Origin of the sequence: Oceanisphaera avium, from assembly GCF_002157875.1 — a bacterium.
GTDB classification, from domain to species: Bacteria; Pseudomonadota; Gammaproteobacteria; order Enterobacterales; family Aeromonadaceae; genus Oceanimonas; species Oceanimonas avium.
Window position 1 is genome coordinate 1,326,443 of sequence record NZ_CP021376.1, and the last position, 115,343, is coordinate 1,441,785.

Below are 115,343 nucleotides of genomic sequence, written 5' to 3' on the forward strand. Positions count from 1 at the left end.
TTGTTATTCATTCTTACTACTACTTACCTCTACTTTTTTACCGGTACTAGGCGCCTTTTAAGGCGGCAATGTGTTTCACTAATTTAGGCGGGTTCTCAATATCAAATTTTGCAGAATAACTTAATAGGTAATCTATTAATTGTTCATTGCCCATAATCGGCACATTAGAGTCATTAGCGATATTAGCACTCACATTATGATGACTAAATAATACCACTCCTTGGATCCAAGCTCGGGAGTGCTTCGCTTTTAACTCGCCCGACAATAACCAAATTAAGCGCTTAACCTGAGCAATGGGATTGCGCATGGTTTTACCATAAATGCCGCCTCTGCGACTCACTTTTTTAACGCGCCATTGGGCATCACTGTCGCTGCCACTAATACGCCCGCTATTGTGTTTTACTTCAATAATAAAAACGGCATTCGGCCCCACTACAATAATATCTGCTTCATTAAAGCCAGTGCGCGATCTTGCATTAGGAATATCTACTTGGTTATACACGGTAAAAGTGTCGGGGAGTTGGCGCAAGCGCTCCATTACTTTATCTTCACCTGCTGCACCTGCGAGTAACACCGGATGACTTTTTTGCAGCCACCAGCATAAGGCGATGAGCACTAATACCAATGGGGTCGCAGGCAAGTAAAAAGCAGACACCACAAAGGCAATACCTAACCCGACTAATAGGATCAAGATACGATTGGTGCTTTTATAACCATGGGCATCTAATGTCAGCTTATTGGCAGTGACATAATCAAAATTAGCCACAGTCTGCTCCCTAAGTGATGATTTTACAGACAAGTTTAAGCGTTAATCATAACAAGTTGAGCCTCTGAGTAAAGTTTTGCTCGCGCATAAAAAGCGCCGCCCTCTTATTAAGGGCGGCGCTTTTTTAATTTACTTATTACACCTTATAACGGGCAACTTCTTTTTCTAGCTCAATGGCTAGTGCTGCTAAACGCTCGGTGGCGCTGCTGGCGCGTTGTGTGCCTTCACTGGTTTCATCGGTGATTACCACAATTTGGTGCACATTTTGGTTAATTAATTCCGATACACTGGTTTGCTCTTCAGCGGCACTGGCAATTTGGGTGTTCATTTCAGTAATGGTATTTACTGCAGCAGTAATACGCTGTAAAGCTTCGTTAACTTGCGTCGTTTCGCTTACAGTCGCATCACTGCGCTCACTTATGGCAGCAATAATAGTCACGGCATTAGTGGCGCCATTTTGTAGCACTTCTATGGTGTGTTGAATTTCTTGCACGCTTTGTTGGGTACGACTGGCTAAGGTGCGCACTTCATCAGCCACCACCGCAAAGCCCCGCCCTGCCTCACCCGCTCGGGCAGCTTCTATGGCTGCGTTCAGCGCGAGTAAGTTCGTTTGCTCGGCAATGGCGCGGATCACCTCTAGCACGGTATCAATCTGGTTTGAGTCTTCGCCTAGGGTTTCAATGACCTTAACGCCCTCTGCTACTTGCTCAGATAATCCCGAAATGACTTGTTGAGTTTGATATAACAAGCCTTGAGCATCGCGAACTTGGGCACTGGCATTATTTGCCGCATGAGAAGCTTCACTGGCGTTACTGGCGACATCTTGTGCAGTGGCCGTCATCTCATTCATAGCGGTGGCCACTTGGTCACTTTCTGTTTTTTGACGCTGCACGCCCGACTCTGCCGCTTGCATAGTTTGGCCAAGCTCGGTGCTGGCTTCATTAAGGGTGCGCGATGAGCTTAGCACTCGTTTTACTAAATCGTGTACTTGATTGGCAAAACTATTAAAGGCCAATGACAGCTGACTAATTTCATCTTTACCATTTACTGCTAAGCGGCGGGTAAGATCCCCATCGCCATTAGCAATATCATGCATGGCTTTTACTGCCACATTGAGTGGCCCTATGATGCTGCGCACCACAATTAAAGCTAAAATCACAATCAGTATTAAAGCGATAATGGCAGTAGCAATCGAGCCTTTAACGGTGTCACTAATGGACTGATTAACGCGCCCCTGCATGGCTTGTACGTCTTGTTCTAAGCCAGAGGTCCACATACCGGTACCAATCATGGCGTTCCATTTCGGTAAGAGCACGCCAGAGACGATTTTGGGATCCACGGTACCTGTGCTTTTATTCTCCCAGCTGTAATGACTAAAAGTATTCTCTTGAGCCGCTTTTAATAAGCTGCGAGTAGTGTAAACGCCATTAGGATCTTGGGTATCCCATAAATTTTTACCTTCTATGGCGGGGTTCATGCCATTCATTAAACTCACGCCGTTAAGATCATAGGCAAAAAAGTATCCCTCATTACCTGAGTCATCAAAGCGTAATTGTCGCAATATTTGCCAAGCTTGTTCTTTAATGCTCGGATCCGTGGTGGCATCGGGATGATTATATAGATGAGCAATGGCGGTAGTGGCAAGCTGGAGGTTATTTCTTAGCTCATCTTCTTGGTTTTCATAAAGGCTCTTTGAAAAATTACTCACGGCCCTATCACCAATTTTTTGGGTTTGGTGGTAGTTATAAGCGGTGAGAAACACGGTAAGCGCAATGACGGGCACTAATGCTAAAAGCAACACCCGTAGCCGAATAGTAAGATTGTTCATTAGTTGCCCTATCTTGCCAAGGTAGTAGTAGATATTTGCTGTCGGTCAGATTCTTTGTAACAGAATGCCGCCCGCCTTACCCGAAAAAGTAACTATATTGTTAACAGGATGTGACCCTATTCACTGTTAGCGACATTTTTATTTTTTATGGCTTAGCTAACTAAATCAATGTGTTGTAATAGCCATATATAGAGTGTTGATATAAAAAGGAATACACCTAGTGCTAAGACACTGTTTAGCGGCGGTAACTGCGGCCGCTAAATGCTCTTTTATAAAAACGGCGGTATCTAAGTCAGAGACGAGCTTATGAAATTTCTATTTACGCTATTGGCCACCCTACTAACATTTTCTGTCGCGGCTCAAGAAGCCCAACAAGAACTCCTATTTAAAGAGTTTCTTAAGGGCTATGAAGCGCTTGATAGCTTAGCAGTACTGGATAAAATTGAGGCGAACTTAGCGCTAAATAAACAGCCTACTTCTATATTTTTAGCCTCTGCGACTATTAATCCGTTAGCAAAAGCGATGTTGGCGCTAGAGGCCGTAGAAGGAGTGCGAGATAGGGTGCGCTATCGCATTAGTTATGGCGTTGAGTCGATAAATAATAATTTAAACGCTAACCGGATACCGATGAGCTTTATCCAAGTGGATCGCTTTAGTTTAGGGCAAACCATCCGCCAAGCGACGATTGAAGATTATGGTGAACAGCATGTAGCGCCACCGTCAGCGTTTGATGTGGGCCCTCATGTATCTTGGCGTATGGTAACTCAGCCAGTACAAGGCACAGTGGCCGATATTCAAGCCATCGGCCGCACTGAGCTTAGCCAAAGTAAAGCCCTAAAGATGCAGTGCTTTACTGTGCCATGCTTATCGCTCCTAGATTGGTCGCCCCCTGTTCATCACACCGAAGCACAGCCAACTCCGCTTGCAATAACAGCGCCTTTTCAAGTGATACGCCAAGGCATATTAAGCCCAGCTGCGGCTATTACGCAGCTTATCCACGAGCTAGATATCACTGAAGTAGAAAATTACCATGACACACCTCAACTGCCTGAGCCTGTTATAGAAGCTATTATCGACATTAATTTAGGCCAAGATACGGGTATGGTCGCGGCGTTGCGCAGATCCCATTTAATGGATGACTCTGTTAGTGCAATATGGCGCCTAATCAGTGTTATGCCCCAAGATACTGAGTTAGCACCTAGGCTTGTGCAAAGCGAAGGGGTTGAGTGCCAGCGCGGCCAACGCTTTCCTGCTGGTGGTGAACTGTGCCCCTAGCAACAAAAAAAGCGCAAACTTGGCCAAGTTTGCGCTTAATATTAAAAAAGAGTACTTAGTCTAGCGTTTGTACGCCGCCGCCATTAACAAATAACACTTGGCCGCTCACCCAATTAGAAATAGGCGCGGCAAAATATAAGACGGCACCGGCAATATCTTCTGGCTCGCCTAAGCGCTTAAGCGGCGTATGCGCCAACATAGTAGCTTCAATTTCAGGAGTAAGCACCGAGGCTAAGGCATCGGTTCTTACCGCACCTGGCCCTACGGCATTAACTCGAATACCGGCAGGCCCGTAGTCAAAAGCTAAATTTGCTGTCATGTGGTTAATGGCCGCTTTAGACGACGCATAGGCACTGATTGCTGGGCTTTTATTAATTGAGCTCATGGACGACATATTAATAATGGAGCCATAGCCGGCATTTTCCATGTGCGGCGCACATAATTGGGCAAGGCGCCAATTACTAAATACGTTAAGCTCAAAGGTGCGCGCAAATTGCTCCACACTCAAGGAGGCTGGGCTCTCGCGCCCTGCTCCGCCACCACCGACGTTATTCACTAAGATATTAATTTGTCCAAATTCGGCTAAGGTGGTGTCCACTAAATTTGTTAGGTCAGTATCTTCTAATACATTGCATTGTACGGCTCTAGCGTGGCCGCCTGCCTCTTGGATTTCACTGGCGGTGGCTTGAGCCGCTTCTAAGTTAAAATCGGCAATCACTATCTTAGCGCCGTGTGCGGCTAACATCTGGCTACAGCCTTTACCAATACCCTTAGCGCCACCGGTAATAATGGCGACTTTTCCCTTTAGATCAAACAAGCTTGCTGGGTTCATAATCTTTCCTCTTAAATGATAGAAATATTATTTTTGCCATAAAAATAAGCATTAAAGATAAATGGATGAGATAACACTACACTCAAGCCTAGCTAGAGCTGCATCACTTGCTAACCTGCCCTGCACTTTTACTCTTCACCTGTATTGTGACGAAGAAATCGTTAGTCTTTTGTCATCAAATAGTCCGCTACCGCCTGGTAAGCCGGCAACGAAGTCGCATCGTTAGCACTATTGCTGGCCACTGGGTGTGAGGCAAAACGTACTAACACCATCTCGGCTTTAGGATCGATATAGATGGTTTGCCCGTGAACACCTCGAGCAGCAAAGGCACCATTGTTATTATGAGTAACCCACCACATATTGCGGTAAGACCAGCCTTTAAGAGAGTTATAGCCAGCTTTTGCAAAAGCTTCGGGATCTGCGCCTTGCTGGATATCGGCAATAACGGCTGCAGGAATAATTTGCTTGTTTTTCCACCGTCCTTGGTTGCGAATAAGCTCACCAAAACGGGCCATATCTCGAAGGCCGGCGCTTAAGCCTCCACCTGCAAAAGGAATGCCCAGTTCATCGACTTGATAATAAGCATCTTGCTCCATGCCAAGGCGTTGCCAAATTTTTTCTGACAATAGCTCAGCGACGGACTTACCGGTTACTCGAGAAATTATCCAGCCTAGCGCATCGCTGTTAATGGTTTTATAAGCAAAGGCCTCGCCATGCTCGCCTTGTTTTTTAACCTGCTGTAAATATTCAAAATAACCCACAGGTCCCTGATATTCTTTAGGCTTAGGTAAAGGATTGCCCGCCGTAGAGTAGGCCCAAATTTCGGCATCTGGGTCGGCGTAGTCTTCGCTATATTTTAAGCCAGTGGTCATGTCCAGCACTTGGCGCACTGTGGCATCACCAAAGGCTGAATCTGTAAGCTCAGGTACATATTCAGCGACGGTTTTAGTGTCATCCAATGCCCCTTCTGCCACTAGCATGGCGGCTAAGGTGCCGGTAAAAGATTTAGTGACCGACATAGCCGCATGCTTATTTTTGGGAGTTAGTGCGCCAAAGTAGTCTTCGTACACTAATTTTCCTTTGTGCAACACCACGATGCCATCTGTGTAGTTATGCCACAGTGAGTCGGCAAAGGTCATGGTTTTATGACTATGCCAAGGCGTAAATTCAATCTCTGCGATGGCTTTATCAATGGCCTTAGGGAATAACTGACTCATCGTAATGCCCCGCGACACATTTACCGTGGGCAAAAACTCCCGCATATGTACCACGCTATAGCGCAGCGCTGGAAAGGTAAAAAATGAGCCATCTGCAACACTTAAGCGCTTTTCAGGTGGCGGAGGGAAACCCTGCATCCACCCTAAAGTCGTGGGATCACTGTCTTGTGCTGATAATAAGGCAGGAGCAGGCAGCACTGGGCTGGCAACAATGGCTTGTACTTGGCCACTCAGCGGCCATAAACACAGCATAGGCAGTAACAGCGCGCTCGCTTTGCGTTTAAGTGGGTTAATAAAAGCAGTGGGCGTGAATAGGCTCATTGGGGCTCCGCAGATGCCAACGAACAGCGTGGCATGCTAAAAAGTAGTAAAAAGCTTACCTTAATGGGCGGCCGACTTAAAATTTGCGCCGCTCATTATGGGTAACAAAGTATGTAAATAAATAAGTGTATTACATATTTTACTCGCAACGTCATTTTACATTAGCTTAAAGCAATACGCAGGTAATAGTGGCATCTCGCTAGGTAGCTCCCTGCTTGGCAAAGAGAGGTTTAGCCTATAAAAAAGCCCCGCAAGCTGGGCTTAAATACCATTCGTTAATGACTAGCGCTAAGAACCTCTTGTGCTAGCCAGCCGCTATAGCTGATATAAACTAGCAATAACAGCGCACCTTCAATGCGATTAATTCGTCCTTGGCGCTTTTTAAAGCCATAGCCTAAAACAAATAACGAGACCGTTAAGCCAATCATTACTAAAAAGTCCCGACTGATCACTTCACTGGCCACCGGCAGCGGGCTGATCACGCCTGCTAAACCGACGACCACCAAGGTATTAAAGAGGTTTGAGCCAATAACATTACCAATAGCTAAGTCATGCTGGTTTTTGCGAATAGCTACAATAGAAGACGCAAGCTCAGGCAAGGAGGTACCAATCGCCACTATGGTTAAGCCAATAATTAAATCACTCACACCAAAGGCTTGAGCAATATTTACCGCGCCCCACACCAGTAACCGCGAGCTTGCCACTAACAATACTAAGCCTAATACCAGCCAAATAATGGCCGCTTTAGCCGTCATGGCTTGCTCATCAATAACCTGTTCTTCTTCGGCCGCGAGTTTATCTTGTGGTTGAGCCATGGCTTGGCGAATACTCCACGCCATTAATAAAGCAAATACTGCTAATAAAATAATGGCATCAACCCGCGAGAGCATGCCGTTCCATACTAAAGCTAATGAAAGTAAAGAGATCACTAGCAGCACCGGCAACTCTTTGCGCAACACTTGTGAGTGCACCTTAATGGGACTAATAAGCGCGGTAATACCTAAAATCACACCAATGTTAGCAATGTTTGAGCCATAGGCATTCCCTAGCGCAAGGCCAGGATTTCCCTCCAGTGAAGAAATAACCGATACCACAATTTCTGGGGCCGAGGTACCAAAACCGACCACTATCATGCCGATCAACAATGGTGGCATGCCTGCATAACTCGCAGTAGCAGAGGCGCCATCGACGAAGCGGTCTGCACTCCACACCAAAATGATTAAGCCCACCACAATGGCGGCAAGAGAAATTAGCATGACAGGCATCCTTGCACTAATGAGGCACATTTTTTAGATAGGAAAAGCTCGCGGTGCAAACCAGTGGCACCGCAGTAGAAGTGTTCAATCACAACTCTAGACATAACGACTCGTTGAGGGCGGGATAAATACCAGAGCCAAGCTTAGTTCCCGCCCAGAGAATAAACTTAGCTCAGGTCTCACCAATCTTAAGCTAATGCTTAAACACCATTACCATAAGCATGACGCTTAGAGATTGTTGATAATGGTTTCGGCAGGTGCCGAACGGTTACTCCCCCAAGAAGCGCTCATTGTGCCAGCTCGTTAAACATTTGCAAAGCAGCTATTTTAAAAATTTATTACTCTTTTTTAATCATATAAATGCTAGCTAAGTCGCTTTTTATTAAGCTAAACCAACCGCCAATTGTGAGCCAGCTCCCAAATTCATAGCGTTTAAAACTAATGTCGGCTTGACTTAACACTCTTAGCATTCAAATGTGACTCTTTGTCGCCTATTTGTTATTTTTTTGTGTTTTATGCAAAGCTAATAATAATTTATTTCACCTTGATAACATTAATTGATCTAAATCAGCATTTATTTATTTTACTTAATTATATTGGCATCTGAAATGCTCATTTAGTTTTGTGTTAATAACAACTATTAAAAATAAGCCAACTGAATAGCTGGGAGTAGTATATGAAATTAAAAACCCTTGTTGCTGCAATCGGTATGACCTTTGCTTTATCTGTACAAGCAAGTGAGTTACCTGTCATTGATGCAGTATTAACTTCCCCTCCCATGGTGCCACCACCCATTAGCCGAGATCATGCGGCAAAAGTGGTTGTTAAAATGGAAACTGTTGAAAAAGTCATGGAAATCGCCGATGGCGTTGAGTACATGTTCTGGACATTTGGTGGCTCAGTACCTGGTCAATTCTTACGAATTCGTGAAGGCGATGAGGTTGAATTTCATCTTTCAAACCACCCCAGCTCTAAAATGCCGCACAACATAGACTTACACGCGGTTAACGGCCCAGGCGGTGGTGCTGCTGCCTCTTTTACTGCTCCTGGCCACACCTCAGTATTTAACTTTAAAGCCTTACATCCGGGCTTGTACGTGTATCACTGTGCCACCGCACCGGTGGGCATGCACATTGCTAATGGCATGTACGGTTTAGTTTTGGTTGAGCCTAAAGAAGGCTTGCCAAAAGTGGATAAAGAATACTACGTCATGCAAGGCGACTTTTATACGAAAGGCGCATATGGCGAACAAGGCTTCCAAGCTTTTGATATGGACAAGGCCATTAAAGAAGATGCGGATTATGTCTTATTTAACGGCGCAGTGGGTGCACTCACAGGCGATAAAGCCCTTACCGCTAACGTAGGTGAAACCGTACGTTTATTTATGGGTAATGGTGGCCCTAACTTAGCGTCTTCTTTCCACGTCATTGGCGAGATTTTCGATAAAGTAAACGTAGAAGCAGGTACGCTCGAAAACCATAACGTACAAACATCTTTAATTCCGGCCGGTGGCGCTATTACCGCCGAATTTAAAGTGGATGTACCGGGCAACTTTATTATGGTTGACCACTCAATCTTCCGTGCCTTTAATAAAGGCGCACTGGGCATGATTAATGTCGATGGCCCAGAAGATAAAGTCATCTATTCTGGAAAAGTATCAGAAACCGTTTACTTGCCAGAAGGCTCGGCCGTACAGAGCATCCCTAATAACCGTCCTAAGCAAGCGGCTAGCAGTAAAGAAGACCAAATGCTCTATGGTAAGCGCGTCTATGAAGCTAACTGCCAAGCATGTCACCAAGCAGATGGTAAAGGTATCCCAGGTGCGTTCCCTCCATTGGCGAAGTCTGACTTCTTGAACGACGATCCTACTCGTGCCATCGATGTCGTCGTGCATGGCTTAAAAGGCCCCATCAAAGTCAATGGCGCCGCCTTTGACAGTATTATGCCTGCGATGGCTTTATCTGATGAAGATACCGCTAACGTCTTAACCTATGTGCTCAATACGTGGGATAACAACGGCACAGTAGTGAGTCCAAAAGAGGTGAAAAAACGTCGTGACTCAGGTAAGCCGTTAGTAATGGAAGGGAGTGCACACTAATGACTAGGGCACTATTGCTGGGCTTGGCCGCCTTAGCAAGTGGGGTGCCCCCCCTCTTTGCAGCCTCTTCAGAGGCTGCTAATTTCAATGTTGAGCGAATGGTCGAACTTCCCAGCGGGGAAGTTCGACCGCTTTATCTCACCAAAGACAGCCCATTGACCCCGGTGGCCTCCTTTTGGTTGGACACCCACCCAGTCACTAACGCTGAATTTGCCGATTTTGTACGCCAACATCCTGCTTGGCAAGCCGACCAAGCGCCCGCTTTATTTGTAGAGTCTCAATATTTAACACACTGGCCCAGTAATAATGAAAAAATGACCGCCACCCAAGCGGCGCAACCCATGACCTATGTATCTTGGTATGCAGCTGATGCTTATTGCCAAGCTCAAGGCAAACGCTTACCTACTGTGTCGGAATGGGAGTATGCGGCTCAAGCCTCTGAACAAAAAAGAGATGGCAGTAAAGAAGAGGGCTATACCCGACGGATTTTATCCTGGTATGCCAAGTCGGCCACTACCGAGTTAAATACGGTAGGTCAAAGCCCAGCTAACTACTGGCAAGTTTATGATTTACACGGGTTAGTATGGGAGTGGACCCAAGACTTTAACTCCGCTTTAGTCACTGGAGAGTCCCGTGGCGATAGCACGATAGATCAAGGTTTATTTTGTGGCTCGGGTGCTGCTGGCAGTGCCGATCCTTCAGATTATGCCGCATTTATGCGCTACGGCTTTCGCTCAAGTTTAAAAGCTGCCTACACCTTAGGTAACTTAGGGTTTAGGTGTGCACAAGATAGCAGTGAGCCTAAGCAAGGAGCTATATAATGAGAATGCTATTTACCCTTCTTATGTTAGTGTTATTGCCGCTAACGGCATACGCTAAGCTACCCAGTGATTCGGTTTATCACCTTAATAATCAATGGCAAGATAGCCAAGAAAACAAGCTTAATTTCGCCGATCTTGCAGGAAAAAAGCAAATTGTAGCGCTAATTTATACCGACTGTATCACCGCCTGCCCAGTGATTGTGTCGGATATGAAAGCCATTCAAGATGCGCTTACCCCTGAGCAACAAGCCCAAATGGGCTTTGTATTAGTGTCACTCACGCCCGCGAGAGACACCCCTAAAGTCATGCGCCATTTTGCTAAAAAGCGAGAGCTAGATCAACACTGGACACTGCTCAGTGGTAAAGACGATGATGTACGCACTCTCGCCATGGCCTTAAATATTCAGTATATGGGCTTACCGGATGGGGAAGTGGCTCACTCTAATGCTATTACCGTCCTTGATGAGCAAGGCCGCCTACAGTTACAGCAAGTGGGTATGACAGGCGGCCCACACGCATTAATAAAAAAAGTATTTAACTAACTAGCCTAACTAAACACTAAAAAGCCCAATCACTGACGTGATTGGGCTTTTTTATGAATACACCCTTGCTGGTTTTTGTCCTACCGGACCTATCGCTACCTTTATAAAGCCAGATCCTGATGTTCATCAGGATGACCGCTAAAGCAAGACGATACGTTTAACGCCATACGCCATAAGTTAAACTAGACACGGGTTTAGCTTTTTCGTACCGCACTTAGCGTAAGACGTATAACGGTCAATTCGAGATCCTGACTTTCGCTAGGATGACGGCGGTTTTTGTCATACCGGGCTTGCCCCGGTATCTTCCTAAAGCCAGATCCTGACTTTCGCCAGGTTGACGGGTGTGCTGAGGTTAGCGTTTAGTATGGAAAATACGCGCTTAGTCTTGCTCTAGTTCAGCGATGCGTGCCTGTAGTTTAGCAATATTGGCTTGCAACTCGGCTACTTGCTCGTGCAGGGCTTTATTATCGCTGTCACTGCCAGTTTCGGCGTAGTATTCATAATCCACATCACAGAATAAATGCGCATAGCGAGCATCACGCTTGCCTGGTAATTTTGCTAATTTAACGACATAGGGCCCGTTACTGATTAAGCGCTCTAAACTGGCTTCTACCTCGGCGGCGGTCGTAAATTGATGTAGGCGCGCGCTGCGGCTACGTAACTCGCCGGGCGTTTGGGGGCCACGCAGCAGTAACTCGGTAATAATGGCAAGCTCTGCCTCATTAAATTGCAAGTCCCCAAACTCGGTATTACAAAACCGGTGCTGATACTTAGCCGTACGGGCATTAAAATCGGCACAGTTATTTACTAAGTGGCGCGCAATTAACGAGTCTAGCACCACTTGCAGCTCCGCTTCTGTCACTTCTAAAACGGGTTGGCGATTACTTTTTTGATTACAGGCATTAAGTAATACTTTAAAAGTGAGCGGATACCCTTCAGGAGTAGACACCTGTTTTTCGATTAAACAACCGATGACTCTTTGTTCTAATGGCGAAAGCACGTCCATATATCAACTCCTCTTTTTTCTCCAGCCTAACCGATGGCTGGATAAAGACCAAGCGTAAAGCTCACACAGCGCCATATTGAACCTTTCAGCTCAGTAGCCAGCATCATGACAGTTTAGGGTACACTCAGGCATACTTAGTTTTTAAGCTGCGCAACTTTCTAGCGCTTTCATGCAGAAGTGGAGAACGTATGTCTGCCCCTCTTAATACTCAGCCTCGTCTGAGCGCCCCTTTAATTGATGCTAATAACGCGGCCTTATTAGTAATAGATGTACAAGAAAAACTGGCGCCAGCCATGGCAGATAGCGACCAGTTAAGTGCACGCATTCAATGGTTAATTGGTGCTTGTGAGCAACTTTCGCTACCTATTTTGTTTAGCGAACAATATCCAAAGGGCTTAGGCCACACTTTACCGACGTTATTAGCACAAGTGGCTTCGCCCACCGTCGTTGAAAAAAGCTATTTTTCCCTCGTCGCCGCCGACTGCCTGCCGACTGACTGGCAGCAATATCAACAAGTGATTGTGCTGGGCATGGAAACTCACGTATGTGTGCTACAAACCGTGCTAGAGCTAATTGCCCAAGGTAAACAGGTATTTGTGGTCGCTGATGCAGTGGGCAGTCGTAGTGAAGATAACCATCAATTAGGTTTAGCACGCATGCGCCATGGCGGTGCTGAGATAGTGACTCGAGAAATGGTGGTCTTTGAATTATTACGCCACGCCGGACATGAGCAATTTAAGCACATTAGCAAAACGTTTTTACGCGGCGAGCAACCTTAATCTTTACTCACTGGCTCCCATAATAGGAGCCAGTGAATATTTAAGTGAACCACTTAATCATTTAATGAAGTGGCGGGCGAGAGTCTGGCCAAATCCCCTCTTCTAGCTGTGATCTCAGCTCGGGATATTTAGCTACATCTAGGGTCGGCGTTAAGCCTAGTTTTCGTTGGCCGTTATAATCGGTTGCTAATTTAATCACCACATTTGCTAGTAATAAAATAGCCACTAAATTAATCACCGCCATCACCCCCATCGAGATATAAGCCAGCGTCCACATGGTATCTATTTTTCCTATAGCGCCAAACATCACCATGCCAAGTGCAAATAAGCGAAAAGTCACCAAGCCTGCGGCATTATCGAGCTCCAAAAATACCAAGTTATTTTCGGCATAAGCATAATTGGCGACAATACTGGTGAAGGCAAAAAACAAAATGGCGATAGCAATAAAAGGACTGCCCCAAGCCCCCACTTCATGAGCCAATGCCCGTTGTGTTAATTGAATACCCGTAACGCCAGAGCCGGGCTCAAATTGATTTGACAGTAATATAATGGCCGCAGTACAGGTACAAATCACCAAGGTGTCTATAAATACGCCTAGCATTTGAATATAGCCTTGTGACGCTGGATGTGGCGGATAGGGGCTGGCGGAGGCGGCGGCATTGGCCGCCGAGCCCATGCCCGCCTCATTAGAGAATAAGCCGCGCTTAATGCCATTTATTAGCGCTTGCGTCACCGCATAGCCCGCCACACCTCCGCTGGCTTGCTCTAAACCAAAGGCAGATTTTACAATTAATAATAATACGCTGGGCACTTGGCCAATATTCATCACCACCACAATTAGAGCAATCAATAAATAAGCCAGCGCCATTACCGGCACCACTAATTCAGCAAAGCGCGCAATGGTGCGCAGTCCACCAAATACAATTAAGCCCGCCAGCACCGATAACACCACCCCAGAAAGCCAAGTAGGAATATCAAAGGCCACTTCCATGGCAACGCTAATGGCATTAGCTTGCACGGCGTTAAAAATTAAGCCAAAAGCGACGATTAAGCAGATAGCAAACAAGGCGCCCATCCAACGCACCCCTAGGCCGCGCTCCATATAATAAGCGGGCCCACCGCGATAATTGCCGGTTTCGTCGGTCACCTTATACAGTTGAGCCAGCGCGCTTTCGGCAAAGGCGGTCGACATACCAATTAAAGCAATCAGCCACATCCAAAATATGGCTCCCGGCCCCCCTAAATAAAGGGCAATTGCCACCCCCGCCAAGTTACCGGTACCTACTCGCGCTGCCAAGCTGGTACAGAGTGCTTGAAAAGAAGATATTCCCGCAACACTGTCGCGGCGGCTATTTTTTAACACCGTAAACATATGACTAAAATGGCGAAATTGAATAAATCCTAAGCGCACGGTAAAAAACGCGCCTGCTCCAAGCAGCATATAAACCAGCAAACTTCCCCAGAGCAGATCATTAATAAAGTTGATCATGGCATCCATAAAGATGCTCCTATTAAGGTAATACTCACGGAAAGCGAAGCCACTCGCCGCTGTGTTAGGCGGGCGTGCATTTCAGTGTGTGTTAAAACGCTAGAGTTAGCGCTGAGTAATTATACTAAAAATAGCCTGCATCCAAAATGATCCCAGATAAGTAATGCCTAAACTTAAGCACTATGCGCTGAAATCCGCTGAATTTAGCGCCCGTTAACGCACTGGCCTTTATTTTGCTGCCTACAATGAGCGATACTTAACTCCCGTTTATGCCGACCCTCAGGATCTTTGCCATGACAGACAAGCTGACTCAACTACGTGCGCTTACCACAGTGGTTGCCGACACCGGTGATATTGACGCTATTGCTAAGTATCAACCTCAAGATGCCACTACCAACCCTTCTCTTATCTTAAAGGCCGCACAACTTCCTGACTATCAGCCGCTACTTGCACAAGCGGTCAGCTGGGCAAAAGAACAAAGCCAAGACCCTAACCAACAGCTCATGGATGCCTCAGATAAACTGGCAGTGAGCATTGGCTGTGAAATTCTTAATATTATTCCAGGGCGTATTTCTACCGAAGTCGACGCCCGCTTATCTTTTGATACCCAAGCCAGCATTGCTAAGGCGCGCCACTTAATTGCCTTGTATCAAGCAGCCGGCATCAGTCGAGATCGTATTTTAATTAAACTGGCTGCCACTTGGGAGGGCATTCGCGCCGCTGAAGTACTAGAACAAGAAGGCATTAATTGTAATCTCACCTTATTGTTTAGCTTTGCCCAAGCCAGAGCCTGCGCCGAAGCGGGTGTGTATTTAATCTCTCCTTTTGTGGGGCGTATCTTAGACTGGTATAAGAAAAATACCGAACAAAAAGAATACAGCCCACAGCAAGACCCCGGTGTGGTATCCGTCACTGAAATTTATAACTACTATAAAGCGCATGGCTATAACACAGTGGTGATGGGCGCAAGCTTTCGTAATATAGACGAAATTTTAGAATTAGCAGGCTGTGACAGATTAACTATCGGGCCTGACTTACTCGAAACACTTAGCCAAACAACAGGAGACGTGCCCTTAAAGCTCCAAGCTGGCACCGCCACCCAAGCGCGCCCTATCGCGATGACAGAAGCAGAATTTCGTTGGGAGCATAATCAAGACCCCATGGCCAATGAAAAGCTGGCAGAGGGCATTCGAAACTTTGCTGCCGACCAACATAAACTTGAAGTGATGCTGCAAGCTCTATTAGAAAAGTAAAAATACTTTCACCCCAAGATAATATCGCTTGGGGTGTGATTTATAAAACGCATTATTAATAGGCTGCGACGCAGAGTATATTAATAATAAGTAATTAGTAAGCGACTTATTTATCTTCAAGCCATCACTTTTATTTAATTCAATGAGTGCTGTTAATAAGCGAAACCTTATTAAGTTATATGACCAAGCTCACCTTTATAACCATAATATAACAAATAAATTCATCTCTATAACGTATCGTGATATATACAAGGGGCACTTCAACTGATAGCAATAGGAGAGAGCCCCATGGATAGGAATAGCTTTAATCAGGACCTTGTTGTTGCACCGGTTAAGCGTGCCAAAACTCGCGAGTCGGCTAAAAAAAGCAGATGGCGGGAAATAGAAGCGCTACAAGACCAAAAACGCTTACAAGAAGAACTACAGCAATATGGCTGCACGCTAGATCTTGAAGAGCTAGCTGCCGAGCTTGAACAGTAGCAAACGCAGACATTTAAGCGCCGCAAGGCGCTTTTTTATGGCCAATGTTTATCGCCAAGGCGTAATCACTGCTCTTATTAATAGGCAGCTGCGTTTTTAACAAAGTCTTCTTCCTTAACTTCCACCTTCTTCAGTCGGTTGCTTTAATCAGTGCGTTAGATGCGTATTAAACCCTGTGGTTAACAATATCATTCGACCTTAGCCATCGCCTTAGTGCAAAATAGCATAAGCTTGTTTTTTTAATTAAGGATAACTGTCATGCAACTGCGTGTTGTGGCTCTAGCCCTACTTACCTTGGCCTTAAGTGGCTGTGCTAATCATTGGGGATTTAACAGCAATGTGTCGCCAGAGGGAATTAAGGACTATTACAAAGGCGACCAAGTCACCCTTTATAGTAAAGCACAATTAGAGGGGCTAAATTATGTCACGCTCGGCTCGGTTGAAGGCGAAGCCTGCCAAATTAAAACCGATGAAGCACCGCCTAAAGAAGCCGATGCCCGTGCCAGTATTCGCCGCCGTGCCGCCGACATGGAGGCCAATGGTTTAATACTTGATCAATGCCTGCGCTTTAACGACATGCCTGGCTGTTTAGAACAAGTATTATGCAGCGGTCAGGCGCTAAAGGTAGCCAAGTAATGATGCCTGTTTTGCCTAATGACCAGCCTAATTCAGAACCAGGCGCGCCATTACTTCTTGAGCCTATTGGTATTATACGCTCGCCTTATAAAGAAAAGTTTGCCGTCCCTCGCCAACCTGGCTTGGTCAGCCAAGCGCGGGCGCAATTAGAAATCTTAGCGCCCTATAATGAGCCCAGCGCCTTTCGGGGCTTGGCAGAGTTTAGTCATTTATGGTTGGTGTTTATGTTTCACCAAACTCAAGATAAAGGCTGGAATCCCACGGTGCGCCCGCCTCGCTTAGGCGGGAATGAACGAGTGGGCGTATTTGCCACCCGCTCTACTTTTAGGCCCAACCCCTTGGGCTTATCTGTGGTGCAGTTGTTAGATATGTGTAAAGACGGCAATAAAGTGTGGCTGGAGCTGGGCGGTGTGGACTTAGTAGATGGCACTCCGGTCTTGGATATTAAGCCCTATTTACCTTGGGTAGATGCGGTTCCCGAGGCTCATGGCGGCTTTGCACCGGCGCCGCCAGATTTAAATATGGAAGTGATTTTTAGTCCAGAAGCCGAGTTGCAATGCGCTCAGTCCTCGGTGCCAAATTTACGCGATTTTATTAGCGAAGTATTAGCCCAAGATCCGCGCCCCGCCTATAAGCGCCAGCAACAACATTGGCAAGAATATGGCGTGCGTTTATATCATTACAATGTGCGCTTTGAAGTATTTGGCCATTTAACCCGGGTACTCAGCCTAGAAGTGTTAGCCGATAATACCTAACAAGGTAGCGCTTCATTAATAGCATCGCTTTGCTAGTAACACTCTGCAGCAAAAAAGACGCAAGCAGTGGGAAATATCTTTGCACTTCTGCCAAGCCTGCCCCCCTGCTACAATTAGCCACTTTTATTTTTAGCTCAGCTCCAAATTTAGTCTGGAGTATTTAGCACCATAAGGTTTTAGCACATGCGCACCAGTCAGTACTTGCTTTCCACTCTTAAAGAAACTCCCAGCGATGCAGAAGTCATTAGCCACCAGCTGATGCTGCGCGCCGGTATGATCCGCCGTTTGGCCTCTGGCCTCTACACTTGGTTGCCCAGTGGTCTTCGAGTATTGAACAAAGTGGCGACCATTGTGCGTGAAGAAATGAATCGCGCCGGCGCCATTGAAATGCTGATGCCCGTGGTACAACCCGCCGAGCTGTGGCACGAAACCGGGCGCTGGGATAAATTTGGCCCCGAATTACTGCGTATTAAAGATCGCAACGATCGTGGCTTTGTATTAGGCCCGACTCACGAGGAAGTGATCACCGCCGTAGTGCGCAATGAAGTCTCTTCTTATAAGCAGCTACCACTGAATTTATATCAGGTACAAACGAAGTTTCGTGATGAAGTACGCCCGCGCTTTGGCGTGATGCGCTCTCGTGAATTTATTATGAAAGATGCTTATTCTTTTCATACAACCCAAGAAAGCTTAGCCCAAACCTATGAGGCAATGTATCAAGCCTATAGCCGTATTTTTGAGCGCATGGACTTAGACTTTAGAGCCGTATTAGCTGACACCGGTGCCATTGGTGGCAGTGCTTCCCATGAATTTCACGTATTAGCCAAAAGCGGGGAAGACGATATCGCCTTCTCTAGTGTGTCTGATTACGCCGCTAACATTGAAATGGCAGAAGCACTCGCTCCTAAAGCGCAGGCGGGTGCGCCCACTCAAGAGCTGCAGTTAGTAGATACGCCCGATGCCAAAACTATTAATGAGTTGGTCGAGCAGTTCGGTTTAGACATTAAGCAAACCGTAAAAACTTTATTAGTGCATGCCAGTGAGGGCCAAGCCTCACCCTTAGTCGCACTGTTAGTGCGTGGCGATCACGAGCTTAATGAAATTAAAGCCGAAAAATTAGCGCAAGTGGCCAGCCCCTTAGTGTTTGCCAGTGAAGCTGAAATTCGCCAATTAGTGGGTGCGGGCCCAGGCTCCTTAGGACCTGTGAAGCTAAATGTCCCTGTGATTGCCGATCGCTCAGTGGCGGTAATGAGTGACTTTGCCGCCGGCGCTAACGTCGATGATAAACACTTCTTTGGTATTAACTGGGGGCGTGACTTGGCACAGCCAGAAGTTGCGGACTTGCGTAATGTTCAAGAAGGCGATGCCAGCCCCTGTGGCCAAGGCGTACTACAGATTAAGCGTGGTATTGAAGTGGGGCATATCTTCCAGCTCGGCAATAACTACTCCAGCAAGATGAACGCCACCGTCTTAAATGAGCAAGGTAAGTCGACCATCTTAGAAATGGGTTGTTACGGCATAGGCGTATCACGCATAGTGGCCGCCGCCATTGAACAAAACCATGATGAGCGCGGCATTATTTGGCCCGCCGCCATAGCGCCATTTCAAGTGGCGATTATTCCGATGAATATGCACAAGTCACAAACCGTAGCCGATGCCGCTGAGGCGCTTTATGCCGAGCTAAGTGCCGCCGGCATCGAAGTGCTATTTGATGATCGCAAAGAGCGCCCCGGCGTGATGTTTGCCGATATGGAGCTATTAGGCGTGCCGCACCATATTATTATTGGTGATCGCAGTCTTGAAAATGGCGTGGTGGAATACAAAACCCGCCGTGAAGGTGAAAAGTCTGAGGTAGCACTTACAGAGATAGTGGCAAAAATTACTGCCGCAATTAAGTAATTACCCGCCCCCCTTCTTAGCTAAATAAGACACCTCTTTGCTATGCAAGAGGTGTTTTTTTATGCGCTTAATTTAAAAATGAGCTCGGAATAACGAGCTGGTTAGCCGTCCTCCTGATGAGTGTCAGCCTCTTTTAAAGTACTGAGCCCTATGAGCGTTGCCATTTAGCATTCACGGCCTAGCTCACACTTAAGCCTCGATTTGTCGGCAAGCCTTGGTGCTTAATCAACAAATCCTTATACTGGCTAAAAAGAGAGGGATCTATGGACTCAGAAGAAAGTAACGCTTGTGCCTTAGTGCTCACCGGAGGCGGCGCTAGAGCGGCGTATCAAGTAGGGGTGCTTAAGGCCATTGCTGAGCGTTTACCACGAGGCCAAGCCATCCCTTTTCCTATTTTAGTGGGCACTTCTGCCGGCGCTATTAATGCCACGGCACTGGCTTGTTATGCCTCTTGTTTTCAATTGGGTGTTAAGAAGCTGGAGCATGTGTGGAGCAATTTACATACCCAAGATGTATTGCGCTTGCAGGTGGGGAAAGTAGTCGGTCACTCTCTCAAAAGCGTGTTTTACAGTGCCCTTGGTAAGCCATCGCAAATTGCGCTGCCTTGGTTTGATAACAGTCCGCTAGAGCGACTATTAGAAAAGCTGATTGATTTTCAACGCATCGATAATAATTTACTTTATGGCGCACTCGAAGTGTTAGCCATTACCGCGTCTAATTATAATACCGGTGACTCCACCACGTTTTACCAAGGTCGCCCTTATCACGAGCCGTGGGCCAGAGCGGGCCGTTCTGGGCGTTCAGCAATTATTGCCTCGCCTCATTTAATGGCAAGCAGCGCACTGCCTTTTATTTTTAAACCTTGTCGCTTACAAAACCACCATTATGGCGATGGATCCATTCACCAACTCAATCCACTAAGCCCGGCTATTCACTTAGGCGCCCAGCGCATTTTAATTGTTAGCTTAGCGCCTGATGAGCGCAGTGCTACTACACTGCCAAGCGACCCAAGCAGCTCAGACATTGCCGGCCATTTATTGGATACGGTTTTTACCGATGCGCTCACCTCAGATATTGAACGCCTACAGCGAGTTAATAACACCATTAAGCTGATTCCTGAGCGCAAGCGCGAGCAACTCTCACTGCGCCACATTGATAATTTAGTATTAAAACCCAGTAAAAACCTTGATGCCATGACCCATCAGCACTTTGACAAGCTGCCCTATAATATTCGCTCATTACTGCGTTTATTTGGCGTTAACGCCGGTGATGCCACGGGGCTATCTAGCTTTTTATTGTTTGAAAAAGACTACTGTAAGGAGCTTATTGCGCTGGGCTATCAAGACACGCAAGCGCGCTTAGAGGAAGTGTGTACTTTTTTGGGCATCACGCCCATTGCGCTATAAGCCTAATACTTCTTTGGCAAAGGGGGTGCTAATTTTACGTTTAGCTTGAAAAGAGGCATTGTCTAATAAGTCTAATGCCGCTAATAAGGTATTCATATCTCGAGATAAACGGCTTAGCAAAAAACGTCCCACATCGGTGGGTAGCTTAAAACCACGCAGCTCAGAGCGTAACTGCAAAGCACTTAGCTTACCTTCATCATCTAGCGGTTTAAGTTGGTACGCCACTCCCCAATCCAAGCGAGAAGCTAAATCCGCTAAGCGCAACCCCACATGGCGCGGTGCATGATTAGCCGTTACCACTAATGAGCCAACGCCTTTTTCATGGCGGCGATTAAAAAAGTTAAACACCGCCTGCTCCCAGCTAGCCACGCCGGCAATGGCATCCAAATTATCTAAGCACACCAGCGCTAATTGCTCCATGCCATCCAAAATATGCGGTGACATTTGAGGATGTAAGTCGAGCGAAATATAGCCAGCGACCGCTTGCTCACTATCTAATTCCGCACAGGCCGCATGCAGTAGATGGGAGCGACCACTGCCTTCTTGCCCCCAAAAATAAAGCAAATTATCGCCCTGGCCAATGGCGGCGTTTTTTAAGGCGGTGATCAGCTGAGCATTATCGCCTGGGTAAAAACTGGCAAAAGTTTCATCGTCGGGCAATTGTACGGCTAAAGCGAGTTGCTGCTGAGTGTCATCTATCATATAAGCTCGGCCTCAGGCCCGAGAATGTTCGTCACTGGTAGGCTAGTGCACCGGACTTTTAGGTAAGACCAGATTTAATAAGATACCGACTATACCGCATAAGCTAATGCCTTGTAGACTAAAGCCACCAATTCCAAACGCCATGCCACCAATACCAAAGATCAAAATAACCGCCACAATACAAAGGTTGCGCGCTTGAGAAAGATCCACTTGGTGCTTAATCAAACTATTTAAGCCCACGGTAGCAATAGAGCCAAACAACAAAATCATAATGCCGCCCATAACAGGCGCGGGAATACTCAGCATGAGCGCACCAAACTTGCCGACAAATGCCAATACAATGGCAAAGCCTGCCGCCCACGTCATGATCACCGGATTAAAATTTTTAGTCAGCATCACAGCACCGGTCACTTCTGAATAAGTAGTATTAGGCGGACCACCAAAACACGCCGCACCCATAGTGGCAATGCCATCACCTAAGATGGTGCGATGCAACCCTGGTTTTTTTAGATAATCTTTACCTGTTACTGAGCTAATCGCTAAAATATCACCAATATGCTCAATGGCCGGCGCTATGGCCACCGGCAACATAAACAGCACTGCCTGCCAATGCCACTGTGGCGCCACAAAATGGGGGAGAGAGAACCAAGCAGCACTGGTTACGCCACTAAAGTCCACCACCTTAAAATAAAGAGCTAAGCCATAACCCACCGCAATACCGGCGGTAATAGGCACCAATCGAAACACTCCTTTAGCCATAGTGGACACTAATAAGGTGGTAAGCAGTGCGGGCAGCGATAACCACAGCGCAATATTTTGTTCAATTAATACCGCTGAACCATCGCCTGTTTTTCCAATCGCCATATTCACCGCCATGGGCGCCAGCCCCAGGCCAATGACCATGATCACCGGCCCCACTACCACCGGCGGCAACAGTCGCGTTAATAAGGCAGTACCGCGCCAGCGTATCAGCTGGCTTAAAAGTACATACATAAAGCCAGCGGCCATAATGCCGCTCATGGTGGCAGGAATACCCCAAGTTTGTACGCCATATAAAATAGGTGCAATAAAAGCAAAGGAAGAGGCTAAAAAAATGGGCACCTGGCGCTTAGTGCAAATTTGAAAGACTAAGGTGCCAAGCCCAGCAGTAAATAAAGCAACGTTAGGGTCAAGACCGGTAATTAAAGGCATTAATACCAGCGCGCCAAAGGCCACAAATAACATTTGTGAGCCCGCCAGTGCTTGGCGCAAAGGACTATGGGTAATGGCTATTTCGGGCTCGGGTGAAGTGGGCGCATTTGGCGCAGAATCAGACGTCATCGACTAGACCTTAGTTGACTAATAAAAAATTAACGGAAAAAAACCGGCCATGGCCGGTTTTAAAAATCAGTTACTTAGTACCAAATATTTTATCGCCGGCATCCCCTAAGCCGGGGATAATATAACCATTACTATCGAGGCGCTCATCAATACCTGCGCAATAGACCTCTACCTCGGGATGTGCTGCCTCTAATGCACGTAGGCCCTCAGGTGCCGCCACTAATACGATAACTTTAAAGTGCTGGCAGCGTTTTTCTTTTAATAAGTCGATAGTAGCAATCATAGAGCCACCCGTGGCCAGCATAGGATCCACAATTAAGGCGATACGCTCATCAATATGGCTCACTAACTTATTAAAATAATGCACCGGTTGTAAGGTGTCTTCATCACGATATACCCCCACTACACTCACTCGTGCGCCGGGCATGTGTTCTAGTACGCCATCCATCATGCCTAAACCGGCACGCAAAATAGGCACCACTGTGACTTTTTTGCCTTTTAGCTGATCGACGACGGTAGGGCCATTCCAGCCTTCTATGGTAGTGGTTTCGGTTTCAAAATCTGCTGTGGCTTCATAAGTGAGCAAGCTGCCAACTTCTCTGGCCAGCTCGCGAAAGCGTTTGGTGCTAATGTCGGCTTCGCGCATTAACCCTAACTTGTGTTTAACTAAAGGGTGTTTAACCTCAACGACTTTCATTCACCTATTCTCCCGACTTGTGTCTGCGCAGCCACACATGGACAACGCCCATATGCACAAAAAAACCGCAAAATTTTATCATAAAAAAATCATCAACGGCAGATTTTTCCCACACTGACTTTAATATTTTCCAAATAAACACTAACTCATCAAATTACTAAACTCACGCTTAAGTGCGTAATATGTGAACTCAACAAGCTCTGTTTATGTTTCAGGCGCAGAGCAATTATTTTAGCCCGTGGATGCGTGCGCAACTGTCTCTTTTTTAAAATGCATTTACGTCTCAGGTCGCTGTGAGCTAGCACTGTATGGCGCATTAAATTAGAATAGCCAGCGAAACCGAGGCAAACCGCTAACCGTGTTAGTTTTTAGCCATGCCAGCCCCAATCTGGCGCGCTAAAATAACCAGGATAGCCACACTGTCTACCCCCCAAATAATGACAAGGTACTTTCTCGTGACGCAGAACAAACCCCTGAGCTATAAAGACGCTGGTGTCGATATTGATGCTGGTAATGCACTGGTAGAACGCATTAAAGGCGTGAGCCGTCGCACACAACGCCCAGAAGTAATGGGCGGACTCGGGGGCTTTGGCGCATTGTGCCAGCTTCCCACCGGCTATAAAGAACCGGTATTAGTAGCCGGCACCGATGGTGTTGGCACCAAATTACGCTTAGCTATCGATCTTAAACGCCACCAAGGCGTGGGCATCGACTTAGTTGCCATGTGCGTTAATGATTTAATTGTACAAGGTGGCGAGCCGCTATTTTTTCTCGATTACTATGCCACCGGTAAATTAGACGTAGACGCCGCCGCTGAAGTCGTTACTGGCATAGGTAAAGGCTGTGAGCTCAGTGGTTGTGCCCTCATTGGTGGTGAAACCGCAGAAATGCCCGGCATGTATCAAGCCGGTGATTACGACCTCGCCGGTTTTTGCGTAGGTGTGGTAGAAAAAAGTGCCATTATCGATGGCACTAAAGTGGCCGCCGGTGATGCGTTAATCGCTCTCGCTTCCAGTGGTCCGCACTCTAATGGCTTTTCGCTGATCCGTAAAATTTTAGAAGTCAGTAACGCCGACTTACAGCAGCCCCTAGCTAACACTACCTTAGCCGATGCGCTAATGGAGCCCACGCGCATTTATGTAAAACCGGTATTAGCCTTACAGAAAAAATTTGATATTCATGCGCTAAGCCATATTACCGGTGGCGGTTTTTGGGAAAACATTCCTCGCGTCTTACCAAAAGGCACGAAAGCACTCATTGATGGCAGCAGCTGGCAGTGGCCAGAGGTGTTTAATTGGTTACAAAAAGCGGGCAACGTAGAAACGAAAGAAATGTATCGCACCTTTAACTGTGGTGTGGGCATGGTGATCGCCCTACCCGCAGCGCAAGCTAAGGCCGCCGTAGACTTTATGAACAACCAAGGCGAGCAATGCTGGTTAATTGGTCACATTGATAGCGCAAGTACTGATGAAGAGCAGGTTGAAATTAAATGAGTGTTGCCCAAGCAAGCCGCACGACTAATAACATAGTGGTGCTTATTTCCGGTAATGGCAGTAATTTACAAGCGCTGCTCGACCAATCTCCGCCATTAGGCGGTGAAATTGTGGCGGTAGTGAGCAATAACGCCAATGCCTATGGCTTAACGCGCGCTCAAGACGCAGGCATTGCCAGTCATGTGGTAGACCATAAAGACTTTAGTGATCGGTTAAGCTTTGATAAGGCGCTAATGGCAATCATTGACCAATATGAGCCTAATTTGGTCGTGCTGGCCGGCTTTATGCGTATTTTAACGCCAGAATTTGTCCAGCATTATCAACATTGCTTGCTTAATATTCATCCCTCTTTACTCCCTCGCTATCAAGGCTTACACACCCATCAACAAGCCATTGATGCCGGTGATGCCGAGCATGGTTGCAGTGTGCACTTTGTCACCGACCACCTCGATGGCGGGCCGGTTATCTTGCAAGCGCAAGTGCCAGTATTTGAAGATGATGATGCAGCAGGCCTTGCCGAGCGCGTACAAGTCCAAGAGCATGCGATTTATCCACTCACCATACGCTGGTTTTGTGAAGGTCGCGTAGTACTGTATCAGGGTAAAGCTTATCTTGATGGCGCCCTGCTGCCTGAACAAGGTTATGCCCAAGAATAGCGTTAGACATTAGATGAAAATAATAAACCTCGAGTCTCACGGCTCGGGGTTTTGTTTTTTAAGCGGTCGTTAACAATACCTTAGGCTTTAACACCCAACAATCAGAGCCAATGCAAGACGCCATGGCACTTTTCCCTTAAGATGGCCCTCCATTTTTATTGCGATCCCCGCGCTTCGCTGAACTTAATCTAGGTAATAACGTAGTTATGACGACAGATGTGAACCTTCCCCACTCCCGCTTGCCACCAACGCGCACGGTTAAGCGAGGCGTTATTTTACTGGTCTTAGCACTGGGTACTTTTATCTTAGGCTTGGCAGAGTTTTCAATGATGCCGATGCTGCCTCTTATCAGTGACACATTTAATAGTACGCCTGCGCAAAGTGGCTATGCCATTAGTGCTTATGCACTTGGCGTGGTGGTAGGGGCGCCTATTTTAATGCTGGCAACGGCCAATATTAAAAAGCGCACCGCCTTATTAATATTTTTAAGCTTAATGGCGGTAGCTAATACCTTAAGTGCCTTTGCTAGCTCACTTGAGCAATTGGTATTGTTTCGATTTTTAAGTGGCCTGCCCCACGGCGCTTATTTTGGCGCCGCTATTTTATTTGCCTCTACCCTAGCGCCTCTTGGCAAGCGAGCCCGCTTTATGTCGAATGTCTTTATGGGCTTAACCATTGCCACCATAGTCGGCGTGCCTATTACCACCTTAGTAGGACAATATTTAAGTTGGCGATATTGCTTGGCCGGTGCTGGCGTCTTATCTTTTATCGCCTTTATCTGCGTGTATCGCTTAGTACCACAACTCAAAAACAGCCAAGCGTCTCATTTATTAAATGAGTTAGGGGTATTAAAAGATAAACTGGTGTGGTCGATATTGGGCATAGTGATTATTGGTTTTGGTGGGGTATTTTGTATTTACACTTATATTGCCGACACCATGTTAGACGTCACGCAAAGCCCGGCTTACACTATTTCGATTGCCATGGTGATGTTTGGCATTGGCTCTACTTTAGGCAATTATGTGTTAGGGAAAGCCGCCGATAAGTCGGCTCTTAATAGCACCGGCTGGGTATTAGTAGGCGCGGTATTGTTTGGGATAGCTTATGTCTGGGCCAGTCAGCATCTTTGGCTATTATATGGCGTGGTCTTTTTTATTGGCTGCAGCCTAGGGCTTGCCACTTTAATTCAAAGCTTATTAATGGATGTGTCACCAACTGGTCACGCCATGATAGGCGCGCTGGTACAATGTGCCTTTAATATTGCTAACGCCATTGGACCTTGGTTAGGCGGCATTATGATAGCCAACGGCGGTGCGCCCAGCGACACCGGTTATGTGGCTGCGACGTTATTTGGTGGTGGCTTAGTGATGTGGGCGCTAAGCTATATTCAGATACAGCGCCAACAACATAAGCTTGCTCTGTGTAAGGTGTAAATTAAGCTAGCCAGTTAAAGCGATAAGCCAGCGCGGCCACTCCAGCACTTACGGCACCCGTTAATAAGCCGCCCCACAGAAAATCCACGAGGGCGGTTTCTAGAGTAAAGCCTTTATAGAGAGCCAAGTTAGTAAAGTCGTAGGTGCCATAGGCCATTAATCCAATTAGGCCTCCCAGCAAGAAAATGCCAATCACGCTAGTACCGACTTTAATTTGTGGATATAGCACTAAGAGACACAGCGCTAATATATAAAAAAGATAAAACGCACCGGCAGCCCCCATATTGGGTTTATCTGCAAGTAAATGACCTATTCTTGGCTCATAGAATAAGCCCTTCATGGTGGTTAACCACACTGTATCCACTCCCAAAAAGATAACTACTGCCGCCAGATAAACAAAGACATAGCCCATCATATTATCCTTTTGTTGTACGCGCGTAATGGCCCTTTGTTTTAGCCTAGTCGACTAAACTAAGTCGGTGGCAGCAATACGCTCACCCAGTAAGAATAAATTAAACTCTCCAGGCTGCATTTTCTGCCACGGCTCATTATGAGTTAGCGGTTGCGTGGCAATCACGGTCACGACATCGTTGGGTGTGGTTTCTTTTTGAAAGTCTATTTCTACATCTTCATCAATTAAACGGGCGGGGCCAAAAGGGGCGCGACGAGTTAACCAATGTAAGTTATTAGTACAATAGGTCATTAAATACTCGCCATCGGTAAGCAGCATATTAAAGACCCCAAAACCGCGCAGCTCATCGCATAAACTGGCCACATACTGAAACATGGCTCGCATCTCGGCCCCCGCTTCGGGCTTAGTGGGGTAGCGACGCTCCATGGCATCGAGTAGCCAACAAAAAGCTAATTCACTGTCGGTTTCGCCCACCGGATTATGACGCCCAGTTTGCAAATGACTGTAATCACTTAACTGGCCATTATGAGCAAAGGTCCAATAACGTCCCCACAATTCACGAGTAAAAGGATGAGTGTTTTCAAGTGCAATGCCGCCGCGATTCGCTTGGCGAATATGACTGATCACAGAGCAGCTTTTAATGGGATACTCTTGTACTAATTTAGCAATGCGTGACTGGCTAGAAGGCTTAGGATCCTTAAAGGTGCGCAAGCCTTTACCTTCGTAAAAGACGATGCCCCAGCCATCTTTATGGGGGCCGGTGCGCCCGCCCCGTTGAATTAGGCCGGTAAAGCTAAAACAAATATCCGTGGGCACATTCGCGCTCATCCCTAGCAGTTCACACATAATAGTTACGCTTGCTCCATTTCTTTTTCAATTAATTGGATCAAAATATGAATAATCTTAATGTGCACTTCTTGGATACGATCTGCATAACCAAAATGAGGAACTCGGATTTCAATGTCTGCCAGACCCGCCATCTTGCCGCCATCTTTACCAGTGAGTGCGATAACTTTAATGCCCTTCGCCTTAGCAGCAGTAATCGCATTAATAATATTGGCTGAATTACCGCTAGTAGATAAACCAAACAGCACATCCCCTGGCTGACCCACGGCTTCTAAATAGCGTGAAAAGACAAATTCAAAACCAAAATCATTGGCCACACAAGAAATATGGCTAGGATCTGAGATGGCAATGGCCGCATAGCCAGGGCGATTTTCTCGATAGCGCCCCGTTAATTCTTCGGCAAAGTGCATGGCATCACAGTGAGAGCCGCCATTACCACAAGACAATACTTTTGAGCCGGCCTTAAAACGCTCAGCCAATAACTTAGCAGCCTGCTCAATTGCCGCTAAATTATTGTCATCGGCTAAGAAGCGCTGTAGCACCTCACTCGCTTCTATCAGTTCGTTGCGGATCAGACTCTGATACATGGAATTGCCTCTCACTCACAAAAAATCTATTTTGGCATAGATTACGCCAAGCGCCCAGCGCCGTGGTGCCTTGAGAAGGCGCACCATTCACAGTTCACTTAATTAATAACAGTAGCTAAGTAACGCCGTTAACTTTTTCATTACTTGATTTAAACATTTGTATACCTTACAACTAATCACATACAGGTCTGACCTGACTTTACATAATTCCCTGCCAAAGGAGTGTTTGATGATAACCCTACTACTGCTCTTGCTTGCTTGGGGAGTGTTGGCCTATCGCCGCGCGCCGTTAGGCACTTTTACTATTACCACCGCTGTCATCTTAATCGCTGGCACCTTATGGGGTGAAGTAGGCCCCGCAAGCTGGCTTATCTTTGTGCTGGTGGCCGCCCTTATTAATATCTTAGCGCTGCGCACCTCTCTACTCAGTGCGCCTATGTTTCGACTGTATAAGCGCATTATGCCCCAAATGTCGAGAACCGAGCGTGAGGCCATAGAAGCCGGCACCGTCTGGTGGGAAGCTGAGCTATTTGCAGGCAAACCAAACTGGGAGCGGTTGCACGCTTTTCCAAAACCTAAGCTTAGCGAAGAAGAACAAGCGTTCTTAGATGGGCCGGTGGCCGAAGTTTGCCGCATGACCAACGACTGGCAAGTCACTCATGAATTAGCCGACTTATCACCCGAGGTGTGGGCCTATTTAAAAGAGCATAAGTTTTTTGCCATGATCATTAAAAAACAATATGGCGGCTTAGAATTCTCTGCTTATGCTCAGTCTCGGGTATTACAAAAACTCTGTACCACCAGCGCCGTGTTAGCTTCTACGGTAGGTGTGCCCAACTCCCTTGGGCCGGGTGAGCTATTGCAGCACTATGGCACCACAGCCCAAAAAGATTATTATTTACCCCGTCTAGCAGCGGGAGAAGAAATTCCCTGTTTTGCGCTCACCGGCCCTGAAGCAGGCTCTGATGCCGGCGCAATTCCCGATGTGGGCATTATTTGTAAAGGGGAATGGCAAGGCGAGCAAGTGCTTGGTATGCGCTTAACATGGAATAAACGCTATATTACGCTCGCGCCTATTGCTACCGTACTAGGCTTGGCTTTTAAGCTACAAGACCCAGATGCCTTATTGGGTAATAAGCCAAACTTAGGCATTACTTGTGCCTTAATTCCTACCGACTTAGCCGGCATTACCATTGGCCGGCGCCATTTTCCGCTGAACGTGCCTTTTCAAAACGGCCCAACCCAAGGTCAAAATGTCTTTGTGCCCTTAAGCTTTATTATTGGCGGGCCCGAGATGGCCGGACAAGGATGGCGCATGTTGTCAGAGTGTCTATCGGTGGGGCGTGGCATCACTCTTCCCTCTACCGCCACTGCTGGCACTCGTCTGTCTGCATTAGCATCGGGCGCTTATAGTCGAATTCGTCGCCAGTTTCGTATTCCTATTGGCAAGATGGAGGGGATTGAAGAACCCTTGGCACGCCTTGGCGGTAATGCCTATCTTTCTGATGCGGCAAGTCAGCTCACCGTCACCGGCATAGATATGGGTGAAAAACCCTCAGTAATTTCAGCCATTGTGAAATACCATCTTACTCATCGCAGTCAGCAATGTTTAATTGATGCTATGGATATTCATGGCGGCAAAGGCATTTGTTTAGGGCCTAATAACTATTTAGCCCGTGGCTACCAAGGCGCTCCCATCGCCATCACAGTCGAAGGCGCAAATATTTTAACGCGCTCTATGATCATCTACGGCCAAGGCGCTATTCGTTGCCACCCTTTTGTATTAAAAGAAATGTTAGCAGCACAAGTCCCCGACCCGCAGAGCGCACTGCGCCAATTTGATGCCGCTGTGTTTGGTCATATTGGCTTTGCTATTAGCAACCTGGTGGCCAGTTTATGGTTAGGCCTCACTAATGCTCGCTTTAGCATGAGTCCCGTCACGGATGCCACCGCCCCTATTATCGCCATATGAACCGCTTAAGCGCCAACTTAAGCCTATTATCTGATATTTCTATGGCTACCTTAGGTGGCGAGCTTAAACGAAAAGAGCGACTCTCGGCGCGGCTTGGCGATATCTTAAGTCAGCTTTATTTAGTGTCCGCCACCTTAAAGCGCTTTAATGATGAAGGCCGCCCTGAGGCGCTCTTACCTTTGGTACACTGGGCTTGCCAAGATGGCTTATATCAGGCGCAAAGCGCAATGCTAGGATTATTAGACAACTTTCCTTCACGCTTAACCGCGCTATTATTGGATGTGATCATTATGCCCTGGGGCCCGCGTTTAATGGCACCCTCGGATCGCTTAGATAAAGTCGTAGCGCGTTCACTACAAAATACCGGTGGGGTGCGCGATGCACTGGCGAAAGATTTATACCTTACGCCTGAGGCAAGCAATCCGCTGGGCATGCTAGAGCAGGCCTTACTGGATATTGAACAAGCAGAGCCTATTTATAATAAAATAGTGGATGTGCTGGGGCGGCGCCCCTTCACCGGTTTAGATAAGCTAGGCGAAGAAGCCCTAAGCGCAGAAATTATTACTCAAGAACAAGCAGCCATATTAAGCAAAGCCGAAACTAGCCGCTTACAGACCATTAACGTGGATGATTTTGCACCACTGGATTTGGTGGTCAATAAAGCGCTCTTTAAGGATGATCTCTATAATGAACCCACGGCGCATCGCCCTAAGCTAAAAGTCACATTGACTGCTAAAAACTCTTAAGCGGCTTTATTATTAAGAGATAAAGACTAACACCAGATCCTGATTTTCATCAGGATGACGACAAAAAAGCACCGAGTTTGAGCTCGGTGCTTTTTATTTTAGCTTGATGCTGGACGCTGCTCTTAGTTATGGGCCGTCATGCCGGACTTGCTCCGGTATCTCGCAGTGATGGTTAAGGGCTAAAGACTAACACCAGATCCTAATTTTCATCAGGATACGCTACAAAAAAACCCCGCGCCTGCAATCAGGCTCGGGGTTTTATTTTAGCAAACGCGCTCAGTTCGCCGTATCTAGCAGCGCAAAGCTTTTGATTAAGTCATCTAAGGCCTTAAGCTGCGCTAAAAAAGGCTCAAGCTTGGCCAGCGGTAAGGCACTGGGGCCATCACATTTTGCATTAGCGGGATCAGGGTGAGCTTCTAAAAATAACCCTGCCACTCCGGTAGCCAAGCCGGCACGAGCCAGATCAACAATTTGCTCACGCCGCCCGCCAGAGGCTTCGCCGAGCGGATCTCGACACTGTAAAGCGTGCGTAACATCAAAAATAATCGGCGCCCCTTGGCTGGCTTTTTTCATTACGCCAAAGCCCAGCATATCCACCACTAAATTATCGTAACCAAAGTTTGCGCCTCGCTCGCACAGCAAGAGTTGCTCATTACCGCATTCAATAAACTTATCAACGATATTTTTCATCTGTCCTGGGCTTAAAAACTGCGGTTTTTTAATATTAATCACCCGCCCTGTTTTTGCCATGGCTTCCACTAAGTCAGTTTGGCGAGCTAAAAAAGCCGGCAGTTGAATGACATCGGCCACTTCAGCCACAATGGGGGCCTGATAGGGTTCATGCAAGTCGGTAATAATCGACACCTTAAAAGTATCTTTCACTTCTTGCAAAAGCTTCATGCCCTCTTCTAAGCCTGGGCCGCGATAAGAATAAATAGAAGAGCGATTGGCTTTATCCCAGCTGGCTTTAAAGACATAAGGAATGCCGAGCTTTTCGGTGATCTGTACAAAGTGCTCACAGCTTTTTAGGGCAAGGTCGCGCGACTCTAAAACGTTAATGCCCCCAAATAACACAAAGGGTTTATCGTTAGCCACAGGGATCTGATTAATATGAACGGTTTTCATCACGGCTCCTAATGAAGGACAGGGGCGAGCAAGTCCAATGCCAAGGCTTGTACTTGTAATACATCCGCCAGCGGATCGTCTGGGCATTGTTCAATAAAATATTCAAAGTCTTCGCTGGCTAGTTGATGACACTCGAGCTGTTCATATAAAAAGCCCCGATCGCGGCGCTCTAAGGGACAGTCGGGGCGCAATGAAATTAGCAACTGGCTGCACATCAGCGCATGGCGAAAATGTTTATGATGAATAAACGATGCTTTAGTGACATCGAGAAGGCGCAAAATAATATCTAGCGGCTCAGCTGCCACTAAGTGCTTAGCACTTAATTTAGCTAAGTTGCCACGCGCCCCGCGCAGCAATAACTCAATATGGTGATGACTTAAGCGCTGGCCACTAAAAGGATCAATAATCTGGCTGGCGGCACAGCGCTCTAGGTTGATCTCAGCACTTTTTTCTAATGAGTCTTTGGCCGTTAATTCATCAAATACGCGCACTAAAAAGTGACCTGGAAAGTTAATGCCCTCGGCCTCAATATTAAAGTGCTCACATAAGTGCAGCAATAACACCGCCATGCTCACGGGAATACCGCGCCGACGGCTTAAAATACGATCCATTAAGCAGTTATCGACCGCAAAAAATTGCTCCCAATCGCCCACTAAGCCCATGGGGCCATATAAGGCGGCCAACAGTTGTTGGCTGGGCAACATGCCTTCACTATCTTGTGCCATATAGCTGGCAAGCTCGGCTTCCAATTGGGCTAAGTCATGTTGGGCACGCGTACGCGCGGGGAGGCCATATAAGCTTTCTACAATATCGAGCGCCATGGTCATTAAGCTCGGTAGCGCATCCACTTGCCAGCTTCTGCTCACTTGGCTATTAAGCATGCGCGCATTCGCAGCTATCATTTCGTTTATTTCACAGCGATGCGCTTCGCTGGTGCTGCTCTGCTCATCAAGAGTTGCGAGCCGACGCTTAGCGGTAATAACCATAGGCTCAGCGTCGTTGTCCTCATCTTGCAGACTATCTTCTAATTCAATATCAAAAAATAAATTATCGTCAATGTTGTACTTGTTAGACATGCAGCCTCCCAGACCACTGAGCCAAGGTGATACGCTCATTACCGCCATAATCACACCGCGTTTGTACGCTTTGATAACCGTGTTGGGTGCAGTAATCGCGCACTTGTGCCCCTTGTTGCCAGCCGTGCTCTAGCAACAGCCAGCCTTGTGCTGTTAAATAATGGGGAGCTTGGCGAATAAGATGCACTAAATCTGCCAGCCCCGCCTGCGGCGCCACTAACGCAGAAGCCGGCTCAAAGCGCAGATCGCCTTGCTCTAAATGAGGATCTGTTACGTCAATATAAGGGGGATTAGATAAGATCATATCAAAGGTCATTCCCGCTAGCGGCTCAAACCAACTGCCATGGTGCACTTCAATATCTAGCCCAAGACGCGCGCTATTGCGCTTTGCTAATGCCACGGCATTGGCATTAAACTCCACCGCCATCACGCAATCGTGAGGCCGTTCACTTTTAAGCGCTAAGGCAATCGCGCCGGTGCCGGTGCCTAAGTCCACCAGTTTGGCTGGGCTATTTGGCAGCAACTCGAGCGCCGCTTCAATCATAAGCTCGGTGTCGGGGCGAGGTATTAAGGTATCGGCGGAAACTTCGAGTAATAAAGTCCAAAAGCCCCGCTCTTTCGTTAAATGCGCAATAGGCTCGCCAAGCTTGCGGCGAGTGACTAAGGCTGTTAACTCACTTAGCTGCGCTGCTGTGAGTTGATACTCTGGCCAACTGAGTAAGAAATGCCGAGGTTTTGCTAGCACATGACACAATAATAAGTCGGCATCGAGCGCTGCAGTGTCCGAGTTTGTTAGCTGCTCACGCAGTCGATGTCGCCATTGCGCTAACGTCATACACTCATCACCATTAAGACTCAGACAAAGCCGCCAGCATATCGGCTTGATGCTCTTGCAAGATAGGCTGGGTCAGCATATCTAGGTTGCCTTCTAACACTTCATGTAAGCGATAGAGCGTTAAGTTAATGCGGTGATCCGATACTCGCCCTTGCGGGTAGTTATAGGTACGAATGCGATCGGAGCGATCACCGGTACTTAATAAATTACGGCGCACATCTTGCTCGGCGGCGTGGCGAATATCTTCTTCACGCTGAGCAAGACGCGAGTTTAATACCTTCATCGCCTGGGCCCGGTTTTTATGTTGCGAGCGCCCATCTTGGCACTCTACCACTAAGCCGGTGGGTAAGTGCGTAATACGAATGGCAGAGTCAGTTTTGTTTACGTGCTGACCACCAGCACCCGAGGCACGAAAGGTGTCCACGCGAATATCCGCAGGATTAATGACAATGGCTTCGGCTTCAGGAATTTCTGCCATGATAGCCACAGTACAAGCAGAGGTGTGCACCCGTCCTTGAGACTCGGTTTCGGGTACGCGCTGCACCCGATGCCCACCGGACTCAAACTTCATCTTACCGTATACGCCGGTGCCACTAATATGAGCGATAAGTTCTTTAAAGCCGCCATGCTCACCTTCATGAACGCTCACAATTTCAATTTGCCAGCGCTGTTGCTCGGCATATTTGCTGTACATGCGAAATAAGTCGCCCGCAAAAATGGCCGCTTCATCGCCACCGGCACCGGCGCGCAGCTCTAAGAAACAGTTATTATCGTCATTAGGATCTTTTGGCAGTAATAAAATTTGCAGCTGGTGGCTAAGCTCCGCAATGGTTTCTTTGGCGGTGGCCATTTCTTCTTCTGCCATCTCGCGCATTTCTTCATCATCTTCGGCGAGCATTTCTTGTGCGGCCGCTAAGTCGGCTTGTGCTTGGCAGTAGTTAACATAACAAGCCACCACATCTTCTAACTGGGCGTATTCTTTAGTGAGGGTGCGATATTGCTCTTGATCGCTGATCACCGAGGCTTCACTTAACAGTGCTTGAATTTCCTCATGGCGCTCTTGTAAGCCTTCTAGCTTTCTTAATATGGATTTATTCATGAATTCTCGCCGTGGCGCAATCAGTGTTGGCCAAGTTTTAAATTATGGGCAAGCACGGTTAGCAAGTCTTGATTGCCGTCTTTACCCGCTTGGTTGAGTGCCTGAGTGGGCGTGTGGATCAATTTATTGGTGAGGCGGCGTGCTAAACGCTGCAGCACTTGTTGGCTATCTTTGCCTTGGGCAAGTGCTTGCAGCGCTAATAATAATTCTTGTTGGCATACCTGCTCTGCATGACCGCGATAATCTTGAATGAGTTTGACCGACTCAAGCGAGCGATACCAGGCCATAAAGTTGTCACGCTCTTCTTCAATGATGATCTCTGCCTGATTAGCCGCTTGTTGGCGAGTGGCCATATTTTGCTCAATAATGCCTTGCAGATCGTCCACCGTATATAAGTAGGCGTCGTTTAGCTCATCCACTTCTGGCTCAATGTCTCTGGGCACGGCAATATCGACCAATAAAATCGGCTGTTGGCGCCGTGCTTTTAAGGCGCGCTCCACTAAGCCTTTACCAATAATGGGTAAAGGACTGGCGGTGGAGCTGATCACTATGTCCGCTTGCGGTAAATAATCGGGTATTTGCTCGAGCGTCATGATCTTGGCATCAAACTCTTGGGCTAAGTTTTGCGCACGCTCCAAGGTACGGTTGGCGACCATCATCTGACTGACTGCTTGTTCTTTTAAATGTCGCGCCACCAGCTCAATGGTTTCACCAGCCCCAACTAATAGCACCTTGGTGTGACTTAAGTCGGAGAAAATGCGCTTAGCTAAACTCACCGCGGCAAATGCCACCGACACGGCACTGGCACCAATTTCGGTTTCGGTGCGCACCCGTTTCGCCACAGAAAAGGTTTTTTGGAACATGCGATCTAGCGTGCCTTTAAGGCTACCCACTTTTTGCGACTGGGTATAAGCCAGCTTCATTTGCCCCAAAATTTGTGGCTCACCCAAGACTAAAGAGTCCAGACCACAGGAGACACGCATTAAATGGCGCACCGCTTCTTCACCGTGATATTGGTATAAGCAGCTATTGAGCTCATTTTCATCTAATTGATGAAAATTTTGCAGCCACATACGCACCAAATGGCTATCACCTTCCGGCTCTAAGCTACAATAGAGTTCCGTGCGATTACAGGTTGACAGTATCACCGCCTCACCTACGCCTTGGGTACACATGAGCTCCTGTAGGGCTCTAGGAGCCACTTCAGGACCAAATGCAACTCGCTCGCGTAGTGCGACGGATGCTGTCTTATGATTAATTCCCAGTACCAACAGGCTCATGAGGGTTGTATGCGGCTCGTTACATCTTTCAAGTAGCCGAGTATTGTACGAGAAACACTAAGCCTTTAAAAGCTGAGACGCTTACCCTTATACTTAGCTTTCATTTTTTATTGAGGATTAAACGTGCGCAATCTACTGATAATGTTCACGCTATTATGGCTAACAGGCTGTGCCTACAAGGCTGAGCAAGCGCCCGCTGGCTCTTGGCAAGCACAACAAAAAACGTTATCACAACTGCAAGATTGGCAACTTAGCGCCAAGCTTGGCATCGTTACTCCCGATGAAAGAGGCAGTTTAAGTTTATTTTGGCGACAAAACAGCCAAGATTATCGCATGAACTTAACCAATGTCGTGGGCAAGCGCGTGTTTGACTTAAGCCGCACCGGACAACGAGTGCAATTAACCGACAGTAAAGGCCAAGTGCATCAGGCTCAAAATGCCCGTGACTTAGTGCAGCAACTCACCGGCTGGAATTTACCAGTAGAACAATTGGCTTATTGGATTAAAGGGCTACCAGGAGCAGGCGATACCGTTATTTATGATGAGCATCAACGCCCTAAGACCATTCAAGCTCATGGCTGGGAATTAGAATATTTAGGCTATACCCAAATTGATGGCTTGTGGCTGCCAAGCCGTCTGAATTTAAGTCATGATGACACTCAATTACGACTCGCCATTAGCCAGTGGCAACTGAAATAGCGTGACTCACTACTATTCACTAAGCCTTAATTGATAAGGTTTTTCTCTTAGCGAAGGTCACTCTTATCTTTATTGCTCAGTGGCGCGGTGTTTTAGAGTTGAGGTTGTACTTACAACGCTCAGCATAAATGTATTGCGCTATTCATACCTCTATGATTAAGAGAGTTACTCATGCTAGTGCTTCCCGCGCCCGCTAAATTAAATTTATTTTTAACCATTACCGGTCAGCGTGCCGACGGTTATCACTTATTACAAACCTTGTTTCAGTTTGTCGACTTTGGCGATACCTTAAGCTTTAGCTTGGCACCCCAAGGACAGCTGAGCTTAATCGATGGCCCTGCCGATATTGAGCCTGAGCAAAATTTAATTATAAAAGCCGCTCGTTTATTACAAGCTCACACTCACACTCAACAAGGCGCGCAGATTAAGCTAACTAAGCGCTTACCCATGGGCGGTGGCTTAGGCGGTGGCTCCAGTGATGCCGCCACTACCTTATTGGCTCTAAATCACCTTTGGCAGCTAGGGTTAACGCGCGCTGCATTAGCCGAGCTTGGCTTGCGCTTAGGCGCAGATGTGCCGGTATTTGTGCACGGCTTTGCCGCCTTTGCCGAGGGCGTGGGCGAGCAGCTCACTGCGGTGGCTCCTGCTGAGCCTTGGTATTTAATCCTTTGGCCAGACATTTCCATCTCCACGGCCGGTATTTTTAACGAGCCTGAGCTTATTCGCAATAGTCCAAAACTTGCCCTAGCAGACTGGTTAAGTGGCAGTCATCCACAGGGGAAGTGGCGCAATGATTGCGAGCCATTGGTTAAAAAACGCCACCCCGAGGTTGCCAAGCTCCTTGGCTGGTTGGTAGAATATGCGCCGCCAAGAATGACGGGCACAGGTGCTTGTATCTTCGCCAGTTTTGACACTCAACAGGCGGCAGAGCAAGTATTAGCCAAGGCGCCTTCAGGCGTGTCAGGTTTTGTGGCGAAAGGCTGTAATCAGTCGCCATTAATTCGCGCCCTAGCGTTGCGTTAATTCGTTACGTTAGCGCAAATTAGCTTAACACTTAGGTAATCTCTAAGAGCTAAAGGTAATTTGCGCGTTAACTATGGCCACAACAGCAATGCCAGAAACTGGGGATGGGCCCACTTTCGCTCTTGTTTCCAAGGGTTAATTGACTGTTAGGTGTGATCGACAGGTTGATAAGGCTTACGCCATCTCGCCGTTTGCGTCATCTGACTCAACATCCTGTAAGATGCACTTTTATACTCCAGATTTACAAAACGGGCTGGATAGCGAAATTTTATTTCGTGATAACGGGTTCACGGCCCCGTCCAGTCTCGCCACCCATGAAACAATCCCGAGGTTTTCAACCGTGCCCGACATGAAGCTGTTTGCTGGTAATGCTACGCCGGAACTCGCCCAACGTATCGCTGATCGTTTGTTTATTAAACTGAGTGCTGCCGATGTTGGCCGTTTTAGTGACGGTGAGATCAGTGTGCAAATCAACGAAAATGTACGGGGCGGCGATGTGTTTATCATCCAGTCGACCTGTGCGCCAACCAACGATAATTTAATGGAACTGATCGTGATGGTAGATGCGCTTCGCCGCGCCTCTGCTGGGCGAATTACTGCCGTTATCCCCTACTTTGGTTATGCTCGCCAAGACAGACGCGTGCGCTCTTCTCGTGTGCCTATTACCGCTAAGGTAGTCGCCGACTTTTTATCGAGTGTGGGCGTGGATCGCGTGCTTACCGTTGACTTGCACGCCGAGCAAATTCAAGGCTTCTTTGATGTGCCAGTAGACAATGTATTTGGCACACCTGTGCTACTAGAAGATATGTTGGCTAAAAACCTGCAAGATGCCGTAGTTGTATCACCAGACATTGGTGGCGTAGTACGCGCTCGCGCCGTGGCTAAGTTACTAGATGAAACTGAAATTGCCATTATCGATAAGCGCCGCCCTCGAGCCAACGTTTCTCAGGTTATGAATCTTATTGGTGATGTTGAAGGTCGCGATTGTGTGATTGTCGATGACATGATTGATACCGGCGGCACCTTGTGCAAAGCTGCAGAAGCACTGAAAGAGCGTGGCGCTAAGCGCGTATTCGCCTATGCCACTCATGCCGTGTTCTCTGGTAATGCTTATCAAAACATCAAAGACTCAGTGATTGATGAAGTGATCATTACCGACTCTGTGCCGCTAAGCGAAGAAATTAAATCCCTAGACAAAGTGAAGCAGTTATCACTGTCACCTATGCTGGCAGAAGCCATTCGTCGCATTAGCAACGAAGAGTCTATCTCAGCGATGTTTGAGCATTAAGTTGCAAAACATAGCGCCGAGCGCCTAGCGAAATAAAACCCCGAACCCGCAAAGGTTCGGGTTTTTTTTTATGCCGTCAGGTGCCGCACATCCGGACATCGCCCTGCTCTTAGGTTTAAAGGAAAAAAGAAAAGTGCGAGATACCGGGGCGAGCCCGTTATGACGGCCAACAACCAAAACCGGCGTGTTGCCGTGCCCCGTATGACGCCGTGGGGCTGGGGCTTTTTTATGCCGTCATCCTGATGAAAACCAGGATCTGGCTTTTAGCCTTAGGTCTTAACGATAAAAACGAGATACCGGGGCAAGCCCGGTATGACGGCTAGTGACTAAACCAGCGGGTTGGCGAGCCCGGCATAACGGCCAGTGACTAAACCGGCGGGTTAAAAATTCTGGAATTTTTAAGAGGCCAATTAACTATAAAACCTGAAAAAATAGTAACCGCTTAAGCCAATGCCAAAGGCGACGATGCCCCAAGCTAAGAGCTTAGGATTGACCCAAGTTAATACTTGCGCTCCTAATTTACCGCCAAGCAAATAGCCCAGTGCCAGTACTAGCCCACCCTGCCAATACACTAAGCCTGAGAGCGAATACACCACAATCGTAGCGCCACTGGCTAACAGAGATAAATAAAGCTTAATAGCATGTTGCTCTAAATTAGAGCCCATGCGTAACTGCCCCGTAATGGACATATAAAGTACGCCCAAGCCGCCACCAAAAAAGCCGCCATAGAAACTGCCACTTAGTAGCAAAGGCCAAGCTAATGGGCGCAGCACTAATGGGCCTTCAAATCCGGTTTTACTTAGTAGTTGGCGGGCATATAACAGGCTAACGGTAAGCAACAGCCAAGGTACCCAATAATTAAATTGGCTGGCATCAAATTGCACTAGCACTAAGGCCCCTAAGCTCCCCCCCACTATGCCAATAACACTGAGCGCCACCATAGGTGCGCCCCTTAATTGGCGGCGCAATCCCCAAAAGGCACTGATATAACCTGGCCAAGAGGCCACGTTGGCCGTGGCTACAGCCGTAGTACTGGGCACGCCAAGTGCTAGTAAAGCTGGTAGCGTAAAAAATAAACCGCCACCGGCTAAGGCATTCGTAACGCCAGCTAACAATGCCCAGCCTAGTAATTCAAACATGCATATTCCTTCGTTAAAAATCTTGGCACTCTCTCTTTACTGCCATTTTCGCGCTATTATGGCGCTTTCTTACCACTAAGGTGGCCATTATTGGCGCTCTTAATTAGAATGTGGCGTAATTTTTCACGGCCAAGTTAGCATATGACCCCTATCAAACTCATTGTTGGGCTCGGTAATCCGGGGCCAGAATACGCACAAACTCGCCATAACGCTGGCGTTTGGTATGTGGCCGAATTGGCACGCATGCACGGTATCACGCTTAAAGAAGAAGCCAAGTTTTTTGGTTGGACAGCGCGCGCGCGCATTGAAGGCCAAGATGTACGGCTATTAGTACCGGCCACCTTTATGAATTTATCAGGGAAAGCCGTCGGCGCCATGGCCAATTTTTATCAAATTGAGCCCGAGGCGATCTTAATCGCCCATGATGAATTAGATCTCAACCCTGGGACCGTGCGTTTTAAAAAAGGCGGCGGCCACGGTGGTCATAATGGCCTGCGCGACTCGATAAGCAGCCTTGGCAATAATAAAGATTTTTATCGACTGCGCATCGGCATTGGCCATCCAGGGCATAAATCTCAAGTGGCGGGGTTTGTTCTTACTAAAGCACCGGCGCCTGAGCACAGCTTATTAGAAGCCGCCGTCGATGAAGCGGCCCGTTGTACCGATATTTTATTTAAAGATGGCATTAATAAGGCGATGAATCGCCTGCATGCCTTTAATGCAGACACCACTCCATAACTTTTTGCTTAGCAATCTTAAAGTCATTACTTTTAGTTATCACAGTCAGGACACACATCATGGGTTTTAAATGCGGTATCGTAGGTTTACCTAACGTCGGTAAATCCACTCTGTTTAACGCGCTTACCAAAGCTGGCATTGAAGCGGCCAACTTTCCTTTTTGTACCATAGAGCCTAATACCGGCGTCGTTCCGGTGCCAGATAATCGCCTAAATGCGCTGGCAGAGATCGTAAAACCGCAACGTATTTTAACCACCTCCATGGAGTTTGTAGATATCGCTGGCTTAGTGGCAGGGGCGTCTAAAGGAGAAGGCTTAGGCAATAAGTTTTTAGCCAATATTCGAGAAACCGATGCCATTGGTCATGTCGTGCGCTGCTTTGAAAACGACAATATTATTCATGTCGCCGGTAAAGTGTCACCTAAAGACGACATTGAAGTCATTAATATTGAGTTGTCATTAGCGGATCTTGATACCTGTGAGCGGGCCATTCAGCGCAACAGTAAAAAAGCCAAAGGCGGTGATAAAGACGCTAAGTTTGAAGTGAGCGTTTTAGAAAAATTGTTACCCGCATTAGAAAATGGCCAAGTACTGCGCAGTGTTGAGCTCAGTAAAGAAGAGAAAGAAGCCATCGATTATTTAAACTTCTTAACCATTAAGCCCACCATGTACATTGCTAACGTTAATGATGATGGCTTTGAAAACAATCCTTACTTGGATCAAGTACGCGAAATTGCCGCCGCCGAAAACGCCATTGTAGTCCCCGTATGTGCCGAGATGGAGTCGGAAATTGCCGAGCTAGATGCCGATGAAGCAGCGGAATTTATGACCGACTTAGGCATTGAAGAGCCTGGCCTTAACCGCGTGATCCGAGCCGGTTACGAGCTACTGAACTTACAAACCTACTTTACTGCCGGTGTAAAAGAAGTTCGTGCTTGGACGATCCCCGTGGGTGCCACCGCGCCCCAAGCGGCCGGTAAAATTCATACCGACTTTGAAAAAGGCTTTATTCGCGCCCAAACTATCGCCTTTGACGACTTTATTGCCTTTAAGGGTGAGCAAGGCGCCAAAGAAGCCGGCAAACAACGTGCCGAAGGTAAAGAATATGTGGTGAAAGACGGCGACGTATTGAACTTCTTATTTAACGTTTAAAGCAACGCCTAGCTAAAATAAAGCACCGCTCCCATAAGGTTCGGTGCTTTTTTATTTCGTTTACATCATGAGTTATTACAAAAATACTTAGGCCTTTGATTGGTAACGACACTCGCCCTTTTTACCTAGGATAAGCACAAAATAAACAGCGCGTTATGGGTGAGAGCTAACATCTAGCCTAAATGAGAAGCGCCTTTACTATAAATAAGCGGTTAGGCCCTTATCGCATCTTACTATTTGCGTGCGCTGCCTGTTCGTGCGTGGCAAAAAAATCGTTAATCTTTACTCTTCTTTCTGCTGCACACTTTTAGCTCACCGCTCATCTTGCTAAGCGCCAAGCGCTCGGTGCTAATTTTGCTCATTAGTCAGGCGAAGCGTTTACTTTATCGACAAACGAGCCCCATAAGGTCTTTTAAGTCTAAAAAGCGGTTGACGCTTATCACTTGGGTACGCATAATGCGCCCCGTTCCCAACAAGATGTGTCTAGGCAAACGCTTGCATATTAAATTAGGAACAGCAGTGGCTATGTAGCTCAGTTGGTTAGAGCACATCACTCATAATGATGGGGTCGCAGGTTCGAATCCCGCCATAGCCACCATAGTTGGGGTATCGCCAAGCGGTAAGGCAGCGGGTTTTGATCTCGCCATTCCCAGGTTCGAATCCTGGTACCCCAGCCACTTTCTTACAGAGTTCGCTTTGTAAAAAGATAAAAATTTGTAAATGGCTGATTTTATGCTATAAATATCAACCATCTTTGTTGGGGTATCGCCAAGCGGTAAGGCAGCGGGTTTTGATCTCGCCATTCCCAGGTTCGAATCCTGGTACCCCAGCCATCTTTGTTACAAGAATTTATTGTAAAAAGATAAATATTTGCAATGTAAATCGATTAAAAATAGCCTTGATTTTCAAAAGAAAAATAGGCATATTAGCCTCGGTTTACAGAAGTGGCTATGTAGCTCAGTTGGTTAGAGCACATCACTCATAATGATGGGGTCGCAGGTTCGAATCCCGCCATAGCCACCACTTTTTAGCGGGAGTGGCGAAATTGGTAGACGCACTAGATTTAGGTTCTAGCGCCGAGAGGCGTGCGAGTTCAAGTCTCGCCTTCCGCACCATATTTAAGATGTTATTAAGTGCAATAAACTTAATGAGTCTGGGGAAATAACACTGAGTTAGCTTAACGCTGGTTAAGCAGTAACTGAGTGAGTAATAAAAAATTGGGGTATCGCCAAGCGGTAAGGCAGCGGGTTTTGATCTCGCCATTCCCAGGTTCGAATCCTGGTACCCCAGCCATATTAAGTAAAAAAGCCGACTCTTGAGTCGGCTTTTTGCTGTCTAGCGTTGGGCTTACGGAAGTAACAGCTCAATGCCTCAAGGCGTGATCTAGTAGCTATGGCTAAACCCGAATTTTGCTAGCCTCGCCATTAAGTAATAAGCCGACCGTGAGGGTGGCTTATTACTCATAGCGTGTAGCGTTTAACCTAAGGCGCGGCCCTTAAAGCCCCATGGCATATTTCATTACCCGATTTTTTAAAGGGCCGCTGCGCTGTGCCGCCGCCAATCCTAGGTTCCGAAATAATTTAAGGGGTAAAATATCGTTACTAAAGGTGTGATAACACACATCCATCGCCGTTTGCATTAACAGGTTATCGGGGCGACGAGCGCGCTGGTAGCGTGCTAAGCGCTCGGGGGCGCCAATATCTAATTGCGCCTCTACGCCTTGGCTCACCAGCTTTACGAGCGCGGCTACATCCTTAAAGCCTAAGTTAACGCCCTGCCCCGCTAAGGGATTAATGGTATGAGCGGCATCTCCTAATAACACCACCCGCCTGCTGACATAATGATTCGCATGGCGACGGCGCAGCGGGAAACTGCCTTTATTTAGTACGCTAAAATTTCCCATACGCTTTGGAAAATGGGCTGCTATTTGCTCTGCCAATCGATTGTTATCAAGTTGCGCCAGCGCTGCAATACGCTCTTTATCGTCATACCACACTAAGCAGCCTTGCTGAGCCCCCAAGGGTAAAAAAGCGCGCGGCCCGGTCGGCGTAAATTGTTGCCACGTCATATCAGACTCAAGCTGGTCAGCTTCAATCGTGATTAACATGCAAGACTGGCCATAATCCCACGCGCTAATACCTATCTCTGCTAGCTGGCGAGTCATAGACTCGGCCCCATCGCAGGCGAGCACTAAGCGCGCTTGTAACTGCGGGCCATGCGTTAAGGTTAAGGTGGTGGCACTTTGTTCTTGGCGAAGCGCTTGTAGGCCATTGGGGCAGTCGAGTACCACATTAGAATACGATTTAAGCGCAGCCCACAGTCCTAGCTGAATAATGCGATTTTCCACCATATAACCTAAATGGTCACAGCCTAAGGAGTCGGCCTTAAACTCACTATGAAAGCCTGGCCATTCATACGCTGCTAAGCGCTGATAAGGCCAAGCACGCATCGCTTGAATAGCTTGCCAAGCGTGAGCTTTTTCTAATAACGCCACCGAAGTCGCACTTAAAGAAGAGACGCGTAAATCAAAAGGCTGTTCGGCGCTAAACTCGGCTGCTGGTTTAGCTTCTATTAAGCGAATTGCCAACCCAGTGGGCGCTAATAACGCCGCGGCTAAGGCCCCCACCATACCGCCACCTATAATGGCAATATCACATTGTTCCATGGCTTACCTCATGAATGTTTTGTCCATGTTAGCGTAAAAGCGCTTCATTTTATGGCTCATTAAGCCTCAGCATCCCACGCTCGGCCTACGCTGTCTATTGGATATTATCTGGTCACTAGCGCGAGAAAGGAGTAGAATTTGGTGCCTGATCCCATGTCCCTTGCCGTATACCTTTACCGGCATATCGGCCGTAATTTCAAGAGTGCCATGAGCAAAAAACTTCATATTAAAACCTGGGGCTGTCAGATGAACGAATATGATTCATCTAAGATGGCTGATTTACTCGACGCCACCCACGGCTATGAGCTCACCGACGATCCTACCGAAGCGGATGTGTTGTTGCTTAATACCTGCTCTATCCGTGAAAAAGCCCAAGAAAAAGTCTTTCATCAACTCGGACGCTGGCGTCCTCTTAAAATGATCAACCCAAAGCTGGTGATAGGGGTAGGCGGCTGTGTGGCGTCTCAAGAAGGGGAAGCCATCCGCGCCCGCGCCCACTATGTGGACCTCGTCTTTGGCCCACAAACACTGCATCGTTTACCGGCGATGATTAAAGCCGTGCTTGAGGGCAATGGTGCTCAAGTGGATGTGGCGTTTCCTGAAATTGAAAAATTCGACAATTTGCCTGAGCCGCGCGCCGAAGGACCCACCGCCTATGTGTCGATTATGGAAGGCTGCTCAAAATATTGTTCTTTTTGCGTCGTACCCTATACCCGAGGCGAAGAAGTCAGTCGCCCTCTAGACGATGTGCTTTACGAAATTGCCCAGCTCGCCGACCAAGGGGTGCGAGAAGTTAATTTATTAGGCCAAAACGTGAATGGGTATCGTGGTGACACTCACGATGGAGAAATTTGTACCTTTGCCGAGTTATTACGCTTAGTCGCCTCCATCGATGGCATTGATCGGGTGCGCTACACCACCAGTCATCCTATTGAATTTACCGATGACATTATTGAAGTCTATAAAGATACGCCAGAATTGGTTAGCTTTTTGCACTTGCCTGTACAAAGTGGCTCAGACCGAATTTTGACGCTAATGAAGCGCCCGCATACCGCGCTTGAATATAAGTCTAAGATCCGTAAATTACGCGCCGCCCGCCCAGACGTGACCATTAGCTCTGACTTTATTATTGGTTTTCCTGGGGAAGATGAAGAAGATTTTGCACAAACCATGAAGCTTATCGAAGACGTAGGCTTTGATTTAAGCTATAGCTTTATCTTTAGCGCCCGCCCCGGCACGCCGGCGGCAGATTTACCCGATGATGTGCCCATGGAAGAGAAAAAAGCGCGCTTAGCCCGCTTACAAACGCTAATTAATAATCAAGCGCAACAAATCAGTCGCCAAATGATGGGCACCACTCAGCGTATTTTAGTGGAAGGCCCCTCTAAGATAAATCCAATGGAATTACGCGGGCGCACTGAAAATAATAGAGTAGTAAACTTTGAAGGCCCCCATACCGCTATTGGTGGCTTTGCCGATGTAGAGATTATTGAAGCACGCCCTAATAGCTTACGCGGAAGATTTATCCGTGATGAAACTGAAATGGGTTTGCGCGTGCAAACCTCGCCAAAGAGTATTTTAAGTCGCCGCCCCGATGGCGTGGCCGATGACATAGGCGTGGCTACTTTTACACCTTAACATTAGGGTAAGGAATGAGGCGTGAGAGGTAAGGTACGCAGATGAAGTACCCACCCACAATGTCGTCACTAATAGGCTGTATCTTGTGGTACAGCCTTTACGGTTTTACCTCTTTACTATTTATCACTTACGCTTCACGCTTAAATAACAGGAGTTATTTTGACAACGACTGTAGAACTGGAATTGCAGCCTGCCGATGGCGCACGCCTAGCTAGCCTATGTGGCCCGCTAGATGACAATATTAAACAACTCGAGCGCCGCTTAGGCGTGGCCATCAATTATCATAATCAGCATTTTAGCATTGCGGGTAAGCCCGCTCAGATAAACATAGCCTGCGAATTACTGAAAGACTTATATGTCCAAACCCAACCGCTTCGCGATCAAGGCGTACCTGATATTACGCCAGATTTAGTGCACTTATTAATACAAGAAAGCCAAACTCTTGAGCAAGATATTCGCCCCGATGCCCATCATATCTATGACAAAGCACTCACCATTAAAACTAAGCGCGGCTTAATTAAACCGCGCAGCCCTAACCAAGCTAATTATATTGCGCACATGTTAAGCCATGATATTACCTTTGGCATTGGTCCGGCGGGCACAGGTAAAACTTATTTGGCAGTGGCGGCGGCGGTAGATGCCCTAGAGCGCCAAGAAGTGCGCAGGATCTTATTAACTCGCCCCGCGGTAGAGGCCGGTGAAAAGCTGGGCTTTTTGCCAGGGGATCTTAGTCAAAAAGTAGATCCTTATTTGCGCCCACTTTATGATGCATTATTTGAAATGCTTGGCTTTGAGCAAGTAGAAAAACTCATTGAGCGCAATGTAATTGAAGTGGCGCCATTAGCCTATATGCGTGGGCGCACCCTAAATGATGCATTTATTATTCTCGATGAAAGTCAAAATACTACGCTCGAGCAAATGAAGATGTTTTTAACGCGCATCGGCTTTAACTCGCGCGCCGTAGTAACCGGTGATATTACTCAAGTCGACTTACCGCGCAATGCTAAATCTGGCCTGCGCCATGCAATGGAAGTATTAGACGGCGTTGAAGGCTTGTCATTTAACTTTTTTGAAGCCGAAGATGTGGTGCGCCATCCCGTCGTGGCTCGTATAGTTCGCGCCTATGAGCTATTTGATAATCAACAGCGAAGTCACGATGAGGGTCAGTCATGAAACTGTGGTTAGACTTACAAATCGCGACCGCCCCCTCACCCACTCTGCCCCGAGAAGCAGATATTTTACAGTGGATGCAAGCGGCCCTAAAAGACGAGCGTGATGAAGCAGAAGTGACCTTGCGCATCGTGGACGAAGCCGAGAGCCAGCAACTCAATCTTGATTATCGCGCTAAAGATAAGCCCACCAATGTGCTATCTTTTCCGTTTGTAGCACCACCAGGGATTAATATCCCGTTACTGGGTGATTTAGTGGTGTGTCGCCAAGTGGTAGAGCAAGAAGCACAAGACCAAGCTAAGTCGCTTAACGCCCACTGGGCGCACATAGTGGTACACGGCTGCTTGCATTTACTGGGCTTTGACCATATTAAAGATGATGAAGCCGAGATAATGGAAGCAAAAGAAATTGCCATCTTGGCAAGCCTTGGCTATGCCAATCCCTATTTAGATGATGAAGGTTAAATTAGGTCAATGAGCGACGATAATTCGAACTCAGAACACGGTTCGTCCGCTAAGAAAAACTGGCTAGAAAAACTAGGCCAACTTTTTCAGGGCGAACCGAAGAATCGTGAAGAGTTAGTAGAAGTGATCATGGAAGCCAGTCAGCGTGAGCTGATCGATCAAGACACCAAAGACATGATTGAAGGCGTACTCGAGGTTAGCGAGTTAAGAGTACGCGATATTATGATCCCCCGCTCACAGATGGTCACGGTGGAAAAGTCCCAACCGGTGTCGTCATTTTTGCCCATGATTATTGAGTCTACGCACTCACGCTTTCCGGTGGTTAATGAAGATAAAGACCACATAGAAGGCATTTTGTTAGCAAAAGATCTGCTGCAATACGGTTTTTCGCTAAACGACGATACTTTCGCTATCGATAAAATATTACGCCCCGCTGTGGTGGTACCAGAAAGTAAGCGCCTAGATAAGCTGCTAAAAGAATTTCGCCAAGAGCGTTATCACATGGCCATCGTCGTCGATGAGTTTGGCGGTGTATCAGGGCTGGTGACCATTGAAGATATTTTAGAATTGATTGTTGGCGACATTGAAGATGAATTTGATGCCGAGGAAAGTGAAGAAATCCGACAAATTACGTCGCGCGTCTATTCAGTCGCCGCCCTCACCGATATCGAAGACTTTAACGAGTTTTTTAATACCGACTTTAGTGATGAAGAGGCAGACACAGTAGGTGGGCTTGTGATGCACGCCTTTGGCCACTTACCTGCTAAAGGAGAACAACTGGAAATTAATGGCTTTATCTTCAAGGTGGCCCACGCGGATCGTCGACGTTTGCTGCAATTACAGGTTAAGCTGCCCGCTACCCAGGACTCAGCTACTTCGGATACTTTATAACCGTGCGCCATTTTTTACCCAGCCTCATTGCCCTATTAAGTGGGGTAATAGGGGTATTTGCTTTTAGTCCTTTTGATTACTGGCCATTGGCACTGGTGTCTTTGTTTGGCTTGTATGCCAGTACCCAAAACTTAGCACCCAAATTAGCCGCTAAGCGCGCCTTTATCTGGGCCTTTGGTTTTTACCTATATGGCTTGTGGTGGATCCATAACAGCATGACGCTGTTTGGCGGGATCCCCTTATGGGTGGCTTTTTTATTGGTGGCTTTATTAGCCGCTTATTTAAGCTTATATACCGCCGCTGCCATTTGGTTGGCACAGCGCTTAGTGCCCGCACGCGCCTGGCGCGCATTGTTAGTATTACCCGCCCTTTTAATTGCCGCCGATTGGTTACGCGGCTGGGTACTCACCGGTTTTCCGTGGTTATGGTTTGGTTACAGTCAAGTCGATGGTCCCTTAGCCGCACTGGCACCGCTGGCGGGCGTACAAGGCATTAGTTGGCTGCTTATCTTCTCTGCAGCCAGCGTGTGGTTATTACTGCAACGCCACTTTCGCTGGTGGCCAAGTGTCGCCACCTTAGTGTTATGGGGTTTAGCCGTTGGCGCCAGCTCACTTTCTTGGGTAACGCCTACCCAAGAAAGTCGCTTTGCGCTGGTACAGGGCAATATCGAACAATCGCTAAAATGGATCCCAGGACATTTAGAGCAAAGCTTACAGCGCTATATTAACCTCACGTTACCGCTGCGCGATGCAGATGTGGTGATCTGGCCAGAATCAGCGCTGCCCAGTAGTGAACAAGAATTAGCGCCTTGGCTACAACAAGTGGATCGCCTAATGCGTGAACGTGGCCAAAGTTTGATTACCGGTTTAGTGTCACAACCCGACTCTGGTGAAACTTATAACTCGGTCATCACTTTGGGTAAAAACGCCATTCCTTATCAATTAGAGCACAGCAATCGCTACTATAAACAGCACCTAGTGCCCATTGGTGAGTTTGTGCCCTTTGGCGATTTATTACGACCATTAGCACCATTTTTTAACTTACCAATGTCTTCTTTTGCTAAAGGGCAAGCCGGCCAGCCTGACTTAAGCGTGGCAGGGCAGCAATTAAGTGTGGCTATTTGTTATGAAGTGGCCTTTCCGGGCTTAGTGCGCGCCAACACCAAACCCGACACCGATTACTTGCTTACCGTGTCTAACGATACCTGGTTTGGGCAATCAATTGGCCCTTGGCAGCATCAACAAATTGCGCGCATGCGCGCTCTAGAATTAGGCCGCCCGCTGATCCGGGCTACCAATAATGGCGTCACTTTAGTTACCGATGAAAAAGGCCAAATTCAGGCTCAATACCCGCAATTTACCATGGGCGTATTACAGGCTAAAGTGATGGGCACCACAGGGCTTACTCCCTATGCCAGCTTTGGAAGTGCGCCCTTAATGGCGTGGTTATTAATTAGCGCCTTAGTGGGAATTACTCAAGGTCGGCGCCAATACTACGGACATCAGCAGCGTCTTGCCGCTCAAGAAAACCTACGCACCAGAGCCAGAAGTTAACGCTGAACGCGGCACGAAAAAACACCGAGTCTTATCGACTCGGTGTTTTTTGCTTTAATGGGTAGCGTACGGCGTATCACGTACGGCTGTCTGTCAGAGCGCTAACGGTCGGCGAATAAAGCAGTCGTGATTGCACTCTAAACACGTGGTGAGTACTTCAGGGTGCGTCACTTCATGAGAGTGCGCACACAAGGTGCAATCAAAGCGCCCAGGACCCACTACCTCGCCGGCATGATACTCACCGTGATTAGTCAGCTCGGTAGCCAGCTCCTGCCACTCTAATTGGCTTTGGTCGGTAATATCGGACAACCAGCCCCATACGGTTTCTTTAATGCGTTGATAATAAAGGCTATCTCTAAAGTCTTCCCCACTGACTTCTAACTCAACCAAATCACGCTTAACGTATTCGGAGATCAAGGCAATTTCGTCTTTAGTTAAATCACTGGCCGCTTCCATATAGGCGCGGGTCTTATCTACTAATTCTTTAATGCTGGCATCTTCATTTTCTTGCCAGCGCTTTCTTAGCTCAGCAACAAACTGGTCATAGCCTTTTTTCTTTTTATGATCTTGATTATCCATCTGCTTTCTCCCTTAAGATGATAAGCACTAAGGGCGGCTATTGTTGCCTTTCCCCCCTAGGGTATTCTATGTCGATATTTCGCCGTGGTTTATCACCCATTTCTCAGATCCGGATGTCCCTAATGCAAGAGCAATACATTCCCCAAAACATTGAGCCCAAAGTACAAGAGCTATGGGCAGAACAGCAGACCTTTAAGGCTACAGAACAAGCAGATAAAGAGAAATTCTATTGCCTCTCTATGTTTCCTTATCCTTCTGGCCGACTGCACATGGGGCATGTACGTAACTACACCATAGGTGACGTTATCTCGCGTTATCAACGCCTGCAAGGTAAAAATGTTATGCAACCCATAGGTTGGGATGCTTTTGGCTTGCCAGCAGAGAACGCCGCTATTAATAATAAGACGGCACCCGCACCTTGGACCTATGAAAATATCGACTACATGAAAAACCAGTTGAAGCGCTTAGGCTTTGGTTATGATTGGAGCCGAGAGTTTGCTACCTGTGACCCAGAATACTATCGCTGGGAGCAGTGGTTTTTTACTAAGCTTTATGAGCAAGGTTTAGTGTATAAGAAAACCTCATCGGTCAACTGGTGTCCTAATGACGAAACCGTATTAGCCAATGAGCAAGTTAATGACGGCTGCTGCTGGCGCTGTGACTCGCCGGTGGAGCGCAAAGAAATTCCACAGTGGTTTATTAAAATTACCGACTATGCCGATGAATTACTCAGCGAGCTAGATAATTTAGATGAATGGCCCGAGCAAGTTAAGGCCATGCAGCGTAACTGGATTGGCCGCAGTGAAGGCGTCACCTTACGCTTTGCCGTAGCCGACCAAGCGCCCGTGCAAGCTCAATCATTTGAAGTGTATACCACTCGCCCCGACACTCTGTTTGGCGTTACTTATGTAGGCATTGCCGCAGGTCACCCGCTCGCCGAGCAAGCCACAGCCAATAACCCAGCGCTCGCGGCCTTTATTGAAGAGTGCAAGCACAACAGTAAAGTGGCTGAAGCAGATGTAGCGACCATGGACAAAAAAGGCATGGCCACAGGGTTATATGCCATCCATCCGCTAACGGGTAAGCAAGTCCCTATTTGGGTAGCCAACTTTGTGTTAATGGATTATGGCTCAGGTGCCGTAATGTCAGTACCGGCTCATGATGAACGCGATTATGAATTTGCCAAACAATATGGCTTAGACATTATCCCGGTTATTAAGCCTGAGGACGGTAGCGAGCTCGACATCACCAAAGAAGCCTATACCGAGCATGGCATCCTGTTTAACTCAGGCTCCTTTGATGGCTTAGACTTTGCAGCGGCCTTTGATGCTATCGCCGATACCTTAATCGAGAAAAATCTCGGTCAACGTACCGTTAACTATCGCCTGCGCGATTGGGGCGTGAGCCGACAGCGTTATTGGGGGGCGCCTATCCCTATGCTGAACTTAGAAGATGGCTCAGTGGTCGGAGTGCCTGAAGCAGACTTACCGGTGGTGTTGCCAGAAGATGTGGTGATGGATGGCATTCAAAGCCCCATTAAAGCGGATCCGGAGTGGGCAAAAACCACTTATAATGGCCAGCCGGCACTGCGCGAAACCGATACCTTTGACACTTTTATGGAGTCTTCTTGGTATTACGCGCGCTATTGTAGCCCGCACAGCGATAACGCCATGCTCGACTCTGAAAAAGCCAACTATTGGCTGCCAGTGGATCAATATATTGGCGGCATAGAGCATGCGTGTATGCACTTATTATATTCACGCTTTTTCCATAAATTACTGCGCGATACCGGCTTAGTAAATTCCGACGAGCCCTTTAAGCGCCTACTTTGCCAAGGCATGGTATTAGCCGATGCGTTTTACCATACCGATGACAAAGGCGCGCGCACTTGGGTAAGTCCTTTAGAGGTAAGCGTTGAGCGCGATGAAAAAGGGCGCATTAAAAAAGCCCAAGACTCCGAAGGCCACGATTTAGTGCACACCGGCATGACTAAAATGTCTAAGTCAAAAAATAACGGCATAGACCCGCAAGTTATGATTGATAAATACGGCGCCGATACCGTGCGTTTGTTTATGATGTTTGCCGCGCCCGCTGACATGACGCTGGAATGGTCAGATGCCGGTGTGGAAGGCGCTCAGCGCTTTATTAAACGCCTGTGGCGTTTAGTCTATGAGCACCAAGCTCAAGGCTCAGTGGCACAACTGGATGTGGCCAGCTTAAACAGCGAGCAAAAAGCGCTACGCCGTGAAGTACACAAAACCATCGCTAAAGTGAGCGATGACATTGGCCGTCGTCAGACCTTTAATACCGCTATTGCCGCCATCATGGAGTTGATGAATAAGCTGACTAAAGCCGATGGCAGTGATGCGCAAAACCGCGCCTTGTTGCAAGAAGCGCTCGCGGCCATCACAGTGATGCTGCATCCTATTATTCCTCATACCTGTTTTGAATTGTGGCAAGCGCTAGGTCAGCAAGATATTGATCACGCTCCTTGGCCACAAGTAGACCAAAGCGCCCTAGTGGAAGATGAAAAGCTAGTGGTAGTGCAGGTGAACGGCAAGGTGCGCGGTAAAATTACCGTCGCCGCCGATGCCGACCAAGACACGGTGAGTGGCCTAGCGCAAGCGGATGAAAACGTCGCTCGTCATTTGGAAGATAAAACCATTCGTAAAGTGATTTACGTCCCTGGCAAGCTGCTAAATATAGTGGCGAACTGATCTTGTTGTAAGGCGTGAGATGTGCAAAGTGAGGGGGTGACATCTCACGCCTAACTCCTCACATCAGTTAAAGGAATATTTTATGCTTTATCGCATTAAAGCCAGCGTGCTGGTGCTACTGACCTTATTGTTGGTCGGCTGTGGCTTTCAATTGCGCGGTGGTGACAACCTCGCGCCTGAGTTACATAAGCTGGCCTTAGTGGGCGATAATAAAAGTCAATTTTATCGCTTAGTGTCGGCGCGCTTAAAAAGAGCCGGAGCTGAGCTGGTGCCAGTTAGTGCAGGGGTGCCTATTTTAAGCATCCAAGGACTTGGACAAGGAAATACCGTGGCCTCGGTTAACGATCGTGCCAATGCCTTAGAGTACGCCACTCGCTTTGGTACGCGCTTTACACTGGATATGCCCGATGAGACACGCCAAGTGTTTAACGTGACCTTTAACCGCAGCTTTCTTGATAAATCCGCACAAGCGCTGGCTTCTAGCCGAGAGCAGCAACAACTGCGCGAACAAATGGAGCAAGAAGCCGCTGAGCAAATTATTCGCCAACTTAACCGCTTAAGCTTCTAATGCGCTTATATCCTGAAAAACTGGCACATCATCTTCAAGCAGGGCTCGCGCCCTGCTATTTTATTTATGGCGATGAACCGCTTCTTAAGTTAGAAGCGCTGGATATGCTGCGCCAATGCGCGCGTAACAATGGCTTTGATGATCATCTTCGCTTTGACGCACCCAACCTAGAGTGGGACGACATATTTAGCGCCAGCCAATCATTAAGTTTATTTAGCCAGCGACAAATTATCGAACTAGCACTTCCCGAAAAGCTGGATAAAAACAGCGCCCAACGACTGGGCGAGTTACTTAAGCAATGTCATCCCGACTTATTACTTCTCATCACCGGCCCTAAACTAAATCAGCAACAACAAAAAAGCGCTTGGTTTAGTGCCATTAGCCAAGCAGGCCCTGTGATACTGGTGAATACCCCCGAGGGCAGCCATTGGCTACGCTGGCTACAGCAGCGCATCAAACAACATGGCTTACAAATAGATAATGATGGCGTGCAATGGCTAAGCTTAGCGTTTGAAGGGAATTTATTAGCACTAAATGGCGAGCTTGAAAAGCTCGCCTTACAGCAATTACCCTCGCCATTAAGTTTGGCGCTGTTACAAGAACAAGTGCAGCCCCATCATCAATTTAATCCCTTTCAATTATTTGACCCGCTGTTAGAGGGCAAAGTTAAGCGCGCCACGCGAATTTTACTGCAACTGCGCGCCGAGGGGATTGAAGCGGGCATGCTATGTCATTTATTTGCCCGTGAGCTCACCCCTTTAATACACATGCAGCTGGGCTTAACGGCAGGACAGTCCTTTTCTAAGTTGGCGGCCGAGCTGCATATTTGGTCTAGCCGCCAAGGCTTAGTACAAAGCGCACTGCAGCGCCTGCCGTTGGCTAAGCTACAACAATTACAAGCTATGTTAGGGGCGGCCGATGTGGCGGTAGCCAATTTTGAGGAAGACGAAGCGTGGCGCTGGTTATATAGCCTCTGCGTGGGATTTTTAGATGGCAAGAAGATGGGAATTAATCCATAAGCGGTGAGGGCCAATAGTGAGGAGTAAAAGATGAATACAATCAGCACAGGCGCGAATGGGTGGGTTGACCTTAACGCCTTACGCTTCATTGCTCACCCGAGAACATCATGAAGAACGCTATTGGTTTGTTGGGTGGCACCTTTGACCCTATTCATGTCGGGCATTTGCGCCCCGCTATTGCCATGTTAGAGCAGTTGGGCTTAAGCGAAGTACGCCTGATTCCAAATTATATTCCGCCGCATAAGGCCACGCCCGACAGCGATGCTAACCATCGGCTTAATATGGCGAAATTAGCGGCCGCAGCGACGCCCGGATTAGTGGTAGATGCGCGCGAGCTTAACCGCAACCGCCCCTCTTATACGCTTGATACGCTAAAAGAGCTAAGAGGCGAGCACCCTACTCGCGCTCTGTGTTTTATTATGGGTATGGACTCATTATGTAGCCTAGATAAATGGCATGGCTGGCAAGAGCTGCTCAATTATGCGCACTTAGTGGTGGGGCACAGGCCAGGCTGGCAGCCGCAATTTAATACCACTTTGCATGACTTTATCCAGCGCCATCTTACCGATGATGCCAGCCTATTAAGTAGCAAAACCCAAGGCCATATTTATCTTTTTAATAATCCGCAACTGGATATTTCTTCGTCACAAATTCGTCATTGCTTGCAAGCTGGGAACAATCCGCAATATTTGTTGCCAGAAGGCGTGCTCAACTACATTCGAGACAAGGGACTCTATCAATTGCACGTGTTATAATCCGCCGTCATTTTTTTATTGAGGAGCGCGCCCCTTGCAAGGTCAAGAATTGTACGATTTTATTGTTGATAAGCTCGACGATAGTAAAGCCCAAGACATCCAAGTACTGGATGTGGTTGGCAAGTCCACCATTACCGATTGCATGATCGTATGCTCAGGCACCTCTAGCCGCCACGTTAATGCCATTGCCGAGCGTTTAGTCATGGACGCCAAGCAAGCTAACTTAAATTATTTAAGTATGCAGGGTAAAGACTTAGGTGAATGGGTATTAGTCGACTTAGGTGATGTGATTGTTCATGTCATGCAAGATGAAACCCGTGATTTATACCAACTTGAAAAACTTTGGGGTGGCCCAACCGCTGGAGCGTCAGCCTAATGAAACTACAACTGGTGGCAGTGGGCACCAAAATGCCTGCTTGGGTCACCAGCGGTTTTAAAGAATACCAACGCCGTTTCCCGCGGGATTTGCCCTTAGAGCTTATCGAAATTAGTGCCGGTAAACGGGGTAAAAACGCCGATATTGAGCGTATTTTACAACGTGAAGGGGAACTCATGCTGGCGGCAGTGGCGAAGTCGGCACGTATTGTGACGTTGGATATTCCTGGTCGCCCTTGGTCTACGCCGCAACTGGCCACTGAATTGGAGCGCTGGCAAATGGATGGCCGAGATGTGGCTATCTTAATTGGTGGGCCAGAGGGCTTAGCGCCGGCATGTAAAGCCGCCGCTGAGCAGTCTTGGTCGCTCTCCAATTTAACACTGCCGCATCCTTTAGTGCGTGTTGTTACAGCTGAAAGTCTGTATCGCGCCTGGAGCCTCAACACTAATCACCCCTACCACAGAGAATAAGCATGGCCAAACCGCGAGTAAAGATGCGCGATCATGGCGCTGAGTCTTCTTTGTTTTGGCGACGCGCTGTTATTGCTTTTATTAGCATTACGGTGTTGATGGGGGTGCTGGTCGCCAACTTATATCATCTGCAAATTAATGAGCATCAAAGCTATCAAACGCGCTCCAACGATAACCGCATTAAAGTGGTGCCCGTGCCGCCAACACGCGGTTTAATCTTTGACCGAAATGGTATCTTACTAGCCGAAAACCGCCCCATTTACAGCCTAGAAATTATCCCTGAGCTGGCTCCCGAGCTAGAGCAAAACGTTGATAAGTTAATTGACTTACTGGATCTCGACCCCAGCGTAAAAGCGCGCTTTTTTAATGAAGTAAAGCGCCAGCGTCGTTTTACGCCAGTGGTATTAGTAAATCGCCTCGATGAAGACCAAGTGGCGCGCTTTAGTATTAATCAGCATAAATTTCCCGGGGCGGCCATTGAAGCTTACTTAAAGCGCTTTTACCCCTATCGCGATACCTTTACCCATGTCATTGGCTATGTGGCGCGCATTAATGATAAAGACGTCGCCCGTCTTAAAGCCGACAATAAACTGGCCAATTATGCCGCCTCCCAAGACATAGGTAAGCTTGGCATAGAGCGTTATTATGAAGATATGTTGCATGGCCAAACCGGCTATCAAGAAGTGGAAGTCAATAACCGCGGGCGCGTGATCCGCACCCTAAAATATCAACCGCCCATCCCAGGCAATGATATTTATCTTAATGTGGATGTGGGCTTACAAGTTAAAGCACAAAAACTCATGGCTAATCGCCGTGGGGCGGCCGTGATCATGACCCCCAAAGATGGCAAAATTTTAGCGCTCATCTCAAGTCCAAGCTACGACCCTAACTTATTTGTCCATGGCATCAGTGGCCCCGAATATCGGGCGTTATTGAATAACCCCGACCGCCCGCTGATTAACCGCGCCAGTCAAGGTATCTATGCCCCTGCCTCTACGGTGAAACCTATGCTAGCAGTGATGGGCTTAAACGAGGGCATCTTTACCCCAGGGACGCGATATTTTGGTGGCCCCTATTTTCAAATTCCGAATACCAAGCATAAATTTCGCGACTGGCGCCGCTGGGGTCACGGCTGGATGGATGTCTATCGGGCCATTGAAATCTCTGCCGATACTTTTTTCTATGACTTGGCCTATAAAGCCGGCATCGACACCATGCACGATTATATGAGCCGCTTTGGCTTTGGTGAATATTCGGGCATCGATCTGCACGAAGAAGCAAACGGTACCATGCCCTCACGGGATTGGAAGCGCGCTCGCCATAAACAAGCGTGGTTTCAAGGCGATACGATTTCGGTGGGTATCGGTCAAGGTTATTGGGCAGCGACACCTTTACAACTGGCGCGCGCCGCTACCATTTTAATTGATCATGGTGAAACCATACATCCACGCTTATTGCATGGCATTGGTACATCTGAGGGCATGATTTCTATGCCCATTAGTAAAGGCGAGCCCATTGAGCTGAAACATGACAGCTATTGGAATGTGGCGCTGGCTGGTATGCACAGAGTCATTAATGGCAAAGAAGGCACCGCACGGCGCGCCTTTGCCGACACGCCTTATACGGCCGCGGGTAAATCCGGCACGGCCCAAGTTTTCAGTTTGGCGGAAAACCAGCAATATGATCACGCCTCAACCAAAGAGCATCTGCGTGATAACGCCCTCTTTATTGGCTACGCCCCTTATGAAGATCCCGAAGTGGTAGTGTCTGTGGTGTTAGAAAACGTCGGCGGGGGTAGCTCCCATGCCGCGCCCGTGGCGCGTTCCTTAATTGACTTATATATGATCCCTGAAATAGAGCCCCCCGTTGACGACGAGGAGTCGGCCGATGAATAACCCGCATAATCGCCGCCCGCTGTGGCAAATACTGCATTTAGACTGGCCGCTATTTCTAGGCTTGCTCAGCTTATTGGGCGCCAGTTTAATCGTTTTATACTCAGCAACCGGTGAGGACGTCGATGCTCTTTTTCGCCAAAGCATGCGCATCGTACTCTCGCTGGTCATTATGCTGGGTTTAGCCCAATTACAGCCCAGTTTTTATGCTCGCTGGGCACCGCCCGTTTTTATTGTAGGGGTCAGCTTATTAGTGCTGGTGATGCTTATTGGTGATGTAGGCAAAGGAGCACAGCGCTGGTTAGAGTTTGGCAGCATTCGCTTTCAGCCCTCGGAGCTGATGAAACTGGTGATGCCCATGATGATCGCCACCTACATTAGTCGCTACCCCTTGCCGCCAAGCTTATTACGCTTAAGCCTGGCCTTGGGCATGGTGTTGGTGCCTACGCTATTAATTGCTAAACAACCCGACTTAGGCACCGCCCTGCTGGTGGTGGCCTCGGGCGTATTTGTTATTTTTTTAGCGGGCCTTTCATGGCGCCTAATACTGGCCGCGGCCATCGCACTGGGTGCGCTATTGCCCCCGCTGTGGTTTTTCTTTATGCATGATTATCAAAAACGACGAGTATTGACTCTGCTCAACCCTGAGTCTGATCCCCTCGGGGCTGGCTACCATATTATCCAGTCTAAGATTGCTATTGGCTCCGGCGGCTTATGGGGCAAGGGTTGGTTGCAAGGCACCCAGTCCCAATTAGAGTTTTTGCCAGAGCGTCACACCGACTTTATTTTTGCGGTATTAGCAGAAGAGTTCGGCTTAATTGGCGTTTGTGCACTGGTGCTGTTATACCTCTTCATTATTTGGCGAGGCTTGTATATTTCCATGCAAGCCCAAGGTGCGTTTCCTCGGCTGTTAGGCGGCGCACTTACGCTGACTTTTTTTGTCTATGTGTTTGTTAATATCGGCATGGTCAGTGGTTTATTACCCGTAGTGGGCATTCCTTTGCCCTTAATTAGCTATGGCGGTACTTCAATGGTGACGCTAATGGCCGGCTTTGGCATTTTAATGTCAGTGCACACTCATAAACGTTTATTAGCGAAATAAAAGGACTCTTAATGCGTATTGCTCTTCTTTCGGCGGCTCTTATCTTCGCACCTTTCGTTATGGCAAAAGAGGCTGTGCCCGAGCAAGCGGCTTGGGTAGAGGAGCTGGCCACTAAGTTTGACCTGCCGGTGAGCGAATTTGAGAACGCCCTCTCGCAAGCTACCTATCAGCAGGCCATTATAGATGCCATGACCCGCCCGGCTGAAGCCAAGCCTTGGCATGACTATCGCCCCATCTTTTTAACTGACAAGCGCATTAACGAAGGCGTGGCTTTTTGGCAAGCTAATCAAGCGCTATTAGAAGAAGCCGTGGCTATCTCTAAAGTCCCCGCCGAAATTATTACCGCCATTATTGGTGTAGAAACCTTTTATGGTCAACATATGGGCAACTATAAAGTGCTCGATGCTCTTTACACCTTAGGCTTTCACTATCCGCCACGGGGCGAGTTTTTCCGCTCTGAGTTTGGCCATTACTTAACGCTGGCTAAAGAGCAAGGGTGGGAGCTTGACCAACAAAAAGGCTCCTATGCTGGGGCCATGGGCATGGGTCAATTTATTTCCTCAAGCTATCGCCACTATGCGATTGATGCCAACTCTGACGGCGTGCGCGATTTATTTACCGTTGACGACGCCATTGGCAGTGTCGCCAATTACTTTTATGAGCATGACTGGCAATTAGATGAAGGCGTGGCTTATCCGGCAACCGTAACAGACTCAGATCCTGAGAAACTAGCCGCACTGTTAACGCCCGAATTAGAGCTAAATCACACTTGGGCTGAGTTTGTCGCCACCGGCATTGTCATTGATGAAGAGCTAGAGGCCGACACTCCCGTTAAATTGCTTAAACTTGATGGCGATAAGGGGCCAGAATATTGGGTGGTTAGACATAACTTTTATGTGATAACCCGCTATAATCGCAGTCCTTTATATGCCATGGCCGTCTATCAACTAAGCGAGCAGCTAAAACATGCCTATGAAAAAACCTTATAAAGCGTGTCTGGCGTTAAGCGTCTTACTGCTTGGCGCCTGCAGCTCACAAACGCCCATTGAAAAAGCCGAGCAAAAAAAACATGGCGCCCCAGCTAAAGGGGAAGTGCGCGATGCCCGCTGGCATAAAGAAACTGCCGGTGGGCGTTATAGTTTGCGCCAAGACGTGCCGCCAGAGGATGCCCCAAAATTAGATCACGTAAAAAATGCCGTTCCACGCTATGAACCCTATACCCGCGGCGGTAATAAGAATTACAATGTCTGGGGCCAAGACTATGAGGTTTGGCAAGAGGTAGAAAGTTATCGCGATGAAGGCATGGCTTCATGGTATGGCGCTAAGTTTCATGGTTTTGAAACCTCAAATGGCGAAGTCTATGACATGTATGCCATGACCGCAGCGCATAAGAACTTACCGCTGCCCTCTTTTGTGCGGGTAACCAATAAAGCCAATGGCAAGCAAGTCATAGTGCGGGTTAATGACCGGGGTCCTTTTCATGAAGGACGAGTGATTGATTTATCTTATGCCGCTGCTTATAAGCTGGGTATGCTAGCTACCGGTACTGCGCCGGTAAAAGTAGAGCTTATTAAAATAGCGCCCAATGGCAAAGAAGTACGCTTAGCCAAGCAAGGCGGCAATATTTTAAATGGCAAAGCCGTCAGCGGAAATCAGCTCTATGGCACTAATGCCAACAAGACTGCTAACAAAACTGCCAGTCAGCCGGTTGCTAGCACCAGTAGTGCGCTGCCTCGCCAACCCGTAGCACCTAAGGGCGCTAGCTCGGTGGCGGCTAAACATATTCAGCTACTGGCGACTCGCTCGCCCGACAAAGCCAAAGCGCTTGCCGCTAAACTGAGTAGAGAATATGGTTTTCCGGCGCGGGTTGAGCGCCAGTCAGAATGGTATCGTCTTCAGATGGGACCTATTCCGGGCAATCAGACTCAAGCCACCTTAAGCCAGCTCATTGCTCAAGGTTATGCTCAGGCTTATTTTATAAATTAAGCCTTGTGCAGTGCTGATTATTTTAACTTAATATGAGTCAACTAAAGGCTCACACCAACAGGGTTTACACACACTTTATGCGCATGCTTACACCTATCGCAACATTATTATTGGCCGCCACGGTTTCTGTTTCTAGCTACGCCCAAATTTTGACCCTGCCTGGTGGGGCCTCAATGATCCCAGAGGCGCCCACAATTGCAGCTAAGTCTTATGTGCTAATGGACTATGCTAGCGGCCAGCTATTGGTTTCAGAAAATGCCGATGAAAAACTGCCCCCCGCCAGTTTAACTAAAATGATGACCTCTTATATTTTGGCGCAAGCGCTAAAAGAGGGAAAAGTTAACAACGAAGACATGGTCACTATTAGCGAAGCAGCTTGGGCGCAAAACTTCCCGGGCTCCTCGGTCATGTTTTTAGAAGTGGGCAAAGAAGTGAGCATAGAGCAGCTTAATCGCGGCATTATTATTCAATCGGGTAACGATGCTACGGTCGCCGTGGCCGAGCATTTGGCAGGCAGTGTCAATTCCTTTGCCGATCTAATGAATGCCTGGTCGGCCCGCCTTGGCATGACCAACAGCCACTTTGTTACTCCTCATGGTCTGCACAGTGACGACATGTACACTACCGCGAAAGACATGGCGTTACTGGGCCAAGCGTTAATTCGCGATGTGCCAGAAGAATATAAAATTTACTCTGAAAAATCCTTTGTCTATAACGGCATTACCCAGCACAACCGCAACTCTTTATTATGGGATAAGTCCTTACACGTCGATGGCATTAAAACCGGCCATGTGGATGCGGTGGGCTATAACCTAGTGTCTTCTGCTACTCAAGATGACATGCGCTTAATTGCCGTGGTCATGGGGGCCAGCAGCGAGCGCTCCCGGGCAGCAGAAAGTAAAAAACTGCTCACCTATGGCTTTCGTTTTTTCCAAACCGTGACCCCCTATGAAGCAGGCACTAAGTTAATGGATCAAGCCATTTTATTAGGTGATAAAAGTCACGTAGAATTAGGTGTTGATAAGGCAGTGGCGGTGACCATTCCGCGCGGCCAAGCCAAAGACTTACAAGCTGACTTTACGCTTGATAAGTCGCTGCGCGCTCCGTTAGCTAAAGGCGAGCAAGTGGGTACCGTGCATTTAAAGCTTAATGATAAAGATGTGGCTACTTTTGCGTTAGTGGCGCTAGAAGACGTAGAGCAAGGTGGCTTTTTTAGTCGCATGATCGATTACGTAAAATTGTTTTTTAAAGACTTATTTAGTTAATTGAAATAAGTTGGCGTCATAAATGTGCCTTAATAAGCCGAAAGCGCCGTCTTTCGGCTTTTTTATGGTCATAATTGCGTGATTTAGTCCAAAAAGTAGAGACCACATAAGTTGTCGGTTTAAGAAGCCAGTATTTTATGGTAAAAATGTGATCTGGGTTGTAAAAGTAACGTCTACTTTGTTCCCCTCCTATTGCCCCTGTGAAGGTTGTTATGTCTAAGCAATTAAATACCAAATTTGATGAGTATCTGGACTTTCCTTGCCAGTTTCCCTTTAAAATATTAGGACTGGCCGACCCTAGCCTGCCCGATATGGTGGTCGCTGTGTTACAAGAATACGCGCCTGGCGATTATAGCCCTACTATTAAACCCAGCAGCAAAGGCACTTATCATGCGGTGTCGGTATCGGTTACCGTGACCAGCAAAGAACACATAGAAACCTTGTATAGCAAACTGGGCGAGCTAGAACTGGTTAAATACGTACTCTAGGACACAAGTAATGGCACTCGATCAACTCACGGTTCGCCACTGGGGTAACGCCTGTTATGAAGAGGTGTGGCATGCCATGCAAGACTTCACTAATCAGCGCGGCCCAGAGACCCAAGATGAACTTTGGCTAGTAGAGCACCCTCCGGTGTTTACCCAAGGACAAGCAGGAAAGCCTGAGCACATTTTAAATTTAGGGGATATACCGCTCGTTAACAGTGATCGTGGTGGCCAAGTCACTTATCATGGGCCTGGGCAGTTGATTGTGTATTTGCTATTAGATGTGCGCCGTAAAAAACTAGGCGTGCGCCATTTAGTCACCAGTATGGAAGTGGCTATTGTTGAGCTGCTTAGCGAGTATAACATTCGCGCCTATGCCAAAGCCGATGCGCCTGGGGTCTATATCTCAGATGAGCTTGGCATCGAACATAAAATTGCCTCACTAGGGCTGCGGGTCCGTCGTGGCTGCTCTTTTCATGGCTTAGCGCTTAACGTCAATATGGATTTAGCGCCGTTTTTGCGAATTAATCCTTGTGGCTATGCGGGCCTACCCATGATCATGACAGCCCCACTTGGCGGCCCGCAAACGATTGACGAAGCTCAGTCGCAACTCATACCTAAGCTGGCCGAACAGCTGGGCTATCCACATCTGTATCACACAACAGAGAAGCTTATATTATGAACAAACCTGTGCGCGTCGAGCCTGGCGTAAAATTACGTGACGCTGATAAAATGGCGCTGATCCCGGTCAAGTACATGCCCGAGCCCGACGAAGAAGTGTTACGTAAGCCGGACTGGATGAAGATCAAGCTTCCTCCGAGCAGTCAGCGTATTCAGGAATTAAAAAGCATTATGCGCGAGAACAATTTGCACTCTGTGTGCGAAGAAGCCTCTTGCCCTAACTTGTCGGAGTGTTTCACTCACGGCACCGCCACCTTTATGATTTTGGGTGCTATTTGCACTCGTCGCTGCCCCTTCTGCGATGTGGCCCATGGTCGCCCGTTAGCCGTGGATCCTGAAGAGCCGGCAAAGTTAGCGAAAACCGTCAAAGAGCTAGGCCTTAAATATGTGGTGATCACCTCGGTAGACCGTGATGACTTGCGTGATGGCGGCGCGCAACATTTTGTGGATTGTATTAAAGCCATCCGCGAGCAAAGCCCTAATACTAAAATTGAAATTTTAACGCCGGACTTTCGTGGTCGCATGGACACAGCACTGGAAATCTTTAAAGATACGCCGCCCGATGTCTTTAACCACAACTTGGAAACCGCACCGCGTTTATATCGCATGGCGCGCCCGGGTGCCGATTATAAATGGTCATTAGAGTTATTACGTCGCTTTAAAGAAATGCATCCTCAGGTCACCACTAAGTCTGGCTTAATGATGGGGTTAGGCGAAACTAATGATGAAATTGTGGAAGTGCTAAAAGACTTACGCATTCATAACGTGACTATGCTAACGCTTGGCCAGTATTTACAGCCAAGCCGCCATCACCTGCCAGTAAAGCGCTACGTGCCGCCTGCTGAGTTTGCTGAGCTAAAAGACATTGCCGACAGCTTAGGCTTTGAACACGCCGCATCAGGCCCGCTGGTGCGCTCATCTTATCATGCCGACTTGCAAGCTCAGGGTATGGAAGTGAAGTAAGGTCTTTTTGGGCAGTTTAACGCGGTACGCCTTACGTCTAAACCCTAAGCAATAAAAAGGAGCCGCGAGGCTCCTTTTTTAGCAACTTTTATGACTTTTACTTAGGCTGACGTACGTCAGGATCTGGTTGTAGCTTGGCGTTATGCATTTGGTTCTTACCCCTCACGCTTCACGATAAATAATCAGCCATGTCTGCGAGCAATGACAGCTTCGGCTAACTGCGCCAGCATAGTTTCAGTGTCGCTCCAGCCGATACAGGCATCAGTAATGCTCTGACCGTAAGTGAGTTCAGCACCTTCCACTAAATCTTGGCGACCGGCCACGAGATGGCTTTCTACCATCACGCCCATAATGGCCTGTTGCCCGCCCGCGATTTGCGCGCTGACATCATCACTGACCACCATTTGGCGCTCATATTTTTTGCTGCTGTTAGCGTGGCTAAAGTCGACCATGATTTTTTGCGGCAAACCGGCTTTATCTAATTCATTACACACCTGAGCCACATGCTCGGCGCTGTAGTTTGGCTCTTTACCGCCACGTAAAATAATATGGCAATCAGGATTACCGGTAGTTTCTACAATGGCCGAGTGGCCAAGCTTAGTCACCGATAAGAAGTGGTGCGCCGCACTGGCCGCACCAATAGCATCGGCGGCGACTTTAATGGTGCCATCGGTGCCGTTTTTAAAGCCAACCGGGCAAGATAAACCTGAAGCCAGCTCACGGTGCACTTGCGACTCTGTGGTGCGTGCGCCAATGGCACCCCAGCTCATCAGATCCGCCATATATTGCGGCGTGATCATATCTAAAAACTCGCTGGCAGTAGGCATGCCCATGTCGTTGAGATCCAAAAGTAACTTACGGCCAATCCGCAGCCCATCGTTAATTTGGCAGCTGTTATCTAAGTGAGGATCGTTAATTAAGCCTTTCCAGCCCACAGTGGTGCGTGGTTTTTCAAAATACACGCGCATCACCACTTCTAAGGTATCGGCGTATTTTTCACGTAATACTTGCAGCTTTTTACCGTATTCCAATGCAGCTTCTACATTATGAATAGAGCATGGGCCTATCACCACCAGCAGACGATCGTCTTCGCCCACCAAAATGCGGTGAATAGCTTGGCGTGCTTCAAAGACGGTCGCCGACGCTTTAGCCGTGGCTGGATATTTTTCCAGCACCGCAATCGGTGGTAACAGCTCTTTAATTTGATTTATACGAATATCGTCGGTTTGAAAATGCATGAGCAACCCTGCTTACAATTTTGAGAGCCTAACGCTCTGTTCTGTTAAATTTACTGGTTTTAATCTAGCCTGAGCGCTACTGACTGTAAACGCTATATAAGCACTAATGACCAATTGTCGGCTTTTAAATCAAAAATCTCATAAAAATGCCAAATATTAGCGTTAGTATTGCTAATTAACGGCTCAATCCTAATGTAGCTATACTAGCAAAAAGCCGCCTCTGAGTAACGCCCCACACCCATAAAGACCTAAGTTATTAGCGCCAACGCGCTTAGCTGAGCTGGACAAACGCCGCCTTGCGGTGGGACTATGCAAGCAGACTTTTAAGAAGAGATAAATCATGGCCTATACCTTAACTGCCGTTGAGCAAGCAAATATAGAAAAACAAACGGATGATGAGCGCTTTAATCACTTCGTTAATAAAGTGGTGGAACATGAACAGCTGTGGATATTAACCGATGAACATGGCTGCATGATGCTAACCTCGGATGACGAGGAAGACTGCATTCCAGTATGGCCTCATGCAGATTATGCCAAAGCCTGGGCGGTAGATGATTGGGCCATGTGTCAGCCAGAAGCCATTAGCCTTAAAGTTTGGCAAGCGCGCTGGGTACCGGGCATGGAAGAGGATGAGTTATTAGTGGCGGTATTCCCCATTAGTGATGCCGCCGGCGTATTAATAGAGCCACGCGAGCTGCAGAGCGCTTTTGATCGTAAAAAGAAGATAGGACACCAAAACTGATGCATATTTGGGTTGATGCAGATGCCTGCCCTAAGGTGGTTCGCGATATTTTATTTCGCGCCGCCATCCGCACTCAAACGCCCCTCACTATGGTGGCTAATCATGCTTTACCGCTACCAAACTCGCCCTTAATTAAACAAGTGCAAGTGCCGAAAGGCTTTGATGTGGCAGATGATGAAATTGTGTCGCGCATCGCCCCTGGCGAGCTATTAATTACCGCTGACATTCCTCTAGCGGCTGAAGCACTAGCAAAAGGTGCTGTGGTGTTAAGCCCACGGGGTGAAAGATTTAATACCGGCACCATTAAAGCCAAGCTGACTATGCGTGATTTTATGGACACGCTTCGCGCTAGTGGTATTCATACCGGTGGGCCAGATACGCTCAGTGCCGCCGACCGCCAAACGTTTGCTAATCAGTTAGATCAGTTGTTGCGCTAATTAGGGGATGGTGATTAGTAAGACCCAGCTCTCATACTTTGTCCTGTTTATAAACCGAGGAAAATATATGTGGAAGTCATTAGCCCTTGGCTTAAGTGTTTTATTACTGAGTGCTTGTGCCGCTGTAAGCCAGTACAGCATTTCTGAAAATGAAATGGAGAAATCACTCTACAGCTTATTAGAGCAAGAAATGCCGCGTCTCACTCAAGGCTTAGTTGAAACCCAAATTGATAAATTAGATCTGCAAATTGGCCCCGATAATCGCGATATAGTGCGCTTAAATCTTACAGGTGAAACCGCCATTAACGCCTTTGTAGCGCGTTTTCCGGCGCAACTGGACTTAATTGTTGAAGGTCGGCCTGTCTATGATCGCAAACAAAATGCCATTTTCCTGCGCGATTTAAATCTAATTCAAAGCAAAGTCGATGCCTATGGCTATAAAGGTGACGCTGCCCTCGCCTCATCTGGCATAATGCAAATGGTGCGCTCAGTATTAGAAAACCAGCCGGTTTATCGCCTCGACGATAGCCGTTATAGCTGGCTAAAAAATGCTCCCGTAGGCTTAACCATAGCGCCGGGTCGCTTTATTCTTAGCCCTAAATTTAGCGACTAATTTTTAAGGGAAATAGAATTTAAGCATTCCTGTGCCGTCAAGCTAGCGAAAGTCAGCATCTCGTTTTCGTGTTTAGGCCTTAACCCTAATAACAAGATACCGGAGCACGTCCGGTATGACGGAAATTTAAGCATTCCTGTGCCGTCAAGCTAGCGAAAGTCAGCATCTCGTTTTCGTGTTTAGGCCTTAACCCTAATAACAAGATACCGGAGCACGTCCGGTATGACGGAAATTTTAGCATTCCTGTGCCGTCAAGCTGGCGAAAGTCAGCATCTCGTTTTCGTGTTTAGACCTTAACCCTAATAACAAGATGCCGTAGCAAGTTCAGCATCACGGAAATTTAAGTCTGATATAGCCTAGTAATGGCTACGGCCCCTTCCTTAGCGTTATTTACTCTTCACCTCTATTTATTCTTCACCATTTAGGCTAATAGCTTAATGTCGGGCAGTTAACGTATAATAGCGCACGATTTCTAAAATGTTCCTAACCTTATAGGTAGGTGTGCTATTAGCATGGCAGTTTTAATGGTGTTTATTCCCACCTTCTTCTTTGTCTCTATTACGCCAGGCATGTGTATGACGCTGGCTTTATCCCTTGGCATGACAGTAGGCGTGCGCCGTGCATTATGGATGATGCTAGGGGAGCTGGTGGGCGTGGGCTTGGTAGCCTGTTTGAGTGTACTTGGCGTGGCCGCCATTATGTTGCAATATCCGCTATTGTTTCAAAGCATTAAATATGGCGGCGGTCTGTATTTAGCTTGGCTTGGGATACAACTTTGGCGCTCTAAAGGTAAGTTAGCTTTAAGCGCTGTGGATGCCGGCCCCCGCCAGCTCTCTATTTCTTCTTTAGTCAGCCAAGGCTTTATTACTGCTATCGCTAACCCTAAAGGGTGGGCATTTTTTATTGCGCTATTACCGCCTTTTATTGACCCCAACGCCCCCTTGCTTAAGCAACTGATATTGTTGATTTCTACGATCTTGTTGCTTGAATTTAGCTGCTTGCTACTCTATGCCAGTGGCGGTAAAACCTTAAGCCGAGTGTTACAGCAAAAAAATAATGTGAAATTAATGAACCGCTTAGCCGGTACTTTAATGTTAGGGGTAGCATTTTGGTTAGCGCTAGGGTGAGAGGAGTGAAGTTGAGGTATAACATTATACGAAATGGCGGCGTGGCATTATTGCTCGCTGTGCTCGTTATCAGTTTATGTATGAGCCAGCGGATGGGCTTAAAACTGGCCTGTGCACTTGAGCCGGCGGGGTTCGCTCAAGTGAGCGCAGCTCAGACCATGCCTGCCCCCTTAGCTCTTAAAGAGACTCAATTAGCTCAAAAAGAGTCAAACCCTGCGCCAGATCAGCACTCCTGCAGCTTAAGTGAGCAACTATTAAGTAAGGCGTTTCAGCATTTAGACCCATTATTTATTGCGATTTTGATGCTGTTTGCGCTGTGGCTAATGGCCCCTGCCACTATTCACTATCAGCGACGTGGCCTCATTCCTTTATTATTTTCTGGTCGACGGCGGCATTTAGTGCTGTGCGTGTTCCGAGAATGAGTAAAAAGTGTCTTTCTTTTTTTACTCATGACTCATATCGGAGATAGTATTTGTGAACACACTGACTCATTTTTTTACCAAGCTTACGCTTATCTGCCTCATACTAGTGGCTGTCAGCTCAAGCATGGCCTTTGCTGCAGACTTTACCCCTGCATCGTGGCAGCAAGCACCCGAACACCCCCCAGTAAAAGTGCGCCTTATTCAAGCTGGCCCTTATAACGCGGAGCAAAATTATTACCCCGCACTATTGCAAGTGCGCCTTGAAGAGGGCTGGAAAACCTATTGGCGCTCCCCAGGAGAAGGCGGCATAGCGCCGCGGCTTAATTGGGATGACTCTAGCAATATAGAAAATATTAATTGGCAGTGGCCGGTGCCAGAGCGCTTTAGTCTGCTCGGTATTGAAACCCAAGGTTACCAACACGATGTAGACTTTCCGCTACAGCTCACCCCCAGTGATGGCGAGCAAGCCAGCACTTTTAGCGCCAAGCTAACGCTGCCCAGTTGTACTACTGTGTGTGTGCTTACCGATTATCAATTGCAGTTACCGCTAGACCCTAATATGGCGGCCGATGACCAGCTTAGTCATGACTATCAACAAGCGGTGGCAAAAGTCCCTCGCCCCGCTACTTTAGTTAGCAGTGAGTCGCTTATTTGGGATAAAGAAGCTAAACAATTAGCCGTTACCTTGAGCAATGAGCGTGGCTGGCAAACACCCGCCATTTATGTGGATGAACAGGATGAGGCAATCTTTAGCCAACCTGAATTTTCCATTAATAAGAACCAGCTTGAAGTGCGCTTTGAAGTGAGTAGCTGGGATGACGAGCTTAATTTAGATAAACAATCCTTAGTGATCACCGCCATTGATAACGGACTAGCAGAAGAGCTAGAGGCCGAGGTCAGTGCTGGTACCTTAGCGCCCATGGCTAGCGCCATGCCCTCTTTAGCTTGGGTGTTACTCTATGCTGTTTTGGGCGGCTTAGTATTAAATATTATGCCCTGCGTGCTTCCGGTATTGGGCCTTAAACTTAATAGCTTGGTATTAGGTAATCGTACTCAGGTGCGCGCTCCTTTATTGTGGTCAGCGTTTGGCATTATGTTGTCGTTTTGGCTATTAGCCGGCTTTATGCTGATCCTCACTTGGTCTGGCGCGCAATTAGGTTGGGGCATTCAGTTTCAACAGCCTGCTTTTATCAGCTTTATGCTACTCATTACCGCGCTGTTCTCACTTAATCTATTTGGCCTATTTGAAGTGCGCTTACCCAGCCGCCTTAATACCTGGCTAGCTACGCGACCCGGGCACGGCAACGGCGGCCATGTTTTACAAGGCATGTTTGCCACCTTATTAGCCACCCCCTGTAGCGCGCCTTTTTTAGGCACGGCCGTCGCGGTGGCACTGGCGTCTTCACCGCTAGTGCTCATTGCCATCTTTACCGGTTTAGGCTTAGGAATGGCGCTGCCTTGGTTATTACTGGCGTTATTTCCAAGCGTTATTCGTGCGCTGCCTAAACCAGGCTTGTGGATGGAAAAAGTAAAATGGCTATTTGGCTTAATGCTACTGGCTACTAGCTTGTGGTTATTATCCTTACTTAGCTACACCTTAGGCGTGGGGCTAACTTGGGGTTAGCCAGCTTATTAGTGGCGCTGGCTATTTGGTCTTTGGTGCGCCAATACGGATTGCGCGGTTTAATTTTTGGTTTTGCCGGTTTGGTATTATTAGGCGCTGTGGGTGGCATAGCAGCTTTCTTTACCCAATCCCATTGGGTAAGCCCGGTAAAAGATGAGCTTAACTGGCAACCTCTGGATGCGGATCGCATTGCCCAAGAAGTCGCGGCGGGCAAGCGAGTGTTTGTGGATGTGACTGCCGATTGGTGTATTACCTGTCAAGCCAACAAGGTAGGCGTGACCTTGCGCGATCCAGTTTACTCGGCACTACAAGATGACGATATAGTCTTGATGCGCGGCGATTGGACTCGCCCCGACAGTGCTATTACCGATTATTTGCATGCCAATCACAGAGCCGGCATTCCCTTTAACCAAGTGTTTGGCCCAGGCTTACCCCAAGGCAAAGACCTAGAAGTCTTGCTCACCACCAACAAGGTGATCAGCGCCTTGGATGAGGCAAAACAATGAAGCGCTCACTCGCAGCGCGCATGGCTAAAGGGATAGGTTATGTGCTGTTATTACTCGTTATAGTGACGGCGGTAGATGTGTGGCGCAGCCAAGACCTGCCCACCGACGTGGCCGCCCTTGGCCCCCTAACCACCCTTAAAGGTGATGACATTAACTTAAGCGCATTGAGTGAGCGCCAGCCTGTATTAGTTTACGTATGGGCCAGCTGGTGCGGCGTGTGTCGCATCGTCTCACCCATGGTCGATATGGTGCAAACACCGGTAGTCAGCATAGCGCTGGCCTCGGGTCATGACCGCAAGGTAAACGGCTATGTACAGGAAAAAGATTATAAATTTTCCGTGGTCAACGATGCGGATAATACACTTAGCCAAGTGTTAGGGATTAAAGTCACGCCCACACTCATGATCGCTTATAAAGGGGAGCTACGCTACGCCACCTCAGGCATCACCACCCTGCCCGGCATGTGGGGGAGAGTGTGGCTAGCGAAGTTAATGGGATAAATTCGTAGGCTATTAGCTAAACGATATAAACGAAAAGCCGCGCTTATAAAGCGCGGCTTTTTTATGCCAAGTAACAAGCACGTAGCGTTAAACGTAGGTTTGCAGTCACAGCCAGTAGGATTGTCTACGCCAACTGGCTCAGCCGACCATCACAGAACAGGAACGAAAAGTGCTTCTACTGGTTCGACACTCCTGCCATCCATGACGGTCGGATGTTATGTGTTTGAGCGTCATAGGGATGTACTTGAGCGAGTCAACGGAGGCTACCCAGCGGCCTCGGGGAGAATAAAATTAACGATAAGCCTTTAGTTAATAAACAACTTAAAAAAGATCCTGACTTTTGTCAGGATGACGGCCTAAGATCATTAGCCAGTAAAATCTCTATTTCTCTCCCTACCTTATCTAAAAGCAATGAAAGTGCTGGTGACTGCCTTATAATCAGCAGCGCATTGTCGGTATTTTTTATGAGGGCAGTCCCATCACCGTATCTAATGAAGTAGCAGCCGCGCCTGAGAGTGCGTATTTATCAAGCTGGGCGCCTTGTGCTAAGTGCGGCGGGCGTGGGCGGATCAGTCAAAAGATCCGTAAAAAAGTGCGGCTCAGTTACCAAGCGGCGGTGGTGCACTTTGAAAAACATGGTGGGCCAATACCACTGCGCCCTAAAGCACACCTTTCTTCTTGCCCAAATTGTGAAGGCACTGGTTTGATCGCCGCCGCACAGCCGCCGCTACCAGATAGTGACCACTATCCTAATGTGGCCATTATTGGTGGCGGCATAGGCGGTGTCGCATTAGCGGTGGCGTGCTTGCACCGCGGTATTCCATTTACGCTGTATGAACGTGATGAGAATTTTTCGGCGCGCGCTCAAGGCTATGGCTTAACTTTGCAACAAGCCAGCAAGGCGATTGCCGGCTTAGGTATTACTGCACTAGCGGAAGGCTTGGTCTCTACTCGCCATGTGGTGCATAACACAGAGGGTAAAGTATTAGGCGAATGGGGTATGCGCAAGTGGCTACACTCTGATGCCAGCGCGGCGCCTAAACGAACTAATGTGCATATTGCGCGCCAAGCGCTGCGCTTAGCCTTACTTGAGCAGTTAACTCAGCATGCGAGTCATTGCATTAAATGGGGACATCAGTTGGTGGACTTAACCCTCAGCGCAAGCGGGGCAGAGCTTGAATTTAACGTCCAAGGACGCACTGAAAAAGCCCACGCAGAGTTAGTGGTGGGCGCCGATGGCATTAGAAGTGCGGTACGCCACTTAACTCTTGACCAATCCAGTGACTCGCTGCGCTATTTAGACTGCATTGCCATTTTAGGCATCTGCCCCTTAAGTGCCCTGCACAATGTTGAGAGTGATTTATTAGACTCGGCAACGGTGTTTCAAACCGCTAACGGTACTGAGCGCATTTATATTATGCCCTTTAATGCGCATTCTGTGATGTGGCAATTAAGCTTCCCGTTATCAGGAGAGGCCGCTAAAGCCTTAAGTGCTCAAGGTGCTGAAGCACTTAAATTAGAAGCTTGCCGACGTACTCAGTGGCACTCACCCATCCCTGAGATTTTAGCCGCGACACCCACAGACTTAATTTCTGGATATCCGGTTTATGATCGCGAGCTACTGGCAGCAGATTCTTTAGCTCACGCTGGCGCCATTACTTTATTAGGGGATGCCGCGCATCCCATGAGTCCCTTTAAGGGCCAAGGTGCTAACCAAGCGCTACTGGATGCCCTCGCATTAGCGCGCACTATTGTTAGACAGTGTCGGCCACAATCAAATTGGCGCCAACAAGGAATTAGAGCGCGGGTACTCACTGAATTTGAAGCCGAGATGCTAGCGCGCAGTGCCGTTAAAGTGAGAGAGTCGGCAGAAGCGGCGGTCTTTTTACACTCAGATGTAGTGTTGCATGAAAGCGATGAGCCCAGAGGCCGCTGCTTAAAAGAAAGCTAAGCCATCAATATCACCCTTCATCACTGCCCCTCACTCCTTAACCAGACCGGCGCTAACAAGTGAGTTATTTTGACTATACTGACGGAGCACTTTTTATTTAGGAGGCAGTATGACGGATAAGTTTAAGGTGGGTGATCATGTTTCTTGGAACTCAGAAGCGGGCCATGTGAGTGGCGTGATTAGCAAAGTTCACACTCAAGATTTTCAATATAAAGGTCATACTCATAGAGCGTCTAAAGACGAACCGCAGTATGAAATTAAAAGTGATAAAACTGATCATATCGCCGCGCACAAAGGCAGCGCCTTAAAGAAAACGGCTAAAAAATCTTAATCCCTCTTCATAAAGCTCGCCTAAAGATAAGCAGTTCGCTTGCTTATCTTTAGGCGTTTTTATCTCATCTTACTTTTATCCTTCCTAGACCTTTATACCCAAATGGGTATAATGCGGCTCGACTTATAACCTTAAGTCATATCCTAAGGGGTGGCAGGAAGTTACTGCCTGAGATGCGCCCGACGCGAACCCTTTGCACCTGATCCGGCTAATACCGGCGTAGGAATAGGAAGTTGCAATGCTTAAGCCTGCCCTCACCTGCCTGCTCTCGACGTTACCCGGTTTTCGTATTTACCTTCATGCGGAGACTTAATATGCCCCATCCCCCTTTTTTACCCTCAGTAATATCTTCAGCTGTGGCTCTTGGCTTAGTATCTATTGCGCCCAGTCTTTTAGCCGATGAAATTTACACATTAGAGACCACCACAGTGGCCGCCAGCTCTGAGCAAGCGCTCTTGCAAGAAAGTGTGGCCAGTGTCAGCGTTATTGAGGAAGAGCGTTTATCTCAGCCTGGCACCACCCACCTTGAAGAGGTGGTTAGCCAAACGCCAAATGTGAACTTAAGTGCCGGTGCTTCACGGGGCAAGTATTATCAAATTCGAGGCATAGGTGAGCGTAGTCAGTTTACCGACACCGTTAACCCCTCGGTTGCGGTAGTGATGGATGGCATCGATATGAGCGCCATGACCATGGGCGCAACGCTGCTTGATGCAAAGCAAGTGGAAGTATTGCGTGGCCCGCAAGGCAGCCTACAAGGAGCTAGTGCTATTGGCGGACTAATTAATGTACGCGCCAATGAGCCTACGGATTATGTCACTGGCGACTTGGAGCTCACCGTTGCGCAGTACAATACGCAAAATTTATCTGGCGCCATAGGTGGGCCTATCAGTGATAAAGTCAGCTATCGATTTGCCGCTCAGCGCAATTCCAGTGATGGCTTTATAAAAAATGATTACTTAAACCGCGATGACACCAACAACATAGATGAAACCTTGTTGCGCACTAAGTTTCACATTGCCGCCAGCGATAATCTAGATCTAGACTTAAGCGCCTTTTACGCCAATATTGATAACGGCTACGATGCGTTTACGCTAGATCAAACTCGCCACACTATCTCCGATCAACCCGGTCATGACCGTCAAGAAACTCTCGCCCTCGTCGGCAAAAGCAGCTGGTATGGCAACCGTCACTTTATTCAAGAAACTGCGCTCAGCATCAGCAAAAGTAACCTTGAATATGGCTACGACGTAGACTGGACTAACCCCGATTTTCAGCCAGTAGGCGCAAAAAACAGAACTGATAATTATAGCCGCGATGAGAAAAGTGCCACCTTGGATCTGCGCTTTATCTCTAGCGAAGAGTCGCGCTTGTTTAACGACAGCACTGGCTGGAGCGGCGGATTATATTATTTTTATCGCAATTCAGATCTCATTCGCGATTATACGGGTGAGCCGGTATTTACCAGTGAATATGAGACCGACCGCTATGCAGGCTACGGCGAGCTGTCCACAGACTTAACCGATAAACTTACTTGGATTAATGGCGTACGTCTTGAGCAAGACACCACGCTTTATAGTGATAATACCGGTGAATACAGTAAGCCTACCGAGTATTTATGGGGTGGACGCACGGCACTGGAATATCAAACCAGCGACAGCCAAATGCTTTATGGTTTAATTGCCCGCGGTTATAAAGTAGGCGGTTATAATGCCAATATTAAATTGCCAAATGAATTGCGAAAATATGACTCAGAAACACTGTGGAACTTTGAATTAGGTGCCAAGCACAGATTATTAGAGGACACCTTACACACTCAATTAGCGGTATTTGTGCAACAGCGTGATGATGCCCAAGTGAACGCCACCCGCACCGAACAAGGTGTGGCATTTGATTATACCGATAACGCTAATAAAGCTTATAGCTATGGTCTAGAAGCCCAAGCCCAGTGGCAAGCCACTCACGCCGTGCGCTTACATGCCAGCGTTGGTTTATTAAAAACTGAGCTAAAAGAACCCGGTGCCAGCTTTGATGGCCGCGGTGCGGCACACTCGCCAGAATATCAATTTGCTTTGGGCGCCAGTTTTGATCATGGTAAAGGCTGGTTCTCAGGTCTTGATATAGAGGGCAAAGACCGCTTCTATTTCTCTGATAGCTACGACTCCACCACCCAAGCCTATGCGCTGGTCAACGCCCGCTTTGGCTATCAGCAAGATAACTGGAGCGTGACGTTATGGGGCAAAAACCTCACCGACCAAGACATTATCGTGCGTGGTTTTAACTTCCCTAATAACCCCTATACGCCTACGGTGGCCGAAGATTATGTGCAGTTTGGCGCGCCGCGTATGTTTGGCATTACCACTAAATATTCATTCTAAGTTAGCAGTTTAAAAAACGCTTACGAAAAAGCCGCATGTTACGCGGCTTTTTTATTGTGCTAATCAGCTTATCGCTATTCACGTACCACACCAGCCAGCGTTAGGTTAACGCCTTGGCTTAAACTATCACCCACCGGGCACTTAGTGCCAATAAAAGCGATAAAGTCATCCACCGCCTGCTCAGGCGAGGATGACTTTATATGATAGGTGTAGCGAATATCGCTAAAGCCACAGCGCACCTCGGCTTTATTCATAAAGCCATCGGGATCTAAGTCCCCTTCAAGCTCTACCCAAAACTCATCCAGCTCAACGTTAAACATTGGGGCATAACTGCGTGCCACTATCGCTTGGCAGGCACCTAAAGCACCGAGCAGCGCCTCTACTGGGTTCATGGCCGTATCTGTACCGCCTAGTTCTGGCGGCTCATCTAGGCTAAATTCAAAACCGCGGGCTTTCACTTTGACTAGAGTGCCCGCTTGTAGATCGGCGCGGGCGCTAAATTGTTCAACCGCCATGTCAGTTCCTTTCAATTATTAATAATCTGTGCGCCATACGTCTTACGCTAAAGGCCTTACGTTAACGACAAACACAGTCTGGTATAAACGGCTCGCGTACACATGCATTTAAAACAGTACGCGCCGCCCTTTCATGCACTCCCGACACACGGGCTCGCCTTGCATAGAGCCCAAGACTTCAGGCGCACAGCGGCTGCCACAAAAGCTGCATTCATGAAATGATTTTAAGCGCAGCGCTATGGTCTCTTCTACTAGAGCCAGTAATTGCTCTAGGGTGCCGTCATGAGAGGAAATCACTCCTTGGGAGCGCGGCTTAGCAGTATGAATATCATGATGGCGCCATTGAATAGCCGGAAAAAACACCTCTACCTGATCATGTTGAAATGCCACTATGACCAGCGTGGGCTCACCAATAAATAACGTTTGTGCGCCTTGTACGGGATAAGGCAGCTGACTTTTAAGATGCTGACGCCAGGTTTCTAAATTTTCAGGCAACGGCATCGCCAGTAATAAGGCGTCCAACAATCGGGATGGCATATAATCCTCTCTGTAGCCAAAATGGGCATTAGCCCACTCAGCCATTAAACATGTTAAGCGCAGATAATTAACGCCCTAAAGGGCGTTAACATTAGTCGCGAATTAAATAATCCGCTTGGCCAACCCACTTATAACTGGTCAGCTCTTCTAAGCCCATGGGTCCACGGGCGTGCAGTTTTTGGGTAGAGACCGCCACTTCTGCACCTAAGCCAAACTGAGCGCCATCGGTAAAACGCGTGGAGGCATTAACATAGACAGCGGCCGAAGGCGTACCGTTAATAAAACGCTCGGCGCTTAGGATATCGTTAGTTAAAATAGCATCAGAGTGATTAGCGTTATGGGCTCGCAAATGCGCTAAGGCGGCCTCAACATCGCTTACCACTTTCACACCCAACGTTAAGCTTAACCACTCGGTATCAAAATCCCCCTCAGCGGCGGCGCGTACCTTGGCAGGTCCGGCTTTTAATAAAGCCAGAGCCGCACTATCCGCCACTAATTCCACGCCCTTTTCTGCCATGCGCACACTCACGCCCGCTAACAGAGGCTCGGCTACTGCTTGATGCACTAATAAAGTATCAATGGTATTACACACACTGGGGCGCTGAGTTTTAGCGTTATCAATCACCTCAATGGCACGCACCAAATCGGCACTGGCATCCACAAACATGTGGCCAATGCCAAAGCCACCAATAATGACCGGTATGGTGGCTTGTTCTTTACATAATTTATGTAAATTAGCGCCGCCTCGAGGAATAATCATATCTACATATTGATCAAGCTGCAGTAAGCCGCTGACCCACTCCCGACCTGGCTCACTAATGTATTGCACCGCCGCTTGCGGCAATTGGCTACTTGCTAGCGCTTGCTGGATCACTTTAACTAATTCTTGGTTGGTATGAAAAGTCTCACGCCCGCCGCGTAAAATACTGGCGTTGCCAGTTTTTAAACATAAAGCGGCAATGTCGATAGTGACATTGGGGCGTGCTTCATAAATAACACCCACCACTCCCAGTGGCACACGGCGACGGGATAAGCGCATGCCATTTTCTAATACGCGGCTATCAAGCTCAGCCCCCACCGGATCGGCTAACGACACCACATTACGCACATCTTGAGCAATGGCTTTTAAGCGCGCTGAGTTAAGCGTAAGTCGGTCTAGCATGGCCTCATCAAGGCCATTGTCTCGAGCTGTGGTTAAGTCACGCTCATTAGCCGCCAAAATAGCGCTGCTTGAGGCTTCCAGTGCATCGGCCATGGCTAATAAGGCGTTATTTTTAGTACGCGTTGAGCTTTGAGCCAACACATAGGCGGCATCACGGGCAGCTTGCCCCATTTGTTGCAAATTCATGGTTACTCCTAGGCGGTCAACACGGATAGTGGAAAGTAAAAATATAAAAGCCTAAGACTGGCTTAAAGCAACACCAAGTCATCTCTATGAATGGCCACACTGCCGTGGCCATAACCAAGTAATGACTCAATTTGCTCAGAGTGTTGACCTTTAATGTGGTTAAGCTCTAGGGCATCGTAGCGGCAAATGCCCCGCGCCAGCTCTCGCCCTTCAGGGTTCACAATGCGCACCGCTTCGCCGCGGCGAAACTTACCTTCAATGCGCACTATGCCTTTTGGCAATAAGCTGGAGCCTTTTTCTAATACCGCCGTCACCGCTCCCGCATCAATATGAATTTCTCCGTGGGGCGGTGGGCCGGCTAAAATCCAGCGTTTGCGACTTTCAAGAGGCGTGGCAAGAGCGGGAAACAAGGTACCAATACGCTCGCCTTTGGCTAAACGACCAATCACTTCTGGCACTTGACCGGTGGCAATCACCACATTAATACCCGCCCGGCGCGCCACATCGGCCGCTTGTAATTTAGTGGCCATACCGCCGGTGCCCAAACCGCCAATACTGCCGCCTGCTAATTTTCGCAAAGTATCATCGATGGTTTGTACTTCTTCAATGAGTTGCGCTTTAGGGTCAAAGCGCGGATCAGCGGTAAATAAGCCTTTTTGATCGGTCAGTAGTACCAAAAGATCGGCGTTGGCTAAAATAGCGGCGCGAGCCGATAAGTTATCATTATCGCCGACTTTAATTTCATTGGTCGCCACCGCGTCGTTTTCATTGATAACGGGGATAATACGATTATCTAATAAGGCGCGTAGCGTATCGCGCGCATTTAAGTAGCGCTCTCTGTCTTCAAGATCGGCGCGGGTGAGCAAAATTTGCCCCACATGCAGGCCGTACAAGTTAAATAATGACTGCCAAGTTTGAATAAGCTGGGTTTGGCCAACCGCTGCCAGCATTTGCTTGTTAGCCATGGTATTGGCGAGCTCAGGAAAACCTAAATGCTCGCGCCCAGCAGCAATGGCCGCCGAGGTCACCACAATAATATGATGCCCTGCGCGGTGTAAGCTGGCGCATTGGCGCACCAGTTCGACCATATGGGCTCTGTCTAAATAACGAGTGCCACCGGTGAGCACACTGGTGCCTAATTTTACAACTATGGTTTTGCCTTTCATGGAACGCCCACCGGCTCCTTACTAACAGCAATGCCGGCAACGCTGCCGGCAACATAATAAACTAAGACGCATCCAGGCAAATCAAACTGACTTAAACAAAGGAGTTTAAGCCAGTTTTTGCTTAGGCTGGGCTTAACAAGTGATCGTTACCTAATTTTACGCAGGGGCGCACTGAGAGTGCTAAATTATCCATGCAAACACCGAGTTTATCGTAAAAATCTCGTAAAGTACGGGCCACTTCTGCTTGATGTTTTTTAGGTATGGCTTTGGGCTGCCAGTCGCCTTGGATATCAAAAAGCCCCAATTCATAATTAAATTCAAAGTGTTGCCCATCTTGGCTATCCAGTGTTAACCACCAGCCCCAAAATTCTCGTACCTCGGGCTCGGCTTTGGCACTGACACACACGGCCAAGCAATCAAAAAAATACTGGCCTTCACGGGATTTAAGCACGCGAAAATAAGGACCAATAGCGGTTAGCTCGCGAACCAATTTATGATGAGAAACTTTTTCTATAGACATGTCACCTCCTTGTTAACTTATCCATATGTACCGTTTTTTATGCTATGGGTAAAGGTCATAACCGACAGTTACTAAAAAACGCGAGTAAATCTTAACATGCTGTGACCCAACACAGCTAGCAAGGCTCAGTGACTTTATCTCGTGCTTTCCCCTATTGGCTTTTTAATGGTGGAAAATGAGCCCTCCCGCTCACTTCGCCTCCCCTAAAGAGCGGCCACAAATAAGGCTCCCTCAGGAGCCTTATTTCAGTGGGCGCGGCGTCTCATTTACGCTCACCTAGATAATAAATACTTAGTCTTGGTCACATAAAGGAGTCGCAAATACCACCCCCATATCCCAAGGTTGTTCAATCCAAGTATCTTGACTTACGCGCACTTCAAAATCATCCACTAGCGGCTCGCCTTTAGGCTTAGCAAATACGGTGATAAATTTTGCTTTAGGGTACATTTCACGAATAACGCGTGCGGTGTTGCCGGTGTCTACTAAATCGTCAACAATCAAAAAACCTTCACCGTCACCTTGTGCAGGCTTCAAGACTTGCAGATCAGCACGCTGCTGATTGTGATCATAGCTGGCAATACACAGCGTATCTACGTGGCGAATACCCAGTTCGCGCGCCAAAATAGCGGCGGGAACTAAGCCTCCACGAGAGACGGCAATAATGCCTTTCCACTGGCTGGCAGGAAGTTGGCGGGCGGCCAGTTTACGCGTTTCACGCTGAAATGAGTCCCAAGTAACGACGAATTTGTTGGACATAAAAAAACCTTTGGCTGTGAGCTTCGAGATAAGGTGGTCACCGCTGCTGGATTGACGCTTCAAACTAACCGTTACCGGCCAGTTTTTGTCAGACAATGAGCAAACAATGGCCGCATTATAGAGATCCCACTCTTTCTTGACCAGAGCTACAGTTTTTATTAACCAAACTTTTCTATCTGGCTCTACCAAGCGCCAAATCTTTGCGCGCGAAGCTAAGCCCGCTACGACTAAAGTACCAGCCGGATAGCTCACACATTCTACATCCACCTCTTACACCTACTTAAAGTGTGGATTATGCTGCAGCCTCTTTCTTACCCAGTAAAAAACCTGCCTCTAAGCACACGTGAATGAATGGAATATTCTTAACAACACAAAAGGAATACCGACATGACTTGGTTGCGCTCACTGTCAATTGCTAAACGACTTTATTTAAACTTACTGGTATTACTTAGCGGCTTAGTGCTGATTGTTGCTTTTATGCTGGGCTTATTTTATCAAAGCTTAATGAGCGAAAAACACACTCAAGCTCAGCGCCAAGTGGAGTCGGTGCTCAGCTTAGTTAATCATTATTACCAACAGCAACAAAGCGGCGAGCTCAGTGAAGCTCAAGCACAACACCAAGCATTAGCCAGTATCGCTCAGCTGCGTTATGGCGATAATGATTACTTTTGGGTCAATGATGCTAAGCCCACAATGATATTGCACCCGCTCAACCAACAGCTTAATGGCCAAGACCTTAGTACACTAACCGATCCTAGCGGCAAAGCACTGTTTATAGAAATGGCCACCCTAGTGAGTCGCCAAGGGCAAGGTTTTGTCGATTACTTATGGCCTAAGCCGGGCTTTGCTAATCCGGTGCCTAAGGTGTCTTATGTACAAGGCTTTTCGCCGTGGGGTTGGATAATAGGCACAGGTATTTATGTCGATGACGTTAATACTCAGCTATGGGCTATGGCTAACCAGGTATTTTTAATCGCCGTTAGCTTAGCGCTGCTGGCCATTGCTATCGCTTATGTCTTAATTCGTAGCATTATTAGACCTATGTCCGACACTGTATTGGCACTGCATGACATTGCCCATGGCGAGGCAGATTTAACCCAGCGTTTAAATGAACAAGGCCGCGATGAAGTGACTTTGCTAAGTCAAAATTTTAATGCGTTTTGTAGTCGCTTAGCACAAACGGTGCGCAAACTCTCACCCATTAGCAGCGAAATGAACACCGCCGCCGCACATTTAGCCGATATTGCCCGCCATAACCGCGATGCTTCTGAGCAGCAAGTCCATGAAACAGAACAAGTAGCTACGGCCATGAATCAAATGACCGCCTCCAGCCAAGAAGTGGCACAAGCGGCAGAGCAAGCCGCCGCAGCCAGTCAAAGCTCGGCGCAAGCGGCGCGAGATGGCAGCGCTAAGGTGGAGCTAACCTGTCAAGAGTCGGCCAGCTTGGTGACTAAGCTGGCTCATAATCAACAAGGCATCGAAGCCCTCGCCGCACGGGCGCAACAAATTGGCAGCATACTAGAAGTGATCCGTGCCATTGCCGAGCAAACTAACTTGCTTGCACTTAATGCCGCTATTGAAGCCGCTCGCGCGGGAGAGCAAGGTCGAGGGTTTGCAGTAGTGGCTGATGAAGTTAGAAACTTGGCCACTCGTACTCAAAGTTCCACCGATGAAGTAGAAACTATTATTCAAGGGTTACAGAAAGAGGCCAATCACACGGTATTGCAAATGAGTGAGCTGATGCAAAGCGCTACTCAAACCCAAGAAACAGCAAACCAAGCCGGCAGCGCGTTACGCGCTATTAGTGAGGGCATGGCATTAATTAATGATATGAATAGCCATATCGCCACCGCCGCCGAGCAGCAACGCCAAACCACCGCCGATATTAGCCGTAACTTAAATAGGCTCAGTGAGTTGGCCGATGCCGCGCGCCTTAAAACCCAAGAAACAGAGCAAGCCAGTACCACTTTATCGGGCTTAGGAGGGCGGTTAACCAGTGAGATGAATACCTTTGTAGTGTAAGGCGCTTAAGTTTTAGCACTTAATAGGCGCTCAACTTCTTCTCTCAGTCACAGCAAATGGAACCCGAGCAAATACTGAGACCCTATCAGTATTTGCTCCTTGCCAAGTACAGGCGTTAAGCTTGGGCTTTACAGTGATTAAGGTAAGCCGCTATGTCTTGCGCTATTAATAGCCTTTCGCCACAGCCCTTGTGGCAGTTTTTCAATACTATCTGCAGTATTCCCCACCCCTCTGGTCACGAAGCGGCGCTGCGCCAATGGATAACCGACTGGGCTCGGGGACGATCCTTCACCGTGTTTCAAGATGCGACTGGCAACCTTATTATTCGCAAAGCCGCCAGCCTAGGTAGAGAGCAATGCCAAGGGGTCATTTTACAAGCGCATCTGGATATGGTGCCTCAAGCTAATGCCGATACTCCCCACGATTTCACTCGTGATGCTATTCAGCCTTATATTGATGGCGACTGGGTGCGTGCTCGTGGCACCACCTTAGGCGCAGATAATGGCATTGGCCTTGCGGCCTGTTTAGCAGTCTTAGCAGATGAACAACTCACCCATGGTCCACTGGAAGTGTTATTGACTGTGGATGAAGAAAGTGGAATGACGGGGGCATTTGGTTTAGAGCCAGGGGTACTCGAGGGCGATATTTTGCTTAATACCGACTCAGAGCAAGACGGCGATGTCTATATGGGCTGTGCTGGTGGCGTGGATGCCAATATCACCTTCCCTTATGTTGCTGAAGCTGTCCCTTGTGAGCATCAAGCGCTAAATTTAACTATTTCTGGCTTAAGAGGGGGCCATTCTGGTATTAACATTCATCAAGGGCGCGCCAGTGCCAATAGGTTATTAGCTGAGCTGTTGGTCGCTATCGAGTCGTTCCCAGAGGTACGGCTCAGTGAAGTGAGTGGCGGGACGCTACGAAATGCCATCGCTCGCGAAGCCTCAGCGCTACTGACCCTAGCGCCCAGTGCTCTGCCCTCATTACGCCAGTTAATTGAACATAAACAACAACAGATCACAGCGCATTACCAGGGTGTGGATGATCATATTTGTTTACAGCTACAAGAGGCCCAGCTGCCTAAGCGCGTAATGAGCCAAGAGCTGCAACATCGTTTAAGCCACGCCTTGCTCGCCTGCCCTCATGGGGTGGTGGCCATGAGCCAAGAAATGACAGACGTAGTAGAAAGCTCCACCAACTTAGGGGTAATAGAAACTCACGCCGAGCATATTTATATTCAGTGCTTAATTCGCTCTTTAAGCCAAGCTGGGCGCGAAGCCGTGGCCAGTCGCACCGCAGCCGTCTTTACCAGTGTGGGGGCAGCTTGTGAATTTAGTGGTGCTTATCCTAGCTGGCAGCCCGATCCTCACTCCGCCATTATGCAATTATTACTTGAGTCTCATCAGCGTTTATTTGGCAGCTTGCCCCAAGTGAAAGTGATCCATGCCGGTTTAGAATGCGGCTTATTTAAGGCCCACTATCCTCATTGGGACATGGTGTCTTTTGGCCCGACTATTCAAGGCGCTCACTCGCCTGATGAACGAGTTAATATTGCAGCTGTTGCACGATTTTGGCAGCTACTCACCGAAGTATTACGCCATATTCCTAAAAAGCGCGCCCAGCACCTTTAAAAAACCATAGCACCTTACAAGGTCTGTCGGGCGCAGACTTAAGTAGGATCAACGCGGGTTTTAGCTTATCATTTGGCCAAGTTAGGCTGACTTATGCTGCATAAATTGGCCTACATCATTTTTAATTTAACGATTGAGGTTTGCATGCGTCGCCTTTCACTAAAACACGCTCCTTTGTGCGTAGCACTCTCCCTGTTTGCCCTGCCCGCCATGGCCGATAATATCTTTAGCGGCGTAATTAACTTTGGCCGTGAGATTTTAGATGAAACCCGCAAGATGGCGCCGGGTATTCAAAATGACCGCCGCCATGAAGAGCCCACTAAGGTACAAGCACCCCTAAACGATGGCAGAGATAACCCAGCCGTTGATTATACAGATGCTAATGTCGCCACGGCACAACCTGCTGTGGGTGCTTCTAGTAACGTTATTATTGCGCCCCCACAAAGTGGCCAACCTACCGGAGCCAATTTAAATTACACCTATGGACAGGGGCAGCGCTCTACTACCTCGAAAGCTAATCGCTTAAAAGAACCCTCCTCAAGCACCCACAATCAAGGCGGTTGGGTACAAGAAACGCCAAACCAAGCAGAGACGCACAATAATGCTAATTTTGGCTGGCAAGAAGAAGATAATTTACAATAACAGCGCGCTATATTAGCGCGTCTATCTGTGACTCACCTTTAAGAGCCGCTATCGATTAGCGGTTTTTTATTAGCGAATAAGCTGTTAGGGTAAAAAGACATTTAAAAAGATCAACAAGGAGCGAACATGAACACTTCGTCAGTAGCCCTGTTTCTTGCCCTTAGCGCCAGTTATTTAGGTGTGGCCCACGCTGAGCCGACGGATAATAACGCTGCCGCCTCGTTTAAGGTTGCGCACCAGCCAGATGGCGATGACCCAGCGCCAGAAAAGCAACAAACAGCCCTAAAAAATAACACTCAATAACTATTTTTAGCGCCTGATTACACTCTATTTCCAATCAAAACTCAGTTGTTGGCGCTCGGTGTTAGGCGTGGCATTTAGCTCTACACTGACTCCCACTAAGCGCACTTTGCGCCCTTTTGCTCGCTGCCAGCCTTCTATACACAATAGCTGGGCAAACTCCAGTGCGAGTACTGGTGTGCGCCGAGATAAGGTGGTTTGGCTAAAGTCGCTAAATTTAAGCTTAATACACAGCCCTTTGATGGCTCTATTATCCAAGCGCTTAACTAACTCAGGCCATAATTGTGCAAGCACGGTTAAGCCTTGCTCTGTGGTTTGGATATCATCAATTAGGGTGGTTTCCACCCCTACCGACTTTCTCACCCGGTGCGCTTGTACGGGTCTTTCATCTAGGCCTTGAGCGCGCTGCCACAATAAAGCACCAAATTTACCAAAACGGCGTATTAACTCGCTTTCGCCAAATGCGGCTAATTGATGACAATGAGTTAGCCCAAGGAGTTCGAGTTTTTGCGCCGTTTTAGCGCCCACACCGGGTATTTTAGTCAGCGGCAGTTGCTGAACAAAATCCGCTACTTTAGCCGGTGGCAACACAAACAAGCCATTGGGTTTATTTTCATCGGAGGCAATTTTGGCCAAGAATTTATTGGGCGCCACGCCTGCCGAGGCAGTGAGGTTAAGCTCATGCGCTATGGTGGCACGAATATGTTCAGCGATGCGGGTCGCGCTTCCTTTAAACCACGGGCTGTCGCTCACATCTAGGAAGGCTTCATCTAAGGAAAGAGGTTCAACTAAGTCGGTGTAACGATGAAAGATTTCGCGAATTTGCAAAGAGACCGCTTTATAGCTTGGCATATTGCCAGGCACTAATAATAAATGCGGACAACGCTGCAACGCTTGGTGACTGGACATCGCCGAATGAATGCCAAATACGCGCGCCGGATAATTACAGGTGGTGATCACGCCGCGTCGTTCGGGCCGCCCACCTACCGCCATGGGAATATCGCGCCACTCTGGTCGAGCACGCATTTCTACTGCCGCAAAGAAGCAGTCCATATCCACATGAATAATTTTGCGCATACGTGAAAGGCAGCTGTACGCTATAGGTTAAGCGCCATACGAAAGACCCATTCGTACAGCGTACAGCGGTTAACGTACAGCATTATTTAACGCCTGCAGGGCGTTAAATAATTCTATTTTCTTCGAGCATTTGCCGCTTAGCTTCGGCTTTGGCCAGCTTTTTTTGCCGACTCTCACAAGGATCATCGCAGTCGCAGGCCTTTTCTATACCGACACTACCTAGGCCACCGCAAGAACCGGCAATGGTTTTACGCTGTATTATGTAACCAATTGCCATGGCAAAAAACACCAAACCAAACGCGGCAAAGGTAATCAGAAAGTAAGTCATATCAACCTCTTAAATACTTTTTAAAAGCAGGGGTCATATCTACTTTAAAGCCATCGTCCGTTTTGGTCAGCAGATATACAGCAAGCTCGTGTTGCTCGGCAAAGGCCAAAGCGGCGTCTGTGCCCATCACCGTTAATGCCGTAGCTAGCCCGTCAGCTATCATACAGGAGGCATGAATTACTGTCACGGACGCAAGATTATGAGTAATGGGGTGGCCGGTGTTTGGGTCTATGGTATGGGATAAGCGCTGCCCTTGCATCTCATAATAATTACGATAATCACCCGAAGTGGCGACACTGTTATTTCCAGGGACGATGATCTGTTGTACTAGCTCATCAGCGCGTTCGTCATCATGGTGGGGCTTTTCTACGGCGATAGTCCATGGCTTGTGATGACCATTATAGCCACTTAAGCGCACTTCTCCGCCAATTTCTACTAAGTGATCATGTAAGCCTTGCTCATCTAAATACTCGGCCACCACATCAACGCCAAAGCCTTTAGCAATAGAAGATAAGTCTAAATACAACTCAGGGATTTCTTTTTGTAAATACTGACCTTGGGCGTCTATTTCGACTCGTAAGTGCTCAAGACCCGTATGAGTCAGCGCCGCTTTTAGCTGTGTATCACTCGGCACTTGTACTGGTCTTTCATCTGGGCCAAAGCCCCATAAATTAACCAAAGGGCCTATGGTCACATCTAGCGTGCGCTGGGTTTGTTTACCCAGCTGCAAGGCGGCAGTTACTACCGTTGCCGTATCAACCGATACAGCAAAAGGCGCTGTTGAAGTGGATTGGTTAAAGCGACTCAGCTCCGAATCTGGCAAGTAAGTAGACATCTGCTGATTAACGACTTCGAGTCGTTGATCAATTTGTGCTTGTAGCTGTTTAGCTTGCTCTTTATCTGCACCCACTACTTTTACGGAATAATAGGTCCCCATAGTGCTGCCAGTTAAATGTAGCTCGGCTTGGCCAGAAGCTGCAGGCGTGCCAGCCGGCTTACAGGCGACCAATAAAAAGGCCAGCCCCACTGGAGCCAGCCATTTTGTTATATATGAACTCATATGAGTTTATGCACCTTTATGTTTAACGACTCACGATAGCGTGAGTCGTAGATAACAAATTGTGTTTATAACGGGTTAACCACCAAAGTCATCAAGCAGAATATTTTCTTCTTCTACACCCAAATCTTTGAGCATATTGATAACAGCGGCGTTCATCACCGGCGGTCCACACATGTAGTACTCACAATCTTCAGGCGCTTCGTGATCCCGCAGATAGTTTTCATACAAGACGTTGTGGATAAAGCCGGTGTAACCGGTCCACTCATCTTCAGGTGTGGAGTCACTCAAAGCCACATGCCAAGTAAAGTTGTCATGCTCAGCGGCCAAGCCATCAAAATCTTCTACATAGAACATTTCGCGACGTGAACGGGCACCATACCAGAAACTGATCTTACGCTTAGAGTCCAAACGCTTAAGTTGATCAAAGATGTGCGAGCGCATCGGTGCCATACCTGCACCCCCGCCCACAAATACCATTTCGGCATCGGTGTCTTTGGCAAAGAACTCACCAAATGGGCCTGAGATAGTGGCTTTGTCGCCTGGCTTCAAAGACCAGATGTAGGAAGACATCTTGCCTGGAGGTGCGTCCCAGTTGCGCGGTGGCGGTGTGGCAATACGCACGTTCAGTAAGATCATGCCTTCTTCTTCCGGATAGTTAGCCATGGAGTAAGCGCGGATGGTTTCCTCGTCTACTTTAGACTCTAACTCGAAGATTTTAAACTTATCCCAATCTTCGCGGAATTTTTCAGGCACATCAAAGTCTTTGTACTTAACATGGTGCGGTGGCGCTTCAATTTGAATATAACCACCGGCTCGGAAAGGAACACTTTCGCCATTTGGAATTTTCAGCTTCAATTCTTTAATGAAAGTGGCTTTACTGTCGTTAGACAAGACTTCGCAATCCCACTTCTTGATGCCGAATACTTCTTCTGGCAGCTCAATTTTCATATTCTGTTTAACGTTCACTTGGCAAGACAAACGCTCACCATGGCGTGCTTCGCCTTTAGAAATATGATCAAGCTCGGTTGGTAGAATTTCACCACCGCCATCTAAAATACGTACGCGACACTGACCACAGGTACCACCACCGCCACAGGCAGAGGAAACAAAGATACCGTTATTGGCCAAGGCACCGAGCAGTTTACCGCCGGCACTGGTGGTAATGGTCTTGTCAGGGTCATCGTTGATGCTAATGACCACGTCCCCTTCTTCAACCAGCTTGGACTTAGCAAACAGGATAATGCCTACTAGGACCAGCACGATCACGGTGAACATGACCACGCCTAGAATGATTTCCATCGTTTATTCCTTTTCTATCACCGGATTACAGGGATATGCCAGAGAAAGACATGAAGCCAATTGCCATTAGGCCGGCAGAGATAAAGGTAATCCCCAAGCCACGTAAACCATCAGGCACATCTGAATACTTCATCTTCTCGCGGATACCGGCCAGCAACACAATTGCTAGCATCCAACCGATGCCTGAGCCAAAGCCGTAAACGATAGACTCAGCGAAGTTATAATCGCGCTGTACCATGAAAGAAACACCACCAAAGATGGCGCAGTTTACAGCGATCAACGGCAAGAAAATGCCCAAGGCGTTATACAGCGCAGGGAAGAACTTATCTAACAACATTTCCAAGATTTGTACCAACGCTGCAATGACGCCGATAAAGGTAATGAAGTTCAAAAAGCTCAAGTCCACGCCGTCAACCAAGGCACCGTCTTTCAGTACATAGTTGTAGACTAAGTTGTTAACTGGCACTGACAACGTCAGTACTACGGTTACGGCCACACCCAGACCAAATGAGGTTTTTACCTTTTTTGATACTGCCAAAAAGGTACACATGCCGAGGAAGAAAGCCAATGCCATGTTTTCGATGAAAATGGCACGAACAAACAAACTAATAAAATGTTCCATGCTTACTCCTTCGCCTCAACCTGATCGGGGCGCATGGTACGCAGTACCCAGATAATGCCACCGATAATAAAGAACGCACTGGGCGGTAACAGCAATAAGCCGTTTGCCTGGTACCAACCGCCATTTTTAACTAACGGCAGAATTTCCATACCAAACCAGGTGCCTGAGCCAAAAATTTCTCGGATAGTGGCCACGATCAGCAAGATCAAACCATAACCCATGCCGTTACCAATACCGTCATAAAATGACATTAAAGGTGGGCTCTTCATGGCGTAAGCTTCGGCGCGACCCATTACGATACAGTTAGTAATAATCAAGCCAACAAACACCGACAGCTGCTTAGAGATGTCATAGGCATAGGCTTTGAGGATCTGGTCCACCACTATTACTAAGGATGCGATAATCGCCATTTGCGCGATAATACGTACCGAGTTTGGAATTTGGTTGCGCACCAATGAGATAAACAGGTTCGAAAACGCCGTTACCGCAATTACCGCCAATGACATCACGAATGCGGTTTGCATCTGTGAAGTAACGGCCAGTGCCGAACAAATTCCCAATACCTGCAGGGTAATCGGGTTATTACCGATAATAGGTCCAAAGAGGACTTTTTTTACTTCTGCTTTATCAGCCATTGTTGCGCTCTCCTGTCTCTAGCTTGCCTTCTTGAACCTCAGTCAGGAAAGGTCCAAAGCCTTTCTCACCTAACCAAAACTCGAAGGTTTGCTGTACGCCCTTAGAGGTTAAGGTTGCACCAGAAAGGCCATCGACACTGGAAGCAGAGTCGGCAGGCGCTTCGCCTTTAACCACTTTAATCGCCGGATTGCCATTTTCGTCATACAGCTTCTTACCCACAAACTTGGCACGCCAAGCTGGGTTTTCCACTTCACCGCCTAGACCTGGGGTTTCACCTTGGTCGTAGTAAGTGATGCCTTTAATGGTTTCACCATCGGGGGCCACGGCCACAAATGCATACATAGTGGACCACAGACCTTGACCGTGCATGGGCAGAATAATACTGTCCAAGTTACCGTCTTCATCTTTGGCCATGTATATTGGGACTAAGTTAGCACGACGGCGGATACCTGCAGGGTCTTCGCTTGGGCTTAACTTAATACTGGTGTCTTCTTCTTTGGCCGCTATGCGTTGGTCGTAACCTTCAACGGGCTTATCTGAAAACTCCCCTTTTTCAATATCCCATAACCGAGCGTCTATGTATTTTTTATAGTTTTCGGCTACGTTAGCGCGGCCAAGGCCGGCTACTTGTACTATGTTGGTTTGTACGTCCAGTGCTTTGTTGAGTTCTTGGGTAGGCTTAAGCAATACCGCTGCGCCAGATACCACCACAGAACACACCAAACATAAGACGATAATGACAGCAAAAGTTCTGCCAACTGATTCTCTCTTAGCCACGAGCCAGTCTCCGTTTGATGTTAGCTTGCACCACTAAGTGGTCAAACAAGGGAGCGAACAGGTTGGCAAACAAAATCGCCAGCATCATGCCTTCGGGGAAGGCGGGGTTCACTACACGGATCAAGATAACCATGATGCCAATTAAAGCGCCGTACCACCATTTACCTTTATTGGTAAAGGAAGCTGACACCGGATCGGTGGCCATAAACATCATACCAAACGCAAAACCGCCCACGACTAAGTGCCAGTACCACGGCATGCTAAACATGGCATTGGTGTCGGAGCCAATAAAGTTAAACAGTGTGGCCATGGCGATCATGCCTACCATTACCCCACCGACGATGCGCCAAGAAGCAATACCCATATAGATAATGAATAAGCCACCTAACAAAATCGCTAAGGTCGAGACTTCACCAATCGAGCCTTGCATATGGCCGATAAAAGCTTGGGTCCAAGTAATGGCTTGGTCGGTGTTAACGTCCATCAGGGCGTTAACGCCACCTTCAGACCACTGACCCAGTGCCGTAGCACCAGAGAAGCCATCCACTGCCGTCCACACAGTGTCACCTGAAATTTCTGCAGGATACGCAAAAAACAGGAAAGCACGACCGGCCAGGGCTGGGTTTAAGAAGTTTTTACCGGTGCCGCCAAAGATTTCTTTGGCCATGACCACACCAAAGGTGATCCCAAGTGCCGCTTGCCATAACGGCAAGGTGGCGGGCACGATCAAGGCAAACAATACCGACGTTACGAAGAAACCTTCGTTCACTTCGTGCTTGCGCACGCTGGCAAAAATCACTTCCCAAAATCCACCCACAATAAATACCGTGGCATAGATAGGTAAGAAGTAAGTCGCACCCAAGAGCATTTTACTGCCCCAACCTGCGCCCTCACCCAGCGTTGCCCCTAAGGTTTGTGCCAAGCTGTAGCGCCAGTTGCCATCAATCACGCCTGCCAAATCGGCTGGGCTATACATGTTTAACAAGGCGTTAATGGTTTGTCCGCCTGAGTTATACATGCCAAAGAACATGGCCGGGAAAGTGGCCAACCACACCATGATCATGATGCGTTTCAGATCAATACTGTCACGAACATGAGAGGCGTTACGCGTTACCATACCAGGGGTATAGAGCACGGTAGCAACTGCTTCGTACAAGGCGTAAAATTTTTCGTATTTACCGCCTGGCTCGAAATGGTGCTCCATTTTTTCCAGAGTGTGTTTTAAGCTCATTTGTTAGCCCTCTAGCTCAATTGTGGTCAGACACTTGCGCAGCGCTTGGCCATAATCATATTTGCCCGGACACACATAGGTACAAAGCGCCAGATCTTCTTCATCTAACTCTAAGCAACCTAAGGTTATTGCACTGTCGGTATCGTTAGACAAAAGATCTCGCAGCAATAGGGTGGGTAAAATATCCAGCGGCATAATGCGCTCGTAGTTACCAATTGGCACCATTGCTCGCGGCGAACCGTTAGTGGTGGTAGTCAGGTCAAACAGTTTGCCTTTTGTCAGGTGGCTTAAATAAGCGCGCGTAACAGAGAACTTATTGCTACCTGGCACTAACCAGCCAAACAGTTCTTTTTCACGACCTTCAGCCAATACCGACACTTGCAAGTGGTAACGACCCAAATAAGCATGAGGACCTGACGCCGCCGTGCCATAAAGCACAGAGCCAGAGATCACGCGGTTTTCACCCGCTTGCAACTCGCCCGCCGTGAGCGCATCTAATGAAGCACCGATACGCGTACGAATTAAACGTGGCTTTTGTACCACAGGGCCAGCTAAGGCGATCACCCGATCGGTAAATAATTCACCGGTGGTGAATAATTTGCCAAAAGCGATCACGTCTTGATAATTAATAGACCACACCACTTTGCCCGGCACGATAGGGTCAATAAAGTGGATATGGGTACCGGGTAAACCGGCTGGGTGTACGCCCTTGAACCCATGCTCTTCAATATTGCTGGCTTGTGCTTGTGGTAAACTGCCCTCGCCCTTACAGACGTGAACTTTGCCTTCAGTTAAGCGACTTATTACTAAGAGACCATCGGTAAAGGCTTGCGCGTTTTCCTTAATGATCAGCTCAGCATGAGCGCTTAATGGATTAGTATCCATGGCGGTAACGAAAATAGAGTGAGGGGTCGAATCTACAGCAGGCACTTTACTGAAGGGTCGAGTACGCAGTGCCGTCCACATGCCAGACTCAATGAGCTGTTCACGAACGGTGTTGGGTTCTAATGTGGCGATTTCTGCAGAAGCATATTTTGAAAAAGTAATCTGCTCTTCGTTGTCATCAACGGCAATCACGACAGATTGCAGTACTCGCTTGGCGCCACGGTTAATTTCAACCACGGTTCCGGCGGCGGGAGCTGTGAATTTAACGCCAGGATTCTTCTTATCTTCGAAGATCACCTGACCTTTTTTAACATGATCCTCTACCTTAACGTACATGGTAGGGCGCATGCCCACATACTCTTCACCGAGCGTAGCAACGCGCTTGATGGCAGGGCCATCGTAGATTACTTGCTCTGGTGCCCCGGCTATCGGGAGGTCCAGTCCTTTTTTTATTGTAATCATACTCACTTGCACTACTTGTTAGAGGAAGACAGGTACTTGCCATGTCAGACATGACAACATGCTGATGAGTCGCTACCGGTCTGTCCACTATCATGTCATCAACAGCCTGACCACAGTCCGGTAACATCCAGCCCCAAATTAAGGGCGCATAATGTTACCACTTTTCACACACTGGCTGCCATGGCAAATAGTAATATTTAATGCCACTTTATATAAAGCTTTCAGCTTTATATAAAACACGATGCAATAAGCGCAGGGTGTTCGCTGTTAATAAGGCTAATCGTCTTTGATTAAATAAGGGCAAACTCACTAAAGGTAGTGCTCGTCAATAAAAGGCGTGGTTGAGTTAGCTCGATACGCCTCCTTGTCCGCGACACGGCGGGCTGTCGGCAACACCTGCGCGGGCTTGCCATTCGCTGGGCGTTAAAGTGTGTAATGCTAGAGCATGAACTCCTTGATTGAGTTCATCATTGAGTAATTGATTAAGCAGGCGATGGCGCGCTAATAAGCGTTTTCCGTCGAAGGCTTCACTGACCACCACTATTTTAAAATGGCTTTCTGAGCCAGGCAGAACTCGGTGCATATAGCTTTCATTAATCACTTCAAGATGCAAAGGCGTAAAAGCGGCCTGTACCTTTTGCTCAATCTGAGCTTGTATCGACATGATTAACTCTCCGATAATTTCTATAAATTAAGACCGCCAATGTCGGCACCTACTTTCATAGTCACAAGGAGCCTGCTCACCCTTTGCTTATTCATTTAGCCAGCGAAATGTTAAATTTATGCGCGGCTCATGACAGGCGGCCATTTTAGGCAAGGCGTGTTGCCAATGATGCTGCATTTCACCGGCCATCACCAATAAGCTGCCATGGCTGAGCACCAATTCCAGTTGCTCGCCACTGGTGTGGCGTAATTTAAAACGCCGACTTGCGCCTAGAGTAAGTGACGCAATCGTGGGATTAATCCCCAGTGCTGGTTCATTATCAGCATGCCAGCCCATACTGTCTTGGCCGTGGCGATATAAGTTTAATAACACGCCATTAAACGGCTGACCACACAATTTGCTCACTTGCTGCGCTATTTTTTTAACTAGCGGATGCCAAGGCTCAGCAGCACGGGTTTTCCCCGAGTAACGATAACTGCGCTCGCCCATCCAACAGGACAATCTTGGCTCGTTTAACTCTTTACCAAACATCCGCAAACGATGTTGCTGCCATGGGATGTCATTTTGCAGCTGAGCCAACCATAAATCTGCAGGTTCAATGAAGGCGTGCGGGCACCATAATAGCCGCCCCTGTACTAATGGCAACCAAGCATCTTCAGGAATAGGGTGCCCAATCGCAGAGTTAGCGGGTGTTGGCATGCTGCTTTTCCTTTAGTAACTGTTAAAATGATTTTTTTCTTATGAGCTTATTGTTATGAATCAGCACTTTTCTCTTCCTGGGGGCGGCGCGCTCACCTTACTTAGATTTCCACGTAAAGCACACGATAAGCTCCAAGCGTGGGACGCCGGCGATGAATATCTTATTAATGAATTGGCCAGCCACTCTTTAGCAGATAACACGCGAATTCTAATTTTAAACGATGGCTTTGGCGCGCTCACTCTAGCGCTACACCGTTATCAGCCTTGGAGTGTGTCAGACTCACGCGTGAGCGAGTTGGCGTGCTTAGCCAACGCCCATGACAATGGCTTGGCACAAAATTGGACGCCCCTTTCAAGCTTGGCTTCTTGGCCTGAAGATGAAGCGCCTCCCCAGATAGTATTACTTAAATTACCTAAAAATAATGCCATGCTGGAATACCAACTGGCACAATTAAGCCAAATTGTTAGCCCTAGCACGCGAGTGATAGCGGCGGGCAAAGCCAAAGACATTCATAGCTCAACTTTGGCTTTATTTGAACGCCATCTTGGTCCCACCACCACAAGTTTGGCCCGCAAAAAAGCCCGCCTTATTTTTTGTACGCCAGACCCTGCCCTTAAAGCAAAACGTTTGCCGGTACCTGTCGCTTGGCCGTTAGAGAACAGCCACTTTACGCTTTTTAATCACCCAAATGTGTTTGCTAGAGCTAGTTTAGATATTGCGGCTCGCTTGTTTTTAGCACACCTACCCAAGGACCAAAGTGGACATATTATTGACTTAGGCTGCGGAAATGGCGTGTTAGGTTTAATGGCTTTAGTCAATAACCCCGACGCTGAGGTGACTTTTACTGATGAGTCTTATATGGCCATTGCCAGTGCTCGCTTAAATATCAGCCATAACTTACCAGATGCCCAAGCACGCGCCCACTTTTCGGTCAATAACTGTCTCGATGGCGTACCCGCTGATAGTGTTGATCTTATTTTGTGTAACCCGCCCTTTCATCAGCAACAAGCCATTACCGATCACATAGCATGGGAAATGTTTGTCGATGCCAAGCGGGTATTGCGCAGTGGCGGTGAATTATGGATAGTCGGTAATCGCCATCTTGATTATCACCATAAGTTAGCCCGTTTATTTGGCAACCATACGGTAGTGGCATCTAATCCTAAATTCGTTATTCTCAAAGCCAGTCAACCTCGTTAAGGACGCATTATGAAAACACTAAAATGGTTAATGGTGGGCGCGATCACACTGAGTCTTACCGCATGTGCAAGCTATTATCCGGTGGCAGTAGATGTAAAACCGACCGTTGATGCCAGCGGTGGCGTTTATCGCGGCCAAGCCATTAGCTTAACTAGCCAAGATAATCGTAATAATGACTACATCATTCAAATTGAACAAAACAATAAAGCGCCGGTCGTGGTGGGAGCCAGTAATAACTTAAAAATACAGATGGAGCAGGCACTAGCGCAAGGCTTTAGTGACCAAGGTGCTGTGATTGAGCAAGGCGCTAACACCCAAATACAGCTCGAGATTCAAGAGGTATTAGCGCGCGTGATCCGCGGACACATTAGCTATGACGTAGTACAAAAGCTGCGTATGCAATTAGTCTTAAAACGCGATGGTCGCACCTTTACCAAACAATATCGCCGTAGTGCACAAGCCGAATTTCCTGGGCGCTTGCATCCTGAGCTAGATAAGGTGAGTGCAGCTATCGATGAGCAGCTTACCTTGATGGTAAAAGACATGTTGGCAGATCGCGATATCCAACAATTTATTGGGGCCCAATAATGAAGTCTGTTTTTCTATTTGCTGCCAGCTTGCTGGCAGCCGCCTCAGCGTGGGCGGGGCCTAAAGTCGAGTTAGTGACTACCCTAGGCACCCTAGAAGTAGAACTGAATGAGCAAGCCGCGCCTGCTACCGTTGCTAATTTTTTACGGTATGTGGACGATGGCAGCTATGAAGGCAGTATTTTCCATCGCTTGATCCCAGGCTTTGTAGTGCAAGGGGGCGGCTTTGATAGCGCCTTTACGCCGCTGCCCACTTATAGCCCGGTAGTGAATGAGTCTAATAATGGTTTAAAAAATACTGCTGGCAGTATCGCTATGGCGCGCACTCAAGATCCTAATAGCGCCACTCGCCAATTTTATATCAACTTTAGCGATAACAATTCCCTTAATGGCGGGCGCAACAGTGGTTACACAGTGTTTGGTCAGGTAACCGCTGGCCAAGAAGTGCTAGAGAAGATAGCTAACGTGCCCACTGGCATGAATTTAACCTTGCGCGCGCGAGATGTGCCCAAACAGAATATTATCTTAGAAAGGGTGCGCCGTTTAGAGCCAGAAGTAGCCACGCCCAACGACCCCACTCCCCAAGATAGCGATACTCCCGTTGAGCGAGACCCACTTAAGCCATGACCACGCTTAATAAGACCAAGCCCAGCTGGTCTCAACAACTGGCGTTATATCGTGAGCGCCGAGTGCTTGCTTTACTCGCACTCGGTTTTTCCTCAGGACTGCCGATATTATTGGTCTTTGGTACCTTGTCGTTTTGGTTACGTGAAGCAGGCGTGAGTCGCACTAGCATTGGCTTTTTCAGTTGGGTGGCACTGGCCTATGGCTTAAAAGTATTGTGGGCGCCACTAGTCGATAGGCTTCGTCTTCCTGTTTTAGCACGCTTAATGGGACGTAGGCGCAGCTGGATGCTGCTCTCGCAACTGACTATTATGGCGGCCTTAGGGGGCATGGCCTATTCAGACCCCCAAAGCCAGCTCACCTATTTAGCTATATTTGCGCTCGCCGTGGCCATTGCCTCTGCCACTCAAGATATTGTAATTGATGCTTATCGTATTGAGGCCGCGCCAGTTCGCTTACAAGGAGCACTGGCTGCGGCTTATATGATGGGCTATCGCCTTGGCATGATCATGGCGGGTGCTGGCGCGCTCGCTATTGCTGCGTGGGCGGGCTCTGACTTAGGTTATAACCCCCAAGGCTGGAAGAGTGCTTATTTGGGCATGTCTAGCTTTATGCTCGTTGGCGTCATTACCTGCTTTTTATTACATGAGCCACAAGTAGACTTAAAACAGCAACAAAATCTACAAGCAACTCATCGCCAGCAACTCATTGCCGCTGGCCATAGCGTCCCCATTGCTAGCGCTTTATCTTTTATGTATAGCGCGCTACTGGCGCCCTTTATTGATTTTTTTCAGCGCTTTGGCAAACAAGCGCTGGTTATTTTAGCGCTTATCGCCTGCTATCGAGTGTCAGATGTGGTGATGGGCGTGATGGCTAATCCGTTTTATGTGGACATGGGCTTTAGTAAGTCACAAATTGCCACTGTGACTAAAGTGTATGGCGTCGTCATGACCTTAGTAGGGGCGGCTTTGGGCGGTATATTGGTAAGCCGATTTGGTACACTGCGTATCTTAATGTTAGGCGCAGTATTAGCAGCGGCCACCAATTTAACTTTTGCTTTAATGAGTCAGTTTGGGCCCGATGTGACCTTGCTAACGGTGATTATTTCACTGGATAATCTTAGTGCAGGTATTGCGACGGCGGCCTTTATCACTTATTTATCTAGCCTAACTAATGTGGCTTTTTCTGCCACTCAATATGCGCTATTTAGCTCGATTATGATGTTATTCCCTAAGTTTTTAGCCGGCTTTTCTGGGCTGGCCGTGGATGCGTATGGCTATGCAGTTTTCTTTATTGGCACTGCCGCCATCGGTCTACCGGTATTATGGCTGATCCATAAGGTCAGTAAAGCAGCGCTAACTGCCCAGCACCAAGCGAAGAAATAAACTCCCAACCCTAGTATTTTTTTGCCACGCAGTACAAGCAACGAGTCAGAAAAATCAAGACAATCACGAGTTATTATTAAAGCTGACCACAGCAATTGTCTTAGTCTCTTACTCGTTTTAAATTTCTTTTAGGTATTGCGTGGCACAAAATCTTTAATCTTTAAGGCGCTCAGCTTTAACCTTCCCCCTTTGCGCCTCATTATTTTCCATATTAGCTCTGCTTCAACTTTAATCGCGAAAATTATTAAATTGCAGCGGTTGCTCTTGTTCACTCCCACGCAACAGCGCCATCACATCTTGTAGATCATCGCGTTTTTTACCGGTAATGCGTACCTGATCGCCTTGAATGGCCGCTTGCACTTTTATTTTGCTATCTTTAATTTGCTTGACCAACTTCTTAGCGTACAAGCTCTCTAAGCCTTGTTTAAAACTTATTTCTTGGGAGTAGCGCTTACCAGTGTGCACCACATCAGCCACATCCATACTGCGCACATCTAATTTACGTTGCACCATTTTTGCCTGAAAAATATCAAGCATTTGCTGAAGCTGAAAATCCGCATCGGCGCTAATTTTTACTTTATCTTGGTTTAATTCAAAGCGCGCTTCCACACCTCTAAAATCAAAGCGGGTTTCTAATTCGCGATTAGAATTTTCCACCGCATTACGTACTTCATTCATCTCAACTTCAGACACAATATCAAAAGAGGGCATGCTGGCTCCTTTAAATGGTTTTATTAATCGTTAGCGACAAAAAAATACGCTGGAAACAATGAAAGTTCACAGCTAACGTATATGCTTAATACACACGCATAATAACAAAATTTAGGGAATAGAGTGATGACGGAATGGACCATTCTTGGAGCGGGGGCTCTGGGTTGTGTTATTGCAGGCCAACTCCACCAAACAGGTGAACGAGTTGGCTTTATGCTTTCTGAGCGTCATCGAGGTCATTTTCATCCAAATTTAGACCTGATCACGCTCAGTGGCCGCCACCAGTTAATTCAAAGCCAACCTAGATTTCCTGAACACGCACGCAAAGTCGAATGCCTACTGGTATTTACCAAGGCCTACCATGTACTTGAAGCACTGCAAGAGCTGCAGCACTTACCTAAAAGTACGCCGGTAATATTATTCAATAATGGCATGGGCCTGAGCGAACAGGTAAAAGCCCTATTACCCGATAACCCGCTACTGGTTGGAGTATGTAGCCACGGTGCCATGAAAGAGCAAGACTGGCTAGTGCGCCATACCGGCAAAGGAGACACTTGGTTAGGTCCTTTAAATGAGGCGGGTAAAGCGTGGCAGCATTTAATTAAGCCATTAGCAAAAGCACTAAATCATTGCGAATGGAGTGATGATATTGCGCTGCACCAGCGACGTAAACTCGCTGTTAATGCCGTTATTAACCCCCTCACGGCTCAATATAATATTAGTAATGGCCAACTGGCCGAGCCAAGATTTAAAGAGGCGGTGGAACAACTCAGTGATGAAGTGTATCAAGTCATTTCAAACTTGGATGCCAGCAGTGCCGAAAGCCGAGAAGATTTTCGCCGCCGTTTAGCGCAAGTAATTGAATTAACCGCAGCTAACCATTCTTCAATGCAACAAGATGTCACCCACGGTCGAAAGTCAGAGATTGATTATATTACGGGCTATATTCTTCAACATGCCGAAGGCATTCCAGTCCCCGTTAACCAACAGCTTTATGATGAAATAAAAAATCGTGAAATGCATAAGACTAAACTAGCCGCACAGAACTAACTCTTTATCGCGAGCGATAAAAACGCCATTCAATAGAATGGCGTTTTTATTTCACTGCATAAGCTTATGGTTTGTCTTACTAAGCGGGTACTACTGTGAGTTAGGGCTTATAGACTTTGACATTTTCAAAGCCTTGCTCTTTCAGATGAATGGCCTGTAAGCGACTCATTACTCCACGATCACAATATAAAAGATACGTTTTGCTGGCATCTAATTCACTAAATTGGCTAGACAGCTTAAAAAACGGCATAACACGCACTTCACAGCCTGCTACTTTTAAGGGCGCCACTTCTTCTTCTTCGGGTGGGCGAATATCAAGAATTATCTCATTTGAGTCTTCTTGCGTGGTATTTGCTGCCGTAAACTCCACCTCAGGTAAGAGGCGTTTATGCTCTAACATACGCACATCTTCTACACAGGCACTAGCAATGGCCTGTTCTAATACCCTAAAGTCAAAGTGCCCTTCTGCTTCGACCACGCGAGTCATTTTTGCCTTAATAGTGGGGCTACTGGAGATAACACCGCAATACTCAGGCATTTTTTCGGCAAAAGGAGCGGTACCAATACGACGCGCTATATCGATAATATCTTGCTTATCAGAAGCTATTAGCGGGCGCATAATCAACATCTCGGTTACGCGGTCGATCACATTGAGGTTAGTCACCGTTTGACTCGACACCTGCCCCATAGCCTCACCCGTTACTAGCGCATTAACGGCCAACTTTTCAGCCACAGCGGCACCAGCACGCATCATCATGCGTTTCAAGATAACGCCCATATAGCCGTTTTCGACCTTTTCTAGGATCTCACCCACGACTCCTTCAAAGGGCACCGAAATAAACTTAACACGATGGGAGGCACCGTATTTTTTCCACAAATAATAAACCACTTCCCGAACGCCGGCTTCATGCTCAGGGCCGCCGAGATTAAAAAAGCAATAATGGACGCGGCTACCGCGCTTAATTAACTGATAAGACGACACGCCTGAGTCATAGCCACCGGACATTAAACTCAACACACTTTCTTGACTGGCGATAGGATAGCCGCCAAGGCCTAGGAATTGCTCACTTACCAAATATAAGCGCTCACCCTCCAGCTCTAAATTGACTTGTACTTCGGGTTTTTTTAGCTTTACACCCGCCGTATTGCAGCGCTCAAATAAGCCGCCACCCACATAACGCTCCACATCCAATGAGCTAAACCCTTGCTGGCCACGGCGCTTGGCGCGCACACAAAACGTTTTTCCTGCTAGCAAAGGGCCAAAGGCCTGTTCGGCATGTATTAATATTTCATCAAGGCTGCTGACTTTGTACTCTTGTACTTCCAAAAAAGATTGAATACCAGGCACACAGGCCAACAGCTCAATCATGGCTTGGCGATGCTCATCAAGCTCAGAGCGCACAATCAGCTTATCCCACTCAGAGCGGATCTTTACGTTTTCATCCAAAGGTTTCAATACGTTACGAATATTGCCTTGTAGCAACTTAGCCATGCGCTGGCGTACCGAGCGGCTTTTAATAGTAATTTCTGGATGAAGCTTGATGATAAATTTCATAAATACGGTACGCCTAGAACAGCTTAAAAAGGAAAACACATAAAATAAAGCCGCGCATTATAACTCTTTTTAGTGCGCAGTTGTGCAAAAAACTATCAGCCACCTCAAGCGAATGAGTCCAAACTTTATCGACTGCCATAAAAAAGGCCTGAACGCGGTTCAGGCCTAAGGAGAGAGATGCACTTTAGCGTGGTGCGTTTAAGTCCAGCGGCGGCGTAAATTTAGGTTTACCTTGGGAAAGCGTGATTTCAACGCGGCGATTACGGCGACGATGCTCAGCGGTATCATTTCCTTCCAGTGGGCGAGTGCCCGCCATCCCCATCACGACCATGCGCTCTTCATCAAAATTGGGCACTTTCAGTAATTGCTCAGCAACGGCTAACGCACGCTGAGAAGACAGCTCCCAATTAGAACGAAATAACTCATTACTACTTTGAATATCATCGGTGTGGCCTGCGACTAAAATTTCTCCCGGAATATCATTAATTAAGCCGCCAATTTTTCTTACTACCGGCCAAAATTGCGGTTGTAAAAAGGCAGAACCCGAGGAGAAAGAGGCATTTTCTTTAATACGGATCACCACTTGTTGGCCAAGCGCTTCAATTTCGATAGCATCTTGTTCAATGGACTCGCTCAGCTCCTCTGCTAACTCCTGGGCAATCACCATCGTTTGCTGATCTATAGGGGGCGCTTCTTCTTGTTCAGAGCCATCTTGGTCGCCCTTCTCTCTGCTAAGTCCAGCGGCGCGATCCGATTCGCCGGGCTGGAAGTCGAGTTCAGCTTGAGTGGAGTCAGTGGTGTGCTGCATTATGGTATCAATCGGCGTGGGCTGAGGCTGACCGGGTCTAAACTCCAACGCAATCACCGACGTCCCTTTAGGAATTTCGGCCACTTCTAATTGGTTTTGTACGCCAAAGGCGTATTTCATACTGCCGGCCACTTGCTTAAATTTCAGCACATCCATTTCGGCAAAGGCTAAGAGCAGCACAAAAAAGCTCATTAGCAGCGTGGCTAAATCGGCAAAAGTGGCCATCCACGCCGGCGCACCTGCGGGTGCTTGTTTGCACTTTTTGGCCACTACTCCTCCTTGGACCGTTTATTATCGGCCAAATAGTTTTCTAGTAAGCCTTGCAACACTCGGGGGTTTTGCCCATCTTGAATGCCCAATATCGCATCTAAAATCAAGGTTCGGTTTAAGCGCTCTTCTTCTGAACGCAGCTCTAGCTTATCGGCAATAGGCATGGCAATCATATTAGCCAACACGGCACCATACAGAGTGGTTAATAACGCAATCGCCATGGCCGGTCCTATGGCTTTAGGATCATCCATATTAGCCAACATGGCGACTAGCCCGACTAAAGTACCTATCATGCCCATCGCCGGTGCTACATCACCTAATGCACGAAATATTTTTGCCCCTAGCTCTTGGCGCTCGGCGTTTAAGTCAATGTCCTTTTCTAGCGCTTGTTTTACAACACTTTGCTCATGGCCATCCACTAACATATCTACGGCTTTTTGTAGAAAAGGATTGGTAATTTCTGCTTCTTCAAGGGCTAAGAAGCCGCCTTTACGAGCCGAGTCGGCGAGTACCACCACTCGCTCAATCAAATCTTCTGGCTTTTCCAGTTTAAACATAAAGGCTTTGCCGGCAATTTTAGCCGCGCCTAAAAACTGCCCTAAATTAAATTTCATCATGACGACAAACAGAGAGCCAACAAAGACGATAAAAAATGAGGGTACATCCGCATACATACCCAAGCTGCCGCCTAGCACCATGGACATACCGACAAATGTCAATCCGCCGATTAACCCGATAATCGTTGCTAAATCCAAAGCAAGGCCCTCATGGCTGAGTTATAAACAGTAAAAGTCACAGTATGACGAAACAAATAGGTTTCAATCTTACCTTGTAAGAACCCGTTTTGTCGCCATCGGTATTATCGGCAGTCTCGGCTATTCTTTAAGACTTTATGTCAGTAAACGAGCGCGCTGGCTATAATTTTCGCCAAAACTGTGGTGGCGATGGTACTATTGACGCTTATTTTGCCGTTTAATCACAGAGGATGCCCGTGGCTACTAAAAAACCTGAAAATATGGATTTTGAAAGCGCCCTTGCAGAACTGGAAAACTTGGTCAACCAACTTGAAGAAGGTGACCTGAGCTTGGAGCACTCACTCAAATCGTTTGAGCGCGGCGTACAACTCGTGCGTGCCGGTCAACAACGTTTAAATCAAGCTGAACAGCAAGTACAGATTTTATTACAACAAGATGATGGACAGCTAACATCATTTACCGCGCTCTCTGAGGAGTCATAAGGTGGCCGAAAGCTTACTGCAAGCGCAGTATCAAGCGCGCATTAAGGAAGTGTTGGCAACCACTATTGCCAGACTTACCCCCTTAGCCCCGACCCTTAGAGCCGCCATGGAATATGGCTTATTGCGCGGAGGAAAGCGGGTACGCCCTTTGCTGGTATATGCAAGTGGCGAGTTATTAAGTCAATCGGGTGCGAGCTGCAATACAGCGGCACTCGATGCCGCCGCCGCCGCCATAGAATGTATTCATGCTTATTCTTTAATTCATGACGACTTACCGGCCATGGATGATGATGACTTGCGCCGTGGCGAGCCGACTGTCCATAAAGCGTTTGATGAAGCTACGGCTATTTTAGCGGGCGATGCCCTTCAAGCCTTGGCTTTTGAATTATTAAGCCAAGCAAATTTAGGCTTAACTCCGGCGCGCCAACTGCGCATGATCCAAGAGCTGTCGCTCGCCTGTGGCTATCAGGGCATGTGTGGCGGGCAAGCTTTGGATATTCAATATGAGGGGCAAAGCATTGAACGCGCCGCTCTAGAAGAGCTACATCGCCATAAAACCGGCGCTTTAATTGTAGCCGCAGTCCGTTTAGGCGCCTTATGTGTAGAGGACATGCAAGAAGCGCATTTAAGCGCGCTCAGCCAGTACGCTCATGCCATAGGGCTCGCCTTTCAAGTACAAGATGATATTTTAGATATTACCGCCGATACCCAAACGCTCGGTAAAACCCAAGGTAAAGATATTATGCAGCAAAAAAGCACTTATCCGGCCTTATTAGGTCTGGATGGTGCCCGCCAGTTGGCTGAGCAATTGCTTGCTCAAGCCTTGGCGGCATTAGCTGATATCCCCTACTCCACTCAAACACTGGAAGCCTTCGCTCACTATATCGTGAAACGCGATTTTTAGAGCGAGGATAAGAATAAGCTTATGAGTCTCAATATTGCTGATTACCCCACCTTGGCCTTGGCGAACATGCCCGATGAGCTTCGCAGCCTCCCCCAAGATAAATTGCCCGCCTTGTGCGCCGAGCTAAGATCCTACTTACTGCATTCTGTTAGCCAAAGCAGTGGTCACCTTGCATCAGGTTTAGGGGTGGTTGAGCTGACGGTGGCGTTGCATTATGTGTATAACACCCCCTTTGATCGCCTAGTGTGGGATGTGGGCCATCAGGCCTATCCCCATAAAATTTTAACCGGGCGACGGGATTTGCTGCCTAGCATTCGCCAATTTAAAGGGCTGCATCCTTTTCCTTGGCGTGAAGAAAGCGAATACGACACCTTAAGTGTCGGGCATTCGAGTACCAGTATTAGCGCCGCTCTTGGCATGGCGATTGCCGCTGATCATGAGCAGCAAGGCCGCAAAGTCGCCGCCATTATTGGTGATGGCGCTATTACGGCGGGCATGGCGTTTGAAGCCCTCAACCATGCGGGTGATATTCATAAAGACATGCTAGTGGTGTTAAATGACAATGAGATGTCAATTTCTGAAAATGTCGGCGCCCTTAATAACCATCTCGCCCGTATTATGTCTGGCTCTTTGTACAGCACACTGCGTGAGGGCAGTAAAAAAGCCCTAGAAATTGTGCCACCGCTCAAGGCGTTTGCTAAGCGTACCGAAGAACACCTTAAAGGCATGATTATACCCGGTACTTTATTTGAAGAGTTTGGCTTTAATTATGTCGGCCCTATTGATGGGCATGATATTAATGCGCTTGTAGAAACGCTGCGCAATATGCGAAAACTGAAAGGGCCGCAGTTTTTACATATTATGACGCGCAAAGGTAAAGGCTATCAGCCCGCCGAGCTAGACCCTATTGGTTATCATGGCGTGCCTAAGTTTGATCCTAGCCAAGACTCACTGCCTAAAGCTGCAGTCGGCAGTCCCAGCTATTCCAAGGTATTTGGCGACTGGCTATGTGATATGGCTAGAGTTGATGACAAGCTCATGGCTATTACGCCAGCCATGCGCGAAGGCTCGGGCTTAGTGCGTTTTTCTAAAGAGTTTCCAACACATTATTTTGATGTTGCCATTGCCGAACAACATGCCATTACGTTGGCAGCAGGGATGGCAATTGAAGGCAAAAAGCCGGTTGTAGCCATTTACTCGACGTTTTTACAACGCGGTTATGATCAGCTGATCCATGATGTAGCGCTGCAAAAGCTCGATGTGTTATTTGCTATTGACCGTGCCGGCATAGTGGGCGCCGATGGCCCCACCCACCAAGGCGCTTATGACTTAAGCTTTATGCGCACCGTACCCAATATGGTGATTATGACGCCCAGTGATGAAAACGAATGTCGACAAATGCTCTTTACCGGTTATCAGTACTCAGGCCCTTGTGCCGTGCGCTATCCGCGCGGATCAGGCCCTGGTGCTGCTATTGAAGCGCAATTACAGGCACTCGACATTGGTAAGGGTCGCATTATTCAACACGCAAGCAGTGATAATAATGCGGTGGCCATTCTTAACTTTGGCAGCTTGCTAGGTGAGGCTAAATTAGCCGCACAGCAACTGGATGCCACCGTCGTAGATATGCGCTTTGTGAAGCCGCTGGATGAAGCGCTGCTATTGTCGTTATTAGACTCTCACACGACTTTGGTAACCTTGGAAGAAAACGCCATTATGGGCGGTGCTGGCTCAGCGGTAAATGAGTGCTTAATGCGCAATAAAAAATTAGTGCCGGTATTAAACTTAGGACTGCCCGATTATTTTGTAGAGCAAGGCAGCCAACAACAGGTCCTTGCTAAGCTTGGCTTAGATGCCGAGGGCATACTTCAGGCTATCCGCGACTATCAAGCTCATTAATTTAATCACTGAGTCTCTTAGGCTCAGTGGTTTTCTTTAGCCCTAGCTGCTCTTATTATTACACACTCTTACTTACTGCTCGCTCCTCACGGGACGCCTCGTCTCTAACATTCACTAACATGTTGCTAAATGTGCTATAATGGCGCCAAATTTCTTGATCTTAGCTCTTGCTAGTTACTTAAGGTTACTGGCTTAGCCTCCTACTTAGGACATTAACATGACTTCGCCCGTGCGCGTACGTTATCAAACGATTGAGATTGGCAATAAAGACATTCACTTATGCACCTTACGCGATAACCAACAATTTAGTGATCCCGATGGCGTTGCCGAACGCTTAGGGATTTGCGATACCTCTTGGCCATTATTTGGCGTGCTTTGGCCCTCTAGCCAAGTGTTAGCTAATTACATGCTTGATTATGACATTGAAGGTAAGCGCATTCTTGAGGTGGGCTGTGGCATTGGTTTGGCGAGTATTTTACTAAATCAACGTAATGCCGATATTACGGCCACCGACTACCACCCCCAAGTCAAAACTTTCCTTAATAGAAATACGCAGCTTAACAACAATAAGAATATTACTTTTGAGCGCGCCGACTGGGCTGATGAACACAGTAATTTAGGGCGCTTTGACTTAATTATTGGCAGTGACTTATTATATGAAGATCAGCATATTGCCCTGCTGGCTGGCTTTATAAATCGCCATGCCAACCCTAACTGCAAAGTAATTTTAGTGGATCCGGGTCGGGGCAGAAAAAATAAAATCAGCAACGACTTGCTCAACTTTGGTTTTACTAGTAACCACATTAAGCCAGAAGATACTCATTACTTAGCAGAGCCTTTTAAAGGTCATATTATGAAGTTCTTACGCACTCAGTAATAGCAGGTTAAGTAAATAACAACGCGCTCTTAAGCGCGTTTTTTTATGGCTGCTAAGCGAGCAAGGCTAGCGCTATTAACAGCTGCAAAAAGATGACTTACCAGCAGGCATAAAAAAACCGCTGCAAGCAGCGGTTTTTATACTAAGCAAGATGGCGCTTAATTATTTCTTGGCTTCTGCCGCTTTACGCTCGGCAACCTGAGCCACTACCTTTTCAGAGATATTGGCTGGGCAAGGTGAGTAGTGTGAGAACTCCATAGAGAACTGACCACGACCAGAAGTCATAGTACGCAAGTGACCAATGTAGCCAAACATTTCAGACAATGGCACATCTGCCTTGATGCGAACACCTGTCATACCGGCATTTTGATCTTTGATCATACCGCGACGACGGTTCAAGTCACCAATAACATCACCTACGTGATCTTCAGGCGTGAACACGTCAACTTTCATCACAGGCTCAAGCAACTGTGGCTTAGCTTTAGCGATAGATTGGCGGAACGCACCTTTAGCGGCGATTTCAAAGGCAATAGCTGAGGAGTCAACGGCGTGGAATGCACCGTCAATTAACTCAAACTCAACGTCCAATACTGGGAAGCCAGCAATGGTACCTGTGTTCATCATGCTGCCGAAACCTTTCTCGATAGCAGGCCAGAATTCTTTAGGAACGTTACCGCCCACTACAGAAGACTTAAACACAAAACCGGTATTGGCATCGCCTGGGCGAATGATGTAGTCAATCTTACCGTACTGACCTGAACCACCAGACTGCTTCTTGTGCGTGTAGCTGTCTTCAATTTCAGCGGTAATGGTTTCACGGTAGGCTACTTGTGGCTCACCAACAATCAGCTCAATACCATAAGTGCGCTTTAGGATGTCCACCTTAACATCTAAGTGCAGCTCACCCATGCCTTTTAGGATGGTCTCGCCAGAGTCAACGTCAGTTTCTACTTGGAAAGAAGGATCTTCTGAGATCAACTTACCCAACGCCACGCCCATTTTCTCAGAACCACCTTTATCTTTTGGTGCAACGGCAATAGAGATAACAGGATCTGGGAACACCATGGCTTCTAGAGTACATGGGTGCTTAACATCACACAAAGTGTGACCGGTTTGTACGTTTTTCATGCCCACTACGGCAATAATGTCACCGGCGTGTGCGCTGTCAATTTCTGAGCGCTGATCCGCCATCATTTCTACCATGCGACCGATACGCTCGGTTTTGCCAGTGGCACTGTTGAGTACTGTGTCACCTTTTTTGATGGTGCCTGAGTAGATACGGATAAAGGTCAGGGCGCCAAAACGGTCATCCATGACTTTAAAAGCTAACGCTTTTAATGGCTGACTTGAATCAACGATAGCGAACTCACCTGTTTCATTACCTTCTTCGTCAGTTAACGGCTGTGGGTCAACTTCGGTTGGGCTTGGCAAGTACTCAACAACGGCATCCAGAATTAACTGCATACCTTTGTTTTTAAAGGCAGAACCACAGAAAGCAGGGAAGATTTCCATGGTGCGCGTACCTTTACGGATACAACGCTTGATCTCTTCAATGCTAGGCTCTTCGCCTTCCATGTAAGCTTCCATCAGATCGTCATCTTGCTCAACGGCAGACTCAATCAGCTTCTCACGGTATTCTTCAACTTGGTCAACCATGTCAGCAGGAACGGCTTCAATGCTGAACTTATCTGGGTCACCCGACTCATCCCACACTAATGCTTCACGAGTCAGCAGGTTTACCACGCCTTTAAAATTCTCTTCTGTACCAATAGGTAAGGTCATTACTACTGGGTTTGCACCTAAGACGTCACGCGTCTGTTGTACTACGCGCAAGAAGTCAGCGCCTAAACGGTCTAGCTTGTTAACGAAAATCAAACGAGCAACGCCTGATTCGTTCGCATAACGCCAGTTAGTTTCAGACTGAGGCTCAACACCGCTAGAACCACAGAATACACCGATACCGCCGTCTAATACTTTCAGTGAACGATAAACTTCAACTGTAAAGTCAACGTGTCCTGGGGTGTCGATCACGTTGAATTGAAAGCCTTTCCAGAAACAGGTTACCGCAGCTGACTGAATGGTAATACCGCGCTCAGCTTCTTGGTCCATGAAGTCAGTAGTAGACTCACCGTCATGGGTTTCACCGGACTTGTGGATTTTTCCGGTCAGTTTCAGGATACGTTCAGTGGTGGTGGTTTTACCCGCATCAACGTGCGCGAAAATACCAATGTTTCTGTATTTGGATAATTCGGTCATGATTCAACTTAAAATGATGAGTTTATGAAGTAGACGGAGTATCCAAAATTCACTGACACACCGACACAGTTTTTAGGCCGCATATTATGAATGAAAAGCTAACTGCGCGCAAATGAGATGAGACAATAACGCATACTTTTTAAACGATTTACTAACAAATCTATAGTAATCAAAAGGCTATAACCGTGACTGCGAGCCTCTTATAAGCAAAACAGGCCATTTTTAATAATTATTTTTATCCTTGCACTTTGAGTGTGCCTTTCTGACTTTATGACCCGCTAACTCGCTTTGTGCTTCGCTATTAAGCGAATTAAAGGGAGAGCTTTTAAGCGTTAGTCTCTTCATGAAATGCGATTTTTTACAGCACATTTATGCCTAGTCTCCAGCCTAACACGCCAATCGCGAGCAGCACGCCTAAGGACATCAGCGCTAAATAACCTAAATTCCAGCGCATCATGGCAAAAGAGTCCACGCCATAGCGGCCTTGAAATGCCACGTTAATCCCTGACAAGGGCCCACTTGCGGTGCCCAGTGCCCAGGACGACAGAAAGACTAAAGCCATTAAGCTATGATCAGGATTTAGCGGTGCCCACACACTGGCGGCCAGCATAATACAGACAATAGGATGAACACCCAAAAGTGCCAAAAAGATAATAGCCAAATAAGTAACAGCGGCGGCCAAAATGCCAAAGTGCGCTACGGGTAGTTGCCAATGCGCGCTTAGTAGTACACTTTCCAAGCCATAGGCTAAGACGCCCGCGGCTAAGAATAAGATCAATTCATTGCCCATTTGTGCTAAGCGCCCGCTCACTAACTGCACAATGTTTCGCCTCACAGACTCTCTTTTAATCACCAATCCAGTCACACTAAACAGCGGCGCTAATAAGGTGATCACCGCCAAAATGGACCACTGGGGCAGTAATTTATGAAAGACTAATACCGCAATGGCTAACAGGCTAGGTACTAGTAAGGCGCTAATATGCAAGGGATAACCGATAAATTCGCTGACAGGCGCACTGGGATAATCGTCTGTGGAACGAACGGGCACCGCTTGGCGCTGTAATTGCCAATAAGTTAGCCCTAATGCGATAGCGGCCAGCGGCATGCTCACCCCCCATAATAGCGCCAGCTCGGCACGGGGCGCGACACTTAGCGCCACTCCCATAGCAGCAAAAAATGGCGACCAAAATGCGGCCGCACTAAAGCCGCGCACCAAGACCAAAGATTGCTCACGAGTAAGCTTGGCGTGCTGTGCTAAACGATCACCAATAATAAAAACTGCCGATAAATTAATAACGGCACCAAAGGCGTGAATGGCCACTAAGGTCGAGCTCAGTGCACGACGCCCCTTAGGCAGTGGCATCTGCTGCTGTTGTGCTGGGCGAGTGACTAAACTTAAAAAGCTCACCGCCACTAACATGGAGATAATAGTGACGTTAGCACTGAATAATCGCTCCACGGCCAGCTCGGCGCCTAACCATAAACTTGCCACTAAACAGCTCACGCCTAGCCCAATTAAAACACTGGCTTGTCGGCGGTTACGCTGAGAAAGGCCATTCCATAAGAGCGCAGCCGCCAACCAATAACTGGTGCCCGCCACACTGTTAGAGACATTAAAACCAAGCACATTGGCAGCAACCAACACCATACCTAATAAAATAAGCAGCCCCGCCAGTGAGCGAGGAGCCTTAATAACACGAGCCAACAAGAGCAATCCTTTCAAGGCAGCCGTACGCTTTACGCCATACGCGCCAAGCTACAAAAAATATCGGGGTTCGTCTTTAATTTATGGCGTACGGCGGTAGACGTATAGCTATGTTTATCCCTTATAAAATTTAGGGTTAAAGACATCGCGCAACCAATCACCCAATAAATTAATAACTAGCACTAACAGCACTAAATACAGGCCAGGAAAAGCGGTGATCCACCAAGAGCCGGAGAAAATATAGCTAAAACCCATACTGATCAAAGAGCCCAGCGAAGGTTGATCAACAGGCATGCCCAAGCCTAAAAAAGACAGCGCGGCTTCGCTCATAATGGCATTTGCCACTTGGACTGTAGAGATGACTAAAATAGGCGATAAGCAGTTAGGTAAAATATGGCGAAACATAATACGCAGCGGTTTAAAGCCCATCACCTTGGCCGCTTCTACGTATTCTTTTTTCTTTTCTGCTAATACACTGGCGCGAATAGTACGGGCATATTGTGGCCATTCTGCTAAACCAATAATGATCACTAACATTAACACCGCATATTGGCCGTAGAAATCAGCTCCCAAGGTGGCTTGAAACACCGCAGACACTATAATGGCCACCATCATAGTGGAAAAAGATAATTGCACATCAGCAACGCGCATTAAGAGACTATCGGCTCGCCCACCCAAATAGCCCGCCGACAAGCCCACCATAATGCCGATTATCAGCTGCAGCGCCACAGCACTTAGCCCAATAATTAATGACACGCGTGAGCCATATAAAATAGTGCTGAAAATATCGCGCCCTTGTACATCGGTACCTAGCCAAAAACGCGTATCGCCCATCTCTAACCACGCCGGTGGTAGCTCAGAGTCTAAGATATCAATGGTCGCTAAATCATAGGGATTAAAAGGCGCTAACCAAGGAGAGAGCAAGGCCGCCACTAGCATGGCCATAAATAAGGCAAAGCTAATGATAGCGACCTTATCGCGGCGAAAATGATAAATAAAATCTGACTGACAAAGCCGTG

108 protein-coding genes, 6 tRNA genes, 1 pseudogene and 1 riboswitch (1 of these 116 cut by a window edge) are annotated in these 115,343 nt (G+C 47.7%); of the genes and pseudogenes, 69 read left to right on the plus strand and 46 right to left on the minus strand.

Annotation, left to right across the window (positions count from 1 at the left end):
* Positions 1-46: 46 nt before the first annotated feature.
* The gene (locus CBP12_RS06070; RefSeq protein ID WP_086963647.1) at positions 47-766 is read right to left on the minus strand and encodes a nuclease-related domain-containing protein; all 720 of its coding nucleotides are present in this window, start codon (positions 764-766) and stop codon (positions 47-49) included.
* A gap of 136 nt (positions 767-902) precedes the next feature.
* Positions 903-2,594 (minus strand): methyl-accepting chemotaxis protein, encoded by a 1,692-nt coding sequence (locus CBP12_RS06075; protein WP_086963648.1) that lies wholly within the window; start codon positions 2,592-2,594, stop codon positions 903-905.
* A 306-nt stretch (positions 2,595-2,900) separates the two neighbouring features.
* On the opposite strand from CBP12_RS06075, the gene CBP12_RS06080 reads away from it, so the two are divergent.
* Positions 2,901-3,869 (plus strand): hypothetical protein, encoded by a 969-nt coding sequence (locus tag CBP12_RS06080; protein ID WP_086963649.1) that lies wholly within the window; start codon positions 2,901-2,903, stop codon positions 3,867-3,869.
* Positions 3,870-3,924: 55 nt separating this feature from the next.
* On the opposite strand, the gene CBP12_RS06085 is transcribed toward CBP12_RS06080, so the two are convergent.
* The 3 genes from CBP12_RS06085 to CBP12_RS06095 form a co-directional block, all read right to left on the minus strand.
* Positions 3,925-4,701: a glucose 1-dehydrogenase gene (locus CBP12_RS06085; protein WP_086963650.1), complete on the minus strand. Its 777-nt coding sequence runs from the start codon at positions 4,699-4,701 to the stop codon at positions 3,925-3,927.
* A 161-nt stretch (positions 4,702-4,862) separates the two neighbouring features.
* Positions 4,863-6,239 (minus strand): serine hydrolase domain-containing protein, encoded by a 1,377-nt coding sequence (locus CBP12_RS06090; protein ID WP_232455167.1) that lies wholly within the window; start codon positions 6,237-6,239, stop codon positions 4,863-4,865.
* Between the two features lie 275 nt (positions 6,240-6,514).
* Positions 6,515-7,495, minus strand: a complete 981-nt coding sequence (locus CBP12_RS06095; protein WP_086963651.1) for a calcium/sodium antiporter — start codon at positions 7,493-7,495, stop codon at positions 6,515-6,517.
* Between the two features lie 676 nt (positions 7,496-8,171).
* Here CBP12_RS06095 and nirK point away from each other — a divergent pair.
* Genes nirK through CBP12_RS06110 form a run of 3 tightly spaced genes read left to right on the plus strand, consistent with a single transcriptional unit; the run spans position 8,172 to position 10,956 of the window.
* Entirely contained in the window at positions 8,172-9,593 is a 1,422-nt protein-coding gene (gene nirK, locus CBP12_RS06100) for a copper-containing nitrite reductase (protein ID WP_086963652.1), read from the plus strand.
* The gene (locus CBP12_RS06105; protein ID WP_086963653.1) at positions 9,593-10,414 is read left to right on the plus strand and encodes a formylglycine-generating enzyme family protein; all 822 of its coding nucleotides are present in this window, start codon (positions 9,593-9,595) and stop codon (positions 10,412-10,414) included. The genes nirK and CBP12_RS06105 overlap by 1 nt, the downstream gene beginning before the upstream one ends.
* Positions 10,414-10,956 (plus strand): SCO family protein, encoded by a 543-nt coding sequence (locus tag CBP12_RS06110; RefSeq protein ID WP_086963654.1) that lies wholly within the window; start codon positions 10,414-10,416, stop codon positions 10,954-10,956. The genes CBP12_RS06105 and CBP12_RS06110 overlap by 1 nt, the downstream gene beginning before the upstream one ends.
* A 379-nt stretch (positions 10,957-11,335) precedes the next feature.
* Here CBP12_RS06110 and CBP12_RS06115 read toward each other — a convergent pair whose 3' ends face one another.
* Complete coding sequence (locus CBP12_RS06115; RefSeq protein ID WP_086963655.1) at positions 11,336-11,962, minus strand: YceH family protein; 627 nt, start codon at positions 11,960-11,962, stop codon at positions 11,336-11,338.
* Between the two features lie 188 nt (positions 11,963-12,150).
* Between CBP12_RS06115 and CBP12_RS06120 the strand changes: the two genes are divergently transcribed.
* Positions 12,151-12,741, plus strand: a complete 591-nt coding sequence (locus tag CBP12_RS06120; RefSeq protein WP_086963656.1) for a hydrolase — start codon at positions 12,151-12,153, stop codon at positions 12,739-12,741.
* A 61-nt stretch (positions 12,742-12,802) separates the two neighbouring features.
* Here the strand turns inward: CBP12_RS06120 and CBP12_RS06125 are convergent, their stop codons facing one another.
* Complete coding sequence (locus tag CBP12_RS06125; RefSeq protein ID WP_086963657.1) at positions 12,803-14,239, minus strand: alanine/glycine:cation symporter family protein; 1,437 nt, start codon at positions 14,237-14,239, stop codon at positions 12,803-12,805.
* Between the two features lie 284 nt (positions 14,240-14,523).
* Here CBP12_RS06125 and tal point away from each other — a divergent pair, with 284 nt between their 5' ends.
* From tal to CBP12_RS06155, 6 genes are all read left to right on the plus strand, one after another.
* Positions 14,524-15,483, plus strand: a complete 960-nt coding sequence (gene tal, locus CBP12_RS06130) for a transaldolase (protein WP_086963658.1) — start codon at positions 14,524-14,526, stop codon at positions 15,481-15,483.
* 288 nt (positions 15,484-15,771) lie between these two features.
* Positions 15,772-15,963, plus strand: a complete 192-nt coding sequence (locus CBP12_RS06135) for a DUF3545 family protein (protein ID WP_086963659.1) — start codon at positions 15,772-15,774, stop codon at positions 15,961-15,963.
* A gap of 258 nt (positions 15,964-16,221) precedes the next feature.
* On the plus strand, positions 16,222-16,599 hold the full coding sequence (rcsF, locus tag CBP12_RS06140) for an Rcs stress response system protein RcsF (protein WP_086963660.1): 378 nt from the start codon (positions 16,222-16,224) through the stop codon (positions 16,597-16,599).
* Complete coding sequence (tsaA, locus tag CBP12_RS06145; RefSeq protein ID WP_232455168.1) at positions 16,599-17,354, plus strand: tRNA (N6-threonylcarbamoyladenosine(37)-N6)-methyltransferase TrmO; 756 nt, start codon at positions 16,599-16,601, stop codon at positions 17,352-17,354. Before rcsF ends, tsaA begins: the two co-directional genes overlap by 1 nt.
* Positions 17,355-17,537: 183 nt before the next feature.
* The gene (locus CBP12_RS06150; RefSeq protein ID WP_086963661.1) at positions 17,538-19,253 is read left to right on the plus strand and encodes a proline--tRNA ligase; all 1,716 of its coding nucleotides are present in this window, start codon (positions 17,538-17,540) and stop codon (positions 19,251-19,253) included.
* A gap of 263 nt (positions 19,254-19,516) precedes the next feature.
* Entirely contained in the window at positions 19,517-20,659 is a 1,143-nt protein-coding gene (locus CBP12_RS06155; RefSeq protein WP_086963662.1) for a patatin-like phospholipase family protein, read from the plus strand.
* Here CBP12_RS06155 and hda read toward each other — a convergent pair.
* From hda to upp, 3 genes are all read right to left on the minus strand, one after another.
* On the minus strand, positions 20,654-21,361 hold the full coding sequence (gene hda, locus CBP12_RS06160) for a DnaA inactivator Hda (protein ID WP_086963663.1): 708 nt from the start codon (positions 21,359-21,361) through the stop codon (positions 20,654-20,656). The two genes, CBP12_RS06155 and hda, sit on opposite strands and share 6 nt — an antisense overlap.
* 42 nt (positions 21,362-21,403) lie before the next feature.
* Positions 21,404-22,585, minus strand: coding sequence for a uracil-xanthine permease family protein (locus CBP12_RS06165; RefSeq protein ID WP_332454898.1), 1,182 nt, complete (start codon positions 22,583-22,585; stop codon positions 21,404-21,406).
* A gap of 166 nt (positions 22,586-22,751) precedes the next feature.
* A complete protein-coding gene (gene upp, locus CBP12_RS06170; protein ID WP_086963665.1) occupies positions 22,752-23,378 on the minus strand; it encodes a uracil phosphoribosyltransferase in 627 nt (208 codons plus the stop codon).
* A gap of 437 nt (positions 23,379-23,815) precedes the next feature.
* Between upp and purM the strand changes: the two genes are divergently transcribed.
* The 3 genes from purM (at position 23,816) to CBP12_RS06185 (ending at position 26,960) form a co-directional block, all read left to right on the plus strand.
* Positions 23,816-24,871 (plus strand): phosphoribosylformylglycinamidine cyclo-ligase, encoded by a 1,056-nt coding sequence (gene purM, locus CBP12_RS06175; protein WP_086963666.1) that lies wholly within the window; start codon positions 23,816-23,818, stop codon positions 24,869-24,871.
* Positions 24,868-25,527 (plus strand): phosphoribosylglycinamide formyltransferase, encoded by a 660-nt coding sequence (gene purN / locus CBP12_RS06180; RefSeq protein WP_086963667.1) that lies wholly within the window; start codon positions 24,868-24,870, stop codon positions 25,525-25,527. Before purM ends, purN begins: the two co-directional genes overlap by 4 nt.
* A gap of 206 nt (positions 25,528-25,733) precedes the next feature.
* A complete protein-coding gene (locus tag CBP12_RS06185) occupies positions 25,734-26,960 on the plus strand; it encodes an MFS transporter (protein WP_086963668.1) in 1,227 nt (408 codons plus the stop codon).
* 1 nt (position 26,961) lies between these two features.
* Here the strand turns inward: CBP12_RS06185 and CBP12_RS06190 are convergent, their stop codons facing one another.
* Genes CBP12_RS06190 through lpcA form a run of 3 tightly spaced genes read right to left on the minus strand, consistent with a single transcriptional unit; the run spans position 26,962 to position 28,805 of the window.
* A complete protein-coding gene (locus tag CBP12_RS06190; RefSeq protein WP_198341868.1) occupies positions 26,962-27,375 on the minus strand; it encodes a DUF2177 family protein in 414 nt (137 codons plus the stop codon).
* 51 nt (positions 27,376-27,426) lie between these two features.
* Positions 27,427-28,218, minus strand: a complete 792-nt coding sequence (locus CBP12_RS06195; RefSeq protein WP_086963670.1) for a class II glutamine amidotransferase — start codon at positions 28,216-28,218, stop codon at positions 27,427-27,429.
* Between the two features lie 5 nt (positions 28,219-28,223).
* The gene (lpcA, locus tag CBP12_RS06200) at positions 28,224-28,805 is read right to left on the minus strand and encodes a D-sedoheptulose 7-phosphate isomerase (protein ID WP_086963671.1); all 582 of its coding nucleotides are present in this window, start codon (positions 28,803-28,805) and stop codon (positions 28,224-28,226) included.
* A 229-nt stretch (positions 28,806-29,034) separates the two neighbouring features.
* Here lpcA and fadE point away from each other — a divergent pair.
* Positions 29,035-31,523, plus strand: a pseudogene (gene fadE, locus CBP12_RS06205) (acyl-CoA dehydrogenase FadE).
* Between the two features lie 276 nt (positions 31,524-31,799).
* Here the strand turns inward: fadE and kdsA are convergent.
* The 5 genes from kdsA to hemA are packed head-to-tail and all read right to left on the minus strand — an operon-like array spanning position 31,800 to position 36,938.
* On the minus strand, positions 31,800-32,648 hold the full coding sequence (gene kdsA / locus CBP12_RS06210; protein ID WP_086963672.1) for a 3-deoxy-8-phosphooctulonate synthase: 849 nt from the start codon (positions 32,646-32,648) through the stop codon (positions 31,800-31,802).
* An 8-nt stretch (positions 32,649-32,656) separates the two neighbouring features.
* Positions 32,657-33,724, minus strand: coding sequence for a SirB1 family protein (locus CBP12_RS06215; protein WP_232455169.1), 1,068 nt, complete (start codon positions 33,722-33,724; stop codon positions 32,657-32,659).
* Complete coding sequence (prmC, locus tag CBP12_RS06220; protein WP_086963673.1) at positions 33,717-34,559, minus strand: peptide chain release factor N(5)-glutamine methyltransferase; 843 nt, start codon at positions 34,557-34,559, stop codon at positions 33,717-33,719. Before prmC ends, CBP12_RS06215 begins: the two co-directional genes overlap by 8 nt.
* A gap of 13 nt (positions 34,560-34,572) precedes the next feature.
* Positions 34,573-35,658: a peptide chain release factor 1 gene (prfA, locus tag CBP12_RS06225; protein ID WP_086963674.1), complete on the minus strand. Its 1,086-nt coding sequence runs from the start codon at positions 35,656-35,658 to the stop codon at positions 34,573-34,575.
* Positions 35,659-35,678: 20 nt separating this feature from the next.
* Entirely contained in the window at positions 35,679-36,938 is a 1,260-nt protein-coding gene (gene hemA / locus CBP12_RS06230; protein WP_086963675.1) for a glutamyl-tRNA reductase, read from the minus strand.
* A gap of 123 nt (positions 36,939-37,061) precedes the next feature.
* On the opposite strand from hemA, the gene lolB reads away from it, so the two are divergent.
* The 3 genes from lolB to CBP12_RS06245 all read left to right on the plus strand — a co-directional run bounded on the left by lolB (position 37,062) and on the right by CBP12_RS06245 (position 39,948).
* On the plus strand, positions 37,062-37,637 hold the full coding sequence (lolB, locus tag CBP12_RS06235; protein ID WP_157420057.1) for a lipoprotein insertase outer membrane protein LolB: 576 nt from the start codon (positions 37,062-37,064) through the stop codon (positions 37,635-37,637).
* Positions 37,638-37,808: 171 nt separating this feature from the next.
* Positions 37,809-38,660 (plus strand): 4-(cytidine 5'-diphospho)-2-C-methyl-D-erythritol kinase, encoded by an 852-nt coding sequence (ispE, locus tag CBP12_RS06240; protein WP_086963677.1) that lies wholly within the window; start codon positions 37,809-37,811, stop codon positions 38,658-38,660.
* A gap of 340 nt (positions 38,661-39,000) precedes the next feature.
* Positions 39,001-39,948 carry a ribose-phosphate pyrophosphokinase gene (locus CBP12_RS06245; RefSeq protein WP_157420059.1) on the plus strand — a complete coding sequence of 316 codons (948 nt, stop codon included), beginning with the start codon at positions 39,001-39,003 and terminating at the stop codon, positions 39,946-39,948.
* A gap of 410 nt (positions 39,949-40,358) precedes the next feature.
* On the opposite strand, the gene CBP12_RS06250 is transcribed toward CBP12_RS06245, so the two are convergent.
* On the minus strand, positions 40,359-41,087 hold the full coding sequence (locus tag CBP12_RS06250) for a sulfite exporter TauE/SafE family protein (RefSeq protein ID WP_086963678.1): 729 nt from the start codon (positions 41,085-41,087) through the stop codon (positions 40,359-40,361).
* A gap of 141 nt (positions 41,088-41,228) precedes the next feature.
* On the opposite strand from CBP12_RS06250, the gene pth reads away from it, so the two are divergent.
* From pth to CBP12_RS06290, 8 genes are all read left to right on the plus strand, one after another.
* The gene (pth, locus tag CBP12_RS06255) at positions 41,229-41,825 is read left to right on the plus strand and encodes an aminoacyl-tRNA hydrolase (RefSeq protein ID WP_086963679.1); all 597 of its coding nucleotides are present in this window, start codon (positions 41,229-41,231) and stop codon (positions 41,823-41,825) included.
* Positions 41,826-41,884: 59 nt separating this feature from the next.
* Positions 41,885-42,976: a redox-regulated ATPase YchF gene (ychF, locus tag CBP12_RS06260; RefSeq protein ID WP_086963680.1), complete on the plus strand. Its 1,092-nt coding sequence runs from the start codon at positions 41,885-41,887 to the stop codon at positions 42,974-42,976.
* 521 nt (positions 42,977-43,497) lie between these two features.
* Positions 43,498-43,574: transfer RNA gene (locus tag CBP12_RS06265), tRNA-Met, on the plus strand.
* Positions 43,575-43,578: 4 nt separating this feature from the next.
* Positions 43,579-43,653, plus strand: a tRNA-Gln gene (locus CBP12_RS06270).
* Positions 43,654-43,734: 81 nt separating this feature from the next.
* Positions 43,735-43,809 (plus strand) — tRNA-Gln (locus tag CBP12_RS06275).
* Positions 43,810-43,922: 113 nt separating this feature from the next.
* Positions 43,923-43,999 (plus strand) — tRNA-Met (locus tag CBP12_RS06280).
* Between the two features lie 7 nt (positions 44,000-44,006).
* Positions 44,007-44,091 (plus strand) — tRNA-Leu (locus CBP12_RS06285).
* Between the two features lie 103 nt (positions 44,092-44,194).
* Positions 44,195-44,269, plus strand: a tRNA-Gln gene (locus CBP12_RS06290).
* A gap of 202 nt (positions 44,270-44,471) precedes the next feature.
* On the opposite strand, the gene CBP12_RS06295 is transcribed toward CBP12_RS06290, so the two are convergent.
* A complete protein-coding gene (locus CBP12_RS06295) occupies positions 44,472-45,641 on the minus strand; it encodes an FAD-dependent monooxygenase (RefSeq protein ID WP_086963681.1) in 1,170 nt (389 codons plus the stop codon).
* Between the two features lie 207 nt (positions 45,642-45,848).
* On the opposite strand from CBP12_RS06295, the gene miaB reads away from it, so the two are divergent.
* The 5 genes from miaB (at position 45,849) to lnt (ending at position 51,357) form a co-directional block, all read left to right on the plus strand.
* Positions 45,849-47,279: a tRNA (N6-isopentenyl adenosine(37)-C2)-methylthiotransferase MiaB gene (gene miaB, locus CBP12_RS06300; protein ID WP_086963682.1), complete on the plus strand. Its 1,431-nt coding sequence runs from the start codon at positions 45,849-45,851 to the stop codon at positions 47,277-47,279.
* Positions 47,280-47,438: 159 nt separating this feature from the next.
* Positions 47,439-48,452, plus strand: coding sequence for a PhoH family protein (locus CBP12_RS06305; protein ID WP_232455170.1), 1,014 nt, complete (start codon positions 47,439-47,441; stop codon positions 48,450-48,452).
* A complete protein-coding gene (ybeY, locus tag CBP12_RS06310; protein ID WP_086963684.1) occupies positions 48,449-48,913 on the plus strand; it encodes an rRNA maturation RNase YbeY in 465 nt (154 codons plus the stop codon). The genes CBP12_RS06305 and ybeY overlap by 4 nt, the downstream gene beginning before the upstream one ends.
* Before the next feature lie 9 nt (positions 48,914-48,922).
* On the plus strand, positions 48,923-49,804 hold the full coding sequence (gene corC, locus CBP12_RS06315) for a CNNM family magnesium/cobalt transport protein CorC (RefSeq protein WP_086963685.1): 882 nt from the start codon (positions 48,923-48,925) through the stop codon (positions 49,802-49,804).
* A 2-nt stretch (positions 49,805-49,806) separates the two neighbouring features.
* A complete protein-coding gene (lnt, locus tag CBP12_RS06320) occupies positions 49,807-51,357 on the plus strand; it encodes an apolipoprotein N-acyltransferase (protein WP_086963686.1) in 1,551 nt (516 codons plus the stop codon).
* Positions 51,358-51,450: 93 nt separating this feature from the next.
* Here lnt and CBP12_RS06325 read toward each other — a convergent pair whose 3' ends face one another.
* Complete coding sequence (locus tag CBP12_RS06325) at positions 51,451-51,936, minus strand: zinc ribbon-containing protein (RefSeq protein ID WP_086963687.1); 486 nt, start codon at positions 51,934-51,936, stop codon at positions 51,451-51,453.
* 122 nt (positions 51,937-52,058) lie between these two features.
* Here CBP12_RS06325 and leuS point away from each other — a divergent pair, with 122 nt between their 5' ends.
* The 14 genes from leuS to lipA all read left to right on the plus strand — a co-directional run bounded on the left by leuS (position 52,059) and on the right by lipA (position 66,215).
* A complete protein-coding gene (gene leuS / locus CBP12_RS06330) occupies positions 52,059-54,653 on the plus strand; it encodes a leucine--tRNA ligase (protein ID WP_086963688.1) in 2,595 nt (864 codons plus the stop codon).
* Positions 54,654-54,735: 82 nt separating this feature from the next.
* On the plus strand, positions 54,736-55,221 hold the full coding sequence (locus tag CBP12_RS06335; RefSeq protein ID WP_086963689.1) for an LPS-assembly lipoprotein LptE: 486 nt from the start codon (positions 54,736-54,738) through the stop codon (positions 55,219-55,221).
* Positions 55,221-56,240 (plus strand): DNA polymerase III subunit delta, encoded by a 1,020-nt coding sequence (gene holA, locus CBP12_RS06340; RefSeq protein ID WP_086963690.1) that lies wholly within the window; start codon positions 55,221-55,223, stop codon positions 56,238-56,240. Before CBP12_RS06335 ends, holA begins: the two co-directional genes overlap by 1 nt.
* 104 nt (positions 56,241-56,344) lie before the next feature.
* On the plus strand, positions 56,345-56,995 hold the full coding sequence (nadD, locus tag CBP12_RS06345) for a nicotinate-nucleotide adenylyltransferase (protein WP_198341894.1): 651 nt from the start codon (positions 56,345-56,347) through the stop codon (positions 56,993-56,995).
* Between the two features lie 34 nt (positions 56,996-57,029).
* Positions 57,030-57,371: a ribosome silencing factor gene (gene rsfS, locus CBP12_RS06350; protein ID WP_086963692.1), complete on the plus strand. Its 342-nt coding sequence runs from the start codon at positions 57,030-57,032 to the stop codon at positions 57,369-57,371.
* Positions 57,371-57,841 carry a 23S rRNA (pseudouridine(1915)-N(3))-methyltransferase RlmH gene (gene rlmH / locus CBP12_RS06355; RefSeq protein WP_086963693.1) on the plus strand — a complete coding sequence of 157 codons (471 nt, stop codon included), beginning with the start codon at positions 57,371-57,373 and terminating at the stop codon, positions 57,839-57,841. The genes rsfS and rlmH overlap by 1 nt, the downstream gene beginning before the upstream one ends.
* A gap of 2 nt (positions 57,842-57,843) precedes the next feature.
* Positions 57,844-59,736, plus strand: a complete 1,893-nt coding sequence (mrdA, locus tag CBP12_RS06360) for a penicillin-binding protein 2 (protein ID WP_086963694.1) — start codon at positions 57,844-57,846, stop codon at positions 59,734-59,736.
* Entirely contained in the window at positions 59,729-60,835 is a 1,107-nt protein-coding gene (gene rodA / locus CBP12_RS06365) for a rod shape-determining protein RodA (RefSeq protein ID WP_086963695.1), read from the plus strand. Before mrdA ends, rodA begins: the two co-directional genes overlap by 8 nt.
* A gap of 11 nt (positions 60,836-60,846) precedes the next feature.
* Entirely contained in the window at positions 60,847-61,824 is a 978-nt protein-coding gene (gene mltB, locus CBP12_RS06370; RefSeq protein WP_232455171.1) for a lytic murein transglycosylase B, read from the plus strand.
* Positions 61,802-62,821: a septal ring lytic transglycosylase RlpA family protein gene (locus CBP12_RS06375; protein ID WP_086963696.1), complete on the plus strand. Its 1,020-nt coding sequence runs from the start codon at positions 61,802-61,804 to the stop codon at positions 62,819-62,821. Before mltB ends, CBP12_RS06375 begins: the two co-directional genes overlap by 23 nt.
* A 77-nt stretch (positions 62,822-62,898) precedes the next feature.
* A complete protein-coding gene (locus CBP12_RS06380; protein ID WP_086963697.1) occupies positions 62,899-64,086 on the plus strand; it encodes a serine hydrolase in 1,188 nt (395 codons plus the stop codon).
* A 212-nt stretch (positions 64,087-64,298) separates the two neighbouring features.
* Entirely contained in the window at positions 64,299-64,574 is a 276-nt protein-coding gene (gene ybeD, locus CBP12_RS06385; RefSeq protein WP_086963698.1) for a DUF493 family protein YbeD, read from the plus strand.
* A gap of 10 nt (positions 64,575-64,584) precedes the next feature.
* A complete protein-coding gene (lipB, locus tag CBP12_RS06390; protein WP_086963699.1) occupies positions 64,585-65,253 on the plus strand; it encodes a lipoyl(octanoyl) transferase LipB in 669 nt (222 codons plus the stop codon).
* The gene (gene lipA, locus CBP12_RS06395; protein WP_086963700.1) at positions 65,250-66,215 is read left to right on the plus strand and encodes a lipoyl synthase; all 966 of its coding nucleotides are present in this window, start codon (positions 65,250-65,252) and stop codon (positions 66,213-66,215) included. The genes lipB and lipA overlap by 4 nt, the downstream gene beginning before the upstream one ends.
* Before the next feature lie 182 nt (positions 66,216-66,397).
* On the opposite strand, the gene aroG is transcribed toward lipA, so the two are convergent.
* A complete protein-coding gene (gene aroG / locus CBP12_RS06400; protein ID WP_086963701.1) occupies positions 66,398-67,453 on the minus strand; it encodes a 3-deoxy-7-phosphoheptulonate synthase AroG in 1,056 nt (351 codons plus the stop codon).
* A 340-nt stretch (positions 67,454-67,793) separates the two neighbouring features.
* Here aroG and CBP12_RS06405 point away from each other — a divergent pair, with 340 nt between their 5' ends.
* The 11 genes from CBP12_RS06405 (at position 67,794) to CBP12_RS06450 (ending at position 78,081) form a co-directional block, all read left to right on the plus strand.
* Positions 67,794-68,195, plus strand: coding sequence for a DUF2750 domain-containing protein (locus CBP12_RS06405; RefSeq protein ID WP_086963702.1), 402 nt, complete (start codon positions 67,794-67,796; stop codon positions 68,193-68,195).
* Positions 68,195-68,632 carry a YaiI/YqxD family protein gene (locus CBP12_RS06410; RefSeq protein WP_086963703.1) on the plus strand — a complete coding sequence of 146 codons (438 nt, stop codon included), beginning with the start codon at positions 68,195-68,197 and terminating at the stop codon, positions 68,630-68,632. Before CBP12_RS06405 ends, CBP12_RS06410 begins: the two co-directional genes overlap by 1 nt.
* Positions 68,633-68,699: 67 nt before the next feature.
* Positions 68,700-69,245 carry a DUF1439 domain-containing protein gene (locus CBP12_RS06415; protein ID WP_086963704.1) on the plus strand — a complete coding sequence of 182 codons (546 nt, stop codon included), beginning with the start codon at positions 68,700-68,702 and terminating at the stop codon, positions 69,243-69,245.
* Positions 69,246-69,769: 524 nt separating this feature from the next.
* A complete protein-coding gene (locus tag CBP12_RS06420) occupies positions 69,770-70,372 on the plus strand; it encodes a LysE family translocator (RefSeq protein WP_086965417.1) in 603 nt (200 codons plus the stop codon).
* Positions 70,373-70,383: 11 nt separating this feature from the next.
* Positions 70,384-70,794, plus strand: a complete 411-nt coding sequence (locus CBP12_RS06425; RefSeq protein ID WP_157420061.1) for a hypothetical protein — start codon at positions 70,384-70,386, stop codon at positions 70,792-70,794.
* Positions 70,795-70,918: 124 nt separating this feature from the next.
* A complete protein-coding gene (locus CBP12_RS06430; RefSeq protein WP_232455173.1) occupies positions 70,919-72,418 on the plus strand; it encodes a cytochrome c biogenesis protein CcdA in 1,500 nt (499 codons plus the stop codon).
* Entirely contained in the window at positions 72,409-72,924 is a 516-nt protein-coding gene (locus CBP12_RS13720; RefSeq protein WP_232455174.1) for a thioredoxin family protein, read from the plus strand. Before CBP12_RS06430 ends, CBP12_RS13720 begins: the two co-directional genes overlap by 10 nt.
* A complete protein-coding gene (locus CBP12_RS06435) occupies positions 72,921-73,424 on the plus strand; it encodes a protein disulfide oxidoreductase (protein ID WP_086963706.1) in 504 nt (167 codons plus the stop codon). The genes CBP12_RS13720 and CBP12_RS06435 overlap by 4 nt, the downstream gene beginning before the upstream one ends.
* Positions 73,425-74,016: 592 nt before the next feature.
* Positions 74,017-75,375 (plus strand): FAD-dependent oxidoreductase, encoded by a 1,359-nt coding sequence (locus CBP12_RS06440; protein WP_198341869.1) that lies wholly within the window; start codon positions 74,017-74,019, stop codon positions 75,373-75,375.
* A 109-nt stretch (positions 75,376-75,484) separates the two neighbouring features.
* Positions 75,485-75,706 (plus strand): hypervirulence associated TUDOR domain-containing protein, encoded by a 222-nt coding sequence (locus tag CBP12_RS06445; RefSeq protein WP_086963708.1) that lies wholly within the window; start codon positions 75,485-75,487, stop codon positions 75,704-75,706.
* Between the two features lie 136 nt (positions 75,707-75,842).
* A riboswitch (TPP riboswitch) is annotated at positions 75,843-75,949 on the plus strand.
* Positions 75,950-76,020: 71 nt separating this feature from the next.
* The gene (locus tag CBP12_RS06450) at positions 76,021-78,081 is read left to right on the plus strand and encodes a TonB-dependent receptor (RefSeq protein WP_157420063.1); all 2,061 of its coding nucleotides are present in this window, start codon (positions 76,021-76,023) and stop codon (positions 78,079-78,081) included.
* Between the two features lie 74 nt (positions 78,082-78,155).
* On the opposite strand, the gene CBP12_RS06455 is transcribed toward CBP12_RS06450, so the two are convergent.
* From CBP12_RS06455 to gpt, 6 genes are all read right to left on the minus strand, one after another.
* Positions 78,156-78,596 carry an OsmC family protein gene (locus CBP12_RS06455; protein ID WP_086963710.1) on the minus strand — a complete coding sequence of 147 codons (441 nt, stop codon included), beginning with the start codon at positions 78,594-78,596 and terminating at the stop codon, positions 78,156-78,158.
* 108 nt (positions 78,597-78,704) lie between these two features.
* On the minus strand, positions 78,705-79,133 hold the full coding sequence (locus tag CBP12_RS06460) for a hypothetical protein (RefSeq protein ID WP_086965419.1): 429 nt from the start codon (positions 79,131-79,133) through the stop codon (positions 78,705-78,707).
* Positions 79,134-79,224: 91 nt separating this feature from the next.
* Complete coding sequence (locus CBP12_RS06465) at positions 79,225-80,481, minus strand: glutamate-5-semialdehyde dehydrogenase (RefSeq protein WP_086963711.1); 1,257 nt, start codon at positions 80,479-80,481, stop codon at positions 79,225-79,227.
* A gap of 62 nt (positions 80,482-80,543) precedes the next feature.
* Complete coding sequence (proB, locus tag CBP12_RS06470) at positions 80,544-81,647, minus strand: glutamate 5-kinase (RefSeq protein ID WP_086963712.1); 1,104 nt, start codon at positions 81,645-81,647, stop codon at positions 80,544-80,546.
* 121 nt (positions 81,648-81,768) lie between these two features.
* On the minus strand, positions 81,769-82,167 hold the full coding sequence (gene crl, locus CBP12_RS06475) for a sigma factor-binding protein Crl (protein ID WP_086963713.1): 399 nt from the start codon (positions 82,165-82,167) through the stop codon (positions 81,769-81,771).
* 291 nt (positions 82,168-82,458) lie between these two features.
* Complete coding sequence (gene gpt, locus CBP12_RS06480; protein WP_086965422.1) at positions 82,459-82,923, minus strand: xanthine phosphoribosyltransferase; 465 nt, start codon at positions 82,921-82,923, stop codon at positions 82,459-82,461.
* 387 nt (positions 82,924-83,310) lie between these two features.
* Between gpt and CBP12_RS06485 the strand changes: the two genes are divergently transcribed.
* The 4 genes from CBP12_RS06485 (at position 83,311) to CBP12_RS13455 (ending at position 87,518) form a co-directional block, all read left to right on the plus strand.
* Positions 83,311-84,945 (plus strand): methyl-accepting chemotaxis protein, encoded by a 1,635-nt coding sequence (locus CBP12_RS06485; protein WP_086963714.1) that lies wholly within the window; start codon positions 83,311-83,313, stop codon positions 84,943-84,945.
* Between the two features lie 152 nt (positions 84,946-85,097).
* Complete coding sequence (locus CBP12_RS06490; protein ID WP_086963715.1) at positions 85,098-86,573, plus strand: aminoacyl-histidine dipeptidase; 1,476 nt, start codon at positions 85,098-85,100, stop codon at positions 86,571-86,573.
* 144 nt (positions 86,574-86,717) lie between these two features.
* Positions 86,718-87,215 (plus strand): hypothetical protein, encoded by a 498-nt coding sequence (locus CBP12_RS13550; protein ID WP_198341870.1) that lies wholly within the window; start codon positions 86,718-86,720, stop codon positions 87,213-87,215.
* Positions 87,216-87,341: 126 nt separating this feature from the next.
* Positions 87,342-87,518, plus strand: a complete 177-nt coding sequence (locus tag CBP12_RS13455; protein ID WP_157420065.1) for a hypothetical protein — start codon at positions 87,342-87,344, stop codon at positions 87,516-87,518.
* Between the two features lie 24 nt (positions 87,519-87,542).
* Here the strand turns inward: CBP12_RS13455 and dinB are convergent, their stop codons facing one another.
* The 11 genes from dinB to CBP12_RS06550 form a co-directional block, all read right to left on the minus strand.
* Positions 87,543-88,592, minus strand: coding sequence for a DNA polymerase IV (gene dinB, locus CBP12_RS06500; protein ID WP_086963716.1), 1,050 nt, complete (start codon positions 88,590-88,592; stop codon positions 87,543-87,545).
* A 103-nt stretch (positions 88,593-88,695) separates the two neighbouring features.
* Positions 88,696-88,920 carry a (Na+)-NQR maturation NqrM gene (gene nqrM / locus CBP12_RS06505; protein ID WP_086963717.1) on the minus strand — a complete coding sequence of 75 codons (225 nt, stop codon included), beginning with the start codon at positions 88,918-88,920 and terminating at the stop codon, positions 88,696-88,698.
* 1 nt (position 88,921) lies between these two features.
* Positions 88,922-89,980: an FAD:protein FMN transferase gene (locus tag CBP12_RS06510; RefSeq protein ID WP_086963718.1), complete on the minus strand. Its 1,059-nt coding sequence runs from the start codon at positions 89,978-89,980 to the stop codon at positions 88,922-88,924.
* A 75-nt stretch (positions 89,981-90,055) separates the two neighbouring features.
* A complete protein-coding gene (nqrF, locus tag CBP12_RS06515) occupies positions 90,056-91,279 on the minus strand; it encodes an NADH:ubiquinone reductase (Na(+)-transporting) subunit F (protein ID WP_086963719.1) in 1,224 nt (407 codons plus the stop codon).
* 25 nt (positions 91,280-91,304) lie between these two features.
* Positions 91,305-91,901 carry an NADH:ubiquinone reductase (Na(+)-transporting) subunit E gene (nqrE, locus tag CBP12_RS06520; RefSeq protein WP_086963720.1) on the minus strand — a complete coding sequence of 199 codons (597 nt, stop codon included), beginning with the start codon at positions 91,899-91,901 and terminating at the stop codon, positions 91,305-91,307.
* A 2-nt stretch (positions 91,902-91,903) separates the two neighbouring features.
* Positions 91,904-92,536 carry an NADH:ubiquinone reductase (Na(+)-transporting) subunit D gene (locus CBP12_RS06525; protein ID WP_086963721.1) on the minus strand — a complete coding sequence of 211 codons (633 nt, stop codon included), beginning with the start codon at positions 92,534-92,536 and terminating at the stop codon, positions 91,904-91,906.
* Positions 92,529-93,314 carry a Na(+)-translocating NADH-quinone reductase subunit C gene (locus CBP12_RS06530; protein ID WP_086963722.1) on the minus strand — a complete coding sequence of 262 codons (786 nt, stop codon included), beginning with the start codon at positions 93,312-93,314 and terminating at the stop codon, positions 92,529-92,531. Before CBP12_RS06530 ends, CBP12_RS06525 begins: the two co-directional genes overlap by 8 nt.
* A complete protein-coding gene (locus CBP12_RS06535; protein WP_086963723.1) occupies positions 93,307-94,545 on the minus strand; it encodes an NADH:ubiquinone reductase (Na(+)-transporting) subunit B in 1,239 nt (412 codons plus the stop codon). Before CBP12_RS06535 ends, CBP12_RS06530 begins: the two co-directional genes overlap by 8 nt.
* A gap of 3 nt (positions 94,546-94,548) precedes the next feature.
* Positions 94,549-95,892, minus strand: a complete 1,344-nt coding sequence (locus CBP12_RS06540; protein ID WP_086965424.1) for a Na(+)-translocating NADH-quinone reductase subunit A — start codon at positions 95,890-95,892, stop codon at positions 94,549-94,551.
* A gap of 346 nt (positions 95,893-96,238) precedes the next feature.
* Positions 96,239-96,556 (minus strand): BolA family protein, encoded by a 318-nt coding sequence (locus tag CBP12_RS06545; protein WP_086963724.1) that lies wholly within the window; start codon positions 96,554-96,556, stop codon positions 96,239-96,241.
* An 87-nt stretch (positions 96,557-96,643) separates the two neighbouring features.
* On the minus strand, positions 96,644-97,255 hold the full coding sequence (locus CBP12_RS06550; RefSeq protein ID WP_086963725.1) for an alpha-ketoglutarate-dependent dioxygenase AlkB family protein: 612 nt from the start codon (positions 97,253-97,255) through the stop codon (positions 96,644-96,646).
* Positions 97,256-97,310: 55 nt separating this feature from the next.
* Between CBP12_RS06550 and CBP12_RS06555 the strand changes: the two genes are divergently transcribed.
* The 4 genes from CBP12_RS06555 to CBP12_RS06570 are packed head-to-tail and all read left to right on the plus strand — an operon-like array spanning position 97,311 to position 101,052.
* Complete coding sequence (locus tag CBP12_RS06555) at positions 97,311-98,456, plus strand: methyltransferase (RefSeq protein WP_086963726.1); 1,146 nt, start codon at positions 97,311-97,313, stop codon at positions 98,454-98,456.
* Positions 98,457-98,465: 9 nt separating this feature from the next.
* Positions 98,466-99,044 carry a YajG family lipoprotein gene (locus CBP12_RS06560; RefSeq protein WP_086963727.1) on the plus strand — a complete coding sequence of 193 codons (579 nt, stop codon included), beginning with the start codon at positions 98,466-98,468 and terminating at the stop codon, positions 99,042-99,044.
* Positions 99,044-99,670 carry a peptidylprolyl isomerase gene (locus CBP12_RS06565; protein ID WP_086963728.1) on the plus strand — a complete coding sequence of 209 codons (627 nt, stop codon included), beginning with the start codon at positions 99,044-99,046 and terminating at the stop codon, positions 99,668-99,670. The genes CBP12_RS06560 and CBP12_RS06565 overlap by 1 nt, the downstream gene beginning before the upstream one ends.
* Complete coding sequence (locus CBP12_RS06570) at positions 99,667-101,052, plus strand: AmpG family muropeptide MFS transporter (RefSeq protein ID WP_086963729.1); 1,386 nt, start codon at positions 99,667-99,669, stop codon at positions 101,050-101,052. The genes CBP12_RS06565 and CBP12_RS06570 overlap by 4 nt, the downstream gene beginning before the upstream one ends.
* A gap of 228 nt (positions 101,053-101,280) precedes the next feature.
* Here the strand turns inward: CBP12_RS06570 and CBP12_RS06575 are convergent, their stop codons facing one another.
* On the minus strand, positions 101,281-101,763 hold the full coding sequence (locus CBP12_RS06575) for a YajQ family cyclic di-GMP-binding protein (RefSeq protein ID WP_086963730.1): 483 nt from the start codon (positions 101,761-101,763) through the stop codon (positions 101,281-101,283).
* Between the two features lie 126 nt (positions 101,764-101,889).
* Between CBP12_RS06575 and CBP12_RS06580 the strand changes: the two genes are divergently transcribed.
* Complete coding sequence (locus tag CBP12_RS06580) at positions 101,890-102,813, plus strand: ketopantoate reductase family protein (RefSeq protein ID WP_086963731.1); 924 nt, start codon at positions 101,890-101,892, stop codon at positions 102,811-102,813.
* A gap of 100 nt (positions 102,814-102,913) precedes the next feature.
* Here CBP12_RS06580 and thiI read toward each other — a convergent pair whose 3' ends face one another.
* The 3 genes from thiI to pomA form a co-directional block, all read right to left on the minus strand.
* Positions 102,914-104,368, minus strand: a complete 1,455-nt coding sequence (gene thiI / locus CBP12_RS06585; protein ID WP_086963732.1) for a tRNA uracil 4-sulfurtransferase ThiI — start codon at positions 104,366-104,368, stop codon at positions 102,914-102,916.
* A 184-nt stretch (positions 104,369-104,552) separates the two neighbouring features.
* Positions 104,553-105,401: a flagellar motor protein MotB gene (locus CBP12_RS06590; protein ID WP_232455191.1), complete on the minus strand. Its 849-nt coding sequence runs from the start codon at positions 105,399-105,401 to the stop codon at positions 104,553-104,555.
* Positions 105,402-105,445: 44 nt separating this feature from the next.
* Positions 105,446-106,201: a flagellar motor protein PomA gene (pomA, locus tag CBP12_RS06595; protein WP_086963734.1), complete on the minus strand. Its 756-nt coding sequence runs from the start codon at positions 106,199-106,201 to the stop codon at positions 105,446-105,448.
* Positions 106,202-106,437: 236 nt separating this feature from the next.
* On the opposite strand from pomA, the gene xseB reads away from it, so the two are divergent.
* From xseB to CBP12_RS06615, 4 genes are all read left to right on the plus strand, one after another.
* Positions 106,438-106,683 carry an exodeoxyribonuclease VII small subunit gene (gene xseB / locus CBP12_RS06600; RefSeq protein ID WP_198341871.1) on the plus strand — a complete coding sequence of 82 codons (246 nt, stop codon included), beginning with the start codon at positions 106,438-106,440 and terminating at the stop codon, positions 106,681-106,683.
* A gap of 1 nt (position 106,684) precedes the next feature.
* Positions 106,685-107,587: a (2E,6E)-farnesyl diphosphate synthase gene (gene ispA / locus CBP12_RS06605; RefSeq protein ID WP_198341872.1), complete on the plus strand. Its 903-nt coding sequence runs from the start codon at positions 106,685-106,687 to the stop codon at positions 107,585-107,587.
* Positions 107,588-107,608: 21 nt separating this feature from the next.
* Complete coding sequence (dxs, locus tag CBP12_RS06610) at positions 107,609-109,486, plus strand: 1-deoxy-D-xylulose-5-phosphate synthase (protein ID WP_086963736.1); 1,878 nt, start codon at positions 107,609-107,611, stop codon at positions 109,484-109,486.
* Positions 109,487-109,703: 217 nt separating this feature from the next.
* On the plus strand, positions 109,704-110,363 hold the full coding sequence (locus CBP12_RS06615) for a class I SAM-dependent methyltransferase (protein WP_086963737.1): 660 nt from the start codon (positions 109,704-109,706) through the stop codon (positions 110,361-110,363).
* A gap of 162 nt (positions 110,364-110,525) precedes the next feature.
* Here the strand turns inward: CBP12_RS06615 and fusA are convergent, their stop codons facing one another.
* The 3 genes from fusA to CBP12_RS06630 all read right to left on the minus strand — a co-directional run.
* Positions 110,526-112,619, minus strand: coding sequence for an elongation factor G (gene fusA, locus CBP12_RS06620; protein ID WP_086963738.1), 2,094 nt, complete (start codon positions 112,617-112,619; stop codon positions 110,526-110,528).
* A 358-nt stretch (positions 112,620-112,977) separates the two neighbouring features.
* Positions 112,978-114,327, minus strand: a complete 1,350-nt coding sequence (locus CBP12_RS06625) for a hypothetical protein (RefSeq protein ID WP_232455175.1) — start codon at positions 114,325-114,327, stop codon at positions 112,978-112,980.
* Between the two features lie 111 nt (positions 114,328-114,438).
* On the minus strand, positions 114,439-115,343 hold the 3' portion of the coding sequence (locus CBP12_RS06630; RefSeq protein ID WP_086963740.1) for an ABC transporter permease. Its footprint extends 55 nt past the window's final position; 905 of the gene's 960 nt are visible here — the last part of the coding sequence; the start codon falls outside the window, past its right edge; the stop codon is at positions 114,439-114,441.

Excerpts from the sequence above, each read along its gene's own strand:
- corC (WP_086963685.1), top strand. The coding sequence starts at position 48,923 with ATGAGCGACGATAATTCGAACTCAGAACACGGTTCGTCCGCTAAGAAA.
- CBP12_RS06375 (WP_086963696.1), top strand. The coding sequence starts at position 61,802 with ATGCCTATGAAAAAACCTTATAAAGCGTGTCTGGCGTTAAGCGTCTTA.
- CBP12_RS06525 (WP_086963721.1), bottom strand. The coding sequence starts at position 92,536 with ATGGCTGATAAAGCAGAAGTAAAAAAAGTCCTCTTTGGACCTATTATC.
- CBP12_RS06560 (WP_086963727.1), top strand. The coding sequence starts at position 98,466 with ATGAAAACACTAAAATGGTTAATGGTGGGCGCGATCACACTGAGTCTT.
- CBP12_RS06125 (WP_086963657.1), bottom strand. The coding sequence starts at position 14,239 with ATGGATGCCATGATCAACTTTATTAATGATCTGCTCTGGGGAAGTTTG.
- rodA (WP_086963695.1), top strand. The coding sequence starts at position 59,729 with ATGAATAACCCGCATAATCGCCGCCCGCTGTGGCAAATACTGCATTTA.
- CBP12_RS06195 (WP_086963670.1), bottom strand. The coding sequence starts at position 28,218 with ATGTGTGAACTGCTAGGGATGAGCGCGAATGTGCCCACGGATATTTGT.
- hemA (WP_086963675.1), bottom strand. The coding sequence starts at position 36,938 with ATGAGCCTGTTGGTACTGGGAATTAATCATAAGACAGCATCCGTCGCA.
- CBP12_RS06460 (WP_086965419.1), bottom strand. The coding sequence starts at position 79,133 with ATGCCATCCCGATTGTTGGACGCCTTATTACTGGCGATGCCGTTGCCT.
- CBP12_RS06580 (WP_086963731.1), top strand. The coding sequence starts at position 101,890 with ATGACGGAATGGACCATTCTTGGAGCGGGGGCTCTGGGTTGTGTTATT.
- lipA (WP_086963700.1), top strand. The coding sequence starts at position 65,250 with ATGAACAAACCTGTGCGCGTCGAGCCTGGCGTAAAATTACGTGACGCT.
- tal (WP_086963658.1), top strand. The coding sequence starts at position 14,524 with ATGACAGACAAGCTGACTCAACTACGTGCGCTTACCACAGTGGTTGCC.
- pth (WP_086963679.1), top strand. The coding sequence starts at position 41,229 with ATGACCCCTATCAAACTCATTGTTGGGCTCGGTAATCCGGGGCCAGAA.
- lpcA (WP_086963671.1), bottom strand. The coding sequence starts at position 28,805 with ATGTATCAGAGTCTGATCCGCAACGAACTGATAGAAGCGAGTGAGGTG.
- dinB (WP_086963716.1), bottom strand. The coding sequence starts at position 88,592 with ATGCGCAAAATTATTCATGTGGATATGGACTGCTTCTTTGCGGCAGTA.
- CBP12_RS06465 (WP_086963711.1), bottom strand. The coding sequence starts at position 80,481 with ATGAATTTGCAACAAATGGGGCAAGCTGCCCGTGATGCCGCCTATGTG.
- CBP12_RS06190 (WP_198341868.1), bottom strand. The coding sequence starts at position 27,375 with ATGATGGGCTATGTCTTTGTTTATCTGGCGGCAGTAGTTATCTTTTTG.
- CBP12_RS06185 (WP_086963668.1), top strand. The coding sequence starts at position 25,734 with ATGACGACAGATGTGAACCTTCCCCACTCCCGCTTGCCACCAACGCGC.
- CBP12_RS06165 (WP_332454898.1), bottom strand. The coding sequence starts at position 22,585 with ATGTTATTTGTGGCCTTTGGCGCGCTGGTATTAATGCCTTTAATTACC.
- crl (WP_086963713.1), bottom strand. The coding sequence starts at position 82,167 with ATGTCTATAGAAAAAGTTTCTCATCATAAATTGGTTCGCGAGCTAACC.
- nqrF (WP_086963719.1), bottom strand. The coding sequence starts at position 91,279 with ATGGAAATCATTCTAGGCGTGGTCATGTTCACCGTGATCGTGCTGGTC.
- CBP12_RS06485 (WP_086963714.1), top strand. The coding sequence starts at position 83,311 with ATGACTTGGTTGCGCTCACTGTCAATTGCTAAACGACTTTATTTAAAC.
- kdsA (WP_086963672.1), bottom strand. The coding sequence starts at position 32,648 with ATGAAAACCGTTCATATTAATCAGATCCCTGTGGCTAACGATAAACCC.
- thiI (WP_086963732.1), bottom strand. The coding sequence starts at position 104,368 with ATGAAATTTATCATCAAGCTTCATCCAGAAATTACTATTAAAAGCCGC.
- CBP12_RS06295 (WP_086963681.1), bottom strand. The coding sequence starts at position 45,641 with ATGGAACAATGTGATATTGCCATTATAGGTGGCGGTATGGTGGGGGCC.
- CBP12_RS06510 (WP_086963718.1), bottom strand. The coding sequence starts at position 89,980 with ATGAGTTCATATATAACAAAATGGCTGGCTCCAGTGGGGCTGGCCTTT.
- upp (WP_086963665.1), bottom strand. The coding sequence starts at position 23,378 with ATGAAAGTCGTTGAGGTTAAACACCCTTTAGTTAAACACAAGTTAGGG.
- CBP12_RS06535 (WP_086963723.1), bottom strand. The coding sequence starts at position 94,545 with ATGAGCTTAAAACACACTCTGGAAAAAATGGAGCACCATTTCGAGCCA.
- mltB (WP_232455171.1), top strand. The coding sequence starts at position 60,847 with ATGCGTATTGCTCTTCTTTCGGCGGCTCTTATCTTCGCACCTTTCGTT.
- purN (WP_086963667.1), top strand. The coding sequence starts at position 24,868 with ATGAGTGTTGCCCAAGCAAGCCGCACGACTAATAACATAGTGGTGCTT.
- CBP12_RS06095 (WP_086963651.1), bottom strand. The coding sequence starts at position 7,495 with ATGCTAATTTCTCTTGCCGCCATTGTGGTGGGCTTAATCATTTTGGTG.
- ybeY (WP_086963684.1), top strand. The coding sequence starts at position 48,449 with ATGAAACTGTGGTTAGACTTACAAATCGCGACCGCCCCCTCACCCACT.
- CBP12_RS06410 (WP_086963703.1), top strand. The coding sequence starts at position 68,195 with ATGCATATTTGGGTTGATGCAGATGCCTGCCCTAAGGTGGTTCGCGAT.
- CBP12_RS06590 (WP_232455191.1), bottom strand. The coding sequence starts at position 105,401 with ATGGCCACTTTTGCCGATTTAGCCACGCTGCTAATGAGCTTTTTTGTG.
- hda (WP_086963663.1), bottom strand. The coding sequence starts at position 21,361 with ATGATAGATGACACTCAGCAGCAACTCGCTTTAGCCGTACAATTGCCC.
- miaB (WP_086963682.1), top strand. The coding sequence starts at position 45,849 with ATGAGCAAAAAACTTCATATTAAAACCTGGGGCTGTCAGATGAACGAA.
- CBP12_RS13455 (WP_157420065.1), top strand. The coding sequence starts at position 87,342 with ATGAACACTTCGTCAGTAGCCCTGTTTCTTGCCCTTAGCGCCAGTTAT.
- CBP12_RS06405 (WP_086963702.1), top strand. The coding sequence starts at position 67,794 with ATGGCCTATACCTTAACTGCCGTTGAGCAAGCAAATATAGAAAAACAA.
- prmC (WP_086963673.1), bottom strand. The coding sequence starts at position 34,559 with ATGACGTTAGCGCAATGGCGACATCGACTGCGTGAGCAGCTAACAAAC.
- ispE (WP_086963677.1), top strand. The coding sequence starts at position 37,809 with ATGCTAGTGCTTCCCGCGCCCGCTAAATTAAATTTATTTTTAACCATT.
- CBP12_RS06110 (WP_086963654.1), top strand. The coding sequence starts at position 10,414 with ATGAGAATGCTATTTACCCTTCTTATGTTAGTGTTATTGCCGCTAACG.
- CBP12_RS06420 (WP_086965417.1), top strand. The coding sequence starts at position 69,770 with ATGGTGTTTATTCCCACCTTCTTCTTTGTCTCTATTACGCCAGGCATG.
- CBP12_RS06545 (WP_086963724.1), bottom strand. The coding sequence starts at position 96,556 with ATGTCGATACAAGCTCAGATTGAGCAAAAGGTACAGGCCGCTTTTACG.
- nqrM (WP_086963717.1), bottom strand. The coding sequence starts at position 88,920 with ATGACTTACTTTCTGATTACCTTTGCCGCGTTTGGTTTGGTGTTTTTT.
- CBP12_RS06415 (WP_086963704.1), top strand. The coding sequence starts at position 68,700 with ATGTGGAAGTCATTAGCCCTTGGCTTAAGTGTTTTATTACTGAGTGCT.
- CBP12_RS06435 (WP_086963706.1), top strand. The coding sequence starts at position 72,921 with ATGAAGCGCTCACTCGCAGCGCGCATGGCTAAAGGGATAGGTTATGTG.
- proB (WP_086963712.1), bottom strand. The coding sequence starts at position 81,647 with ATGAAAGGCAAAACCATAGTTGTAAAATTAGGCACCAGTGTGCTCACC.
- dxs (WP_086963736.1), top strand. The coding sequence starts at position 107,609 with ATGAGTCTCAATATTGCTGATTACCCCACCTTGGCCTTGGCGAACATG.
- leuS (WP_086963688.1), top strand. The coding sequence starts at position 52,059 with ATGCAAGAGCAATACATTCCCCAAAACATTGAGCCCAAAGTACAAGAG.
- CBP12_RS06155 (WP_086963662.1), top strand. The coding sequence starts at position 19,517 with ATGGACTCAGAAGAAAGTAACGCTTGTGCCTTAGTGCTCACCGGAGGC.
- mrdA (WP_086963694.1), top strand. The coding sequence starts at position 57,844 with ATGGCCAAACCGCGAGTAAAGATGCGCGATCATGGCGCTGAGTCTTCT.
- CBP12_RS06455 (WP_086963710.1), bottom strand. The coding sequence starts at position 78,596 with ATGGCGGTTGAACAATTTAGCGCCCGCGCCGATCTACAAGCGGGCACT.
- CBP12_RS06445 (WP_086963708.1), top strand. The coding sequence starts at position 75,485 with ATGACGGATAAGTTTAAGGTGGGTGATCATGTTTCTTGGAACTCAGAA.
- tsaA (WP_232455168.1), top strand. The coding sequence starts at position 16,599 with ATGATGCCTGTTTTGCCTAATGACCAGCCTAATTCAGAACCAGGCGCG.
- purM (WP_086963666.1), top strand. The coding sequence starts at position 23,816 with ATGACAAGGTACTTTCTCGTGACGCAGAACAAACCCCTGAGCTATAAA.
- CBP12_RS06555 (WP_086963726.1), top strand. The coding sequence starts at position 97,311 with ATGAATCAGCACTTTTCTCTTCCTGGGGGCGGCGCGCTCACCTTACTT.
- CBP12_RS06090 (WP_232455167.1), bottom strand. The coding sequence starts at position 6,239 with ATGAGCCTATTCACGCCCACTGCTTTTATTAACCCACTTAAACGCAAA.
- rlmH (WP_086963693.1), top strand. The coding sequence starts at position 57,371 with ATGAAACTACAACTGGTGGCAGTGGGCACCAAAATGCCTGCTTGGGTC.
- gpt (WP_086965422.1), bottom strand. The coding sequence starts at position 82,923 with ATGTCCAACAAATTCGTCGTTACTTGGGACTCATTTCAGCGTGAAACG.
- CBP12_RS06380 (WP_086963697.1), top strand. The coding sequence starts at position 62,899 with ATGCGCATGCTTACACCTATCGCAACATTATTATTGGCCGCCACGGTT.
- prfA (WP_086963674.1), bottom strand. The coding sequence starts at position 35,658 with ATGAATAAATCCATATTAAGAAAGCTAGAAGGCTTACAAGAGCGCCAT.
- CBP12_RS06575 (WP_086963730.1), bottom strand. The coding sequence starts at position 101,763 with ATGCCCTCTTTTGATATTGTGTCTGAAGTTGAGATGAATGAAGTACGT.
- CBP12_RS06135 (WP_086963659.1), top strand. The coding sequence starts at position 15,772 with ATGGATAGGAATAGCTTTAATCAGGACCTTGTTGTTGCACCGGTTAAG.
- CBP12_RS06430 (WP_232455173.1), top strand. The coding sequence starts at position 70,919 with ATGGCCTTTGCTGCAGACTTTACCCCTGCATCGTGGCAGCAAGCACCC.
- CBP12_RS06105 (WP_086963653.1), top strand. The coding sequence starts at position 9,593 with ATGACTAGGGCACTATTGCTGGGCTTGGCCGCCTTAGCAAGTGGGGTG.
- ybeD (WP_086963698.1), top strand. The coding sequence starts at position 64,299 with ATGTCTAAGCAATTAAATACCAAATTTGATGAGTATCTGGACTTTCCT.
- CBP12_RS06335 (WP_086963689.1), top strand. The coding sequence starts at position 54,736 with ATGCTTTATCGCATTAAAGCCAGCGTGCTGGTGCTACTGACCTTATTG.
- CBP12_RS06325 (WP_086963687.1), bottom strand. The coding sequence starts at position 51,936 with ATGGATAATCAAGATCATAAAAAGAAAAAAGGCTATGACCAGTTTGTT.
- CBP12_RS06085 (WP_086963650.1), bottom strand. The coding sequence starts at position 4,701 with ATGAACCCAGCAAGCTTGTTTGATCTAAAGGGAAAAGTCGCCATTATT.
- CBP12_RS06540 (WP_086965424.1), bottom strand. The coding sequence starts at position 95,892 with ATGATTACAATAAAAAAAGGACTGGACCTCCCGATAGCCGGGGCACCA.
- CBP12_RS06490 (WP_086963715.1), top strand. The coding sequence starts at position 85,098 with ATGTCTTGCGCTATTAATAGCCTTTCGCCACAGCCCTTGTGGCAGTTT.
- aroG (WP_086963701.1), bottom strand. The coding sequence starts at position 67,453 with ATGCATTTTCAAACCGACGATATTCGTATAAATCAAATTAAAGAGCTG.
- nqrE (WP_086963720.1), bottom strand. The coding sequence starts at position 91,901 with ATGGAACATTTTATTAGTTTGTTTGTTCGTGCCATTTTCATCGAAAAC.
- CBP12_RS06150 (WP_086963661.1), top strand. The coding sequence starts at position 17,538 with ATGCGCACCAGTCAGTACTTGCTTTCCACTCTTAAAGAAACTCCCAGC.
- nirK (WP_086963652.1), top strand. The coding sequence starts at position 8,172 with ATGAAATTAAAAACCCTTGTTGCTGCAATCGGTATGACCTTTGCTTTA.
- CBP12_RS06215 (WP_232455169.1), bottom strand. The coding sequence starts at position 33,724 with ATGTCTAACAAGTACAACATTGACGATAATTTATTTTTTGATATTGAA.
- CBP12_RS06570 (WP_086963729.1), top strand. The coding sequence starts at position 99,667 with ATGACCACGCTTAATAAGACCAAGCCCAGCTGGTCTCAACAACTGGCG.
- CBP12_RS06115 (WP_086963655.1), bottom strand. The coding sequence starts at position 11,962 with ATGGACGTGCTTTCGCCATTAGAACAAAGAGTCATCGGTTGTTTAATC.
- CBP12_RS06550 (WP_086963725.1), bottom strand. The coding sequence starts at position 97,255 with ATGCCAACACCCGCTAACTCTGCGATTGGGCACCCTATTCCTGAAGAT.
- CBP12_RS06615 (WP_086963737.1), top strand. The coding sequence starts at position 109,704 with ATGACTTCGCCCGTGCGCGTACGTTATCAAACGATTGAGATTGGCAAT.
- CBP12_RS13550 (WP_198341870.1), top strand. The coding sequence starts at position 86,718 with ATGCGTCGCCTTTCACTAAAACACGCTCCTTTGTGCGTAGCACTCTCC.
- CBP12_RS06450 (WP_157420063.1), top strand. The coding sequence starts at position 76,021 with ATGCCCCATCCCCCTTTTTTACCCTCAGTAATATCTTCAGCTGTGGCT.
- rcsF (WP_086963660.1), top strand. The coding sequence starts at position 16,222 with ATGCAACTGCGTGTTGTGGCTCTAGCCCTACTTACCTTGGCCTTAAGT.
- CBP12_RS06075 (WP_086963648.1), bottom strand. The coding sequence starts at position 2,594 with ATGAACAATCTTACTATTCGGCTACGGGTGTTGCTTTTAGCATTAGTG.
- CBP12_RS06080 (WP_086963649.1), top strand. The coding sequence starts at position 2,901 with ATGAAATTTCTATTTACGCTATTGGCCACCCTACTAACATTTTCTGTC.
- fusA (WP_086963738.1), bottom strand. The coding sequence starts at position 112,619 with ATGACCGAATTATCCAAATACAGAAACATTGGTATTTTCGCGCACGTT.
- holA (WP_086963690.1), top strand. The coding sequence starts at position 55,221 with ATGCGCTTATATCCTGAAAAACTGGCACATCATCTTCAAGCAGGGCTC.
- CBP12_RS06250 (WP_086963678.1), bottom strand. The coding sequence starts at position 41,087 with ATGTTTGAATTACTAGGCTGGGCATTGTTAGCTGGCGTTACGAATGCC.
- CBP12_RS06565 (WP_086963728.1), top strand. The coding sequence starts at position 99,044 with ATGAAGTCTGTTTTTCTATTTGCTGCCAGCTTGCTGGCAGCCGCCTCA.
- ychF (WP_086963680.1), top strand. The coding sequence starts at position 41,885 with ATGGGTTTTAAATGCGGTATCGTAGGTTTACCTAACGTCGGTAAATCC.
- lipB (WP_086963699.1), top strand. The coding sequence starts at position 64,585 with ATGGCACTCGATCAACTCACGGTTCGCCACTGGGGTAACGCCTGTTAT.
- CBP12_RS06120 (WP_086963656.1), top strand. The coding sequence starts at position 12,151 with ATGTCTGCCCCTCTTAATACTCAGCCTCGTCTGAGCGCCCCTTTAATT.